Origin of the sequence: Anoxybacillus sp. CHMUD (assembly GCF_013096965.1) — a bacterium.
Taxonomy (GTDB): domain Bacteria; phylum Bacillota; class Bacilli; order Bacillales; family Anoxybacillaceae; genus Anoxybacillus; species Anoxybacillus kestanbolensis_A.
In genome coordinates, this window is record NZ_SDLG01000004.1 from 1 (window position 1) to 113194 (window position 113194).

The window sequence follows — 113194 nt, forward strand, 5'->3', positions numbered from 1 at the left end:
TCTTTGATCATAAAAAATTCCCCTCTCGTAATCATGAACCATAGCTCCTCTCGTTGACACTATGGTTCTATTGTAAGTGGGGAATTTTATTCCGGCTATATTGGGGATTTTATCATCGGCTTTAACATAAAGTATATTTCAAAATTGTAAATACGCTCGAAGGAGGAATGAGAACGATGATTTCGCAATTTATCGGCCAAACAGAGGCAGCAATCCTTCGCTTTTCTGTCTCCTTATTGACAGAAATTGAGTTGAAAATTATGAAAAAACAAATTATTTCACAACACCAGGCGATGAAATACGCTAAACATCAAATTGATTTATTCGTTAAACAAATGCATTTCCGTCAAGCACTAAGTGCAGTATATCGGTCAGAAATATACATTTATATTTCTACAAAACTTGCTCGTGTGTTTGAACAATATCGTGTATTCAAATGTGTATAACTTTACATTTTCTTTACAATTTGAAAATATTCCTCTAGCGTGATTTGTTTTTCATAAATAATTTTGGCTGCCTTCACGCCGACATAACGCAAATGCCAAGGCTCGTATTGATATTTTGTAATATGCTCTTTTCCTTTCGGATAGCGAATAATAAAACCAAATTCATGCGCATGCTCAGCTACCCACTTTCCTTCTCGCGTGTCACCAAAAGCAGGGGTAATGGCATATTGAACACTTGGACTTGTAATATCCATCGCTAATCCGGTTTGATGTTCACTTTTCCCAGGCATCGCAACGGCAACAACTGCTTTTTCTTCTCCTAATCGTTGAACTTCAAATGTAAACAACTGTTGTTGCCGTTCATACGAACGATAGCCAGATACAGCATATAACAAAACTTGTTGTTGTTTCGCTGCTGTAAACATTGCTTCTAACGCTTTTGCAGCTTCTGCACGCATGTGTCGTTTTTCAACATCCGTTTCTTTAAACGTAAACGGAACATTTGGAATAACTAAGTCAGCCGGCTTGTAGTCAGCAGGTAATTGCTGCTCCTTATTTACTAAAGCTAGTATATTATCTGGATTTATAATGACTTTTACCCCATTTTGCACTTCGATTTGATTCCAAAATCGTTCTTCAAGTACAAGCTCTTCTTGTTCTTGTTGTTCAGAAGGTAGTGTGGGTGTTTCAGAAGATGGCGTCGGCTGCTCAGCTTGGACAGGAGGCTTAGACGGTCTCGGTTCCTGCTCAAGTGATCCAAAGGATTGACAGCCACTAGTTATTATCAAAAAACAACATAACCATTTTTTCATCTTTTTCTCCCTCACGAATAGAAGAAAGCTCCGCGAGGAAAATGATTCGCAGGAGCTTTCTTTATTTTTTAGTTTATTGGCGAATCGCTGTTTCAAGAGCGACTTCGATCATTTCGTTAAATGTTGTTTGGCGCTCTTCAGCCGTTGTCTCTTCCCCTGTTAAAATGTGATCGCTTACTGTTAATACCGATAATGCTTTTCTGCCAAATTTAGCGGCTAATGTATAAAGCGCTGTTGTTTCCATCTCTACAGCCAGTACACCGTATCGTGCCAGTTTTTCAAATTGTGCATTTTCATTATAAAACATATCAGCTGTAAATACACTGCCAACTTTTAGTTGTAATCCTTTTTCTTTTCCAATTTCGTACGCTGTTTTTAACAAGTCAAAGTTAGCTGTCGGAGCGTAATCAATTCCTCCGAACGTCATGCGATTCATTTGGGAATCGGTTGACGATGTCATCGCTAAAATGACATCACGAACTTTTACATCTTTTTGAATAGCACCACATGTTCCGACGCGAATTAATGTTTGAACGTTGTAGCTTTGCATAAGTTCTGTAATATAAATAGAAATAGATGGTACACCCATACCTGTTCCTTGAACGGAAATACGATGGCCTTTATATGTACCTGTAAATCCTAACATACCGCGAACTTGATTATAGCAAGTAGCTCCCTCTAAAAACGTTTCAGCGATATATTTTGCGCGAAGTGGATCTCCTGGAAGTAAAATTTTATCTGCAATCTCGTGTTCTTTTGCTCCAATATGAACACTCATATGTATCCTCCTTTAATCTTTATCGTTGCATATATACTATACCACACTCCTATGTTTCACTAAAGCATTGTTTTTCATGTATAAAAAAAGAGGGGATTCCCCTCTTTACGATATTTTGCGAAAATACTTTGGTTTCACGTATAAAACCTTTTTATCTTCACTTACAACATATTTTTTCTTTGCTTGCTCATAATGTTCATATATTAAATAACAAACAACATAAATTGGTAACACCGCTTCTAAAGACGCTAAATAAATGAGGTAAAATGGGTGCTCGCTTGTTTCAAACATTCCACTAAACACATAGTAAGCGCTTGCAATCACCACGTTAGTGATGCTAATGTTTGCCAAATGAAGGAGGAAAATTTTCTTTCTCCGCCCAATGAGCCGCTCTAATTCGAATTTAATAAACAAGGAACAAAAAATCGCAACAATTCCGACGATGGAAGAAATCATAAATGCAAACATCGTTTTTCCCACCCTGTATGTATATTTTTTATGATGTTGTCGATGTTAATGGATGTAACTACACGTAAAGGAGGTTTCCAATTGGGAAAAAAACATCGTAACCGCATCAATAGCCCAAAGAAAAATAACCATGTTCCGAAAGAAACATTGATCGCTGAAGCTGAAGCACACGATAAAGAGTACAATGCTGATAAACGAAAAAAATAATCCCCTTGCACGCACAAGGGGAATTTTTTATCATACTCTAACCTTGTGCTCATTGTCTATATACAATATAGCACAATTTTGTGAACATTTAAAGACATTTTTTAACGCACATGCATACGGTGAATACGCTCCCATCCATCTGGGCTTAAGCGATAAAAAAATTGTCCATATCTTCCTTCGTCAATGAGCAAGATGTCGCCTGTCCCTACATAGCGTGCATCATAATCTTTCGGCACTAGATCAGGAACGTTAAATATTCGATAAACTTCTGCTAATACGTCATCGTGATCTTCTCCGTTTACTGTTAAGCGATATACTTGCCGATACCCTTTTATTTGACCAAATTGTGGGGTTTGAAAAAGCGTTACATCATAACATTGCGTTGATTTTAATATTTTCTCCATAAACATCCGAATCACCAATATCCACTCCCTTTTTTCTTTTTGTAACTATTAGCGATTCGTTTTGTCGATTCCTTTTTCATTTTTTTACTATTTTTGTCGAATACATATAAAATTCCGACATAATTATACATAAAAAAAGACCGGGGGCTCCCAGTCTTTTTAAGCGTATCGTCGAATAAGTGAAGCAAGATCTGTTTGTAATGTTTGGATGTGCTGTTCATTAATCGTCACGCGAATGAACGTCTCATCTAAATCGAGTGCTTCCGCAAACAATCCAGCCAGCCCTCGCGCACGTCGATCCACCTGAATAAGCAATTCAAACGCATTTGCCCCTTGGGCAAAAAAAATGATTTCCACTTCATCAAGCTTCCCATGAAATTCTCCTCGAACTGGTACAAACTCAAACTCTTGAACAAAAGGAAGTCGCTTACCAATACGATAAGGAGCTTCTTTACATTCGGCTTCTTTTAAGCGGAAGCCTAAGTTTTCCATCGCTCGAAATACTTCGTTCATCATCCGATTAGGTTGAACACGAATGTAATCTTCATCTGTCGGATCGACAGCATTTTTTATGTCAAGTCCTGTGTGTAACCACACTCTTGTTTTTCCAACTGTAATTGGTGTGTCAAGCGGAAGGGAAAAAGAAAATGGAAATTCTTTCTTTTCTCCAGCACGAATTTTGAATGATTGGGCAATTTTCCATTTTTCAACAATTGCTTGCTTCGTTACTTTGCGATCATCTACTTCTTTTGTATATGTAGCGCAGAGAGATAAATATATATCATCAATTTGTTGTTCTATATTTCCTCCCGTTACCTCTACAACCCCAGTCACACTTTCACCGAGCAATAAATGTGACTCATGCAACTTTGTATCTACTTTCGCCGCACCAATCCCAATACTCGCTAAAACTTTATTAAACAGACCCATAAAAACCCTCCTCTTATTTATCAGTACACTATGTTGTACGAATAAAAAAAGAAAATGTTTCAAATTTCAAGCAAAAAAACGACGGGACATCCGCCGTTTTATTCATCAATTACTTCCTCATCAATAATACTTTTTTCGATCAAATAATCAAACATAATATCTGCTATTTCTTCCATTTCACGCTCTGTTGGGACAAACCCTCGCCGAACAAGTTCATTGTAAAAGAACTCCGCAATTTCCTCCGTATCGATCACAACTTCAATTTCTTTCACAACATCGCCCCCTTTGTATTATGTTATGAAAAAATGATCCATTTATGTCAGCCGTTTTTATGTATATTTACCGCTATGTACACATACGTTGGAAGTAAAAAGGAACGGAGGGCAAGCTTATGAGCGAACGAATTGATCAATGGATGGAGACGATCACGAATGTATTATTCTATATCATACTCTTTTTCTGTATTCCTTATTTCATATACGTATTATCGCAATGCATATAATTTCATTCGCGTCGTCTCCGTCGGGTAAACTTTTTTAATTGCTCAATGATTTGTTCCATCATCTGTTCGTACTGTTCATCACCAAATCGTTCGTACAACCACTTGTAATCGTTATAAATATCTAGTAAACCGTCAATAATCTCTTTTTCTTCTTGTTTTCGACGCAATCGCTCGTTTTCAAATTTTCGAGATATCACATGAACTTCACTCCAATGTTGAGCATCGTAATTAGTAATAGTATATGTACAGATAAAAAAGCCGACACACAACGTCGGCTTTTTTATCTCGCATAAGATGCTGGGGCAAAATCAATATCAAATCCTAAATCTTCAAGCATTTGAAAATCAGCATGTTTTTCTTGTCCGGCAGTCGTTAAGTAATCGCCAACAAAAATGGAGTTCGCAGCATACAAGCCGAGTGGTTGCAAACTACGTAAGTTTACTTCTCTCCCTCCAGAAATACGAATTTCTTTCGTAGGGTTAATGTATCGAAATAATGCTAATACTTTTAAGCAGTAACGTGGATTTAGTTCTTTTGTCCCCTCTAACGGCGTTCCATCAATCGCATGAAGGAAATTTACAGGGATTGAATCCGCATCTAACGCTTTTAAACTTCTCGCCATTGCGATCACATCTTGTTTTGTTTCTTTCATACCGATAATCACACCTGAACATGGAGACATCCCTGCTTCCTTGACCGTTTCTACCGTACGTACCCGATCATCGTATGTATGGGAAGTCGTAATATGAGGATGATGTTCTTTTGACGTATTAATATTATGATTGTAGCGATCCACACCTGCTTCTTTTAAGCGCAACGCTTGTTCTGGCTTTAGTATTCCTAAACAGGCACATACTTTTAAGCCGTACGTTTCTTTAATTTCTTTAACCGCAGATACAACGATATCAATTTCTTTATCGCTCGGTCCTCTTCCGCTTGCAACGATGCAGTATGTTCCTATTTTGGCCTTATACGCTCGCTTGGCACCTTGCAAAATTGTCTCTTTGTTTACCATTTTATATGTCGGAATCGGGGCTGTTGATATAGAAGATTGGGAACAATATCCGCAATTTTCTGGACACAATCCCGACTTTGCATTCATAATCATATTTAATTTCACTTTATTTCCGTAGTACGTTTTACGGATGCGATAAGCACCTTGCAACAATAGCAATAGCTCATCATCGGGACAATTTAATATTGCAAGCGCCTCATCATCTGTAATGTCTTCCCCATCTAACACACGATTTGCCAATAGTAACCAATCCATTGTTCTCCCCCTTTTACTTCTAATTACCAATAATCGTATTCGATTAGAAGTTATATGTCAACATTATTTTTATTTTAGTTAACAAAAAAACTAGCGAACAACCTTCGCTAGTTAGACGTTTCGACAATATTTCGGGCAATCCATACCCCACATGCCCCCGCTTGCGCCAGACCGCGTGTAATTCCTGCGCCGTCTCCTCCAACATATAGCCCTGAGATTTCTGTTTCAAAACGTTCATTTAATTTTGGACGGGCAGAATAAAACTTTGCCTCTACTCCGTAAAAAAGTGTATGTTCTGAAGCAATGCCTGGGGTTACAGCGTTTAGTGCTTCTGTCATTTCAATTAAACTTTTCATTGTGTTATATGGAAGAACGAGCCCTAAATCTCCAGGAACAGCCTCCTTTAACGTTGGTTCGATGAATCCTTCTTTAATCCGTTTTTCTGTTGAGCGTCTCCCTTTTAAAATATCTCCGTATTTTTGTACAATAATGCCGCCGTTAGATAATGCATTCGCTAAACGAGAAATTTGCTGGGCGTATTCGTTCGGTTGATCGAACGGATCTGAAAATTTATGAGAAACAAGAAGAGCAAAGTTTGTATTGTTGCTTCCTAGTTTTGGGTCTTTATACGCATGACCATTTGCAAGCATAATCCCTGAATGATTTTCGACAACAACATGACCAGAAGGGTTACTACAAAATGTCCGAACTTGTGTTCCGACGGATGTGTTAAAAATAAACTTCCCCTCATACAAATGTGTATTAATTTCCTCCATAACGACGTTAGACGTTTCGACACGAACGCCAATATCGACTTGATTATTGATCATTTTCAACCCACGACGCTTCAATATGTTTGTTAACCAAGCAGAGCCATCACGTCCTGGAGCGATGACGACACGATCGGCATATAACATATGTCCATTTTTTAATTGAATTCCTTTTACATGATGCGTGCCATTTATTTTTTCCGTCAAAATATCGCTTACTTCCGTTTTGAACATCATATCAATATGGGTACGTAAATATTCATATATGCTCTTTAAAATTTCTAAATTTTGTTCTGTACCGAGATGACGAACTTGTGCGCGCAACAATTTCAATCCAGCAGCATAAGCACGCTTTTCAATTTTTCTCACTTCATCTGTCAATGGATCGGTCAACGTACGCGTTGCACCATGTTTCAAGTTAATTTCGTCCACATAACGAATGAGTTGTAACACCGTTGAATCAGGTAAATAGTCTGTCATCCATCCACCAAACTCGCTCGTAATGTTAAACTTACCATCGGAATAAGCTCCTGCCCCACCAAATCCATTTGTAATCGAACAAGCAGGTAAACAACCTGCGTAATCTTTTTTTCCAGCTGGTGGCGGACATTTTTCAATCTTCTTCTGCAAAATCGGACAATTTCGTTTATAAATATCGTGCCCTTTATCAATTAACAGCACACGTGCCCCTCGTAATTTTAATGTCAATTCATAACAAGTGAAAATCCCTGTCGGACCTGCCCCAACAACAATTACATCGTAACGATTGTTCATCATTCATCCCTCACCTTCCGTTTTCCGAATGTTAATATACTAAATAGCACATAATCAGTCAATAAAAAACGATCTTTTTTTTTTATTTTTTTATAGAATGTTCGTTTTTATTTAAAACAAAAAAAAGAACGGTACGTGCCGTTCTTTTAAAAATAACGCTTCTTCCAAAAAACAAACGCCGTAATACTTGAAAGCACGAAAGAAATGCCTAAAGCAACTAAATATGCATACGGTGTATCTTGATATGGGATCGGAACGTTCATCCCATAAAAACTTGTTACCATCGTTGGAAAGGAAATAACAATTGTAATCGCAGCTAAAAATTTCATGACGATGTTTAAGTTGTTTGAAATAACAGAAGCGAAGGCATCCATCATTCCACTTAAAATGCTGCTATATACTTCTGTCATTTCAATGGCTTGCTTGTTTTCAATAATGACATCTTCTAACAATTCTTGATCGTCTTCATACATCCGTAAATAATTTAAACGAAGCAATCGTTCCATCACAATATTGTTCGCTTTTAACGATGTCGTAAAATAAACAAGGCTTTTTTCTAAACTAAGCAAAGAAAACAACTCTTTATTTTGCATCGATTGATGTAGCTGTTTTTCAATTTCGCTCGTTTTTCGATTAATTTGCTTTAAATATCTTAAATAATACGTAGAAATCATATATAACATTTGTAACGCAAAACGCGTTTTCATATACGTATAAAAATTTTTCACCTTGTTCTTTGTAAACTCTTCAAAAATCGGGTTTTCTTGAAGGCAAACGGTGATAAAACATATATTTGTAATAATCATTCCAATTGGAATGGTTTCATATGTTGGAATATTTCCTTCATCGTACGTAATAATTGGGATGTCTACGATGATGAGTACATGGTTATCTTCTTTTTCGATGCGTGAACGCTCTTCATCATCGAGTGCATCTTTAATAGAATCGATGGGAATATTGAGATGTTCTGCAATGTAGCGAATTTCACTCTCCGTTGGAGAAATGAGGTTTACCCAACAACCATTTTTTAGTTCGTGAATTTCTTCTAATTTTCCTTGGTCATTCGATAAATAAATGTTCATCATGGCGTGATCCCCCTATCTTCTCTACTAGAGGTAAGCGCCACTTTTTTGCCGTTGGAGCGCCTGTTTCGTTTGTGAGCAGTACGTTCCAGCGCCAAAAAACGAAGCTACTTCCCCTATTATTGCTGGTTCTGGTTCATTTTTACTCGTCCTGCTCATAACGGAACTGTCACTCCTTTCGTTTTCACAATCATTACGGATTAATGATACATGTTTTGCCACCATTTGTATAGTTCATTTTTTATTTTTTCTCGAATGGCATGTACAAAATAGAAAAATATTTCTCGTTCTTTTATAATCATTTATGAAAGGTGGTGAATGTCATGAACATATCTATATGTGATCAAGCATTTCAGTGGTATAAAGAAGAACTTCAATTACAGCGCGGGGACTATGTTCGTTTTTTTGCTCGATATGGCGGATGTAGCAATGTACAAAAAGGTTTTTCTTTAGGAGTAAATAAGGAAGAGCCGATCGATGCTGCGGTTGCACTAGAAAAAAACGGCGTCATCTTTTTTATTGAACAAAACGATATGTGGTATTTTGACGGTCACGATTTACATATTGAATTTGATGAAAAGCAAAACGAGCCGGTATTCACATATAGATAAAAGCGGGGGATCCCGCCTTTATCTTTTTTTTGCCCGCTCGTATGCCTCGTGCCAATCTGGAAAATATTTTCTGATTAAAACTGGTTGAAACGTTTCTTTTGTCACACAAACATGTTTTGAAGTTGCTGTTGCTGCGATTTCATTTGTCGGGGTCAATACTTCGTATCCATAAACAACCCGAATACCATCATATGATTCCACCCACGTTTTAATCGTAGCTATTTCCCCGTATCGTAACGGCTTCTTATAAGAAATTTGTAAATCAATAACTGGGGACACAATCCCTCTTTTCTCCATATCAGCATATTGAAAACCAAGCTGTTGAATAAAATGAGCTCGTCCCATTTCTAACCAAATTAAGTAATTCGCATGATAAACAACCCCCATTTGATCCGTTTCTGCGTAACGCACTTCAATCTCTTTTTGTGAAATGACCATCATTTCTCACTCTCCAACATAACGATACTTTATCACTATTTTACCATAAACATAGGAAAAGCAGAAAAAAAGAGCCGCACATATGCGGCTTTTACAATTCGTATCCTTTTTCTCGTGCTCTTGCCTCGTCTTTAATCTCTGCTCGCATCGCCTCAATTGCTTCTTCACGGCGATGATTTTTTTCCCTAATTTTCTCACGCTCCTCTGGACTAGCAGACGCCATCGTTTCTTCCGCTCTTTCAATATTCTCAAGCGTATTTTGTACCATGTCCTGTAATTTTTCTACATTGTCGCGACGATCATCTTCATTCGGTCTCATGTTATCATCCTCCTTGTGAAAGTAAAATGTACATTTTTTATCGTGCACGTTTTTCTTCATGTTATACAAATTTTATTGTTTATCATAATTTAATTATGTAAACTATATAAGGGCGAATATTCGCCCTTACTCACCCTTCGTTTGAATGACTTGTGGATGTTGACCAGATTGATCTTGCATTTGCTTTCCTTTATTGCCACCTGCTGATCGCGGTTTCGTTCCGATATGTTGCGGCACAAATGGCTGTTGATTACTTTTTGGATTACCCATTTTTCATCCCCCTCTCCCTCATAGTATGGCTATATTACTCTGCTTTATGAAGCCAACGTGTTTCCATTTTTTCTTCCAGTTTTTCTAATGCGCTGACATCATTTAATAGTTGTCTTTTATTTTCCATGACGAGTTCTGCAAATGTCCGTTTTCTTATTTTTCGCATGATGTATTCACCTACTTTTTGTTTTTTTCTATCTTTTCCAAACATAATGAAAAATATACAAAAAATAGCCGACTCCTCGGCTATTTTCCCCATTTTTCTGCATACTGTACCATTTGCTCATATGACATAGGACCGATTTGTTTTTCGCGAATTATTCCTTGACGGTCGATAATAAACGATGTTGGAATCGGTTGAATGTCATATTGTTTCATCACATTGCCATCAACATCTAGCACAACTGGAAACGTTAAATGGTAATCCTTAATAAACTCACGTACTTTTTCTTGCGAATCTCGCACCATCACATTTACGGCTACAATTTCTACTTGTCTATAATACTGTTCATAAAATGTCTGCATATCTGGCATTTCTGCACGACAAGGCGGACACCATGTTGCCCAAAAATTCACAATAACTGCTTTTCCGCGTAATTGTGAAAGTTGTACGGTTTTCCCATCAATCGTTTTTAAAGAAAAGTTTGGGGCCTTCATGCCAATATGAATACCTGTTTTGATTGTTTGTCTCTCCGCCGTATGTTCCCAAAGCATATATGCAAAAAAACTAAATAAAACGATGATGGCCATCCACTTTTTCATCAACATACCTACCCTTCTATTTGTCATCTCATAAGAAAAGGCGCATGTGCGCCTCCTTATCGAATATTTTTATGCTCATTGCTCATTTTTTTTACTTCCACTTCAGCATATGAAGCAAATTCCGTTTTTAATTCGTTTTTATGCTTCGCATTATTATTTCGTTGAGCATTAGCATTTCCAAATTTTGTTCGTCCCATCGCTTTATCCTCCTTTTATACATGATGCACAGATAGTATGCGCGAACGGGACGTTTCACACTACGACGATTTGTTATTTAATTTTTGGACATACTCCTTTACCATGTCAACTGTTACATATTTTCGCTGTGGTACAATTCCATTTTTCGCTAGTTCATTTATTTGTTTTGTCACTTCATTAATTTTTTGTACAGAAAATGACTCTCCTCGTTGACATAAGGCAATGGCTTCTTCAATATATGTTTCCCGTTTCGTATTTAGCTCGACAAATGCCCGAACGAGTGCGTGTTGTTTTTGCGAATGCGCTGTAATCGCTTGGTGAACTTCAGTCATTATTCATTCCTCCAATCGTGTCATAAATATGTTGTAATTCATCTATTGACGCTTGGGCTGTTAAAGCAGCACTTAAACCGGTGAAATGTTCATTCAATTGCTCACGCATATGATGGTGAAGTTGCTCAATCATTATATTCCATTGCTCCTTATAGTGAACAAGCAAACGCTTTTTCTGCTCAGTTATATATGCTTTTACCGGTTCATGCAATTGCCGTTCCAATTCTTCTTTCATCAATCGTTTTTCATCTTTTTCAAAAAATGATTTTGCGTTTTTATACAACGCTAATGCCTTTTTAAATATGTTGCGATCTAGTTGTTCAAAAGCAAGTGGAAATTCCATTGTTGGAAAAACAGGAAGATCCGCTTTTGTTACAATGAGATCATGAACTTCCTTCCATTGTTTTTCTAACGCCATAAAATGAAGATCATAACGTTTGCTTATAAATGCTTCGATTCGCAAACTAGTTGCACGCATTTCTTGCGCCAAATCAAATCCAATGGAATATAAAAATTCATCCAAACATAATTGTAACGCTTTTTTTATGTTGCTCTGTCGATCATGAAGAACAGAAGGATTGAACGACTCTTTAAACCAATCCGGTAAACGAAAAAAGACGCGCTGTTGAATATAATAAACTAATTCATTTAATTCTTGCTCGATCGCATGAACGTCGTGATTTGCTTCGTATTGTTCGATAATCCGCTCAAGCTGTTGTTGCTCTTGGTGCAATATGTGCAACTTTTTACGTTTCGTTTCATCGCTTTGTTTTGCTTCTGCAATATATTCTGCTAGTCGCTTTTGCGCTTGTTTTATTTGCAAACGAGCGGAAGCAAGCGCTAGCGAGCTAAGCTCTTGATGAATAAACGGGTAAAACGCCTGCTCAAATGCGTCCATTCCCGAATTGGATAGCACATCATGTTTCCACAATTCTCCGTTCTTTTCTGCGAGCGCCCATTTACTTGATAGCGAAAAAAGACGAGGATGACGAATACCAAATTGTAAAAGCTGATCTTTCACATAGTGAACAACAGCTTGTAATTCCTCTGTTGTATGTGCTAAATCCGCTGCATTAATGATGAAAAACATCTTATCTAAACTAAACGTATCCTTTACTCGACCAAGCTGAATTAAAAATTCGCGATCCGCTTTTGAAAACGCATGGTTATAGTATGTGACAAAGAAAATCGCATCAGCATTTTTAATGTAGTTAAATGCAACTCCTGTATGACGAGCGTTAACAGAGTCCGCGCCTGGTGTATCGACAAGAATAATGTTTTCACGCGTTAATGGGCAATCATAATATAGCTCAATCCATTCAACAAAACACGATTTTGTTTCATTCGCTACATATTCATGAAATTGCTGAAGTGAAATCGTAAGCAATTGTCCAAGCTTTTCTTTCATTTGTTCATACCCGTGCACAACGGCTTGTAAAAACGCCCAATGCACTCGTTCCTTAGCATCAACAGCTTCATTACGAATAGCTTTTTTACTTTCTTCGATCGCCTCTTGTAATGAATGAACTTGCATACCGAAAAAGCGCAAAGAGTGTTGTAAATCGTTTAAAAGCTGCTGTTCCGTTTTTACTTGTACGACAACGGTTCCATGCGGACGATCACCTGTTGGTGGAACAATTTTGTTAATAGTTGCCGTCGTCGGATGTGGCGAAACAGGTAAGACATGTTCACCGATTAACGCGTTTGCAAATGAAGATTTTCCTGCGCTAAAGGCGCCAAACAAAGCAATCGTAAACGTCCGTCGTTGAAGCTGCTGAACTTTTACTTCCATTTCATTTGCTAGCTGTTTCATTCCTTTAATTGGGGCGATCATTTGACTAATCGTCCGCAATTTTTCGATCATTTGCTCGGTCGTCTCATTTTCTATTTGCACCGTTTGAATTGGATGTTGTTCTTGCGCTGATTCATTTCCATGTGGAACTTCTTCTTTGCTTTCACTGCTTGTTCTTATTGTAAACGTCTCATGAACAAACGGATAAACAGCATCATCGCTTAACGAATTGGCATTTTCGACGACTTTTTGCAATTGTTGACGCGTATGTTCACGCTCACGAGCAAGTTGCTTCAATTGCTCCCAGCATGCCCGTTCCCCCATCAACTTATTGAGTTGTTGTTGATACATACTCAATTTTTGTTGTACTTTTCCCTTCTCAATGATTTGTTCGACAAGTTGAATAGCTGCATCGCGATATAACCGTTTCATTTCGTTTGCTATGTCGTTCGTATATGTTAATACATAATCGCCTGTGACAACTGGTTGATTTTGTTTTCGTTCAACAATCCATTGTTCTGAAAACGGGACGGTTAATTGTTGAATACGATGCAATAATTCATGGTCGTGAACATCATATTGTTGATAAAACTGCTTCAATAAGTCACGGATGTGCCATTCAAGCTGACTTTCGATTTTTTGATGTAAATCTTCATAAAACGCATGCAACCGCTTTTTACGTTCTTCCTCTGTTTTTTGCTTTGTAAATAAAAAACCGACTTTAAAATCAGGTTGACACGCTTCTAAATAGGCACGCGCATACTCTCGTGTTTCATAAGGCATCACATATGCATTGTGTAACGTCGTTTCCAACTGTTGTTCAATATGTTGCCTAGCATTTGTCCACGTTGTATGAATATGATCAATCGCTCGCTCAATTTCTTCGAGTTTTGCAAGAAGCTCATGTTCATGATCAAACGAGAGCGACTGCCGTATATTTCGCTTTTCTTCTTCCTGTTGAGCGATGACGATCTGCATATGGTCGTCGATCATTTGCTCGACAGCGATACGTATGTTTTGATGAAGTCGTTCCTCTTTTTCATCAAAAAGTGACCGCAATAATTGTTTTAATGTCTCAAGTTCGTTGTATATATTATCTTTTTGTTTCAGCGACGTATAAAATATTCGTTCAAATGTGATGCCCCACTGCTGAAACGATTCCTCGACAGAACGAGTAAACTGTGAAAATAGAAGTTCTTCATCACGATGTTTATCAATTTGATTCACAACTAAGTATAGCGTTTTTCCATACTGTGACAAACGCTTCGTAAACTCGAAGTTCAATTCCGCTTGAACATGATTGTAATCCATCACATAAAATATGACGTCCGCTAAATGAAGTGCAGACTCCGTCGCCAAACGATGAGCATCATCGGTTGAATCAATACCTGGTGTATCCATAAGTACTATTCCGGGCGGGATCACCTCTGTTTCATCGCTAATCTCGATCATGTCAATGGCGTCGCCATCCCGACAAAACGTTTTCACTTCGTCGTAATCATAAGGAGCCGTATATTCAATCCGTTCGCCAGATTTATAATATACACGCGCATACGGTTTCCCTGTTTTTACTTTCACAAGATTTGCACTTGTCGGAATTGGACTAGACGGTAAAAGCTGAGCACCGATCAATTCATTAATTAAACTAGATTTTCCTGCAGAAAAGTGTCCACAAAAAGCAATCGTAAACTCTTTATGATACACTTTTTTAATTAATTGTTTCGTTTTATTTGCTTGAGTCATGTCACCTCTTTTAATAAATTCGTCATGAAGTGCGATGAGACGATATAACCATTGTTGCAATGATTGTGTTTTTGTCATATGCATTTTCCCCATACCCCTTTTAAAAAATCTACCTTCATTTTACTGTAGTTCACAGAAAAATAAAATCCCCCTACTTATGAGGAGATTTTAATAAACGTAGCGCCTGTTCCTCTACACGAATACGGATAGATAAGAGGTACACGTTCCATACTGTAAATATGACAGCTGTCCAATATGCTTGAAACATCAGGGGAATAACAAGGAGTTCTAGAACAACAACGAGGTAATTCGGATGACGAAACCATCGATACGGTCCTTTTTGTATTCGTTCTGCATTTGGCAATACAATAATTTTCGTATTCCAATACCGCCCAAGCGAAGCAATGGTCCAAAAACGAAATAGCTGTAGAATGATAAAGATATTAAACAAAAATGACCATAAAGCAGATGCATGTTTTTTCCTTCCCTCGAGCAAAAGCGAGACAAAAAATAAACTATGCATACAAACAATATGTTTATAGTGATTTTGCCCGAACTCTTTCGCCCCTCTCTCCTTCATCCATCGTTCATTTCTTTTTGCCCAGTACAACTCAACAAATCGTTGAGCAAGTAAAAAGAGAAATACTTTCCATTTCATAATTTCTCTCCCCATTTTAACAATAAAAGCTCACAGCTAAATCCCGGTCCCATCGCCATCATTAAACCGTGTTGTTGAGTGATAGGCTGTTGTAAAAAACGCTGTAAAACAGCAAGCACAGTTACAGACGACATATTTCCATGCTCTCGTAAAACATGAATCGCATGAGTTAACTTATTTTCATCTATATGTAACCCCTCTTGATAGGCATCGAGCACTTTTTTACCACCTGGATGTACGACAAAATGTTCAATTTGCGAAACACAAATCCCGTTTTTTCTTAAAAACAATTCCACGATTTCACCAATCGATTGACGAATAATAGTCGGAATATGCCTAGAGAACACCACATAAAATCCGTTATCTTTTATATCCCACCCCATAACATCCTCCATGTTACGCATAAATATCGATTGCATATCGATCACCTGTGGATCTATGCTTTGTAACTGTACATCATTCCCTACAACACACGCACAACCTACTCCATCCGCAAATAGTGATGTGCCAATAAGATTGCTTTTTGACACATCGTCAAGTTGAAAAGTGAGACTGCAAAACTCTACCGCGAGGACAAGCACTTTCGCTTTTGGATATGCTCGACAGTAATCTACCGCTCGAGCAATGCCAACTGCTCCCCCGGCACATCCGAGCCCCCATATAGGAATCCGTTTCGTATGTATCGAAAAAGGCAGCTCGTTCATTATTCTTGCCTCAATGCTCGGTGTAGCAATCCCCGTCGTTGAAATAAAAAAATAGCTTCAATATCTTCGAACGGAATGTTTCCGCGATGTAAACAACGTTCAATTGCTTCTTTTCCATATTGAACGGCATGTTCAATATACAGTTCATTTTTCTCAGCGAACGAATGAGCTGTCATATACCAATGTAACGGTTGTACAAATGACCTTGATTGAATATGGTCATGTTCAAAAATCGATAATAGACGATCGATATGCTCATAACGATGTTGAAACATACGTTTGATTGCAATCATCACCTCGTTTTGTGAAACACGGTAAGGAAGTTCAGCTAATTCCACTGCAACGATGCTCGGCATACATCTCTATCCTTTCATTTTCATTAATGATAATATTTTTCTGATAAAGGAATTTTATACATATTAAGTAAAAAAGCCTCCCTCACCACAATAGGAGGAAAGCTTTCGACGTTTTGAAAGGAGGTATGTTGTTGTGCACTTCCATTATAACGCAATTTATTGTTTCGTCACTATGTTTTTTTATGTTTTCTTTGTCTACATTTGTCGAAAAATGATGTAATCGAAACGAAAAATTTGTTATGATGAAGAAAAAAGGGGTCTTGTTATGGCTTTAGGTGAGAAAATTACAACGATTTTAAACGGAACGATCGAATCGATTCGCTCTGTCATCCCGCTAGCAATGACAATCGAAAAACCTTCATTGTTTACACAACCTTTCACTCAAACGTCCATTAGTGTATTAATTGGGATGACCGGAGACTTACGGGGACGCCTTATGATTGAAGGGCATGAAACGATATTTGGAAGTATCGGAGAAACGATGTTCGGCATGCCTTTAGAAGGTGAAATGCTCGAATCATTTACCGGTGAGCTCGGCAATATGATTGCAGGAAACTTGGCAACGATCGTATCTCAAAAGGGAATTACAATCGATATCACTCCTCCTACTGTTCTTGTTGGTCAAACAAAAATTTACGGTTTTGATAAAGCATTTCGCGTACCGATTCACTTTGAAAATAAAGGAGAATTGCAGCTTATTTTAACAATTGATAACGAATAAGTGCAAAGAGAAGCTTGCGTTTGTAAGCTTCTTTTTTTATTTTTTATCCATATTTTTCTAAATATTTCACACTTCTTTCACAACCTCACAAAATTCGTGTGACAAAAGTCACAGATACTCCTTATTTTTACGGTTATGATGATGGTAAAGTAACGAATGAACAATTTGTGAAATGTACGAAGAAAGCGTTTCATTTCGCAAATTGTTTTGTATGATGTAAGTGTATACATTTCTAATTAAGGTTTATTTAGGAAAGGAGGAATAAAAATGAAAACCCAATTAAACACAAACACCCCAAAAACAAAAGTGGAGAAAGAGCCTACATTGAAAGGAACGCTCGCTTCTGTTTTATTTTTAGGATTTTTCCTCATTTTCACGTGGGTAAGCGTATATTTCTTGTTTTTGAATCGTTTATAGAGAGAAAGGAGACGGGACGTTATGCACATGCATAAATATGAAAAAATTTGGCTGTTTTTCGGCATCGGTTCATTATTCGTATTTTTAGCTGTCTTAGGAGTTGGTGCATTCGCACAAGGAACACAGCCGCCAAGCTGTTTAACAACGATCGATCCGGAAAAAGTCGATCAAACACCACCATTTGATAAACCTGGTCTTGTTAAAACTGGAGACAATGAATATCAACTCAATATCGTTGCTTCTGCATTTGCGTACACGCCAAATCAAGTCGAAATTCCAAAAGGAGCAAAAGTAACGATCAACGTAGCAACGAAAGATGTCATTCACGGATTTGAAATGGCCGGAACAAACGTAAATATGATGGTTGAACCTGGTTATGTAAGCAGCTATACACAAACATTCGATAAAGTCGGTGAATATGTCATTTTATGTAACGAATATTGCGGTGCCGGTCACCACTTAATGACAGCGAAAGTGAAGGTGGTTGAACAATGATGAACGAAACTTGGAAAGTAGATGCACGTGATGGCAAATTAGCCATGGCTCATATTTATGTCGCCTTCGTTGCTCTGGCGTTAGGAGGACTCGCTGGTCTATTACAGGTGCTTGTACGCTCTGGAAAATTCGAATTGCCAGCAGGCATTAGCTATTATACAATTTTAACAACGCATGGCGTATTGCTTGGACTCGTTTTAACTACATTTTTCATTATCGGTTTTCAATTTGCAGCTGTAAGTCGGACGGCTGGAACGCTTTCTGATCGCGCACGCTTTTGGGGATGGGTCGGTTTTTGGCTCATGACAATTGGTACAGCCATTACTGCCTTTTACATTTTAATTGGCGAAGCTTCTGTTTTATATACATTCTATGCACCACTACAAGCACACGCAGGTTTTTATATTGGTTTAACACTTGTTGTTGTCGGGAGCTGGGTGAGTGGATTTGCGATGTTCGCTCATTATGCAAAATGGAAAAAAGCTCATCCTGGTCAAGTAAGTCCGTTACTTACGTTCATGTCTGTTGTTAACATGGTGTTATGGCTCGTTTGCTCGCTAGGTGTTGCAGCAACTGTATTATTCCAACTTATTCCTTGGTCATTAGGTTATGTCGATCGTATTAACGTACTTGTGAGTCGAACATTATTCTGGTATTTCGGTCACCCACTCGTATATTTCTGGTTATTGCCTGCATATATGATTTGGTATGCGATTATCCCAAAAATTATTGGCGGAAAAATGTTTTCTGACTCACTTGCTCGCATGTCGTTCATTTTATTCTTAATTTTCTCGATTCCTGTCGGTTTCCACCATCAACTCGTGGAACCTGGAATCGATCCAGCTTGGAAATACTTACAAGTTATCTTAACGTTTATGGTCGTTATTCCATCACTCATGACCGCGTTTTCGATGTTTGCAACATTTGAAATGTATGGGCGCTCAAAAGGAGCGACAGGATTATTCGGATGGTTACGAAAATTACCATGGGGTGATGCCCGCTTCTTTGCACCATTTATCGGTATGTTGTTCTTTATCCCTGCCGGTGCTGGTGGTCTTATAAACGCATCACACCAATTAAACCAAGTCGTTCATAACACAATTTGGGTAACTGGTCACTTCCATTTAACGTTAGCTACAACAGTTGTGTTGACATTTTTTGGCGCAGCATATTGGCTCATCCCGCACTTAACGGGACGTGTCATGACAAAAGCGATGAACCGTTTGGCGATCATTCAAACGATCGTTTGGTCGATTGGTATGATTTTCATGTCTAGTGCAATGCACTTTGCAGGGTTGCTTGGCGCTCCTCGCCGTTCAGCATTTTCAACATACGGAGATGCACCACAAGCGCTAGAGTGGATTCCTTACCAAATCGCTCAAGCAGTTGGAGGAACAATCTTATTCATCGGTATTATTCTTGTGCTCATTATCGTTACAAACTTAGCATTTTTCGCTCCAAAAGGCGAGACAGAGTTTCCAGTTGCTGAAGTTGCTGAACAGGCTGAGCGTACACCACTCGTATTTGAAAACTGGAAATTATGGATCGGCATTGCTGTTGTACTCATTTTAATTGCATATACTGTTCCATTTATCGATATGATCCAAAATGCACCTCCTGGCTCAAAAGGATTTAAACTTTGGTAAAAAAAACCGGGCGTTTGCCCGGTTTTTTATAATCGATAAATATGTTTATATTTGTCTTCCAAATAGCGAATCAAGTAAGTTGGATTTAACCCCTCTCCAGTTACTTCGTACAAAATCTCAAGCGGCTTTTTCGTCTTTCCATATTGGTGAATATGGTTTGTAAGCCACTCTCGAATACGCCCGAATTCCCCGTTTTCAATCAACTGATCAACATTTGTCAACTCTTTCTCCATTGCATATTTAAACTGGGCGGCATACATATATCCGAGGGCGTATGACGGAAAATAACCAAAACTTCCCCCAGCCCAATGAACATCTTGAAGAATCCCTTCTGCATCACGTTTTGGACGAACACCTAAATACGCCTCATATTTTTCATTCCAAATATGTGGTAAATCTCTTACTTCAATTGCGTCATCAAACAACGCTTTTTCCATTTCATATCGAATGATAATATGTAATGGATACGTCAACTCATCCGCTTCAATGCGAATAAGAGACGGTTTGGACTCATTAATTGCGCGATAAAAATCATCCAATGAAACGTCAACAAAATGCGGAGCATATTGTTGTAGCAAGCTATAATATCGCTTCCAAAACGAATAATGACGAGCAATAAAATTTTCATAAAACAGCGACTGCGACTCATGAATGCCCATCGACGTACCATCGTAAAGCGGTGTACCTGCCCATTCTTTAGAGATGTTCTGTTCATAAAGAGCGTGGCCGCATTCATGAATTGTACCAAATACTGCTGTTCGAAAATCGTTTTCGTCATATTTTGTTGTAATTCGGACATCCCCTTCATTTAACGTTATCGCAAAAGGATGTACAGTTTCATCAAGTCGTCCTGCATCAAAATCGTAGCCTAATTCTTTTAAGAGGACTAAACTAAACGCTCGTTGCTTTTCTTTCGGAAATGACTGAAATAAAAAATTCGTTTCCGGCTTGTGTCGCGACTCGTTAATTTGTTGAACGAGCGGAACAATATGATTGCGTAATTTTGAAAACACATCATCTAACAAGTCGACAGTCACACCAGGTTCGTATAAATCTAATAACGTATTATATGGGTGTCCATTTGTCCCCCAATATGTGACAAAGCGTTTCGTGAAATCAACAAGTTGCTTTAAGTATGGTTCAAAAAGCGAAAAGTCAGATTTCGCTTTCGCTTCTTCCCACACACTCTCTGCTTTCGATTGTAAAATGACATATTGTTTGTATTCATCAGCAGGAATTTTTTTGTTGCGTTCGTACTCTTTTTGGCATTCTGCTAACGTATAACGAGTGACCGACGATACTTGTTCTTGTACAGACTTCGCTGAAAGTTCCGCAATATATGCGGCCATTTGCTCGGACGTTGACATATGAAACACATCTTGTGATAACATCCCGATCACTTCCGAACGTTGGTCAATCCCTTTCTTCGGCGCCCCTGTACGTAAGTCCCAATACATAAGCGAAATCGCTTCTTTATATGCCATTATTTTTTTGACATATTGCAAAAACTGTTTTTCAATTTCTTGAATATTTTTTTTCATCTTCTCCCCTCCATTCCATTGTATTTGTTATTCTACAATACTTACAATTATTCCTTTATTTTTGATGTACGTCTGTCGGCAGTACACGCTTTATTGTTTCAATCACTTGCATAGGTTCATCGTCTGTCACAAAAATACATACAATTCCCCGATCATCTCGTTGGCGAATAAGTCGGCCTACCCCTTGTCGTAATCGTAAAATCATATACGGAACGTCCACTTCCCAAAATGGATTGTCTGTTTGTTTTCGTTTCGCTTGAAAAACAGGGTCATTTGGCGGATAAGGGAGCGCCCAAATGATGACGTTGCTTAGTGACGGACCAGGAATGTCTAATCCTTCCCATAAATGTTGGGCACATAAAATTGTTTCTTCTTCATTTTGAAAACGGGAAACAAGTTCGCTAATTTCTTGATCCCCTTCAAATAAAAAGGTGAATCCTTCTTCTTGCTGAGCACGAGCTTTAAATTCATTTAATTGTTCACGCGTTGGAAACAACACAAGTGCACGCCCGTTTGTTTCCCGAATTTTTTCGATAGCGTATGCGTATTTCTTTTCAAATATGCGTTCGTTATTTTCAAATATCGGCATGTAAATTGTCATTTGTTCCTCATAATCAAATGGAGAATCAACATGAAATGATAAATACTCATCAATACCTAGACTCTTTGCCATATAATCAAATGATTTTTCATTCGATAATGTAGCAGATGAAAAAATAAATGGAATATGTTTAGAAAAAACTTTTTCGCGCAACACTTCTTGTACTGTTCTCGGCATAATAACAAGCGTGTTGCCATCGAGCGACGATTCAAGCCATGTAATCGCATCTCGATTATGAATGAATAAATATAGTGAATGGTGAATTTGATCTAAGTATTCATCAACAACTTTCAATTGATAATGGTCGATCGTATACGTCTCACTCTCAAATACGAGCTCGTCTCCAATTTGTTCAACTTTTGTTCGTAACGTTTGTGCTAGTTGTAAAAGAGACGGAGTGAACGTTAATTCTTGACGATTGGATCCTGGTACCGCTTTAGCATGATTCATCAATTCATCAAAAAATCGTGTACTAAGTTCTAATGTATCTTCGATTAAATAAGCTAATTGTTCGCGAATATCATTTTCTAATAAACGAGAAAGCAACGTTTCTAACGTCGTCTCTTTCATACGGTATGTTAACGCTTTTTGAGCAGCAAATTCTAATAAATGTCCTTCATCAAAAATGACACAGCTCGCTTCAGGTAAAAGTGGTAACTGCCCTTCACGTTTCCGTGCTTCATACGTCCAAATATGTTCCATATAAAAATCGTGAGAACAAATAATTAAATCCGTCGCTTTGCGATAATAATCGCGCGATAACGTTTGCCCACAACGATGACGTTTTTCACACGCTAAACAGTCTTGAAACGGATCCCAAGCAATTTTTGACCATTGCTCATCGCTTAAGTGAGCGTAATCTTTTCGATCGCCATAATGGTAAAACGTTTGGAGCGGAGCATGGTCATGAACAAATGAAGGCAATTCGTCAAAAATTTGTTCATATAATTCCTCTTCTTCCGTCATCAATATATCGTCTAATTTGTTTAAACATAAATATTGATCGGGCGACTTCGCTAGGCGAACGTCGATGTTTATGTTTAAAACGCGTGAAATTTTAGCAATATCTCCTTCTTTTTTTACAAGCTGTTCAATTAATGTTTCATCTGCACATGCAATGATGGCAGGTTTTCCGATATATCGTGCATAGCAAATGGCGTAAAGTAAATATACAATCGTTTTTCCTGTTCCTACTCCGGCTTCAGCAAACATCACTTTTTTCTCTTTAAACGCTCGCTCAAGTTGAAATGCCATAAAAATTTGCTCATCACGTAATTCAAAACCTGCTTCTGGTAAAATATCGTAAAATACGTCCCCGATCCATTCATTTAATTTATCAAAAAAATTTTCATTTTTACTTAATGCAAACGGATATTTGCTCATACTTTTTTAGTCCCTCCATCAATTTAAACGAAGTACACAAACATTAATTATCGTTCAAAAAAGGAAAGAAGTCAATGAAGTTGAAAAGAAAAAGCTGCCAACAAGACAGCTTTTTCTAATAACGTGGTGGACGAGGTCCCCAAAATTGATAATATTGTGTTTCAATGAAACCGTTAAATAGTTTTCGACGTTTTGTCGCTTGCTTCCCGTACAATTGCTCAAAATGGCGGTGAGAGGTCAATATATAAATCGACCACGTATCGAGTGCAGCGAATGTTTTTCCCATTTCCCGATATAACTGTTCTACTTCTTCCTTTTCTCCTAATCGTTCACTATAAGGAGGATTGCCGACGATGACGCCATATTCCTCTTTCGTTCGAAAATCTTTCATTTGCATTTGTTTAAATGTAATTAAATCTGCTAATCCTGCTTCTTGTGCGTTTGTTTTCGCGATGTCGACCATGCGGTGATCAATATCAAATCCGACAATATGTAGCGGTTGATCATAGCGTGCTAAATCTTCCGCTTCTTCCCGCGCTTCATCCCATAAATGAGGCGGAATCCAACTCCATTGTTCAGATACAAAATCGCGGTTAAATCCTGGTGCGATATTTTGACCAATCAGTGCCGCTTCAATCGCAATCGTTCCCGACCCACAAAACGGATCAACGAATGGACGATCTGGTGTCCAATTCGTCAACCGAACAAGCGCTGCCGCTAATGTTTCTTTTAATGGTGCTTCTCCTTGTTTTACGCGATATCCTCTTTTATGCAACCCTGCCCCGCTCGTATCGATCGTTAATGTAGCAACATCTTTATGGAGAGCAACTTCAATACGAAACAACGCACCCGTTTCTTCAAACCAAGAAACACCGTAATGTTGCTTTAAATGTTCTACAATCGCCTTTTTTACAATCGCTTGGCAATCGGATACACTAAACAATGTTGATTTGACTGATTTTCCTACAACAGGGAATTGGGCATCAACCGGCAAAAACTGTGCCCATGGGAGCGCTTTTGTTTGTTCAAATAACTCATCGAACGTCGTTGCGCGAAATTCCCCTACTTTTACCTTTACACGGTCAGCTGTGCGAAGCCATAAATTTGTGCGACAAATCGCTCGCTCGTCCGCCACAAACATCACTTTTCCATTGTCCACTTGACAATCATACCCGAGCGCACGCACTTCATCTGCAACGATCGACTCAAGCCCCATTGCTGCAGTAGCAATTAATGTGATCTGTCCCATATTCATTCACCTTTCATTGATGTATTCGTCCCATTCTTGAACAAATTGTTGTACCTCGTCGATTGGCATCGGTTTAGCAATGTAATATCCTTGTGCCATATCACATTGTTGTTTATTTAAAAATTCATATTGTTGCTCTGTTTCGACCCCTTCGGCCACGACAGATAAATGCAAATGATGCGCCATCATAATAATTGTTGAGACGATCGTCGCATCATCGCTATATAAAGAGAGGCGACGAATGAACGATTGATCAATTTTTAAAATATCGATTGGGAAACGATGCAAATAACTTAATGAAGAAAAACCTGTCCCAAAGTCATCAATAGCTAGTTTAAAACCACACTGTTTTAACTGTACAAGTTTTTGAACAGATTCCTCTGCATTTGGCATAATCGTACTTTCCGTCAGTTCTAATTTAAAAAAGCGCGGATGTACATCATGTTTTTTGACGATCGTCGATAATTGCTGAACGAAATCATCTTGTTGAAAATGAACAGCAGAAATGTTTATTCCGATTTTTACGTGGGGAGCGAATTGATGAATCGCCTTCGTATGTACACATGCTTGTTCGAATAGCCACTTCGTCATCGGAACAATCAGTCCTGTTTCTTCTGCCAATGGAATAAATTGCGCAGGAGAAACGAACCCGATATTCGGTTGTTTCCAACGCATTAACGCCTCTAATGCTTCAATTTTTTTCGTTTTCATATTGACAATCGGTTGATAGCAAACAAATAATTCATTTCGTTCAATCGCTTTTCGCAAATAATTTTCTAACGTCACTACTTCGCTTTGATAGTCTAATTTAGCCGTATATAGTTCAAAACGATTTCTTCCGCTTTCTTTCGCTTTTTGCATAGCGCGATCGGCACGACGTAATAACGTTTCCCCATCATCTCCGTCGTTCGGATACATGCTTATCCCAATGCTTGCCGAGATGTATATATCTTTGTTATGTAATAGAAAAGGAGCTTGTAATGATTCAATCATTTGTTCTGCTATGCTAACAGCTTCTTGAACGTCTTTTAGTTTAGGTAAAATAACAACAAATTCATCTCCACCAATGCGAGCTAACGTATCTTTCGTGCGCAGTCGCTTTTTTAGACGATTGGCCACTTTTTTTAACAATATGTCTCCACTATAATGACCGAGTTCGTCATTAATATATTTAAATCGATCTAAGTCAAGAAATAAAATCGCTAGCTGTTGATTGTAATGGCGTGCCATATCAAGCAAATGTTGTAGACGTTTCGTAAATAATTGTCGATTTGGAACGTTGGTCAACAAATCGTAGTTCGATAATCGAGCAAGTTGCTCCATCGTTCGCTTATGTTGTGTGACATCTGAAAAAATGGCTACATAATGCGTTGGTCTTCCTGCGGCATCATAAATAGCTTTAATTGTTAGCCACTCGACGAACAACTCACCATTTTTTCGTTTATTCCAAATTTCCCCCTTCCAAACGCCATGATCACGTATCGTTTCCCACATGTTTTCATAAAATTTGCGATCGTGTAGTCCAGAACGAAGAATATTCGGTTTTTTACCGAGCACTTCTTCTTGCGTATAACCCGTCACCGTTTCAAAAGCTGGGTTAGCTAACAAAATATGCCCTTCACTATCCGTCACAATCATTCCTTCGTCCGCTTCTTGAATAATCGTATGGGCAATAGATAAAAATGTATGTGTTTCAAACAAAGATGACAATTTTTTGTTCACCACAAACTCTCCCCTCATATTCCCCCAAAAAACAAAAACTCTCCTGATGTTGTGCAGGAGAGTGGTGCCATGAACCATGTTCTGTAAGCCATGTTCTGTTCCGTCGTACTGCAAACGGCTTGCGCCTCGTACTTCGGTGGTAATCATCTATCTACAGGCTGTACGCCTGTCCTTCTCTCCGTTCATTTCCTTTGAGAAGGTGCCCCTACCATCATTTGGGTTTCTCGCTCGTGGGGTTTACCGCGTTCCACTCTTGCCGTTTCCAGCAAGACTACGTCACTGTGGCACTTTAAAGGTAGTCGAGCCATATCCGTTGAAGGACGTAGGCTCTTTCCCTGCCGTCAGCCCAGCGCATCGCCAGACTGCCCTAGCTTATGAATTCGCTAGGCACGAACACTACGGGCATCTCAGCACCGTGCGAGCATGGACTTTCCTCTACGATGCATACACATCGCAGCGATTACCCGAACATGATTCATGTAAGCATATGCTAGTATATCCGAAACGATAAGCCAAATCAATAGAAAAGGTTGGAATATTTATTCGTAAAGTTTGTTTCCGAAAACATGTTTTTCTAAATTGGAAAGACGTTGTAAAATATCGAAGTTCGTCGTTCCTGTTTGAGATGGCTGACGTTTTTGTGCCTCCTGCAATTGGCTTTTCAATTTTGCATTTTCTTGTTGCAATTGTTCAATCATTTGATGAAATGTTTCATAGTCTTTAATGACTAAATCAAGAAAGCGATCAACTTCATCTTGATTGTATCCGCGCATACTTATTTTAAACTCTTTTTCAAGAATGTCTTTTGCTGTTAAGTTGATGCGGTCCGACAGCACGTTTGCTCACCTCAATTATCCATGTCTACACCTATTCTTTCAAAAAAAGCAGTCGTTGTCAATTTTTCATTTTCACAAACTTCGTCTTTTTTTCGACAAAAAACCGAAGGCGAATTGCCTTCGGTTAAAATGGACGTGGAAACGGACCAGGTCCTGGACAAACAACATGTTGATGGGATACATCGTTTACAACAGATTGCGTATGCGGAAAATAATGTTGATGTTGAAATACATGATGGTTCACATACGTCGTATGTGACGGATGAATGTGCGGCACAATCGTTGTTTGCATTTGATGTTGTGTACAACATTTTGTTGGGTGAACGATTGGCGGCATCATATTTGGACGACAATGCATATTTCATACCCCTTTCGTATTAAAGTTTGTTACACTTCTAGCGTATGTGCAAAGGGGTATACATGTACTAATGGAAATACCTATTTTACATGAACGTATAAATGTTATGTTTCATATTCGCAAAAATGATAACTGTAGCTCCTACTAGCACAAAAAATAAATATAAAATTTTTTTACTCATCGCTTCTCTCTCCGCTATTCTTATTGTTCACAAATAAACATTTTACTTCGTTCTTCTTTGTTCGACAAGTAGGGAAAACTTTGTCATTTTTTGCGCTTCCCTCGGAAATAACATAAAAATTTTCCTTCTTCTTTTTGCCGTACATGATATAACATTTTAGGGGATTTTTATGAAAACTGGAGGGGAAACGATGTCAAAATGTCCATTTCACACTCTTTTTAATGAACGTGGAGCCATTCAGCTGTTCCGCAAAAAACATCAAAAAGAAAATGAAGATATGAATGTTCGTCCTTCTACATCTTCACACGTTGCAACGTATTATCGACAACTCCTTTCAAGCGATCGTAAACAGCAAGTTTCTTTCGTTGGATTAACAGAGGAAGATGTACAACGACTTGCTTCGATTCGCCCGCTTTTTACAAAACATGTCGAACGAATCGTCAATGCGTTTTACGATCAAGTTGGGCAAATGCCTCATTTAAGACGCATTATTGATAATCATTCAACGATTGATCGCTTAAAACAAACGTTGCGCGCGTATTTAATGGATATGGTATCGGGTGAAATTGGTGAGCAATATATTATTCGTCGCAAAGTGATCGGCAATGTTCATAACCGAATCGGTTTGTTTCCAGAATGGTACTTAGGTGCTTACACAATCATTCAAAACGAAGTGCTTCGTATATTGATGGAAGAATTACCTCCAATAGAAGCGACAAACATATATTGTTCGTTTGCTAAGCTTTGTTCTTTCGATATGCAAATCGCAATCGAAACGTATATTGAGTCGTATACATCGTCCATGATGAAGTTAAACGAAATTGCAGAGTTGCAGCATCGTTTAACAGAATCATCGACAACGCTTGCTTCAAGCGCAGAAGAAACGACTGCTTCTATTTTTGAAGTACAAAAAAATGTGCAAGGAATGTTGGACGAAGTAGCAAGCATTCAACGCCAATCCGTTCAAATGAGCGAACGCGTCGAAAAAGGAAAAGAAGATGTAAAACAAACGTTAACGAAATTAGATAGTGTCGCTACATTAATCGAAGGAACAAAGTCGCTTACAAACGAACTGACAGATAGCTCGCGAAAAATCGGAGAAATCGTCAATGCGATTCGCAGCATTTCCAATCAAACGAACATTTTATCGTTAAATGCCAACATTGAAGCGGCGCGTGCGGGTGAACACGGAAAAGGATTTGCGGTCGTTGCGAATGAGGTGCGAAAGCTTGCAACGCAGACGGAACAATCGCTTGACTACATTCAAAATCACATTGATATTGTGCAACAAACGATTCGTAAATTTGAGCAGGCGTTTCAACAAATTGTCGAGGAAACGCGAGCATTCCGACAAGCAAACGAAAGCATTATTCACATCTTTGACCAATCTGTTACTGATGTAAAGTCAACAAGTAAAAAAATTGACCAATTTACTTCAGTCATCGAACAGTTTCACCAAATGTTTGATGAAATTTCATCTGCTGCCTCACAAATTGCTGAAATGGCCGAACAGTTAAACGATTTAAATCAAGAGTTAACGGAAAAGTTTAATTCGTAAATGTTAAAATGAGTATAGAAATGACAGGTGTTTCTGCACCGATTAAACACATATTATCTATTTGTTAACTCGATCAAATTGTAAACATCAAATAAGCGATCTGTTAACAGATCGCTTATTTGATATGAATAGAGACGAACGTCATGTCGTCATCTCTTTTGCCATGTTGCGTTTGTTTTTCCATATTCTCTACCATATGTTCAAACGACTTCTCTACCATATGTTCAAACGATGGAGCGGTACGCATCGTATGCATAAGCTTATTGGAACAATCTTCGCCTAAAACTTCTATGAGTCCATCTGATAAATGCGGGCGAACTTGTTGCCAAAAATATAAGTCGCCAGATAGTTGCGTTGAAGGAATATACGTTCCAATCAAATGGATATGTTCATTATTCAGCGGTTCAGGAAGTAAACCTTCTTAAACGAGCCGAGCTAAGTGTAAGTCTTCGTTCATCTTTTTTTGCATCGTCCACATATGCCGATAACTTTCCATATATGCTTCATTTGTTCGTTTTAGTTGGTCCATCGTTTCTTTTTGGCGATACGCCAATTGAACACGTGCAACGAGTTCGACCATTGTAAACGGCTTGCGAATGTAATCAAACGCTCCCGCCGCAAACGCTTCCTCTAATTTCTGTTCATCATCGTAACCGGTGACCATTAATACGGGAATATGTTGTAATTGCTCGTGTTGCTTGAATCGTCGGCACCACTCAATCCCATCTGTTTCTGGCATACAAATGTCCATTAAAATGACATCGACTTGTTGAGATAAAATATAGGCATATGCCTTATCCGCATCTTCAAATAAATGAATAGAAATGCCTTCGATATGTTCAAGCATCGCTTCCATCATTTCTAATGTCGGCATATAGTCATCAATAATTACTACTTCCATCTTCAGCCGTCCTTTTCGTTATATTGTTGTATATTTCATTTATACACGTTGCAAACCCGAAAAAGATAGCTTAAAGATGAAAGTTTTGCAAATTTTTTATTTTCCGCTAAAATGCGGACGTCGCTTCTCTAAAAAGGCGCGAATCCCTTCTTCGTGGTCTTTTGTTTTGCGCATTTCCGCTTGATACGCTGTCTCCATTTGCAACGTGTTCAACAACTGTTGTTCGCTTAAACGAGCATATAACTGCTTCGTCGCAATCATCGCACGAATCGGTTTTGCTAGCCATTCATTCACTTTGTGCTGAATCGCTTGTTCATCACCGATTTCATCAACGAGTCCCACTTCATATGCCTCTTGTGCACTCATTATTTTTCCTTCCCATATGATTTGTTTTGATTTGACATCTCCAATTTTTCGATTTAAAAAGAAATGTCCCCCACCATCTGGAACTAAACCAATGCCAATGAAATTCATTGCAACGCGCGCTTGTTTATTTGCGATTACATGATCGCAAGCAAGGGCTAAACTAAATCCTAATCCTGCAGCAGCACCATGTATGTAGCTAATCGTTAGTTTCGGCAATTGATGCAATGTCATCGCTATTTGTTTAATCGTTTCCATCACTTCAATGAATGAATGTTCATTCGTTGATTGCAACATCGTCTTAATGTCGCCCCCTGCGCTAAATCCTTTGCCACGACCACGAATGATGACGATATCCGCTTCACTTGCTTCAACTTCTTTTAACGCTTGTAACAACTCTGTTAACATTTGTTCATGTAAAGCATTTAGCGCATTCGGACGATTCAATTCAATGGTTGCGACGCGATTTTCGTATGATAGTACGATATGTTCCATCTTCTCCATCCCCTCTTTCGTTTGTTCGCTATTTTCTTTCGACATATATGAATAAAATCCTGCACAGAACAAAACAAAAAGACGACATCATCTGTCGCCTTTTTGTTTTGCACGCATGACAATCTCATATAGTCGTTTTGTTTGTTCGTAAATATGTTCAGCACGGCAAATGGCCGAAATGACAGCAATTCCGTCTGCACCCGCTTCGATCACTTGTTTGGCTGTTTGTTCTGTAATTCCACCGATCGCAACGAGTGGAACACGTTTTTCATGGGCACGAATATGTTCAATCATCGTCAGTCCACATGCTTGCTTTGCATCTTCTTTTGAAACAGTTGGGAAAATCGGGCCTAATCCAACATAATCGGCGCAAGCAGCAAGCGCTTTTTTTACTTCATTTAAGTTGTGAACAGATACGCCTAAATATTTATCTCCTATGCGATCGCGAACGCGTTCAGCTACTTCGTCTTCTTGACCGACATGAACGCCATCTGCCTGTAAAGCGAGGGCCAAATCGACATCGTCATTCACGATAAAAGGAATATTATACATTCGGCATCGTTCAAGTAATTTCTCGGCTAAGCGGTATTTTTCAATCCCCGTAAGCGCCCCCTTTCCTTTTTCGCGAAACTGAAACATTGTAATACCGCCTTTAATTGCTTCATCAAGCACAGCGAGCGGATCTTTCGTACAATCGATACTCCCCATAACGAAATACAACGATAGCTTCTGCTTCATCATTTATTCCCCTTGAATACGCGCGTATTGATCAACTTCTTCTGCACTCGTTTCATGTAAAGCATTTAAAAAAGAAAGTTGAAAAGAACCAGGTGCTTTTGCTTGTTTGGCTGCTTTTTCAGCCGCCACACCGTAATAAGCGAGGGCAGCAACTGATGACATCATCATATCGTCTCCTATACCCGCAAATGCACCTAATACCGAACTTAACAAACAACCTGTCCCTGTTACTTTCGTTAACATCGCATCACCATTTGAGACGATTACAATACGTTCTCCATCGGTTACTACATCATCTTTCCCTGTGACAACAACTACAGAGCGAAACATGAGTGCTGCTTTTTTCGCTACATCCACGAGGTCACCTTGAACGTCTCCTGCATCGACTCCTTTTGTACGTACTTGTTCACCCGCAATGCTCGCAATTTCCGATGCGTTCCCACGTAAAATCGAAATGTTTACTTCACGTAATATACGTCTGGCTGTTTCGGTGCGGTACGCTGTCGCACCAGCTCCAACAGGATCGAAAATGACAGGAATGTTTGCCTCATTTGCTGCTTTTCCGGCAATTAACATCGCCTCTACGTCTGTTTCGTTTAGCGTGCCAATGTTTAACACTAAAGCACGAGCTAACCGAACCATATCCGCTACTTCTTCTTTTGCATACGCCATAACAGGAGATGCGCCTACAGCAAGCAAACCATTCGCAACAAAATTGGTCACCACAACATTTGTCATATTATGTACGAGTGGTGACTCCTTCCTAACACGCGTTAACCATTGTCCTACATTCATCATTCATTCCCCCTAAAAAAATAAAAACTAGTCGGACAGAGTCGACTAGTTTGCGTACTGAAAACATAGCCTACTTCCCTCCGCTGGTACAAACCAGATCAGGTTCAAAGGGTTGGAAAACTGATTGCGCGTTTTCCTCTCAGCCATCGCCATCCGGCACCCCTAGTAGTTTGATTGATTCAATTTTCTTTCATTTTAATACATTTTTTCTCTTGATTCAATATGGATTATTGTCAAATTTCGTTCACATTTTTGTATGAAAGTGTGATATGTATCACTTACGACGTACATATTTTCTCCTATTGTTAAAGTGTCAATAAGAAAAGGAGGGGTCATAATGTTTTGTCATCAATGTGAACAAACACCAACAGGGGGATGTACTGTTGTTGGAGTTTGCGGGAAAGATGAAACAATTGCAAGTTTGCAAGATACGATCGTATTTGCATTAAAAGGAATTGCAGCATATCGCACGCATGCCCATCAACTTGGGTATACCGATCCGTTCGTTGATACAACGACACATGAAGCGTTATATATGACGTTAACAAACTCTAACTTTAACGTACAAGAACATATAGACATGGCGATGAAAGTCGGAAGAGCAGCCATTCGCGTAATGGAACTACTCGATCGAGCACATACAGAACGACTTGGCATTCCTCAACCTGTTCGTGTAACGCAAAATAGAATTGAAGGAAAATGTATTCTCGTTACAGGACATAACTTATTTGCCCTTGAACAACTATTAAAACAAACAGAAGGAAAAGGAATTAACATTTACACACATTCCGAAATGCTTCCAGCACATGGTTACCCACAATTAAAAAAATATAAACATCTGAAAGGAAATGTCGGAAAAGCATGGTACGATCAACGTCGCCTATTTGAAAAATTCCCTGGTGCTATTTTAGCGACAACAAACTGTGTCATGCCGATAAAAGGTTCATATGCTGATCGCATGTTTTCATATGATGTAGCCGGATTAGAACATGTGCAAAAAATCGAAAACGATGATTTCACGCCGTTAATTGAGAAAGCGCTACAACTTCCAGAAGCAAACATTGAATCGGATGAAACGTTAGTGACTGGTTTCCATCACGAAACTGTAATTCAAATTGTACCAGAAATTATTCAAGCTGTAAAAGAAGGAAAAATTGAACGCTTTTTCGTTATCGCAGGTTGCGACGCTCCTGGAAAAGGCGGTGAATATTATCGCACGTTAGCTACATCGTTACCGAAAAACACTGTCATTTTAACGACATCCTGTGGGAAATTCCGCTTTAACGATGTCGACTACGGGGTTGTTCCTGGCACGAACATTCCACGATATATTGATTTAGGGCAATGCAACAACTCGATTTCGACTGTCAAAATTGCAATGGCGCTTGCGGAAGCATTCGGCTGTGAGGTCAATGAGTTACCGGTCAGCATCGTTCTTTCATGGTTTGAACAAAAAGCAGTTGCAATCTTACTCGGATTGTTTAGTTTAGGCATTCAAGACATTCGAATTGGACCAAAAGCACCGCACTTTATTTCTGAAGGTGTGCTACACGTATTGCAAGACATGTTCGGTCTCAAGCTCATCGGTAATGTAGAAGAAGATATGCAAGCGATGCTCGCACATTAAAAGGGCTGTTTCATCCAGCCCTTTTCACGTTTACGAAGCTTTATTTAACCATACACTCATATTAAATCCTTCTTCTGTCACGTATCCATCGACACTCCATATTCGTTTTTTTGCTTTTTTCGCTTTTTCTTGTACTTTATACAATTTTTTTGCATATTTTGTGTCCGGTTCAAATACGTAAGCAACACGCGCAAACCCTTCTTGTACAATTTTTTCTTGGTATAAAGTTCCATCCTCTAACCATATGTACGCAAGCAATCGACCATAACGATCGTACGGTTGTTCTTTTGCGCTTAGTTCAACTGTCACTTTTTTGTGAAGCAAAACGTCTTTAGCGAATTGTTTTGCCTCTTCGCCATACGCCTGTTTTTCGCGATACGTTTCGGGGGTATCGATATTTAGTAGACGAACCGTTACGATTTCGCCATCTTTTTTTATTTTTACTGTATCCCCATCAACAACATATTCTACTGTCGTAACAAATGTTTTCTCTTTATTTTGCGATGTACAACCGACAATAAAGACAATTGCCGTAAAAAACATAATCCATTTTCTCATAAATGTGTCAGCCCACTTTCAAGATGTGAAATGTCTGATTCACATTCCATATCCCACTTTTCCCCGTCAAACGATACGATCGTCACACTCGTACCGTATACACGGCTATTTTTCCACAACTCCGCAAGCGTTTGTTGTTTCCAATATACAAGAAGCGTGCGAATCACCATGCCATGTGTAACGATAAGAATATGACCTTCTGAATGATTTTCAGCTATATGTTGGATCGTGGCAACAGCTCGACGTTGAACATCAAAAAACGTCTCGCCAATAATCGGCTTGTATGCATCTGGGTTATGATAAAAATGATAATGATTTTGCTCGTCGGATTGCGCAATTTCTGCAATCGTTTTCCCTTCCCAATCACCTAAGTAAATCTCACGTAGCCGTTCATCAAAATATATTGGCACATGACGTTGCCCTAAAACAATTTGTGCTGTTTCTTTCGTACGATCACTTGGACTACAATACGCAGCAGTAAACGGGACTGTACGAAACCGATCGTGTAAAAGTGCTGCCTGTTTTTTTCCCTTTTCAGTTAAAGGCGAGTCTTTCCATCCTTGCATGCGCTGTTGTGCATTCCACTCTGTTTCAGCATGACGAATGACGTATAATTTTAACACTTTACCTCCCCCTTCGAATGAAAAAAGCAAGCAATATTTGCTTACTTTTTCAGTATGACATATGTTGTGAAATTTGTGCAAAAAATATAGACTCTAACGATTTTCCATCTTGACAAAGCGCGGAAACCGAATCGTATATAAGCATTTGTCCTTGATGAATAAATACGACAGTATCTGCAATTTCCTCAACTATTGACAGCATATGTGTCGAAAAAATAATAGCTTTTCCCTTTTCCTTTTCCAAACGAATAAGTCGTTTAAATTCCCATACCCAATACGGATCTAAACCGTTTGTTGGTTCATCTAAAATAAGCAATGCGGCATCCGCTAAGAGCGCTTGCGCAAAAGCGAGCCGCTGTTGCATGCCTTTTGAATACATCCTTACTTGCTTATGTTGATCATTCGTCAGTCCGACAACATCTAAACATTGTTTCACCCGCTCGTCTGTTGCTCCTTGCCATTGTCCGAATAAAGATAACACTTCATAACCTGTTAAAAGCGGGGGAAATTGAAGATGATCCGGCATAAACGAAAACCATTGCTTGTCGTTGTTTTGAATTGGTTGTTCGTTTACATATATGTCTCCTTTCGTCGGTGGGAGCTGTCCGATTAGCATTTTAATAATCGTGCTTTTTCCTGCACCGTTACCGCCGCATAACGCTAAACATTGTCCTTCTTGAACAGAAAAAGAAATGTTTTCTACTTTATTTTGTTCGTTATATATTTTCGTCAATTGTCTCACTTCAAGCATAACGTTTCCCTCGTTTCATCCATACGTTTACTAAAAACAACGGCACAATGATCCATATGCATGCGATTGCAATAAAGGTAAGCTGGCCACTTGCACTCTCTGCCCATTTTGACCATTCATATAATTGCGGACCAAATAGTGCGCTACTTTTCAGAGCAGCCACGGTCCAAACACGCACGAGTTCAACCGGATTCAATATGATAGATAAAGCAAATAAAAAAATGGTCCATTGCTTTGGAACAACTGATAATAAAAATAATACGATAAATTCATAAAATAAAACGGAAAACGCCCAAATAAATAAACTAATGCCGAGGGCTTGTAAACGATTAGAGGCAACAAGTCCAACGAATAAAGCAATCGCTAAAAAAATACTTGTTAATACAATGGTGAATACAAATGAAAGGAAAACAAACGTCGACCACGTCCCTCCTGTTGCAAAAAGAGCGATACTTGCACTTCCATACCCGAGCGCAACAACTGTCCATAATGATATGCAGCTCCCCACATATAAACCAAGCGTTAAAGAGTGAGTGGAAACCGGATATGTTAATATAAGCGATAATCGGCCGTCTTCCTTTTCCCCCGCAATAAACAAACTACCTGCTAATAAAGCAACGAGTGGGACAAGCAAAAGGAGTTGATGATAAAACGGCAAACAAAACGGCAAAAGTGATAAGCCATTTGCTACGAATCATCATCATCCATTGGTACTTTATCGCTGTATTCATTGTTCAAATCCCCACCGATGTTTTTTTAATTGCTCATACGTCCATAACTCTCCATTTCCTTCTTGTTCCATGTATACTTTGGCATGTTTTTCGTTTGCAAATGAAACGACTCCATAATTCATCGGCGTCCAATAATTTGGATTGTATACAAAAACAGCGTGCTCAAGCTCAATCCACTCCCCGTTTGTTACATCGCGAACGTATTTCTTTGCAATGTCCTCTTTGCTTTTATTCATCCACTCGATCATGCACCCAATATCATCAAACTTATGCACCGTTCCATCTTTTAAAATTATTTCTGTAGCATATGGTTCTGCTGTTATACTCATATTACAAACTACACATACATCAATATCTGGATTAATTTCTTCAGGCTCGTACGTTTTCGCTCCACTACATGCGACGAGAAAACATACAAAGAAAAGGCTAGCAATTTTTTTCATATGTCATTCTCCTTCCATATCCAATCATAAGCAAGCTGCTTACAAATAAAATGCTTCCAAACAGCAACAGTTTCCACGATCTTTCGATTGTTTCGTTTTTATTGCGATCGACTTCTATAAGTGGAAAGCGGTCTTCCCCTTGCGCCTGTGCTTGCGTAAAAAATGACTCCGTTGTATCAAGAAGTGATAACGCCGGACTTTGAAAATAAAATTGCACACTTGGCCATTTCCGCAGCAGTCGACTATACATAGAACGAATGCGATGTGGGGTATCACCGACTCCATCATCATTGAAATCATAAAACTGATAAGCATCCCAATAATTCCCTTTTATTCCGTCATCAAATGTAATGGGCGCTCCTTGGATAAGTGCATCTTCCATATTTCCTAAAAATTTATTTTTCACAACAATGATGTTGGGATTTTCATATAAGCTGTGCAATGCACGATAGTTACCGATAAATTCATTATCTTTTACATGACAATGACGTGCGTTTTGTAACGATAAAGCTGTGCTATTATAACGGAAGGTGTTGTTGTGCATCACTACATGTTCACTATCGTAAATGAGCGCTCCGTATCCACGATAATCTAATTGTTTAGCAATCGTATTATATCCAATCGTAAACTGCTTGGACATCATCATCATCATTCCATTAATATTTTCTGCGAGCACATTTTCTTTTGCCATCCCGTCTTCAGCATACATGAAATGAATGGCATAGCGTGCATTCGTTACTTCGTTTTTTTTCGATCATTGTATGTTTAGCCCAATCTAAATAAATGCCATCTTGCACACGTGAAATATGATTTTCTCGCACAACAACCCCGCTTGTCTTCAATAGGTGAATACCGTTTCCTCGTTGAGCGAAATGAATATCTCGTCCACGAATGACATTGTTTAAAAGGTTGATATTTGTTCCTTTTTCTACATAAACACCGTAATGTACATGTTCTATACGTACGTGTTTTAACGTAACATGTGAACTTTTTTGAATGAGCACACCAGCTCCTTTTCCATATGCGCTGTTGCGAATCGTTAATCCTTCGACATGAACGCGAGGAGCACGAATTGTCACAACATATTCGCTTCCTTCCCCATCAACTACCGCTCCGGGTTCAGCAATGAGATGAATCGGCTTATGAATGATGATCGGACCTTTGTATATCCCTTTTTTCACGATTAACACGTCGCCAGCATGTGCTTCATCAATAGCTTGTTGCAGTTGTTTATGTGCTTCAATCTTTTCTCCATATACCGTTTTTGTAAACAAAAGTGTAACGATCGGTATGAGCAAAAAAAATAAGCTACGCATGTCCACTCCGTCCTCATGTTTGTCATTTATATATCCACATTAATGTAAATTTGTGAAGAAAAAAGAAAATATATGTGAACAAAACGTGAAAAGAGACGCTAATGTAGCGCCTCTTTCGATTGATTATGTTGTTCAAGCCATTGAAGTAACTTTTCTGCTTCTAACGATTGACTAAAGTAAAACCCTTGGGCAAAATCACAATCCATCTTCTGTAATAAAGAGACTTGATCGTCGCGTTCTACCCCTTCAGCGAGCACTTGTAAATCTAAACTTTTAGCGAGATGAATAATTGTATCGACGATCGTTGCATCTTTCGAATTGTCGGTAATATCGCGAATAAATGAACGATCGATTTTTAATAACGAAACAGGCAAATTGCGAATATAAGCAAGCGATGAAAAGCCGGTACCAAAATCGTCAATCGCAACTTGAATGCCGATCTGTTTTAACTCTGTTAAAATATGTTTTCCTGTTTCGATGTTTTCCATTAATCCGCTTTCCGTTATTTCTAAAATTAAATAGTTAGGTGGAAACTGTGTTTCTTGCAAAATATTTTTCACATGCATCACAAATTCTTTTCGATTGAGTAAAAATGGTGATAAGTTTACTGCGAGCTTTAATGTCGGAAAATGAGTTTTCCATTGTTTTACCTGTTGGCACGCTTCTTTTAACACCCATGTTGTAATTTCAAAAATGAAGCCGTTTTTCTCAGCAATTGGGATAAACTCTAATGGCGAGATCACTCCGAGCGTCGGGTGTGTCCAACGCATGAGCGCCTCGACCCCCATAATTGATTTATTATCTAACGACACTTTCGGTTGATAACATAAATAAAACTGATTGTTCAATAACGCAAGCGGTAACTCTTGTTCAATCATCGTTTTTCGATTTTGTTGAGGGTGATAAAAGTGATACCCTTTCCCACGTTCCTTCGCATAGCAAAGCGCTTGGTCGGCTTGTTTCAGCAACGTGTCTAAATCCGTACCATCTTGCGGAGAGAACGTCACCCCAATAGAAAGACCTGATTGGATGACATGCTCTTTATATCGAAATGGCTCTACAAACGATTGAAGCAAATGGTCCATGCGCGCAACCATCGTCTCTTTGTTGACATCATGTAACACAATGACAAACTCATCGCCACCGATACGAGCAAAAAAGTCTTCTTGTTGCAAATGTTGCTGAATGCGACGAACCGCCTCTTGTAAAAAAAAGTCCCCTGCTTGATATGAAAAATGATCGTTAATCCACTTAATTTTGTCAAAATCAATGTAGCATAATGCAAATGGACGCATTTTTTGAATCATGTGTTGCACATACGTTTCAAAATAAAAGCGGTTTGGAATATTAGTTAGCGAATCGAAATGTTTTAATTTGATCAGTTCTTCCTCACAACATTTCCATTTTGTAATATCTTTTGCCACAACAATCACGTGTTCTATCTCATTTTTTTCATTTAGTAACGGCTGAGCATGCATATCAATCCATATGAAATGCCCTTTGTGTGTTCGCCAACGACATTCAACAGTTGTTTCTTTCTCTTTTGTCGCGTAAATCGTATGTAATTTTTCCATCAAAAGCGGGATGTCATCATGATGAACGAAAGAAAACAACTCATGGTTACACACTTCTTCTGCGCATTTTAGCACGTGTTGAGCGCTTGGTGAAACGTATGTAATTTCACCTTCTGATGATAAAATAAATGTAAATTCAGACGCCATTGAAGCCATAGAAGAAGTGAGACGCATATCAATAAACGGTGCGTCACGATACGTCACAACGATGGCTTGTAGCATACCTGTTTTGTTACATAGAGCGGTGGCTTGAACATATATATTTTTACGCTCATCTTCCTTCAAAATATCATACGAAACGATGCGACCATGTTGTGCATCATGAATCAACTTTTTTAACAGCTCTCGATTCACACGAAGATGATAAAAATGGCGAAAAAAATGTTCATCCGCTCCTAAAATTTTTCCGTTCGGGTCCATAACAGCGATTGCTTGCATCATTTTATTCAACCTCTTTGTTGTTAAAGTTCTATCTTCATTTTCACTAAAAACGGTGAAAAAATCAACAACGTTTCTAATATTTCTGAATAATATACTTTTTTTAGAAAAGCGCACAACTTTAAATCGTGCGCTTTTCCCATAAAATGAATAAGCTCAGTATGCTAACAAAAATCGTTGCCCCCATATCCGATAAAATGGCGATCCATAATGTTAACCAACCTGGAATGGTTAATAGTAGCGCCGTTGCCTTTAACGAAAGGGCGATTGCGATATTTAAACGAATGGTGCGATTTACACGCCGGGCAATAACAATCGCCTCTGGCAATTTCTCGAGATGATCTTGCATAAGCACGACATCAGCAGTTTCAATGGCGCTATCTGTTCCTTTCCCCATCGCGATCCCAACGTGAGCATGAGCAAGGGCAGGGGCGTCATTCATTCCATCTCCTACCATTGCCACTATATCTGTTTTCATTAACTCCTTTATTTTTTCTACTTTTTGTTCCGGAAGAAGTTTTGCGAATGTATGTGTCACTCCAACTTGTTTAGCAACTTGTTTAGCTGTTTTTTCGTGATCTCCTGTTAACATGACCGTGCGCCGAATACCAATACGGTGTAGTTGCTGAATGATCTTTTTACTCTCTTCACGTATTTCATCAGCGATACCAAATAAACCAAGTATACGTTGTTCATCTGCGACAAAAACAATCGTACGCCCTTCACATTTTAACTTTTCTGCATCTTGTTGAATTTGTTCGGTAAACAATTGGTGATCAAACATTCTTTCGTTTCCGATACGATACCATATCCCATCGACTTTTCCCTCCATACCGCTTCCTGTTCGTGTTTCGACTTGTTCTGGTTGTTTGTATGCAATATGATGTTGCTTTGCTTTTTGGACAATGGCCTGTGCAAGCGGATGGGAAGATACACTTTCTAAAGACGCAGCAATATAAAGCAGTTCATTTTCATCGCTATATGCAATCACATTTGTTACGTGTGGCTTTCCTTTTGTTATCGTTCCTGTTTTATCAAAAGCAATCGTACGTACGCGTCCAAGTGTTTCTAAATGAACGCCACCTTTCACTAACACGCCGTTCTTCGCGTTCCGCGTCATACCCGCTAGCAAAGCAATCGGGGAAGATAAAATAAGGGCGCAAGGACATCCGACAATTAATACAGCTAACCCTTGATATAACGAATCATGCCAAGACGCTTCAAACCATAACGGTGGAACGAGTATGACGAATAACGAAACAATCATAATAAAGGGAGTATAATATTTTGCAAAACGATGAATAAACAATTCAAGTGGTGTTTTTGTTTCTTGCGCTTCTTGTACAAGATGTAAAATTTTCGCCAAAGAGCTGTCTTTATATTGTTTTGTAATTTGAACGTGTAACACCCCTTCATTATTTACACTTCCGCCGTACACGTTCATTCCTAATTCTTTTTCGATCGGCATGGCTTCGCCTGTAATCGCTGCTTCATTCACAGAGCTTTTCCCCTCAATAACGACACCGTCTGAGGGAATTTTTTCACCAGGGCGAACAACCACCACATCGCCAACTTGTAGCGAATCAATGGAAACGACACGCATGTTTCCGTTCGATATAAGAAGTGCTTCTTTTGGCGCTTGTTTCAGCAGCATATCAAGCGAGCGACGCGCTCGTTCCATCCCTAGTCCTTCTAAATATTCGTTAATACCAAATAAAATAGCAACGACAGCCGCTTCCTTCCACTCACCGATTCCAAATGCGCCGATTAAAGCAATCGTCATTAACGTATCCATATTAAAACGAAAACGAATGATATTTTTTAATCCTTTAACGAATGTTTTATATCCGCTCAGTGCTATCGCAGTCATATAAATAACAATGCTCGCACCATCTATGTCCAAATGCTCAAGCACAAGCGCCATCAAAAAAAGAACAAGAGAGGCACCTACGAGATAGAGGAGCGGATTTCGTTTTTTTTGCGTCTGTTCATCGTCTGCTATATATGCCCCATCTGTCGCTAAAATCGTCCGTACTTTTTCTAAATCGATGCGTTCATGTACGCGTAATTTTCCGCTATTATAGTTCAACGTTGCCCCGTCGCCATATGGAAGTGACTGAATTTGTTCTTCTAATGCCCGCGCACAATTAGCGCATGTTAATCCTTTGATTTCATACTCTTTCATTTGATTCCCCCCTAATGATCGCGCGCATGGCGAATCGTTTGTTCAAGAATGTGCAAAACATGTTCATCATCATGCGAATAATATAGTGTCGTTCCTTCCCTCCGATATTTAACGAGACGTAAGTTTTTCAAAAATCGAAGTTGGTGGGATACAGTCGATTGTAAAAGTGACAACCGATTCGCAATTTCAGTTACTGAAAACTCGCCAGATGAAAGCAAATGTAAAATACGAATACGCGTCGGGTCACTTAACGCTTTAAATGTTTGTGATACGATGAAAAGCGTTTCTTCATCTAACTGCTCATATTGATGTTCCATACGATCCCCTCTCTTTCAATATATGAATATATGTTCATATAAGTTAATCAAATTGTATAATTTTTCGCAAAAAAAGTCAACGCTCGTTTACGAACATTGACTAAGTAACGTATATAAGTCGTGCAACGTATCAATTTGTAACTGTTGCAACTCTATAAACACTCGCTTCCACATTTCAAATAAACTCATGACATCTCCTTTTGCTGTATGACGATCAATCGGAGTTAGATGATAAAATGAAAGAGCATCATCAAGCGTCGGAAATGAGTCGTGATATATACATTCCATAATTTTTCTCATTTCTATTGTTGTTTGTTGTAAAACTGTACGATAATTTCGTGATAAAAATTCATTTAAAAACGCCACATCATGCTGAATATGATAACCGAGTAAAATGCCATGGTTCAAAAAAGAAAGAATATGATGAATTTCCTCCTCTAATAACGGGGCGCATGCAACATCGTCGTTTGTTATCCCTGTAAGCACCTCAACATGTTCGGGAATGCGGCGTTTTGGTCGGAAGTTGGAACAATATAAATCAAGCGGTTCACCGTTTTTTGTTTTTAAGGCTGCAAGTGAAAAAATTTCATCTCCCCTTTGTGGAGAAAAACCTGTTGTCTCTGTATCTAATAAAATAAACGTCACGTCAGAAAGCGGCGTTTCGAGCGAATACGTATGCTTCTTTGCTTCTTTCATTATTTTTCGAATCCACGCCTCTTGTTGAAAAGCTGGACCGACCGCTGTTGCTTGATCGTATCGAAGACCAAGCGATAGTATGCGACTGATCCATTGAAACGGTCGTTCCATCAATCACACCCACTTCCTTGCATCACGTTGTACTCGTTTGGCTACTGCAAGCGCTCTTTTTAGCCGCTTTTTTTCTTCTTTCGATAAATGATGGATGACTAAATTAGTCCCTTCTAACGAACAACGTAAACGGAAATATAAAAACGTCTCAAGTGCCTCTTTTATGCGTTCAAATTGCTGTTGTGAACAACCATTTTCATCATACCAACACGTTAATCGCTCAAATGTTGAATGCGCATCAATAAATTGTTTTTGAACGGCAACCCATTTTAACATATGATTGAGCTGAACATATCCCCCTTGCTTTATATCAACCATGCCGCTTTTCTCCCCCCAACGTTCGACGTACACCCGTCCAAAAGGTCCAATCGGCACAAAGGGAATACGGACGCTATCAATCATTCGACTACGTAAAGAAAAAGTCGCCGCAATCTTTTTATACAATGTCGTTTTCAGCTGATTAGCAAGTGCATACTCACCGTAAATTGGCCGCATATCAGCTAACATAGATAAATAACGAATATCATCTATATGTTCGTTTGCTACATATTTATCAATTTGTTCATTCCAATCATCTGCTTCTTTTAGCCATCTTCTATTTGTTGCCATCACATACCCACTACAATATGGATACCCTATTTCATTCAAAAAAAGAACACCAATGCGCGCATACTCACGCATATATACGTAGCATTCTTCTTTTTCATTGCAAAAGCATGAAAAAATTACTCCGTTATCTTGATCTGTCCAAATGGTCGGCTCCTTCCGTCCGCTGCTCCCCATCACAAACCAACAAAAAGACGAGGGCTTTTTGCCAATTCCTTTTCGATCAACCTCCCGTTCAGCTAACGACAGCGCCTGTTTCATAAATGCATCGTGGCACATACAAAGCATATCGTATACTTCAAATATACAGGAAAAAGAAATTGAAAAAGAGGAGAGGAGAAAAGCAACTTCATCGTGAAGTTGCTTCAATTCTGACATATTGTTGCATTGTTCCGCTCGAACGATGATTGCTTCAAAATTATTCATGACATCACCATCTTCATGACGAACGAGATGAAACGACTGTTGTCGTTTGTTTATAAGCTGGATCTAATTGTTCTGGATACCCATATGAACCATGCTCACTAATATCAAGTCCAGAAATTTCTTGTTCAGGTGTCACTCGTAAGCCGATCGTCTTTTTTAAAGTATATAAAACAATAAATGAGACAATCGCCACGTACAACGCTGCACCTAAAACGCCGACTGTTTGAACGATAAGTTGATCAGTTCCTCCACCATAAAACAATCCCGGTTTTCCAATTCCTGTGATCTCTACTAAACGTGGTGAAGCAAAAAAGCCCGTTGAAATCGTACCAATAATACCAGCGATACCATGAACTGAAAACGCGTAAATCGGATCGTCAATGCCTTTTCGCTCAAAATATACAGACGTCCAAAATGTAAACGAGCCCGCAACGGCACCAATGACTGCAGCTGCCCATGGCTCAACAAATGCACATGCTGCTGTAATCGCAACGAGAGCTGCTAATACACCGTTGACCATGGCTGGAATATCCGCTTTTCCAACGAGCCATTTTGCCGTCAAAATGGAAGCGATCGCGCCAGCTGCTGCCGCAATATTTGTCGTTAACGCTACATAACCGAAAAATCCATCTGCAGTTCCCATTGTGCTTCCCGCATTAAACCCAAACCAACCGATCCATAATACGAAGCCACCAATGACTGTGTATACTTGATTGTGTCCCGGGATGTAATTCGGTGTCCCATCTTTATTAAACTTGCCAATGCGCGGCCCTAACAACATTGTCGCAATGAGTGCTGCAATCGCTCCTTGTAAATGGACAACCGTCGAGCCCGCGAAATCTTGCATTCCCATTTCTCCGAGCCAACCGCCTCCCCATACCCAATGACCGATGACTGGATAAATGGCGATCGTGAAAATCGTTCCAAAAATGAAGTAAACAGATAGTTTTGCTCGCTCAGCAAATCCTCCCCACGCGATCGCTAAAGATACACCAACAAAGGCAAGTTGAAATAGAAATTTCAACTCAAGTGGAACATTTGCCCACGAAAGTGAAGAAAACGTCTCTGTTCCTTCTTTTAAAAACCATCCTTCTGTGCCAATGAATCCATTCCCTTTTCCGAATGTAATTGCGAAACCTGCTGCCCAAAACGCAAGTGATGCAATCGCAAAACTTAATATTTGTTTTCCAGCGACATGACCTGCGTTTTTCATTCGTGTTGACCCAGCTTCTAACAAAGCAAATCCGACTTGCATTCCAATGACTAAAATGGCACCTAACATGACCCAAAGTGAATCAAGAGCTAAACTCAACTGTACTTCGTTCATACTCATCTCTCCTTCGTGTTATTTTTTATAACATTTATGGTTATAATATATTACACAAAGAAGCAGAAATGCAACATTTTTTTTGAAAATTTTTATTTACATGTTATTTTTCATAACACAAAAAAAGAGTGTCCCAAGAAATGGTGGGACACCCTACCCTATGCCTATCAATAACTTCATGTATCTCCCCGGAGTCAGTTCCTTACAATTACAATTTAAATTAGAAACATAGCAACAATTGTCGTGACAATCAATCCCGTAACCACCGGCACGACATTTCGTCTTGCTAATTCAAATGGACTCACACCACAAATGGCTGCCGCCGGAATAAGCGCCCAAGGCACTAATGTTCCTCCACCAACCCAAATGGCTGCAATTTGACCAAGTGCTGTTAATGTAGCAATTCCTGTTCCGATTGCCGTTGCAAACAATTTGGCAATAGAACCAACAAGAGAAATGCCTGAAAAACCTGATCCATCCAATCCGGTAATCGCTCCTACTCCTATTAACGTAATCGCTCCTACCTCTTTGCTTAATGGAACGACACTAGATAAAGCAACACCTAAGTCATTCACAATACCATGCGACTGTTTTGGTAAAAACTCTCCTATAATTGTTTGAAATCCTGAATCTCCTAAGTAGAAGAAAGCGGCAATCGGAATGACCGGACCGAACACTTTAAACCCAAATTGAAATCCTTGAATGAACAAATCTGTAATTTGTTCTAAACTTTTCTTTTTATATGCAACGACTGATAAAAGAGATAAAATGAAAATCGCTGTTCCACCAATTAATGCCGTTGCATCTCCACCTTGCAATTGAAAATAGTACATCGCTACAACATCTAATCCAAATAAAATGGGGATGAGAAACGCAAATGTTGTTTTCATCCTTCTCGTTAATAAGTGAGACTGCACTTCGTTTTCTTCGATCGAAACGGCTTCGCTTTGTGGAATGTTACCTTTTTTTACATCTCGACGCAATAAGAAAAATGCGGTTGTCACGGTGACGATCCCCATGATAAAAACGAGAGGAATGCTTGCTGAAATGACGTCGGAAACAGGAATCCCCGCTGCGTCTGCTGTTAATTTCGGTGCTCCTTGAATAATAAAATCACCTGATAGTGCAATGCCGTGCCCGAATAAATTCATCGCCATCGCTACACCGATAGACAACAAAAGAAACAATAAAAACAAGGCGGATCACTCCGCCTTCTTTAACCAAAATAAGCAATAACAAAAATGATAACAAAACACACCAGCGCCACCACATCACTTGGCTTCATCTTTTCTTCAATTCGATACGTTCCATACGTACCATCCACCTTCATCAGCTTTATTTCGCGTGGCGGTTCATCTTCATATGTGACGTCATCCAAGTCTAATAACAATTCCCCCTGTTTCTCGAAACTGTATAGGTCGCTGTCGTTCGGAAGAAATCTCCCCCTCTCGTCGCGCAGGCGGTTCGACACGTCGATTTTCGGCCGACTGTAATAATCGCGTTCCTGCAACATGCTCAGAAGCAACCGAAGTTTCTCCTCTTCGTGTGGTGTTAGCATTGACGTCCTCACCTCCTCTTCTATTTTCTGGACATTGCTCCAGCCATAATTCATGATCCGTCATCTTCCAACTAGGGCAGGGGAGAGGGACGTCTTTTTTCTGATATTGCTTTAACAGCATTTGAAATTCTTTTGTGTGCGCTGCGGTGAAAAGAGCTGCTCGAATAATTTGATTGCGGTCTAAAGTTGTTGCTCGAAACACAGCATCGACATAATCGCGAAAAACAGGCGCGTATCTGACCGTCGGACGATACACACTCATTTGGCTGACGTCACCGGAGCCGTTCCATTTACAATAGCTTCAAGCATCTTTCTCCCCTCTGACGTCAAATAGACGTCTTTCATTTGTAATAGTTGCTGAGCTAATTCTTTTGTCATTTTCCATTTCCCCTTTCAGTGTTTTGACGTCTGAGCGACGTCTTTGGTATATGATATGGACTAACAACTAAGTTTATGTCATTAAAATTCTTGTTTAAAGAAAATAAAATTCTAAAAGGAGTATCTAAATTATTTATCGAAATGAATAACAGAGGTGATCAATAGATGTTTCAATTGGAGAGTCGCATTGGAGAATGGCTTGAGAAGAGCGGATATCGAAAAGACTTTGTTGCTAAGAAGTTAAATATAGGTGTACGTCAACTTGATAAGTACATAAAAGGAGACAGTTTCCCTTCTGTACCGCGTTTGTTTATGCTGGCGGAGTTGCTTAACTGCAAAGCAGATGATTTATATAGAAAAAAAGAGCCTACTCAAAGCGAGTAGGCTTCGTCTTATTTTATTTCTGCTTGTAACCCCGCCGTGTGGCGGGGATCAATCTGCAATGAAAACCGGATATCCTTTCTTTTTCAACTCCGCCGCAAGGCGTTCCGCGTTTTTTCTGTCACTGAATGCCCCGACTTGCACGCGGTAGAGTTTTCCGTCAGACACTTTTTGTTGTGGTTTTGCTTTTTGCGGCAATCCTAAAAATTTAGCGACACCTCGTGCGTGCGCTTCTCCTGCGGCTTTGAGAAACGCTTCATTTTTCAATAGCTTGGCATCGTTGCTGTCGATGAACAAGTTTTCGGTCAACACGGCAGGCATTTTTGTTTCTCGAAGTACTGCATAGTTCGCTCGCTTTTTTCCACGGTCTGTGATGTTTTCAAATTGTCGTATCGCTGATAGAATCTCGCCGTGCAACACATTTTGCAAAGCAACCGTTTTGGACGATACACCGCCATTGTAGACATATGTTTCAAACCCTGTACCCTTGCCAGCATTGATATGCACGCTGACAAATACGTCTGCACCCCATGCGTTTGCCATATCGGCGCGTTGGGACAACGTCAATGTTTGGTCTCCTGTACGAGTGACACGTTGTTCAAAGCCTGTGTAGTTAGCTTCGAGGTAGTCCATTGCGTACTCAACAATTAAGTGTGTCAAATCTTTCTCTTTCAGCCCATTCGCGACTGCCCCTGGGTCACTTCCGCCGTGTCCTTTGTCCAAAAAGATTTTTTTCATTTACGTTCCCCTCCTTTTTCAAGTGCATATTTGATGGCTGCTACAGAACCGATTCCGTAAAGTGCATATTTGAGTCCTGCAATTAAAACCTCAAAAGAAAAAGCGTTGTTCTCGAAAACAGAGAAAACAACGCCGAGTACAACTGCAACAATCGGGATATAGCGATTAGGAATGTTTGTTGCCTCGCGGATTGCGTAAAGTAAAACAGCTAGCGCCACATAAGCTGTAAATTCAATAGATAAGATTGCTTCCATTATTGCATTCCTCCTCGAAACATGAAAGTTAATAAAGCTCCTACAATACCACCAACAATTAAACGTAGAATCCAAGTTGTATTGTTTTTGATGGCCGAAATATCTTCACGCATATCTTTGATGTTTGACTCTGCGACTGCTAAGCGTGTTTTTACATCCACCATGTCTGCCTCCAATTTTTGAATGCGTTGTTCCATCCACTCACAACCTTTCCGGAAAGAATACAAAAAGACAGTGAACTACCTCACTGTCTGCATTTTGACAAAAAAATAAAAACCCTTTTAAAGGATTTTACTTATAACCATCTTCTACCCAAATGGATAAACCACAATTTGAACAACGTAATCTTAAACCATTAGATAAGTCATCTAATGTTGCCTCTGTAACTTTTTCCCTACATAGAGGACAATAAATGTTTTGATAATCTTTTTCGTTATCTTCCATTTGGGCTTCACCTCTTTAAAAATTTCTTCTCAACCACTCTTTTGACTTATCATAAATATCCTCTATTTCCTTTACAGCTTGAACTAAATGGTATTCATCATGGTTAAAATAAAATATCATCTCTTCAGGGTTAAAAGTTCTAAAAAAATCCTTAGGGTCAATGCCTGGTATCACGTTTAATGAAGACATAATATTCATATCTGCGAAATTTCTTCTTTCAGAACTTTCAGCCCATCGATCAATTCGTTCATCGTAATGTTCAATATGATTTCTAAATTTTCTATTCTTAATGTAAAGGTCTTCTATAATATTAAGTTCTTGTCTAAGCACCTCACCCCGTGATTGCAATTTTTCATCATTAGGATTAGGCCATAGGATTTTTGATAAATTTCCCGTATGCGTCAAAAAGCTATGAATGTAATAAAACGGGATATAATTATTGATTAGCTCTAATTTTAAATTTGTCGATGATATTCGAATGTTGTTAAAAGCAAAAATAGCAAAGCGACACTGATTGTTCACTTCGTTTATAAAAACTCTTTTTAAATAATTGTCCATTATTTATCCCCCCCTGACTTTTATTTTCGTCAAAAGGGATAAATATCCTGCCATTTATTTTCGAACAAAACAAAAAGCGCTCTATTCGCGCCTTTTGTTTTAGTTCCGTTATTTTAACTATGAAAGCGTCATTTTATTACAAAGCTGTAAATGTTAATCCTTGATAATTTACGTTTGCACCACTAACAGTGGTTCCAATGGTTGTATCCAATGTAAGATTTGTTCCATCATTTTCAAGGATTCTTGCATTTAAGTCTGCTCCACTCGCTCCTGCACCTGCAATGGTAATGTTCATACCAACAGGCAGCCATCTATAATCCCCTGTAACGTTAGATGCGATAGTAGCTATATTTGATCCTGCGGTCGCATTTACGGTGACAGGAACAACCGTTGTATCTACACAACCGTAGCCGATTTTAGGAGAAGAAACAACAAATGTATTTTTACCTGTCGTTCCTATAATCACATCGCCGAATTTTTGGACTAGCCTATTTCCGGACGGTTGCGTGTCTTTATCGAATGGTAAATTACCTATATTCCCATATAAAGAAGTGCTAACATTTTTCACTGTGTTATTTCTCGCCTGAATATTTACTGGAAAACTAGAAGAAAGAATGTATAAAAAATATTTAGGGGTTTTAGTCATATCCGCACTTTCACAATAATTATTTTCAACCGTTACCCCGTAAATGACCCCTGAGCGAATACCTATAAATGCATTACCCGCATCGTAAGATGTACGCATATTCAAAATTTTATTGTTTCTAATAGTGACATCTTCAAGAGTATGGTAAAGGAGTACGCCGGATTGTGCAAAGTTTTCTATGTGATTATCTTCTATAGTAACTTTTCTAGCCCTGTATAAGATAATTGATCCGACAGTACTTGATGACGTTCCTCCAAATCCATCTATTTTGTTGCTACGTATTATGATGTTTTCAGCATAATATATGTTTGTAGGAGAAGTTGACGATCCTCCTGTTACAACAATTCCACCGTTTCCATCTCGTCCTGTTGATTGTTTAATAATATTATCTTCTATAAATACATTTTTTAGCACTGGATTCGACACATAACCTACTGCACTTTGACAATTTATACCTACACTTGTATTTTCAATATAATTTTTCCTGAAAAAAATATTCTCTCCTCCATGAGTGTCAATTCCTTCCCATAGTGGGTTATTTAAAAATTTATTTCTTTCAACCCAAAGATTTTTAAGGAAAAACTGTCCTTCATTTAATTTTTCTCCTCCCGTTGCAAAGGTATAAACATTTGCATAGTTCGTCGACGTAACCGTATCAAAAATGTTATCCAACACTTTAATATTTTCACACTCTACCAATACGGTCATCCCGCTATAAGTGACTCGATAAAATATATTTCTTAAAACATGAATATTTTTACTGAATTTCGTCACAAGACCATATGCACCTTGAATTTCTGTGATTTTACAATCACACATTCTAAAACCGTCCACATATTCAATTCTAATTCCATCTTTACCTGATGTGTACGCTCCTGTTTGCGCTGTTCCATTTTGAATTGTCAAACACTCAATACAAATATTTTTGATATATGAATCAGAAGTGCCTTGAATGTAAAAAATCCGATTCGCCCCTAAAGAGGAGTGGTCTTTCAGAATTGTTACATCCATTCCGGCTCCTCGAATTGTTATGTTAGACGGAACGGTTAATGATGTTCCGATTAAATATGTTCCCGGGGGAATATATACAATACCGCCGTTTGTTAAACTGTTAATGGCGTTTTGTATAGCAGGAGCATCGTTTGTTACTCCATCACCTTTCGCTCCAAAAGATTTTACGTTTACAACAAAAGTGGATAAAATTCCAATTTCATTATCAATCTTATCGAAGTTCTCGTTAATCTCCACGCGTTTAAAATAATCCGTCTCAGCCCACTTATTAAGACCGATATTCGGTGTTTGATAAGTCGCCATAATTTTGATCTCCTTTCCCAAAATTAAAAAGCGTCAAGCCCAAATTGCCAGACGCCGTGTTAGTTTTGCTCGATTGCTGGTTTATTACGATTTATATCGGAATCGATTGAAATGAATTGATATGATTCGATTTGTGAAAACATCATTGTATCAATGTCACTCCACATATAAACTGGCGGAGCCGGCCACGCCTCTTCCATTTCACCCCAAGTGTATTTTGTATCGAGCTCCCCCCAATAGAAGTATGCATCCTCATATTCCCTCCATGGTGTATAACTGAACTTCAACTGAAAATCCGAATGTGACGGAAAATACTTGTCCAACTTTTCGGCAATCTCTTCTATATTTCTCGGTTTCCCTCGAACTTCAGTAATCAAAATATCCACTAGGAAATCATTGAATTGCTCAGTAATTTCACACCCATACCCGACTAACTCCTTAATCCGCTCATTGCGAAACGTCTGGACCGCGAGTATATCCATGATCCGCTTCCGGCGTTTTTCAATCGGATCGCCGCTTGAGCTTGGATCCCAATAATCGAGCCCCCATGTTGCTTCGTGGACAATAAATTGACGAAAAATATCCTGAATAATAGCTTGAAGTCTAGTAAACTCAGGAGCCAAAGCCTGGCGAAGGGCTTTCATTTGTTTTATTCCTTCATAGTATGTTGGTACGTATGACGCCATATCCTTATATATATCCCGATCATAGCTATAAAACTCTAACGTTGAACCAACTTGAAGCTGCGCTTTAACCCCTTTAAATTTCCATGTTTCCGCATTAATAATAACTTGTCCGATTCCCTGTGCCGAGAGACGGACAAGCGAGCGCTTGATAAATTCTCGTGTTGTGACAGTTCCCATCGAACTAAGCGATGCCTTTGAACGAAAAATCATCGCGAATGTTCTCGTGGTTAAAGCGCCGCTTGCCGCTATGCTTCCTCCTGTTCGTTTTACGTCTATAACTTTAGCTTGGATCGTCCCTCTTCCCGTTACGTTCGACTGAATGTTGTATAGAGCCATGTCTCACACTCCTACTAGGCGAGTGTGATCGAGATGTCGCCGACATTAATTTTAAGCTGGTCGTTCGTGCTGATCGTTTTTGGCGTTGTGACGGCTCCATAAAAAAGCAAATTGCCTCCCGTTGCGGCATCTAAAATGCCGATATGCGTCACTGTTCCCCAGTTGTCCGTCGCGACCGGGAACAGGATTTCATTGCTGTTCGATACCATTCCATCGCTTGGAGCGCTGAATGTGATTTGCTGACGTTGATATGATCCGCCAGTGACCTCTGTGCCTGTGTTGGCGTCTGTCGGATCGCTAGTATATAACGCCAAATACACGGCCGACGGCGATGTGTATGGCGTGTTTCGCAAAACCGCATTGATTAACGCGTTTTCTAAATAATTTGAAATAGCACTCATAAAAAATCCCTCCTACAATAATGTTACTCGGCCAAGAACAGCAATCTCGTCGCCATTAATCTGAATGTTTCCAGTACCACCGTTGATTCTTAGATTTTCGTAGTCTAAAACATACCCTGCATTTAAAATAGCCTCTCCGATCTTCGCGTAGCGAATAGTCTGTTCAAAAAATGCCACATTCAGTAAATAATCGTTAATCGAATTTTTAATTTGTTGTAAAGCTGTTTCTACATCGCTTTGCCCATTCAACGTGACCTTTACATCGATATCGATGCTTATTTCTTTTGCTCCGTCCACAGTCACATCGGCTAACAGAGGGCGTTTAGACTCAATGTTTTCTTTCACTTTTGTGATTGTCTGCGGACTCGGGGACTTCTTTTTATCGGTAATAACAACTATCCGAACCGTTCCCGGGCCATTCCATCGTCGAAATACACGAACATACCCAATTCCAGGCACTTCTTTTGCCCAACGGATATAATCAGCGTCATTGCCGCTTGATGATGGCATGGAGATTCGTTCGAAATAACGTTGTCTCAATGCATCATCATCTTCTTCATCTTCGCCTGGAATAAGAATATCTGATAACACTGCTGTTCCTAGTTCTTCAATTGGTTCGATCGGAAGGAGCTTTCCAAACCCTTGATTTCCTAGACTTCCCGCTGTCTCTGCTTGCATACGGTACTGACCTTCTCTAATTTTTTCAATAGCCACATACACCATATCATTATCATTAAGTCTAAATCGACTTCCGATAGGTACATCAAATGGCACCCCGTTTAAATCTGTAAATATACCTTTTCTAACAGCCGATGTTGCCTTTTTTCTGTATACACCAAAATTAGTTGCTATTCGATCTAAATACTCTCCACTTGACGTTTTGCTAAAAGTTAGCCGTAAAATTGTATTTAACTCCATATATACTTGCGCCAATTCTATCGCGGCTGGAGCTAAAGCGTCATAAATAATTGAACCTTCACGTTTGTCTATATCATTTGGTACACGATTAAGCATACGTCCTAAAATTGTTTCAAACGTCTGATTTTCAAACAACACCGTTCACCTCTTTCGACAGTTCGATTTTTCCATAAACGGTGTAACACACGATTTTCGCAACGGCTGAATCACCAGAAAATTGAACCGTCACATCTACATCTGTTACTCGCTCATCCTGCAATACAGCTTCCTTAATTCGTCTTGGCAATTCTGCTTGAACGAATAATCTTTCTTTTCCGATCAAGTTTTCAAAGCCATAGTTATCGCTATAAATCAAATATTTAAAGCGATCGGTACTCAGCATTTTAAAGATAGATTGTTTAATCGCTTCTACTCCATCAATCATTCCACCACATTGTCCGTTCTCTAAATCAAGTCTGTATGTCTTTGATGGGATAGATGACGGCTCAATCACTTCCGCTTCTTCGATTGTGATGTTTTCAGATGGAAGTACCATCATTTCACCACCTTATCTAAAACAACAAATTGTTGACCGCCTTGGACGCGGAGTAGCACTACTTTATCCCCTTTTTTCAACCCAGTCCGAATCGGTGTGTCCGTCAATAGTCCAGTTAACGCGTTTATTCCTCCGCCATGATTATGCTCTAAATTTACTTCATATCGCGTGACACGTTCTGTAACGACCAAAAACTCCTCCGTCAACTTCAACTTCTGATGGATTTGAACCTCAAGGGGACTTTCCGATACAACTGTGCCAAATAACACATGAACGGGATTTGTTGCTTCTACAGCCTTTACAGCAACACTCTTAATCAAATCTATTAAACTCATATCAAATCACCTTCAAATCCAACGTCATCGTATGCACGCCACTTTCCCAATTGTGCGTGCATTCATCGACGAGGAAATATTGTTTAATGCCGATTTTTTCAATGTACACAAACACAAAACAACCAGCGCGCACTTTCCAATGACCGATGCAATTGAGTTTCAACGATTTCGTTTCCCGATTACGCAATTGAATGAGTTTATTAAGCAAATCTTTGATTTGTGCCGCACTCATCTTTTCATCGACTTTACGAAACTCTTGAAGTCGCCCCCACTTCGCGATGTTCTTGCTGTCTTGAGCAATGTACACCTCACGTTTGCCTGTTTTCTTATTATCTTGTACCAATTTGATGCGATTGTATGTTTCATCGTCAATCGATTTCTTATAGTCAAAATCAAAAAGCAGACTCTCTTCTCCAATGTAGAAGTCGTCTGCTGAAATGGCCATGTTATTGATATTGCGCAGCTCCAATTTTCCAAAATTATCGAACAGCACATAGTTTCTGTTCGTTGCAATCAATGTCGAATCTAAAAACTTTGCTACCACATCGAGCGCTTTTTTGTTGTCTTCCACCATCGCCGGTACTTTGTATCCCGTTTCTTCCAATGCTCCGATTTTCAAACCTGCATCGGTTGCGATTTTTTTGATGCCAGCCGTCGCTGTTGTCGCAGAAAACACGAATGTGTCATTGTACATGAGATATCGCAATTGGTCATATGCCTTTATGTGAAATTCACTACTCGTGTTGAAGCCTGTTTCAAACACATATCCGTAAAAAATTTTATGTTCCCCATCAGTTACACGGATAATAGCACCACTATTGACCGGGAATTTTGTTGGTTGTTCAAGTATTAATTTGGCGTCCAACGTCCCAGCCTTTCCGATCCTACTTGTTTTCCATTGGACATTCGAAACAGGCATCTCCCATATTGTACCGTCTCGATTATCAATCAACACTTCCATCATTTCACCCAATCTGTAGGAATTCTTAATACCAAACCGATTGGTAACTTCCGCAACTGACTATCCTTAATTCCGTTTAGTTTTTGCAGCTCTGGATATCGGTTTCCGTTTCCTGTATAAAGTTTGGCTACTTTCCAAAGATTATCGCCTGCTTTTAGCGTGTATGTCGTCGGTTTCGGCTTCGTATTTGGTCGACTAGGTGCATTTTTCTTTACGACTTGAACAGCCGATGACGTCTGTTTTTTGACCACTTGCATTTTTTTAGGAGCGAATGGCACATATGTTTTCAATTCAAGTGAAAAGTTGACGTCTTCGCTACCGAACGATTCATCATATTCGAAGCGCTCAATCGTCACAAGTTCATTGATTGTAAAAGAACCGTTGACATAGATATAACGAACTGGTTGTTTGTTCGTCATCCATTTTTCTAATAAAGCAATGTAATATTGAGGCTCTTTAAAAATTGCTCCTGAATAATGAGTAGGTTGTGCAGGAAAAAAGGATTCGAGAGAGAAGCCCGATAACTTTTTGTCTTTTGGTACGTTTACACGCCCAAGCTTTGCAATCGTAAACTCCTCTCCGTCCCCTTCTGTTTTTACGTTCACTTTTTCAGGATTCACCGGCAGACGAAACATTTCTTGGTCGTTTACATGAAAATAAATGGCTCGTTCCATCACGCATACACCCCTTCTGCCGAACGGGCGATTTCGTTGACCATACTTTCTTCAAAACGACGAACAAGTTGGTCTATATCGACGTTATTTCGAATGTCACCTGTTTTCACTTGAACCGTTGGCGTTAATGTGACGAAGTTCTGAATAGACTTAATCGTTGCTAGTTCTTTAAATACTTGCAAATCTTCCTCCGCAATGTTAATTTCGTCGTCAATTTTCCCAATTTTATCGAGCTTACCACCTGTCGGATTTTTGTCGTCTTTCCCACTCGCTAGAGGATTTTTCATTCCTGGGCTATTTGCGATTTGGTTGCCTAAGGATTGCTTAAACGGGTTTTCGGTTTTCATATTGGGCGCTAGACTTTTTGCTTTTTCCAATATCCCAGAAAGCTTTTCAGACATGTTTTTGGTAAATTTCATTCCTGCAGCATTTCCTGCCGCGAATGCTTGTGGGACATTCATCATTTTCATTCTCGGAATATTAACCATAAATTCGCTACTTGTTGGTGGTTTAATGTTTGCCGCAAAGTTTTTAAGCCCATTGGATATACTGCCTACCGAACCAGCGCTTAACTTGCCAATCGTGCTAATGTTTACGCCCGGTATCATGTTCAGTGCTTTGATTAAACCGTTGACCGCGCCAATGGCGATATTTGCTCCTTTAACAAATACTTTTGCTAAAAAGTTTGCAGCCGTTTCAAATGAACCAGCAAGCGCAGCCATATTGTCTACGACCATTTTTGTCATGTCGTAAAATAGCTTTTTCACCGCATATACAGGGTCAAAAAAGACGTTCATAATAAATTCAGCAACCATCGCAAACGCATTCCAAATATTCGCGACGATATTCCAAATGAACGCTCCTAAACTTGCGAATAAACCTGTAATGAATCCGACTACTGTAGCAGTTTGGTCTGCCCAAGTTACCGTTGCATAAATGACCAATGCAAGCAGCGCAATAATACCCAACAACACCCATGTAGCTGGCGAACTAAGCATGGCTGTGTTATAAACCCATTGAGCCGCTGCAGCAATCATTGTAGCTGTTTTCACTACTAACCATTTTGCCGCAAGACCGAGCAAAATCACGCCAATCCCTGCTAAAACAGAACCAATTACAGTTAAAATTGGCGCAATCCATGACCAATTTTCCTCAAAGAAACGTCCCACAGCCCCAACCATTCGATAAAAAAACTCCAACGCGTCAAATGTGAGATCCATTCCTGCAATAAAAACTTTGACAAAAAACATCGCATGTTCCGCCATTTTGGCGAACGCATCGGAGTTGACAAACTGGTTAAATCGAATCAACAACGGTTCAAACGCGCGAAGCGACCAGTTTTTAAACATCGTCATCGCGTCACTGAATGTTAACGGCATGTTTTTGAATTTCTTTTCGATGTCGTCTGCCGCCTTAAAAAGAGCCGCTTTAATAATGTCAGCTGTAATCGTTCCTTCTGCCGACATTTCTTTAAGTTGCCCTTTTGTTTTCCCAGTAAAATCAGCAATCGCTTGAGCAAGCATCGGAGCGTTTTCCATGATGGAACGGAACTCGTCGCCTTGTAGTTTGCCTGCCGCCATCGCTTGGGTGAGCTGATACATACCAGCTTGGCGTTCAAAAGTGGACGCGCCCGACACCGTAAACGCTTTGCCCATCAATTCAGAGAATCGGATGATTTCATCATTGTTTTTGAACGCATCCTCTGCCAGTAGCCCAAGTTTCGAAACGGAGTTGGCTACATCGATATAGCCACTTCGGCTACGTTGCGCGGCTTGATATACTTTCTCTTGTAGTTGTGCTTGTGTTTGTAAGCCGTCATTGATATTCGCTAGACGCGCCGATGTAGAAACATAAGCGTCTGAGGCTTGAACGAACGACCGGATTCCATTTTGAATTCCTTGTAGTGCAGCAAAAGCTGCTGTCGACAATAAAAATGCTCCAAAAAACTCTTTCACAGCACTTGTCGCCCGATTGACTGGCGGAGGTAAGTTGGCAAATTTAGAGCCGAGTGGCGTTAAAGAGCTGTCCGCCTGTTTAGAAGCTACCATTAAGCGTTCTAAATCAGCTGATGCGTTTGTAATCGCCTTACGCGCTTTCGCTAGTCCCTTTGTATCTAATTGAGTCGCGCTCGCATCCATCTTTTCCATGACGCGAATGGTTGCATCCATCGCACGAATCATTTTCATAAGTGGTCCCGTCAATTTGTCATTTAACGCCAACGTTGTTTGAACCCCAGCCATTCGCTCACCCCCTCATCTTACTTTTTATACGGTCATGCTCTTCCTTTTCTTTTTTCAATTCGATCTGAATGCTCGCCATGACAAAAGCTTTTTCTTTTCGATCCATCTCCAAAAATTCACGAGGACGCCAATGAAAACGGTGGAGAGCGACATGCGCATAGAACGCCTCTCCACCTTCCTCAATTAGTTTTTTGCTTCTTCGACCTCTTCGTCCATCGTTTTATCTAATCCTGAAATTTCCGTTACCTTCTCAAGAATTTGGTTTGCTTCTCCTAAAAGAAACATTTCAGCAAATAGCTTGTCCGCACCTAGCACACCATAGGATTCTTGTAGCTCACGGTCATTTAAATCTGGGTACACAATCGACGCCACGCAAATTTCACGATTGTATCTCACCACATCAAAAACGCGCTCCATTTTGCCGCCTTTACCTGGGCGAAATTTGAAACAACGCTCGTTGATGGCATCAGCTTCACCCGCGGTCAACGGACGTAAAACGAGTGGTTCGTCAAAACGCTCCAGCTTCAACTCCACATTTTCGTATTGTTTAACATTTCCCTTTAAGAATGCCTTAAACTTGCTCATATGGCTCCCCCTTAGTTAATCGTTTTGAATTGGTCTAGCAAGTCGAAATCATCGAACGTAAACGACACTTCATCTTTTAGGACATCGTCGGAATCGCCATCTAGTTTAGCGACAAGTGTGCTGTCTGGTACGATGTTTTTAATGATTGCTGTTTGCTTGCCAGCTGCGCTTGTAATATCTGCATTCACCAACATTGCATCGAAAATCGGCGCTTTCCCTGTCCGCAAGTATTCCAATGCCATGGCACGAATTTCTGGGCGGTGGTAGTAATACGTCATGTTCCCTTTTCCGTTTGCCCCGACGATTTTACTTCCGTTCATACGTGCGCCTACACGTTTGACGTCAGCTTTGATATATTCAATCGTGGCGTCAAATTTCACAATTTCCGCGAACTCATATGACTTTCCGTCAATCGTAATATATAACGTCCCTTCTTTCGAAGAAATCGCGTCTTTCGATTCCATTACACGTGACATATTTATCACCTCCGTTTATTACTTGCATGCCACTGTCATGTATAGTTTTTCCATGGCGTCAACGAATTTAAGTCCTACATTGACCAACACAGCGTCTTTTTCATCACCTTGCTCAATAACAACTTCATCTGGATTATATGGCTCCAAAGCGCCTGCCCGCACAAGAGGATCTAACACGGTTTTCATCACTTCTTTTTTGAACAAATTCCGTCCATCTTCGTTGTTGTTCACTTTTCCGATAAAATACTTGGAGTAGATATATTGTGTGTTGTCCGATACAATATCCATTTCACGAATGATTTTGTTTTTGCGGAAGTCTTGATTTTTCGTCGGTGTGAAAGAACGGAACGTATTAATGTCTTGCTCTACGACCACCGCATCACGATTGAACGTATAGACAATGTGTCCATCTTTCAATGCTTGTTCAATTTCTTCATGCGTTTTACGCTCGCAATCAATTGCGCCCGGATACTCGGCATAGGTTAATGAATTGGTGCCAGCGCTCGCATATGCCGCCGCATACCAATACAGCGCTTCTTTAGCGCTCAATTGTTCATCACCTTCAAGCGTAACGCCATTCAATACAGAAACCACGCCCTCATGGTCAGCAACGTTGTAATTGTTCGTCACCAACGTTACATTTTTCCCGTAATTCGCACGCCATTCTTTCACTTTCAATGTCAGCAATGCTTTTACTGTCGAATCGTCCGTACCAACAGCCACCACCTTAAAATCTTGCGTATCCAATCCTGCCGCAAAGTCTGCGTACGCATCGTTTGTTGCCGTCCCTGTTGTTCCTCCAGCAAGCGTCAATGTCACATCTGATGTCGGCAATTGACCACTGAACGTCACAAAAGCGTTAGGCTGTAAATTAGCGATGGCAGCTACCGTCTGTGTATCGACAACCGCCCCGTCAAAGTATGTCTTCACTGTCGCGGTTCCGTCTAAATTCGCCGTCACAACAACAGAAATTTTATTTCCGTCCGCACCCGCATATTTCGCTGTTGCTGTTAATCCTCCACCCGTCGCTGTTGCTTTTGTTCCTTCGCTGTTCAAGTTATAGACAACGACTTGATTTGTCGCCTTAAACGCTTCACGGATCGGAACGATTGCACTTAAATCCTTGCCGAATACTTCTTTAAACTTCGTGTTCGGCGAAACTTTCACAAATTTTCTTGTTTCTCCCCAGTCCAACTTGACCGGAATCACCACAATTGCGTTGGAATCAGGCGCCATCGTGTTTAAACTGTTCGTTTCAAAATTGATATACGCACCAGGACGAACCTTGTTTTGCGTCTTCCATGTTCCACCTGCCATTATTGAACCTCCTTCGCTTTCCACTCACTCAACAGCGAGTCCACTTCTTCTTTCGTGTACGTTCTCGATTCATCGAGTAACACTTCAAGCAACAATCGATCTTTTGCGTATTCTGGCGCACGAATGAAAGCCGATTTTCCATACCGCATTTGTTTTTCAGTTTGTTTGGCCAATCCAAACACCTCCTAACATCTGCATCTTCGTTTCGGTCGTCACTTCTTGTAGTCGTGCCGACACATCGAATGTAATGACAAGCACATCATCTTGCTTTACTCCTTCTAATCGATACACATGATATTTGTTGGCGATATACTGAAATTCTGTTTGAAACGTTTCAAACACGTTGTCGCATTCATCGTTCACTTCTGTTGATTGTGGAAAATACACAACATTCCACGAGTGCGTCCGCCACACTTGTCCTTTGATTTTTCGTTCTTGTTCAGACTGAATCATACGAACGAGAAAAGCAGGGGTTTGAAGTCCCTGCTTGACTTTTTCGTCGTATACTTTGACATTTCCGAACACTTGTTTAATTTGTTGAATGATGAGCGTTTTAATCTCCAAGGATTCGCCTCATCTCCTTTTCCATCTCCCGTTGCCACATGTTTGGGGCGATTTTTTGCATATCGTTCATCGTGAGTTTCAACATAAACCGCCCTTCTACCCATCCGACGGTCTGTCCAGCCACCACAATACGATGTCCATTTTCCACAAACGACGCATACTCAGCTTGATTGTAAATGTGAATATATATCGTATCGCCCTTGCTCATCACATAATACTTCCAGTTGTTTCGCAAGTTCCCTGTATCGACAGGCGTTAACTTCTTCACTTTCCGAATGGCCAACTGTGCAATACGCTGCGCGACTTTCATTTGCACTTGGTGAGCGATTTTATTGAGCTCCACTAAATGCTGCTTCAATAGCCGCACTTCGCTAAATTCATAACCCATTATGCGTAATCCTTTCGAGTTAATAGCACTTCTTGATGGGTGACATACACAAACGGTTCTTTTGCTGACTCGTAGCGCACTCCATCGATTACAAAAACATCTCCTGCTTGCACGTTGATGTCGCTAGACAAAAAAACTTTCACATCGTACTGAATAGCATTGACATCGTCTTGTGATGCGTTATTGAGCGTTTGCATGCCGACAGTAGAAAGGCGACAAGGCACATTTTCATGCTTTGTCACCCATTGCATTCCATCGGCGCCATTCGGCTTCTGATACGCCTCATATCGCTGGATAGTAGCTGTTCGGTCATACAGTCGTTCGACTGCGGATTTAGCTTTGAGAAAGATGTCACGAACCGACATGCTACCACCTCATTTTACGAAACTTATACAACGCGCTCTTATAGGAATGAACGATGCTTTCCACTTCTGTTTCTCCTTGGCTCTTTTCATGAGCCGCAAACGTGACTTGCACGTCCCCTTCTTTGATGGATTGAACAGCCGGTTCGGCATCGGGAGCATTTTTTTGCTTCAGACCAATGAAATCGACCACCATGTTCGCATGGACATACCGAAGCTCGTCCGGTATGTCATCACGATTACAAAACGTTTTGATCGCTTCTCCTACTTCTTCAATATACATGACCAGGCGATCATCCGGCAGTGGATTGTCCAGCTTGGCTTTGACAATATCAAGCACCGTCATTGTCATTCAGCTGCCTTTTCTGTTGCTTTCTTCGTTCCCTTTTTCTCTTCTTCACTCACTTCATATCCTTGCTCTTTAAACCATTGAATCAGCCATTTATTGTCAGTTTTCGCTTGACCATTCACAAACGTAAGCGAAGCGCTCACGCCGTTGTATTTCGGGTTAGGAGCTTTGATAATCGCCATATTGTTACCCCCCTTACGCTACCTTAATGTTGCGCAATACGCCCGCTTTCCGCGTCGCTTTCAATGCGATGGCCGCCACCATTTCAACCTCACCTTTTTTGACCGCTCCCGGTAAATTGAAATCAGGCAAGTATGTGCGGATCACAGAATTTCCTTTTACCGTTACACCGTGGAAACCATCCATACCGATGCTGATGGCATAAAGATCCGTTAAACCCGCTACATTTTGCGTATTAATAGTACGATTCACAATCGGTACGACCGGAACAGTAGTTGGAACACCTCCAGAAATTTGTACAAAATAACCCAAGTCTAAAAGTGGAATATTGTCATATCGATCGACCGTACGGCCGAACGCATCCTCCGATTGCGTCAAGTATCCGGCACGGCGAGCAACCGATTTAATTTTGGTGATTAGCTTGTTATTGCCCATGAGCATGGTTGGACGACCATCTAGTTCTGAAAGAAAGCTATCAATCGCATCAAGCAATGCAAATTTATCCGCTTCAATAGCAGCGGCAGTCGATACGTCAATGACACCATCCGTGTTCAATTCCGTAGACGAACCGGCTAACGCCTTGTTCAATCCGTCGAACGCTTTAGAGTCGACGGCAGAATCACCGTTGATAACGGTGTAATGGAACAAATTGCGCGCTCCAATGATTTTTTGTTGTAGCTGGAACTGTATTTCATCGATTTGGCCGCTTGTGTCTTGGATGACACGGTCAATTTCAAACGCACCACCGAAGATTTTGAGTTTTACATAGATGTCTTCGCGGTCTGCTTCGTTTGCTGCGTATTCTTCGTTGATGTTACGGAATTGAGCGGTAGACGGTGTTTTCAAGCGTTGGTATCCGTATGTTAATGTAGAGCCGCCTGTACCCGGCGAAACAGCATCATCGAATACTAAACGGTCAAGTAAAAGAGAAGAACGACGAAATTCATCGACTACTTGTTGGTCTACTTTGTCAGCCATACCGACTTTTGCTTGTTCTAATGTGATAGGCATTTAACAACACTCCTTTTCAAATTTTTATCGTTGTGCTAGTCGCTGAGCTAATGCGTCGCGTAAACTAAACGGCTCACCGCCAGTCGGACTACCCTCTGCTGGTTTAATACCTGTAATTTTTGGTTGATTGCTGTTTTCAGGTACAAATAAAAAGGACTTGGTTTCCTGCAGCGTCTTTAACTGCTCCTCCAGTCCTTTTGTGATGTTGCCGTTTTCATCGAGTTCGATTGTATTTTTGTCAAGAAGCGATGCAACTAGGTCGGCATCATGTACTTTCCCGTTAATCGCAAGTTTAATCGCGCTGTTCAATTGCGTTTCTTTGATTTTTGCCTCATATGCCGCCTTCTCGTCCTTATATTGCTTCTCTAAGTCAGCAAGCTTCGTTTGAAGTTCTTCATTTCCTACTGCTTGCTTCTTGAGTTGTTTTAAGTCATTGTCACGTTGTTCTAACTGTTTTTTCATGTCGTCTAAGCTTGTTTTTAAATCGTCTACTTTCGCTTTTTGCGCCTCTACCGACTTCCCATGCTCAGCCATAATTTTGTCAATGACGTCTTTTTCAAGACCTAAACTTTCAAGAAATTCGCGTTTCATTCTTACTCCCTCCTGGTTACGTTTTTTTACGTGGTTACGGCCACGAACCGCTTTGTTCTTTAACGTCTGCAAATGCTAAAAAGACGAGAATAAAAAAAGCACGTAACCGTTTTGATTGGTTAGGTGCTTTTATCTAGCAAATTCTTAATCACTTGATATTTTTTTTGCACAACTTGTTTCAACTCTTCTTCTCCAATGTAGTCACTATAGTCTTGCCTATGAATCGGATCCGGTTCGTACCAACCGCACGCTTCCGAAATATCATCAAACGCATCGATATATTTTTCATCTAAATCTGCATTATCGAAATATGAAGCATACATAGCAGGAAAATCATAAGAAAATTGCTCTGGAGACAAATTTCCTTCAAGATAACCTTCGATGCACCACAACAAATCATCCATCGATTTCCCTCCAATCTTTTTTTGGTTTCTTTCTAGTAACAATACTAACAATCTCGCCAGTATCATTAGCTTGTATGACAGCAATACCGTCTTTAAAATACACTGTTTTGTTCCCTTCTGCCTGATGATATTTTTTACCTGTCTTGAGTACATCTAAAACATCTTCTTTTGTAAATTTTCTTTTTCCTTTGCTTTGTTTTTGACCCAGCACACGATTCACAGCATGTTCTTTAAAGGAAAATCCTTCATTTTTAAAATATTTAAAGGTATCATTCATTTTTTGAAGATATTGCTTGGAGTACTGTCCAGGATTCCTTATCTCCAGTGTATTCCCTTTGATGTGTCTATTATACCACTCTTCATACGAAACGGAATCCACCAAACCATTCATCGACTGACGTTTTTCACCGTGTGTGTACTCCGATTCATCGAAATACGGAATCGTTGTCGTTCGGCAACGCACATGAAACGGCGGTGCGTTCGTACCAGGCTTATAATCTTTCACGTTATAAACCTTGCCGTCTTGGTATCTACAAATATCCGATGTTCGCATATCGAGCGTGGCTAAAATCTCGTATTTCTCCATCCCCGCATCGCGATAGCTGTTTTGCGCCGCCAAGTTATGAAAGAAGCTTGCTTCTGTTCGCACTAGCGCTTCAGCACGCGAGTATGCCACATCCGTCACTTTCACAATTTCTTTCGCTGTTCGATCAATGGAACGGCCGATGATGAAGCTTTGTTCCAACGACTTTCGGATTTGTTGCATTATTTCTTGCTCATGCCCCCAAATCCGTTTGGAAAACTCTTTGCCACTCCAGTTGTACGACATCACTTCACGCATCGTGCTGTCGTCGAGTATTTGAACGTTTGCCGGGATTCCAGCCATCGCAAAGTCGTACATAAAGTGATAGTACGAGTTTTGGTACACATCGACTAGCCCTGTGTAAACGTAATCTTGTAAGCCATTTTTACCACCGTATAAACGCAGCATCGTCATTTCAATTTGAGCAAGAAGCATTTCCAAACGAGAGATCCGAACGCGATAGCTAATCGCATTCAATAAATTTTCATACTGCGGATTGCCCTCAAGGGACATGGCGCGAAAACGAGCGAGGTCAACTTCCTTGAATGCTTCTATTTCTTGCGATGTTAATAGCTTCCTTGCTTCATACAGCGAAATTTGATTGTCTTTCGCATATCGGGCATAAAAAGCTTCAATTTGCCTTAAAATGTCTTGCTGCGCTTCTTTCAGTCGCTGTTGCATCTGCGCCAAATACTTCTCAACGATCAGCTGTGCTTCCTGTTCTCTTTGCGTCGCGCGTTGTTCCCAATACTGCCGACTATTCATTCACGTTCCCATCTTTCCTTTGCTTCTGAAACGCTCCTTGATAACTGTTGGGTATTTGTTCTTGTTCTTGTTGCTTTTTCAATCGTTCTTCCACTTGTCCCGTATACCACGGATGGTTTTCACGAATCGTTTGGTCATCGAGAATACCGACGGAAGCTTGGCAGTTGGCGATGACCTCTGACTCGTTGATGATGATGTCACGGTTGAAGATGATTGAAATCGGCTCATTCGTGAAATCCTCCTTCCCCGTCATCAACAAGTATTGATCAATGAACCAAATCAATTGCTCAAGACTTGACTGGAACTCGGTTTCAAGGATGTTGCAATCCATATCCAAATCCGAGTATCGGTATCGTAGCGCCACGCCACTCGCATTACCTAAGTTTTCGTCTTGTGTGTCGACACCGCGCCCAAATTCATAGATGGCTTTGCGGATGCGCAATAACTCTTTTTCGACCGAGTCTGTCTGTAAATCAGCTTGGAGCTTATCCACATTGCCGTTTTCATCTAGCTTCACTGCACGGTATCGGTTTAAATCGTTTAAAAATTCCTGTAAGTCAACGCCGCCATAATTCACAAGCTTGTAAATGAAATTCGGGATGTCTGCAAGTAAATCTGCATTTACGGAAGCTTGCAAGTTGTAATCGTCAATCAATGACTTGATGCAGTCGATAAGTGGCTGCTCTTCTTCATTGTACTTGAACGCAATTAACGGCATGCGCTCCCACAGATATGGCTTCTCGTTGATCGTGAAATGATAGTTCGTTTCCACTCCAGCGAGTACGTCTGGAACGAGTGAATCAGCCTGCCAAATGTAATATTTAATTCCTTTCGGATGATGATACTCAACTTTCTTTTGTTTTTGCTTTTGTGTGTTCGTGTACACCACTTCTTCATACACGCGAATAAACGACACAATTTCTTCATGGTCGTTATCTTTCCAAAACGGAATAATTTGTTCGCTCGGAATCTTTTTAAACGACAGCTCGCCTTTTTCATCAATGTACACATACAAAAAAGCGATCCCTTTATTGATCGCTTCTTTGCCAAGGTTTTTAATTGTTTTCAGTAACCGTTTATCGAACATGTCTTGCATGATTTTGCGATAGTCTTCGTTTTCTGTCGCAATCGTCGGCTCCTTTGAAAGTAAATAGCCAACCTTTTGATTGACAAGCTTCTTCACAAAATCATGAGCCAGCTTTTGATTCGAGCGCCAAGTAATGTCTTGTTGCTTTTTCTCGATGTCCATTTTTGTACGATAATATCGCTCGCCAATCACCATCCATTTACGCTTTTCACTCGTTTCCCAGTCTTTGATAACAGCCATCAAAAGTTGTTCGTCTGTCATCATTCCTTTGGCCAGCTCTGCCAATGCTCGTTCATGCCATGGCGCGCGAAATAAATCTTCAATTAGCATGCGATCACCTCCTCTATTTCAAGATTGATACGGATGGTCGTTTCATATCATCTTCAAACGCATACCGTGTAGCATCGATCGTATGGTTGTTTTTATCCTCCAGCTTTGGTTTTGGATTGCCGTCTGCGTCCACCTGATAGTCAATCGACTCAAATTCCCGCGCAATGTTCGGCGTTCGCTTCGGATCAATCACAATTGCCTCTAAATCATCCAACCATTTCTCCCCATACTCCACGCTTCCCGGACCTTTTTTTGCACCTTTAATTCTCGGAATCCCGTGTTCTTTTTTCATTTCATCCACTGATTTTGGTTCGGCGCTGTCGGCGATAATCGGTTCCAGATGGTAGTTTTTTTGTTTAATCTTTTCCGCGACTTCGCGATTGGATAGCTTCACACCGTATATTTCATCGATGGCATAAATGATCCGTCTGGTTTTATCATAGTGCCAACGCACAAACGCAAACGGATCCACACCGTATCCCCAGTCGATACCTTGTCGGATGTTATCAAAACTCTTCATCTCGTCATCTGTAATCGTTCGAAACACCAAGTTGTCGAATGGAACAACGCCACTTCCAATCGGTTCTCCAAGATATTCATGTCTATATTTCATTTCATTCGTTTGTTTTGTGTGCTCCGCCTCTTCGATGAAGTCTTTTGACAAAAACGGATTGTCCAAATACGTCGAGTGATGCACAAACGTGTTTTCAGGAAGAAACTGCGTTTCGTATTTTTGGTTGACCCACGACTGTTTCCGTTTCGGTGGGTTATAGCTGTAAAAAAACGTGTATCGCAATCCGTCTGGGAGCTCGCCACGCAACACCGACTTTTCGATGACAGATACTTCTTCTTCCGTCTTGAACTCAGCGAGCTCCTCAATCCACATCACGGCCAACGGAAAGCGTGACGCTTTAATCGATTTGATTTTTTGCGGGTCGTCAGCACCGCGGAACAAAATGCGGTTTCCTCTCGGTAAATACGTAATCCGCATTGGGTTCACGGTGATTTGAAAATACTCGGTGACACCTAGTATTTCCATCGCTTCTTTCAGCTGTTCCAACACCGAATCAGCGAGCGTGTTTCCGACTCTCCGAACGACCAAAGCCGTCACTGGGAAGCGCATCACTAGCAATAACACCATCATTGCGATGTGCGTCGATTTCGCACTAGCGCGGCCGCCTTTCAACACGTATCGCAAATAACGCTGTTCTTTTACCAGCGCCCATACTTTTTGAAACGTTGGCGTAAACACTTCAGACAATCTAATCTTCTTCATCAGTTCCACCAACATCGTCGATAATTTGAACACCGAAATTCGCGTCGATCTTGTGTTCTTGTCTATCACGCCATTGTTCCGGCTTGCGGTTTTTTAGCCAAAAGATAAGCGCTGTGGTGTTTGGTTTTTCATACTTCCGCACCGTATGTTTACGCCCTTTGTTATCGACGACTTCTTCCTCATACTCATATCCAAGTGCCGCTTTCAATAAGGCGTTTTCCACCATGCGATCAACGACTTCTTTTCCTCTTTTTAAGGCCTCTCTAAATTCGCTTTTTTTCTTCTTCCATCTGTAAAATGTATCTTTACTCACGCCTAAATTGGAATAAATTTGCTCATCCGTTAAACCATCTCTAGCCCAACCTTCAACAAGAATTAATTTTTCATCCATCTCCAACTCTTCCCACAAAGATTTTCTTCCGCTCATCCTATCCCACCGCCTTCCTAGCTGAGTATCAGATGAGCAATATCTTCGTGTTCTTTGGCGTGACACTCGCTACACAAAGTGACTCCATTATCAATATTGATTCTGTTTACTGGATCATCCGACCACTGACTAATATGATGGGCGTGTAATTTCTTTGTTGAACCGCATTTAACACATTTATAACCATCTCTCTTTTTAACTTCTTTTGCCCATTTAATGACCAACGGGTCGTTTCTATTTACAACAACCGCACAATCTTCAATAATCTCTGTGTAGCCTGGTAAAAGAGCTTTTAATAATAAGTTAGCCGCTCTCTTTCTTAATGGGCACAATATATCTTTGCTGATTATCACTGCAATAGCATCTATAATCATTTCCGTTTGCTTTTCTTTAGGTATATCAAATTTCTTGTTCCATATCAGAAACTTCGGCTTCTTATAAATCATATTGCACACTCACCTACCTCCTCACTTCCTTCGAATCGCCCCACGCACCCGCTTGTACGTGTCTCGGCGAACGCCCATTAACTCCATCACATCACGCATGGACAATTTATCTTTTTTCTTCTTCGCCTTTAATTTTTTTATTTCATCATCCGATAAATGATCGCGTAATTTATACATCCTCATCACCCCATACATAAAATAAGTGCCTAGCGTTTGACTAGGCACTCATGAAAGGAGGAAAACGTCGTTCTACTTATTAGTGGCATTTACACGACAAAAAAAGCCTCATCCGCACATACAGAAGAGGCTTTCGTTTATGCGTTTTTTTATTTTTCTTTCAGCGCGTTCAATCATCGTTTGGACACTACTTGAAGAGATACAAAGATAATTCGCAATTTCGCTATATGTTAAGCAATATCCTCGCGACATGAGATACACTTCTCGTTCTCGTTCGGTGAGCACCGACAAAGCGTCCTCAATGCGTTCCTGATCCCAGCTCGTAATGACACTTTCCCTTTCGTGATCGTCCCACTCATAAACTGGCTCACTCGAACGGAAAAATTTTTGCATGAGTAATGGGTCAAATAATTTTTCACGTTGATAAGCCGCGCGTCGCTCGATGCCTCGTTTATGACCAGGTCGTCGTCCGGTTGTGAGCCATTCAATCGTGAATTCAAGGTTCGAAATTATTCCTCTAATTATCTTTTTATCTTGTTCTGGTGCGTGTTCGAGTAATTTTTTTGTTTGCTTCAACGTTTGTTTATATTCACGTAAGAGCTCATCCATCAATGCCTCCTGTGTTATGTGTGAGTGGTTACAGATGTTTTAAAAATCATCTGTAACCCTCAAAAACGTTGATATATCAATAGTTTGAGATGTTTATTTCATAGGTTACAGATTATCCTCAGAAAAACTTTTTATTTTTTTATCTTCTATTTTTGAAGTTATATTTTTTTAAAAGTTTATTTGACTATTTATCTGTAACCTTAATAAAAAAATAAGAAAAAATATTGATATATCAATAATTATAAAGGTTACAGATAAATTTTGGAAGTGTAACCCCATTTTATGTAAAAGCGTTCAGAAATGTTGAAATATCAATGTTTTTAAAAGGAATGAAAGGTTACAGATGTTTCATTGATCTGTAACCATATCTGTAACCTTTTGATAGTATCGAATCGGTTTGCCATTGATTTTTCTAACTTTAGTTTCATACCCAACATTCGCCAATCTCCGTCCAAATTCAACCTTCCCCACTTCACGTAAACCATTTTCGAAACAAAAGGCAACATAAGCGTGATATACATCTTTTGCTGGACGATTCAAAATCAAGTGCTGATTTTCGCTCTCGAACGCTAGTACACTATCACTTGCAATAAAGTATTCTTTCGTTTTTGCTTGAATCGTTAAGCTATCGGTTAATTTGCCGCCATTCGCTTTGATTCGCTGAATACCTTCAAGTGCAAGGCGCAAAATATAACTTTTTGCATTCGGCGTTGATAACTTTTGATCTAAATCAAGGTCGCGACGTTTTACATGATTGTCACAAGGGATGACAACGACGCGTCTGGCAATCCCACCTGATTTATCTTTGAATGTCGGCATGTCATTACATGTAAAAATAAGCGTCGCTCGGTTTTTCAACTTGAACGGCTGTTGGTAAATAGGGCGAACCATAATGGGGTCGCCGGAAGCGAGTGTTTTAAAGTTTTTGGACTGTTCCATATAACTTGCGTCGATATCATCACCGATATTCACGAGCTTCCCTTCTAAAAATGCCACGCTGGTTGCATCGTTAAAGTCATTTAACGTGAGTTGTGACGCTAAATCGCCAGCAAATGCATTAATCATTTTCAAAAATGTACTTTTTCCGTTATTTCCTTTATGTCCTTGAAAGAAAAAGACGACGTGCGGAAAGGAATGAGTCATCAAAATATGGCCAAACATTTCTTCAATGACCATACGCAAGTCTTTTCGGTTCATTGTGAAAAAGTCTAAAAATTGATCCACATGCTCGTCATATGCATCTTCTTGGTATTGCACATTTAAGTAATAGGGAGTAAACCCATAATCTGCTTCAATAACTTCTCCGTCGTCAATAATATAGCCTCCTGGAAGCTTAATCGGAAAGTCTTGTTCTTCAATGTATTCGGATTTGATTTTAAATAGTTCAATCAGTTGTTTATGCTGGTTTGGTTTTAGTTTAATCAGCTTATCAATTTCGCGTAGCAGTTTATTGTCATTGTGTACATAATGATCGTCTTGTTTAAAATACAGCTTTTGCTGGTAGTATTTAATATCCAGGCGTTGAACAAGTACTTCACTTGTCATGACAATATCTTTTTCGTTCAAAAATTGAACAGCTTGTCCTTTTTTCTTTTTGTCGTATGTTTGGTTAACGGACTCAATGACATGGATAAGTTCTTTTCCCAAAGGTTCGCCAAATACAAGTTCATCAATAAAATGAGCCAATTCCTCGATAAACGTATCGTCTAATTCATACATTTCTTTCGCGGTGAGTAAGTGTGTAAATAACGCAGAGTTGCGTCCTTGGTGCTCTACAAGCCCCATTAATACGTGTTTTAAGTGCATCGGGTATAAATAGACTGGAAGCATTGGAAGCGCGCTCAAATCGTTTAAAAAATGCTCATTTTGCATCCGTCGCAATTTACCATTTTGTTTAATGACAGCCATAGACTTTTTCCCTGTCTTGTAGTCTATTGTCATGCCAGCGACCGTCAATTTTCCTGTCCAGTTTTTAATTAAGACACCTTTCGGCTTTTGGTAATACAAATGGCAACCGCGGCTGGTTTCCACTCGTAAAGTAGGGAAGAGGCGAAAGAGTTTCTCAATCGCCTCGTTTCGTTCATCAAAATCAACAACCACGATCGAATTGTTGAGCAAGACGGCGGCATCGTGATAATGTTCGTGTGTCGTGCTAAAAATATCGAGCGAATGTTTCGGTACTTTCCCATCTAACTCGATGTATTTAATCATCTTGTCACCTGCCTTGGTGCTTTGATTGAATAAACGCGAGACAATGCTCTCGAATCTTTTGTGCGGTTTTCGGACCGATTCCTGCAATTTCTTCTAATGATTCCAGCCACTCGAGCATGATTTTTGTGTCTAACTCGTTTTGCCGTTTTGCTCCTGCTTCAAATCCTTTATTCCACGCTGCCATGATGTCTGGGTGAAAGGGAGAAGTAATTTTCTCCCTTTCTTGTTTGCGCTTCATTAATAACCACCATCTTGACGCTTATGATTGATTGCGTTTTTCTGCATATATCTCTCAAAAATCGTTTCTGGTGTTAACCCGACCATGCGTGACAAGGATAATAGAAAATGCCACAGGTCGATGACTTCTTCTTGCAATCGTTCTAAATCAATTTCCTTTTCTTGTTTCCACCATTTCCAGTTCACTTCGCGACGAATTTCATCGATTTCGCTTTCCATCGCAATTGTAATAGCAACTACCCATTCATCGAGTGTTTTATCAATATTTCGTTCTTCAATGATGCGTTCATCTAACGCTTGTTGCATTTGGAACATCTTTTCGAGTTTCTCAACCTCTTCCTCTTCAAGTATTTCAACCGCAGTTGCTAAACCTGCCATGAAATTATCAAGCCCATATCTCTTTGCACTCTCGATTAGATTTTCAAGACGTTCCTTTGCGTTTGAAACTGTTTCTTCAAAATGCTCCAAGAAGTTTGGTTTCGTCATTTCTTACTCCTCCCTTGCACTCGTAAAATAGTTATTAAACTTATCCCGTTTCGGAAATTCGCCTTTCGTCGGGAACACATCGACAGGCGCTGCGCATTGATAACACTCTACTTCTTTTACGCCTTCTTTTTCGTATCGTATCCCTTTAAAACCGCAATTCGGGCATTCATAAAATACTTTATAGTGAGGAATGCCGTCTTTTACTTTAATGCCTGTAAGATGAAATGTAGGCTTTCCTTCTTGCGCTGCTTTTTGTTCTTGCTCTCGATACCAGTCGCGCAATTGCTCTGGAAGTAACGAAAGCACGTCTTCCATTGGTTCCATCTTGATTTCGGCTGTTTGGAAATTTTTAATCTCGATTTTTGGTTTAGTGGATACTTCTTTCTTTTTGCTTCCATGATCGAGAAGTTCTAAAAAACCGAGCGTTTTGTTCAATAAGCGTTCAAATGATTCAACTGGAAAATTTTCGATCTTTAAACGCGCACTTTTTTCACCGTTTGACAACGTAATTTGAACGTTCATATGACAACCTCCCTAAAATACATTGCTTTGCACAAGCTTAATGTAGTAGTTGATATCAATGAGCTTTTTGTTCATTTTGCTTAACTCATCATTCCAAACGAAGCTGTGCTCGCTTGTGTTAGGTACTTTGTAGTATTTATGGTCACGGACTTTATACACACCGCCGTAATGAAATTGGTTGGTCGCAAAAATACGACTGACTTTCTGAAGCTTGATCATTTTCCCATCCACTTCATGAGCCATTCCGTCAAACTTGCCTGCTTTCGCCACCACTTGAAATAAATCAAGCTGATTGTTTTTCCACGCCTCGATGACTGTTTTTTGAATGGGGATGCCGTGTATATAAAAATCCACTAGCGCTTTGTCGATGATATGAAGGCTGTTTCGTTCCCAATCTCCGCCCTGGAATTTGGCCATTCGTCCTTTCGCTTTGATGGCTCCATCAGCATATTGCACGACGTAATTATTCACATCCCGTTGTGCAATTTTGTATATATCGTCAACATTTAGTGCTAATTGATAATGTTCACTAAAGCGTCGAATAACTTCTAAAATCATATCTTTCATGCCGTCTTCGTAAGCGATAATGATTCCATCTGTATTCGACTGGATCAATTGTGCAAACGGCTCAAGAAGTAAAATAAGATGTGTTAAAATCAGCTGCCCATTCATTGTCACATTGTTAAATTGCTTCGGGTCAAACAATGGATTGTACTCCGATTTCATTGCGCCAAAGGCACTGTTCAGCACAATCTTATAGATTTCGTGTTTTCGGTCGTTCTGTTTCTTCAGTTTTAACCGTTGTTCATAAATGCGTGTGAAAAGTTCTGGGCTTTCAGCTTGTCGACTAATAAATTGATTATTGATCATCAGCGATGGAAAGTAAGACGAAACGTCAATTTGCATCATCCGACCTGTGTGCCGATAATTTTCAATCGCCCCATGTACACCCCCAAAGCCAAACGTATGCTTCATACCAGCAATCTTGATTTCTAGCTTTTCTTTTTCCAGCGCGTCGTGCTCTTCTCCTTGTATGTATCGTTTCTTGATGTTTTCATAAAAAGCGACCACTTCGCGCGGCAATTCATTTAAGTTAAGACGGCGATCAAATTCTAGGTGCAAACGATCTCGAGGCAATTTCCTTGGTTTCACTTTTAAAACAGCAGCAGACAAATTGGCTCTCGTTTTTTTTACTGCTGTTACCGGCAATTTAAAGGAATCAACGATTTCAAACTTGCTGGTAAAGTAATCTTCACGTAATTCGAACACCTTTTTAGTTGTTTTTACGTCGTTTTCACAATATCGAAAAACTTGTTCCACTTCTTCTTTTGTTAGTGGCCGATCGATATCAAAATCAATTGGCGTTTCTTGAATATCAAGTCCCATGTTTGCTTGGACTTCTTTTAATGACAACCCGTTAATTTCTTGCATGGCATCTAATGTGAGATAGCCGAGTGTGGCGTTTACTTTTTCGCCACGAATTAACTTTTGTGATAATTCATATGGATCTTTCCCAGTAAGCAACCCAGATAAGATAATGTCATCATAGGCATAATTGTTATACCCGACTAATATGCTAGATGTAGATAAGCTGTTGCGAAGCTTATTGGTATCGTTATGAATGCGGATGATGCGGTCCTCGGTTAGGAGGACCACCATCCAATCGTGTCGAAACACTTCGATATCGTAAAATGTGAACATTTACATCACCATTAAAATGGTACGCCTGATGATAGTTTGAAGTTTTGAAACTCTTTCATCTCCCCTGTACGCTTATCTTTATAGCGACTTGTTTTAAGCTCTAACTCCACTTGCGTACCTAGCGCTTCTTGAAGTTTTTCAACAACGGCTGTTTCAATATTGGCGATGTCATCGACCGTTAATTCCACGTTAAACACTTGCGCTGCATGTCCCCAAAGCTTTTTGATGTTTTGCTCCAATTGTTTTTCAGTCAGCCAATAGTTTGCGAAATACTTGCGGTTTTCGTACCCTTCGTTGATGATCGTAAACGTAAGCGATAGCCATTCCGTTCCCTTTTCATTCACGCGGAATTGCACATCTTCCAAGATGGCATCGTAAATGCCATCTGGAAGGTTATCGTAACCATTGTCGTCCACGTTCGTTTGGTGCGGGTTGAATCCCTCTTCTAACATTTTTTGAGCTAATTCTTTTAAGTTCATTACTCATTACCTCCTGTTTATCTTGTTAATTAGTTAAAGTAGTTATTTTACTCTCGGCGGACGCGGTGCAGCTGTACGCGGTTTAGGCGCTTGTTTCGTTTCTTCTGCTTTCGCCTCGGTTTGCGTGTCTGGTTCTGCTTCACTTGCTGCTTGCATTGCTTGTTCCTCTGCTTTTTCTAACTGTTCCACAATCTTCTTTGCTTCTTCTTTGCTTGTTTGTGTTGGTTTATCAAAAGCGCCGATCACTGTGTCAAGGATGGCTAAAATTCGTTCGTCTTGAATCCATTCGCGCTGATATGCTTTTCGACGATCGACAGCACGACGAATGTAGTTTTTTCCGATTTTTTGACACAAGATATTCATATCGCAGTTACCATTGACCGTGTTCAAGTGTTTGACGCTTAGTGACGGTATTGGCTTTTCAATATTGTTTTCAGTAACTGTTGCGTAACGTGAGATATAAATGACGTTCATCGGCAATGCTTTTAGTTTGACAACCAGCGCAGTAAAAATCGATTTAAAAATTCCAAACCCTTTTCCGTATGGAATGTCACCGATGTATTGCACGCCGTGTTCTTCACAAATCGCTTGTTCAATCAAAGTAACTACATCGTCAATCACGTCAATGACAACTGTTTCGAAACCGTGGTCTGTTGTTTCTAGTTCTTTAATCAGTTCGTTCAACTGATCGATGACGCTAAAGCTGATTTGTCCTGTTTTTGGATCGCGCTCGTTTTTTAGATTGACGCTTGGCGTCTCAATTTGATCCGCGTTCCCATCTGTGTTGAAAATGACCGGGTTTGGGAACTGGGAAGCCAAATATGACTTCCCGTGCATCGTTTGCCCCCAGATAAAGAAGTTGCGCGGTGTATCAACCGTTTTCTTTGGTTGGTTTTTTGGTAGTAAGCCCATCTTAATTTGCCTCCTTCAGTTTGATTCGAACACTGCCAGCCGTTGGGCTGATTTTGATATATTGCTGCGCGAGCTCCGGATACTCTTTTTTAAAGCGTGTGCTGTCAAACGACTCGCGTTTACCAGGGAGCACGCGTGTAATCACAATGCGGTCGGTTTCCCATTTTTTTACGTCGTATTCTTCCATGAGTTGATACAGCTTGTCTTTCATCGCTTTATATTGCTCCTCTAGCTTTTTGAAGCTAGCAAGCTGCAATTCTAGTTTTTCAACTTGTTGCGCGACGATAGTCAATTCATTTTGACCGACGGACATAAACTCTTGTTCGGTCATATCCGGCTTTTCTTTGAGATATTCGCAACGAATCCAGAACGTTTCAATCGCATCTAAAATATGTTGTACATATTGATTGTCACGATGAACGACTTTGATTTGTAATCGATCCGCATCGAATTCTGCATCAAAATTGTCTGGACGTTCATAAAGAGCTAACCAGCCATATTGAACATCAAACTGATACATATACAGTTGCATTTGCGCTTCATATGAACGAATGTCTGGCGTTTTACCATGTGTTTTGATCTCTAAGATTAGTTGATTTTCTGGGTCATATCCGTCTGTATTCGAACGAATGCCGCGCTCTACATCTGTTTTTGTTGCCGGTTGAAAATTTGTTTCGTTAATCGCATTAATATACTCGCGAATTTGCGGTTCCAATGCGTTCCCATATGCTGTATACTCATTTCCTTTGAAGTCCGACGGCTCAATGCCTGTTTTTTCTTTTGCTAACTGAAATTGCGTCTTGTATTTGCTAATCCCCAGGATGGCTGGAACGTCGGATCCACCGACCCATTTATCGCGATGTTGAACGACATTCATATCTTTTTGACCAAACATTCTCTCACGCTCCTATAAAGTTTTTAAATAGTTCTTCCGTAAAGTCTTTCTTTTCAGCAAGCGCCTCATATACAGCTTCTTCAATGCTGTTCTTGGTGATATATCGATAGACCGTTACCTTTTTGGTTTGGCCATTCCGATAGCACCGTCCTAACGCTTGGTCATAGTCTTGATAGCTGTATGTTGGCGTATAGAAAATTACAATGTTGGCATATTGCAGTTCAATTCCAGCTGCGCCCGCTTGGTATTGAACAAAAGTAACGGTATTTTTTAGACTTGACCACTCTCCTTGATCGGGAAGTTTGTTCACTTTACCACTTACTTCATAGATGGTTTTTGTTTTTTGCAACAATTGGGCAAGTTGGTCTTTTTCGTGCTGGTAGTAGTAGAAAATGACGATGTTCTCCTCAGTGCTTTCAGCTAACATCTCGGTGTAGGCTAGCTTGTCCTTTTGGTTAGCATAAAGCCTAAGCCCATGCTGCAGCTTCATGATGGTATCGAAAGCAATTTTCCCTTCATTTGTTTCTAATACCCGGTCTTTTTGAATGACTCTATACTCTTTCGATGGTTGGAAATGCACATCTTCAAATACCAATGGCGGTAAGTCAAGGCATTGTTCTTTTGATAGTTTCGTTGAAATACTTTGATACAACCGTTTTAAATGTTGTTGCTCTTTCCAGCCACTAATGACTTTGACAGACCGATCACCGAAATGCTTTGTTTCATAAATCGCATGGCGCTTTAAAAACTCGGTTTTGTTTTTGTAAAAGTGAAACATCAAAAAGTAATTGATTGTATCTATCCAGCCATTGCTAGATGGAGTGGCCGATAACAACACGAAGTGGGTTGATAACTTCGTTAGGGACAACGCAGCTTTTCCTCGTTGGCTTGATACATTCTTGATATAGTGGCACTCATCAAAAATGACGAAGTACCCTTTGTATAAATGCCAATCTTTTGCGATTTTTCCGTATGACAGTTCGTTATATGTGATCGCAATGTTGTAGTAATCTGCCACACGTTGAATTTCTCTACTCCATCCACCTTCACGCAATTTCGCAGGCGGTTGAACAATCAGTAACGGTTCGCCTTGATAATGCTTTAAATAATGATGAATCGAGAGAATGGTCTTTCCCGTTCCTGTATCTAATGCATATAACCAGTCAGGTTTACTCTTGTTTAAGACGTCTTTTTGATAGTTGTAAAGCATGTCGTAATTCTGCAATCTTTCTTTGTACATCTTCGACGCTGTAAGCGACAAACGCATAACCTCCACTTCTGTTAATGTCATCGATATTGAGTTGTTGTAACGGCGAAACAATTCCACCTGGCCGTTTTACTTCGATCCCTACAAAAACGCCATTTACACACGCTATGATGTCTGGAACTCCAGCCTTTTGGTACATTGATCCATGAACTTTCATGTACCAAACGCCCAGTCGATCTAAGTACCGTTTGATTTGGTTTTCGATTGTCTTTTCTGTCATATCGCACTCCCGTGTGATAAAATAAGATTGTGTGTGATGTGGAGTGCTTTGCCGATCGTCCGGCGAAGCTTTTTTTATTTCGCCACTAGTTCTTTTGCATCAAATACACGCATGATGTATTCATGAACATTTTCGGCTAACACGATATCTCCGTTGGTAAATTCAAAAACGGTATCTCCTTCAAAAATTTCATCCCCTAGCGCGTCGATACCCCAGTGTTTTGTATGTGACATTATGATCGCACCTCCTTTTATACTTTTGTCGTCACTCGAGGAACGAGGCCTGCACGCCTCATTTTTTTAATTTTCGATTGTACTGAAGTTGGTGCTCTGCCCAATTCAGCAGCTATTTCCTTGTACGACATTTTGTCGTGATTTTCGATAATAAATTGTTCTTCTGTCTCTTCCCAAGGCGTTCGGAGTGGTTTCCCGTCTAAATACTCAAGTTGTTTTGGTATGTTTTCGAATTTTGAAGAAATCTCAACCATCTTTTTTCCGATTGGACACACCTTGCACACCGTTATTGATGCGCCCAATTCCGTTCTATGCTTGCATTCATCACAACGATCAAGAAGTCTAATGATTTGTAATCTGATTTTTCTTTTCTCCTCTCGCGTCATGCCCTCACCTCCTTTCGCATAGTATGTAGTAGATGTGCTAGTGCACATCGTCATGACCAGGAACAAACTTAATGGGTGGGGGAGAACCCTGTTTGCTCCCAGCCATGACGACAGGCACTAGACCTGCCGTATGGGTGTGTTGTACAATAGATGTGCGTATGATTTTCAGGCTAGCGTTGTCGCGCTGGCCGTTTTTTCTTTTTGTCGCAATGCTGCTTTCATACACTTGCGACGAATAGAAACGAATTTTTTCATCTGACGAACACCACGTGCATCTTCATGTAATCCTTGCACTTCGCAAAACTCTGCAACTTGAAGCAACCAAGCCTCTTCATCTAGCAATCTTTGATACTCGTAAATGGATGGATTAGCATAGTTTGGTCGGAACATCACTCATTCCCCTTTCTCGCGACAACCGCAATATCAATTCCTTTTTCACGCAGTGTTTCAACGATCCGCACCAGTTCGTCATGCCGTTCTTTCCGTTTGACCAGCTCGTCCAAGTCACGTTTGCAACGGAGGAATTCCTCCGCCCATTTCTCTGCTTCGTCAAAGCAAGCGTGTATTAATTCCAAACGCGCTTGGAGTAAACATAATGCACCGAAGTTGACCAGCTTTTCCGCCAACTGGCGGTCTTTTTCTAATACGTTCATTGTTCCGTCCCCTTCCCGAACCCGAATGCCTCTGGATACAGTTTCATCGCTTTCTCAATAGATTCAAGTGAAATCGAGTCTTTGTGTGTCACTTTCCCGTTCTCAAAAACCAGTTCGACCATCTCTTCTTCCTTCAGATCTACAAAGCTAACAACATATACATTGGAATCGATTGTTTCATATTCGATAAATTGCGCCCATATGAAGAGTGTTTCAGACAACATTTCCTTCAATTCACTAGGCAACACGTCCACGGTTACGTTAGATATTTTCATCGCTATCACTCCTTAAACTCTTGATTATTTTTATGTTCTGTCACCTCCTTCTTTTGTTCTGAAAGATGACGAATTAGACCAGGAAGCAAATGTTTAATGACTGCATTTGCCAATTTTTCAGCAGGAATTTTTATCACCTGATCACCTCCCCTGCTACTATGTGTATGTGTTACCGATTGTCCGTTATTTCATTGAAGGTTTTTCCTCCTCCCTGTCGAATTGACTCGATGAAAGGAGGTGAAACCGTGTTAAAAAACATAGACCCTGAAAAATTTGCTTTAGCTGTTATTAGCTCAGTCGCAACAAATGGCGACTCTCCAGAAGCTATTGCGAAAGAAAAACTAAAACTATACGTCGCTGCATTTGAAGAAGCAGTAAATTACAACAAAACGGTTATTGCAGAAAACAAAGGACAAGCCTTAAAGGAGTTTTATGGTAGTAAATAGAACTTTTACTCTTCATAATGGGCGATGATGATTTTTGCGATAACGTAAAGGTCTTCTTCGTCCCATCCTTTTTCATAGACAAATTGCAAAAGTTCTTTTGCTTTTGTGAGCGTTTCATTCGGAAGTTTAATCATGTCTTTCATCCCCCTCACCCCCTTTCACGCTGTTTGCTCGTCCCTCTCGATAAGAGGAAGAATGCCAAGTTTGTTTTTCAGCATTTCGTAGATGAACAATCGTCCTTTTTGTGTCCAATACGTGTGCATTTTGCTTGTTTCTGAATCAATCGTGTGCGTCTTGCTTTGCGTGTATCCTTTGTCTTGGTACTTGGAGTAAAGTAACCAGCAGTCGCCTTGCTTGTACTGGATACCGAGTTCATGCAACAGTTGGTTCATTTTCATCGCGCTCATTCCGTAGTCCTTTGCGATTTTGCTAATAGAAATGAGCGATTTGTTTTGTAGGATTAAATCGTAATAAGTTGCTTTCGGCTGCAATTCTTTGATGATTTGGTCTTTTTGTGCGTTTTGCAGTTGCAGCTGTTCGTTTCGCTCCACTTGCTCAACCAACTGCAATAGCGCTTCTTTGTACGTCGTTGGTAGCTTGAACGGCTGTTTCTGCTTCTCCAGCTCTGCTCGCATACGCTTAAACTCCTCAATGAACCGCACCTTCATTTTCATTGCCTCTGGTGTTGTGTACGACATCGCTACCAACGTGAACGCCTCTTCGGTGAGAAGGTATTTTTTAGCCTCCTTGTTGTTTTTAGCTTTAAAAATCTCAAGTCCAAAGTTGGACTTCACGAATTCATGTTCCTTAGCTTCATGCAACTTGCTGATTTGCACTTCAATGTCACGAACTACATGTTTATGTTCTTTCCCAAACACTTCCGCAACCGTTAAGCTGTCAGTTACCACTCGATTGTTTTCAATAAAGACTAGTTGGTTCATTTTGTTCCTCCTTTATTTAATTGAAGGTTTTTCTCCCTTTTTTAGCGAAACGATAATACAGAAAGGAGGGAGAAGAATTGGATTTTGATAGCATTTCACAACTTGCATTAAGAACGACCATTTCTAAAATGGCTGACATCATTGCTAACAAAGAACATGTAGACAAAAAGCTCGAACACGACGATTTTGAACTTGCACAAGAAGTAAAAGCAGCAAAGTTAATGCAAGAATTTAGTTTGTACATTACAATTGAAGCCTTGAAAATTTATCACCAAGAACTTGTAAAAAAGCTCAAAGAACACGGCATTGATATTTGATTTGAATTTGTATCATTGCAATCACAAAAGCCAATTCCCTTCGATCAGACCGTTCGATGAAGTTTTCTGCCTCATCGACGGTCCAGCCTAAATGTTCAACAAACTGATCGACAAGCTTCTTTCGCAATGGAGCGCTAACAGTTCGATTCATTCGCATCCTCCTTTATGCGGTTTTGTCACCATTTTGGTTACTACGGGGTAAAAAAATATCTTCTATTCTTTTACCAAAGAAGTCTCGTAGTTTGAACATTTCTTCTAAAGTAAACTGAAACTCGCCACGTTCTTTTAATCCATATGTTTTTTCGGTGATTCCTAGATATTCAGCAAGTTGTTTTTGTGTTACTCCTCGCTTCTTACGAAGGATAATTAGTTTTTCTTGCATCTTATCACCTCCTTCTGATTGTTATATTATCACCGTTTCGGTTACTTGTAAAGAATTTTTTGTTGTTTTTTTTATATTTTTGTTCCGAAACGGTTACTTTTGTGCTAATATTCTATTAGATTATTAGAAAGGAGGTGGGATTTTAATGAGTCTACAAAGATATGTAGGAGAGAAAATAAAAGAATTTCGTTTAAAACGTGGTATGAGTCAAGAAGAATTAGCGGACTTATTGGGTACAACCAAGCAAACTGTAAGTAGATATGAAACCGGAGAAAGGAAAGCTAATCAAGATATACTTTTTAAGTTGTCAGAGATTTTTAACGTAAGTATTGATGATTTCTTTCCTTCTAAGAAAGAAACTGTTTTAAAAACAGTAAATTTAGCCTTCACCAAACTCCCGATTGTCGGGGCGGTGAGCTGTGGAAATGGCGTGCTGGCATACCAAGAGATTGAGGGGTATGAAGAAGTGCCAACGAGCTGGCTGAATGGTGGGGAATATTTCTTTCTTCGGGCGAAAGGCGACAGTATGATAAACGCTCGAATCATGGACGGCGACCTGTTGCTCATCCGAAGGCAAGATGATGTGGAAAATGGGGAGATTGCTGCCGTCCTCATTGACGACGAAATTGTTTTGAAACGCGTGTATAAAACAAACGGCACGATTATTCTACAAAGCGAGAATCCAATGTACAAGCCTATTATTCTCAATAGAAATGATATGAAAGATGTAAGGATTATAGGCAAGTTAAAGAAAGTTGTATTAAATTTCTAGCGCTAGAGATTTAACACGAGGCGGGCATTCCCGCCTGTTTGTGTAATAGGAGGGTAATAACATTGAAAGTCGCCATTTATGTTCGAGTGAGTACAGACGAACAAGCAAGAGAAGGATACAGTATCGAATCTCAAAAAGACTCCGTCATTAATTTTGTTAAGTCGCAAAGATGGGAAGTTTGCGATTTTTATATAGATGACGGATACAGCGCAAAAGATTTAAAACGTCCGGCTATGCAACGACTTATTGAAGACACGAAAGAAAGAAAATTCGATGTCGTTGTATTTTATAAACTGGATCGACTTGTGCGGTCTGTCGGTGACTTAGATAAGCTTCTCAAACTTTTTGATAAATATAGTATCGGTATTCGCTCAGTAACAGAGCCTTTTGATACAACAACAGCGATGGGTCGCTTCTTGATTACGCTCGTTGCTGCAATTGCTCAATGGGAACGAGAAACGATTTCTGAACGCGTAATCATCAACATGACAAAAAAGGCAACATTAGGAGAACGTAATGGTGGAAAGGCTCCTTTTGGATACAACATTGAGGATGGGAAGTTGGTTATAAACGAAGAAGAAGCACGTTTAGTACGTGAAATGTTTCGTATGTACATTTCAGGAAAAGGTATTCGTCAGATTGTTCTATACTTGCAGCAATTTGGTGTAGACAAGGACATTCGCACAGTATCACGAATGCTCGAAAATCCTGTCTATTGCGGAAAACTTCGCTGGGGGAAAAACTCAAAAATGAGTGAAATCATTTCAGAGGACATTACTCACCCACCAATTGTTGATATTGAGACTTTTGATAAGGCCCAAAAACTCCGTAAACAACGAAGCCAGGAAGGAAAAAAAGCAACGTCACCTTATCCTTTCAGTGGGGTATTGAGATGTGCTCGTTGCGGTTCAGCACTGTCTGGCTATTATAAGAAAGAGAGAGGGTCGAAACATTATATCTGTATCGCTAAAAAAAATAAAGGAACATGTGACCTTCCGATATTTACAGAACGCGCATTAACACAAGTGTTTCTAGAAAATCTATCCCCAAACGATCCAAACAAGTTTTTGAATCTAATACGAAACGTTGAAATCAAAACCGAAAACGAGGATCATACAGTGTTAATTGCCGAACTTGAAAAGGAATTAGCAGCAATCAAAACGAGAAAAAGAAACTGGTTATTAGCGCTGGGAAACGGCACGATTACACAAGAAGAGTATAAAGAAATGACGGTTGAGGACTCAAAAAAGGAAGCGCTAATAAAAGAGCAACTTGAACAACTAAGCAAAAAAGCAGTTACGTTAGATTTAAAATCCGTTCTTAGCATAGTGAAAAATATCTCAACGTTATGGGAAACTGCTAATGACTATGAAAAGAAAAGTTTTATCAATGAGTTATTCGAAACCATCGTGGTCGATGTTCCGAGTGATTATTATCGGGGACGCGGCAAAACTCCATCTGTTATAATCAAGGAGGTGCATTTACGTTAAGAAAAAGTTTCTTTTGGTGGCTTTCGCTACACCTAATGCCGGTAAGCCGACGCGAACAGCAACGGGCAACAACACCGCTCCAAGTAACGCCACCGCAGGAGATGGCCAGAAAAACCATGAGATCACCATCATTAATATCCCGATCGTCCAATAAGCTAGCGTTGGTGTCCGAATGAATTTCGCAAACGGCGCAATCATCACTTCATTCATTCCGGTAATCGTCAGTAACTTACTCATGGATACAATAATCGATATGACAAGAATAGTCGGAAGAAGTTCTGTGATCGCGTAAACAAAACTTTTAAAAATGGTGCTAATAGAGAGCGGTAAAGATCCTGTCGCTGTAATCGCTAACAAAAAAATGCCTACCATACAAGCTAAAGATGTATCTTTACGCCAAATCATTAATGCGATAATGATACAAATAAACGAGACGTAAATCCAATGTAACGCTGTTAACTCCACACCCATCGTCCTCTTCCCCTTTTCATAAACTGTAATACAGCATATGAAAAAGGGAACGATGTGTGCGAACGCCTAACCACTTTTACGTCCAATTGAAAAATAGAGCTCTTCAACAAGATGTGGTTTATCGATGAACGGATTACGATTGCCTTGAATGCGGAAAATGGCTGCGTTACGATGTTTTTCATACATTGTAACTGGAAACTGTTTATGCCATTGAATGAGTAGCGAAATATTAATTTGGTCAATAAACGACTGTTTGATTGCTCGCGGATAACGAACAAGAAAATACAACATCGCTCGCGCTACTGCTCCTTTTCCGTGTTCAGGTTCGAAATGTTCCCCGTATGCCACGCCACAATCGTTTTGAATGATTTCATTCGGCGACTCAGGTTCATAAAACGGAAAATCGGCATAAGGAAAATTGGAACGAATCGAATTGCAGCGTGGTTCGCAAACGAATAAATGATGCAAATCCCCTTTCATCGGTTCCTTCGCTCCAAACCATGATTGCGGCACGACATGTTCGGCATTAAATTTCAATTGTTGATCAACCAATTTTATTTTTTGATTAAAATCGAGTTCGCCTTTTTTTGCCTTTTTTACAAGCTGAACAAATTGTTCATATCGCTTTTGAATGATCTCGTAATCTTGTAAAATAATTGTACGTGGATCTTTCTTTTTTCCTGAATAAATGCTTTTTACTGTTCCGTCTGGTTGCAAATCGACCCATGTGTACAAATAGTAATCTTTGCTTAAAAAATATGGAATGCGTCGAATGTGCGTCCGTTTTATTAAATCGTGATACGCTTGAAATAACAACTTTCCATCCGTTTGATGATCGATGTGTTCGTAATATCGGTCAATGATGCGCTCTTCTTCCTTTTCGTTATAATATAAAGCGTTTTGTTGCTGAATTTTTTGTTGATTTTCAATAAGTTCTTGCAAAATTTCTTTCTGTTTTTCTTCCCAACGCTTCAGCTGCTCTGCATGTTGATGGATAACATCTTCCACCATTCTTCTCTCCACTCATTTTTACTATAATGTATTCGTATATTGTCCATTACGTCTCCGCTCTTTTGTTTCATACACCTATTATAATCAATATGTACACAATAAAAAATAGAACGGAGCATAGTCATGCCCAGTTCTATTTTCATGACACTTTTATAAATCCGGATGTTCGTGCATTGCTTTTAAACGTCTCCATCTTCGTTCTACTTCTTGTTCGAAAGCAATGAGCAATTCCCGATTTTCTTCTTTTAACAGATGTTTCGCCTTGCCCATATATTTTAACCATTCTTGCAACGGAATACGCTTATTTTTTTCTTCTGGATCGTACGTAATCGTTGTTTTTCCACGTTCTACTTCGTATAGCGGGAAAAAGCATGAATCTACCGCTACTTTCATGATTTTTTCCCCGTATCGCTCTTCTGATTTCCAGTTTAACGGACATGTAATAAGTAGTTTACCGTACGCTGTTCCTTCATGTTGAGCATACCACTGGGCTTTTGCCGCTTTTTTAATTAAATCTTGCGGAAACGCTTCTGTTGCCGTAAACACGTATGGAATATTTGTAGCCGCCATAATTTGCGGCGTATCTTTATGATGAAACGCTTTTCCTTTCTGTACTTTCCCAATGCCTGTTGTACTTGTCATATGTCCAATCGGCGTCGAATACGACATTTGCGAACCTGTATTCATATATCCTTCATTATCGTACTCTAGCATAATCAGTTTATGGTTACGAAGTGCTGTGCCAATTGCTGATCCCATGCCAATATCCATGCCACCGTCGCCTGTCACCATAACAAACGTGATATCATCAGAAATTTGAATATCTCCACGGCGTTTCATCTCAAAAAACGCTTCTACCGCCCCAGATAATGTGGCTGGACCATTTTGGAATAAATTATGAATCATCGTTTGCTTATGCGAACTGTACGGATAAGCCGTTGTGACCACGTAAGCACAACCGGTTTGAAATAAAACGACAACATCCCCTTCAATTCCTTTAAAAAACAACTCGAGACCTGGAAAAATCCCACATCCTGGACATGCACCGTGACCTGGAGCTAACCGTTTTGGTTTTGACGTTAACGCTCGAAGCGGAGGAACTTTTACTTTTAATCTTTTCGTCTCTTCATCTTCAATCACTTGAATAAGTCCGCTTTTAAATGCATCACCATACATTGGCTCGATGGCTTGTTCCCATTTCTGTTTTGGATCCCCTGGTACATGTCCAAAATAGTCAAATGGCTTTTCAGCGAAACCTTTTTCTAAAGTTTGTAAAGCAATATCAAAAAATGATTTCGCGTCATCAGGGTAAAAATCTTTTCCACCAAGCCCAAAAATGCGCGTTAAAACAATCGTTTGATTGTGTGGATCTTCCTTTAATGCGGATTTAATTTCATGTGTCATATTTCCTCCGTGCGCCCCGTATGAGTCGGCACGTTCACCGACAAGAAGCACTTTTACATGTTTACATGCTTGTCGGATGGCTTCACTCGGAAACGGACGAATCATATTCGGGCTCATGACACCTGCCTTTATCCCTTTTGCTCGCAATTGATCGACAACATCTTTTGCTGTTTCTGCTGCTGAATTAATTAAAAATAACGCCACTTCTGCATCTTCCATTTTATACAAATCAACAAAAGGATATTCTCGTCCTGACAATTGCGCATATTCTTTCGCCACTTGTTGAAACACATGAGCTGCCCGATATAACGCTTCTGATTGTTGATAATGATTATTAATTAAATCATCTCCATTCATATGTGCACCAATTGTCACTGGTTTTGTTGGATCGGATGCGTTCGGAAAATGAGTTGGTCGCTCCCCGATAAACGTTTGAACAACTTGACGATCTTTAAAATATTGAACTTTTCGTTTTTGGTGCGATGTGAAAAATCCGTCGTATGCCACAATAACTGGCAAACGTACATCCTCATGCTCGGCAATTTTTAAAGCCATAATATTCATATCATATACTGCTTGCGGAGTGCGTGCTGTTAAAATAACCCAACCTGTATTTAAAGCAAAATATAAGTCCGAATGGTCCCCGCGAATATCTAATGGCCCACTAATCGAACGAGTCACTAAATTCATGACCATCGGAAAACGTGTCCCCGATTGAACAGGCAACTGTTCTAACATATACATGAGGCCATTTGCACTTGTTGCATTAAATACGCGAGCGCCCATGACTGTCGCACCATAACAAATCCCTGCGGATCCATGTTCTCCATCGGCAGGAATAAGTATAATATCATGTTCCCCGCGCGCTTTCATTTGATCTAATAGTTGAGCAATTTCTGTTGAAGGTGTAATTGGAAAATATCCCATGAGATGATAATTGATTTGTGCAGCAGCAAGGGTCGCCATCTCATTCCCAGACTCAAATGCAACTACTTGTTCCATATGTGTTTTCCTCCTTTCACACTCTCATTCGCTTTACCGTATGAGTCTCGGCAAAGCCAATTTGTTCACGATATGGCGTTAACGCACTCGTTGGACATGCTTCTACACATTTTAAACAGCCTTTACAATATTGATAGTCAATTCCTTTTAAAAACATTTGTTTTCTCCCTTTACGATCTTCTCCTTCTTCCCACACGAAACAAAAATCTGGACAAACGGTGTCGCAGGCGGCACAATGAATGCAATCTTTTTCCTCCCATTTCGGCAAAAACCCTTGTCGAGAGCCGCTTAAGTCTTTCCATACGCTATTGCCGTTTGTTATAATGACTCCACCGATCGTTTGTGTCTCATAACCAAACAAAGGATACGGACGAGAGAACGGCTTTCCTGTTTCTGATAAAGCGTCTTCACTCTTATAAAAATGAACTTCTTCATATCCACGTTCAAATGTACGAATATTTGCCTCAACGAGGTGTGGATATTTTTTTTCAAACGTTTTACGAATCACTTGCTTCATTTTCTCGGGATCAAGAAAGTGACAAATGCGAAATAATGCCCCGAGCATAGCTGTATTCACTTTTGTTTTTTCCTCTACCGCAATTCCAAGCGCATCGACAATCGCGAGTGTTCCGTATGACAAGCGTAGATCGCAACGAATATGCTCAGCACTTCTCACGGAATTAACGAGCACAATGCCATCTCGTCGCAATCCACTAATGACATCAACCATTTTATAAAGAGATTCATGGAAAACCCCGATGACATGCGGTTGTTCAATTGGACTATGATCGCGAATGTGTACATGCTCATCACAAAAGCGAATATAACTTTTCACAGGCGATCCTTTCTTCTCAGAACCGTATGTTGAAAAGTTTGCAGCATTTAATCCATGCCCGAGCGCCCCTACTTCTGCAAGCATTTTCCCCGCTAAATTCGCACCTAATCCCCCGATAGACTCTAGACGTATTTCAAAAAACCCTAATTCATTTGTTTTTGGTAAAATAGACATCGAATCCCCCTCATTCGTCAATCGTTCTTTATTTTATAAAAAAATTCAAAAAAGGGATGTGACAAAAATCAAACATAAACACATTTTTGATTTATACAAGCAAAAAAAGGAGTGAAATTATGTTGTATAACAAGGGGATTTTGTATATAACAGAGTCGCATATTTGAATGAAACACCCATATTGGAGGAGAAAAAATGAGAAAGCGATATGAAAATTTAGGTGGCGTCCCAACAACGAAATCGTTTGCTGACTTGCGGAAATGGTATGCGGAAAGAAGACAAAAAAAGAAAGACTGGTCATATATTTTGCCTCGCGAACATATTCAACCTTCGTTGCTACATACAAATACGGAGCAAACGCTACTCACATGGATAGGGCATGCGACATTCATTATTCAAATAAACGGATTGACGATTGTTACAGATCCAGTTTGGGCAAAACGATTAGGAACGATCCGCAGACTAACGGAGCCCGCTCTGTCGATTGACGATGTACCTCCCGTTGACGTCATATTAATTTCTCATAGTCACTACGATCACCTACATTTTGCGAGCATTAAAAAACTGAAAGGAAACCCACTCATTCTTGTACCGAGCGGGTTACGTTCATCCTTTCTGAAAAGAGGGTTCGAGCATATTGTGGAATGTAATTGGTGGGACACCGTTGTCGAACGAGATGTTTCATTCACATTCGTTCCTGCACAACATTGGTCGAAGCGAACGTTATTTGATACAAATACGTCCCATTGGGGTGGATGGGTGATTGAAGCAAAAGATAAACCGACGTTTTATTTTGCAGGGGATAGCGGATATTTTCATGGATTTCGCGATATTGGGGAACGTTTTCATATCGATTACGCTTTATTGCCGATTGGTGCATATGAACCCGAGTGGTTTATGGGGCCTCAACACGTTACCCCTGAAGAAGCCGTTCAAGCATTTGTCGATTGCCGAGCGAAAACATTTATTCCGATGCATTATGGCACATTTCCGCTAGCTGACGATACACCAAAAGAAGCGTTAGATCGCCTTTATGCTGAATGGAAACGCCGCAACTTTCCGAACAAACAACTACGTGTGCTGAAATTAGGCGAAATCGTACATTGTGAAACCGCCACATAAAGCGTGGCGGTTCAGACTTATTCTCTTATATACATATATCTTCCGTTACCCCATTTTGCAATACGTACATGCGATAATACAATCCTCGTTTTGCAAGCAATTGCTGATGAGTGCCGCGCTCGACGATTTCCCCTTGATGCAAGACAAGAATTTGATCTGCATCCTGAATTGTTGATAAGCGATGGGCGATGGCAATCGTTGTTCGCCCTTTTCTCATCTTTTCAAGCGCTTGTTGAATCGCTTCTTCTGTTTCTGTATCAATGTTTGCAGTCGCTTCATCAAGCACTAATATTTTTGGGTTCATCGCAATTGTACGAGCAAACGCAATGAGCTGACGCTGGCCGCTTGAGAACGTCGTCCCTCTCTCTGTTACGGGATGATCATACCCTTTTGGCAACTTTTCAATAAACGCATGAGCTTGAACGAATTTGGCAGCTTGCTCAATATGTTCATCCGTCAAATGTTGATGATGGAGCCGAATGTTATCTCGTACCGTCCCATAAAACAAAAACGGGTCTTGAAGCACAAGGCCGATATGTTTCCGCAACTCTCTCTTTGGATACTCTTTAATCGAATGACCATCAATCAAAATATCACCACGTTCAAACTCATAAAAACGCATGAGCAGTTGAATAATTGAGCTTTTTCCGCTTCCGGTATGACCGACAAGCGCGACGGTCTCCCCAGGCCGAGCAATAAACGAAATGTTTTTTAGCACATCCCGTTTTCCATCATAACTAAACGATACGTTACGAAATTCAACCGTCCCTTTTTCAATCACGAGCGGTTTTTCAGCTTGTTTCGGTTCTTCTTCTTGTTCATCTAACAATTGAAATACACGTGAGGAAGCAACGAGCGCTTGTTGAAACATCGATAGCCGCATCATCATTTGGTTAATCGGTTCAAAAAAACGCTCTAAATAATTGACAAAAGCATATAACACTCCAATTTCAACTGGACTTTGAAAGGAAGAAATACCGAAGTAACTTAACACAACAATGAGCGAAAACACATAAACTAAGTCTGTTGCTGGACGAAGCAATAAACTATCTAGTTTAATATTTTTCATCGCTGCCGTATAATGTTTTTCATTAATGACTCCGAATTGCTCTTTCATCCGCTTTTGTTGACGGAACGCTTGAATGATCGCCATTCCTTGAAGTGACTCATTTAATTTCGCATTGAGTTGACTTAAACGTTCGCGTAAATCGCTATAAAACACCGAACTGTACTTCCGATACGTACGGATAATAAAATAAATGGTCGGTAAAATGACTAAACAAAAAGCAGCTAATCGGACATCAAGCAAAAACATTGCGACAAACACGCCGACTAAGAAAAAAGCACTTTGAATAAACGTGACAAGCACTTCAACAAACATTTCTTTAATGGCTTCTGTATCATTTGTCACTCGTGAAACGATGCTTCCAGCTGGCGTGCGATCAAAGTAACGCATTCCTAATGATTGCACTTTCGCAAACACGTCTATGCGCAATTGTTGAATGATTTTTAATGCAATCTCTTGGAACTTTAATAATTGAAAATAAGAAAGAAACACTTTTCCGATATGAATCATGATATACGCTGTCGCTAGTCCGATCATTGCTTGAAGCGGAAATGTCATCTGCGCTAAATAATCGTCAATAAAAATTTTTACAATGATCGGACCAAGTACGTCTCCAGCAGTCGTTAACGCTAAAAGAAAAAAAGCGAACAACAACGACTTTCGATGTGGTGCAGTATAGCCCATCAGTCGCATAAACACTTGTCGTTGATTCATATTTGATTTCATTGCGCACCCCCACGTTCCACAAATTGTTCGAGCTGTTGACGAACGTACATATCCCGATACCATCCGTCTTGTGCAACGAGCTCGTCATGCGTGCCACGTTGAACAATTTTTCCATCTTCAAGCACTAAAATGAGATGTGCATGTTGAATGGCACTTAACCGATGTGTCGCAATCATTGTCGTCTTTCCCGCACGATTTTCTTTCAATGACTGCAAAATACGCTCCTCTGTTTGTGCATCTACAGCCGATAGCGAATCATCTAAAATGAGCACTTCTGGATTAAGCAACAGCGCACGAGCAATCGACAACCGTTGTTTTTGTCCTCCAGATAAAGAAACGCCTCTTTCGCCAACGACCGTTTCATATCCTTCTGGAAACTGCATAATATCATCATGCACTTGAGCGAGTTTAGCGACCCGTTCCACTTCTTCTTGACTTGCATCAGGGCGAGCGAACGCAATATTATCTCGGATGGAAGCAGAAAAAAGAAAATGATCTTGCGGGACATAGCCAATCGCTTCACGCAATCGTTCTAACCGATATTGCGTGATCGAATGTCCACCAAAATACACGTCTCCATCTATTCCAACAAACTCCCGCAGCAACACTTTTAAAAGCGTTGTCTTTCCGGCTCCTGTTTTCCCGACAATTCCTAACGTTTCCCCTTTCTTTAACGTAAACTGAATGTGTTGCAATATCGGTTCCGTTTCATTCGGATACGTAAAGGAACGAATGTCATATGTGATGTCACCTGTCGGCACTTCATCAAGCAACCCATCGTCTTCTTGTATATCCGGTTTTTCTCGCAACAATGATGACACCCGATCATACGAAGCCCGACCGCGTTCGACAATATTAAACAACCATCCAAATGCTAACATCGGCCAAATGAGCAGTCCTAAATACATCGTAAAAGAAACGAGCTGTCCAATCGTTAGCTCTCCTTGAACGACAAAACGCGCCCCAAAAACAATCGATAAAAAAAACGACACGCCGACAATAAGCGAAATCGTTGGATCAAACAACGAATCAATGCGAGCAACTGCCATATTTTTTCGAACGACGTCATCAACTTGCGCTCGAAACGATTCAATTTCTTCTTTTTCTTGTCCAAACGTTTTTATTACTTTGATTCCAGCGATACTCTCTTGTACTTTATCGTTTAAAGCAGAAAACGCCTCTTGCGCATAATGGAACCGTTGATGAAGCAAAGAACCGTAATAGCTTGTTAAATACGCCATAAGCGGCATCGGCAATAAACAAATAAGCGTCAGTTTCCAGCTAATTGTTAACGCCATTGTCGCGATGACAAAGCCCCCAATGCATAATGAGTCAACAAGCGTCAAGACGCCAACACCTGCTGTTTGTTGAATCGCTTGTAAATCGTTTGTCGCATGCGCCATTAAATCACCGATGCGGCGATTTTGGTAAAATGACGGCGACATCATCGTAAAGTGCTCATATAGCCGATCGCGCAACAACCGGGCGAGCTTTGCTGCTGAGCCAAAAATCATCGTCCGCCAAACGTAACGACAACCGTACATACAAAGCGCAACACCTGCAAGCAAGCTTAACCACATAATCAGCTTTTCTTTCGTCAGTTCTCCTGCTTTTACAGCATCCACAACATGCCCAATTACTTTTGGGGGAACGAGCTCAAGCAATGAAACGATCGCAAGTAATATAATGCCGATTATGTATGCTTTTTTTTCTTGTTTAAAAAACCACATTAAATCGAGAAATACTCTCATACACCATCCCTACCTTTTCGTGCTTCGATTGTCGTTTCGTTCTATTTTATCAAATATTCCAAAAATAAGAAAGTTTTTTGCTATGTTAGTATATAAATAGTGTTATTCTTATCGCATACTTTTACATATGCAGGCCAATCTAAAAAAGACTAAAACGAATAAAAAAGGTGGTTGTTGCGATGGATTTACAAACAGGAAAATTATACTGGCCAACGACATTTCCCGATGCTCCTTCGTATCCACCGCTAGACAACGACATGCAATGCGACGTATTAATTGTCGGAGCGGGCGGATTAGGAGCGTTATGTGCTTATTATTTGAGTGAAACGGATTTAGACGTTGTTGTCATTGACAAACGAAAAGCAGGGTACGGAAGCACGATGACAAATACGGCACTTATTCAATGTCTTGGAGATAAAATGTTTTTTGAGCTTGTGAACAGTTTTGGCGAAACGTATGCCGCTCGTCATTTGACACTTTGTCAACAGGCAGTCGATGAGCTAGAGCAAATCGCAAATAAATTACATATCGATGTAGAATTTCAAAGAAGAGATAGTTTGTATTACGCAAGCGTGGCCGAAGATGTAACAAAACTAGAAAAAGAATATGAAGCATTAAAAAAACAAGGTTATCCAGTCGTCTGGTTAGACAAGCAACAAATTCGTCGCCATTACCCGTTTGAAAAGCATGCTGCTTTATATACGATGGGAGATGGCGAATTAAACCCTTATAAATTGACAATCGGTTTATTGGAATATGCGAAAACACGTGGCGTGCGCGTGTTTGAAGAAACAGAAATGAACGGAAAAAAACTTGAACAACATATGGCAACATGTTATACGAAAAACGGATATACCATTCGAGCACGAAAAGTCATTTTCGCCGCTGGTTACGAAACGTTAGAAGTAAAACAAGAAAAGAAAGCGCAACTCGTTAGTTCATATGCCGTCGTTACCAATCGTGTTGAAGATTTTTCGAGTTGGTATAAACGAACGCTTATTTGGGAGACAGCTCGTCCGTATGTATATATGCGCACAACAGCGGATGATCGCATTATTATCGGCGGACTAGATGAAAATACAGCTTATGCGGATGACCGTGATGCCAAACTGATGCATAAAAAAGAACGACTGATTGAAGAATTTCACCGGCTGTTCCCCGATATTCACGTCGTTCCTGAATTTTATTTAGCTGCCTTTTACGGTGGGACACACGATGGCCTTCCGATGATTGGGGTATATGATTCCTTTCCGAATTGTTATTTCGTTTACGCTTATGGAGATAACGGTACGGTATATAGTACTGTACTCGCTCAAATTTTACGCGATGCCATTACAGAAAAACAAAATGACGACTTTTATTTATATATGCAAACAAGGCCAAAACTCCCACAAACGTAAGTGGGAGTTTTATGTCGTAATCGCCCATATAAATGATTTTTTCCTCTTCTTATTCGTTATCGCTTTTTCTGGAATAGATGACTCAACGTGTGAAATCGATTCAACAGATGGTTCTATAACAACTTCGTCGATCGTTGCTTCAGTAGAAACAGTTACCAGTGCTACCGAGAGATCCGTTTGTTCAACATGTTTCCATACATCAAGCAAATCTGATGCTACACGTTCCCAGCGATAAAGCGATGTCGCTAATTTTCGTCCGTTTTCCCCCATTTTTTTCATCAATGTACGATTGGATAAGATGTGTGTCATTTTTTCCACAAAATCTTGCGGATCTTCTGGTCTTTCAACAACGACACCATTTTCATTTGGAACAACGACTTCTGCATTGCCACCGCGAGCAGTTGTCACAATCGGAAGCCCTGCTGCCATCGCTTCATAATGGACACGAGCAAGCGGCTCTTGCCATTGTGATGTACAAACGAACAAATCAGCAGCGGCAAACCAGTTTTGAATTTCGTTTGGTGGCACGAATCCGGTCGCCACAACGGGGATTGGCAATCTTTTAGCCAATGAGCGAACGTAGGCAATATAGTCTGTTGTTCCTTCTTCGCTAAACCATTTGCTTCCGACAATGACGAGCGCTAAATCATTAAACCGTTTCGCCAGTTCTGGCAACGCTTGAATGAGTTTATCCACTCCTTTATTTGGCGACAACCGACCAGCAAATAAAATGACGGTTTTGTGATCGATTCCGTGCGCTTGGCGCAGTTGCTTACGAATTGACGTCATATTCGGATGATTCCCTGGTAAAAATCGTCCGGAATCAACACCCGAATAAATCGTTCGTAATTTCCCCTCTGCTTCCGGGTATAAGTTGCGAATGACTTGACCGATGTAGTTGCTAATGGTGACAATGGCGGATACTTGTCGCACCACTTCTTCTGCTTCTTCACGGTTAATTTTCGTAATTTGAAACATATCGTTATGCATGCTGAGCGTAATTTTGGCATGAGGAGCGACTTGACGAATAGGTAAAACAAGACGTGGCCTATTGAAAATGTGGATCAAATCAAACGTATGCGCTTGCACGTACTGAACGACATGATCGCAATACGTATCAAATATGCCTCCTGGGATGCGCACGTAGTGAATGCCATCGATCGTTTCTTCGTTTGGTAATGTTTCGTGTTGTACCCCTAGTACAGTAATGCGATGAGCGGTGCGAAGATGAGGAAGAATCCCAGCAATATACGTTTGAATCGCACCCCCAAGCACGGGAGGAACAGGTAACTTTTCTGTACAAATCATTAAAATGTTCATCGATTTCCGTTCTCCTTCCAATCGTTTTCAATTTCAGCGAGTACTGGCCATTTTGTTGCATCTGTCGCAACAATCGTCTCAATGAGTTGCATCGTTTGTTCGTTTAAAAACAGCTCTGGATCATATACTACTTCTTTTAAATTTTTGTAAAATTCATTCGGAAGTGACAAATCGATCATCAACACGTCATATAATGAAGCGTCGATCGGATTTGCCTCATGATACGCTCGAATCATTTCACGCACCCAATGAACGTCCCAACGGTATAAATCAGCCATCGTACCGGAAATCAGTTTTCGCAAATCGCGAATCGGCAAATCGTATGCGACACCATCTAAATCGATAATCCACATACCATTTGCGCCCATTTGTCCGTTCGACCAGCCGTAATCTTGATGCACAAGTCCCCATTCGCTATTTCCTCGTTCGACTAATTGATGATACGAAGATTGTTGAAGTCGCGCAAAACTTTCACGAGCCTGTGCTTGAAAATGATCGACAACTTCCAATAACATCGCACTTGCAGGCATCTCTTTATACGCCTTCGCTAATTGGCGAAACCAATCCATTTTGTTTATCGTTTTTTCGTACGTTTTCGGCCATTTGTATAACCGTGAAGCGATTTCTGCTCCTTTTGGAGGAACGTATCCTTTACTTAAACGATGAAATTCACCAAGCGCATAGCACAGTTGTTTCGCTCCTTCTAAATCTTTTGTTACCGGAAATAATGGCTCAATCCACTCCGCAACAAACCATAACTTTCCTCCCGCTTCTACATAATCCATTCCGTCCGTCGTTTGTACAATTGGCGGAACGTTCGCTTTTTGCACATCGACTAAATATCGTTGCGCCCCGAGGCTAAATAAACTGCGCGTTGGACGGCGATGAAGCAATTTTAAACTTTTCGGACCTTTATTCGTTTCTAACTTCCAAATGGCTCCCCCTTTATCCGGCTTCGTCGTCACGACTTGCCTACTTTGAACAGATAAATCGTAATGGCGCAAAACGTCTTCTGCCATTTGTTCAATATAATCTGGTACAAAAAACTCGTGCATCGTTTCATCCACGATCCAAGGTTCAATAAGCATATAACCCCTCCTATTTGACATAAATCCCTACTATCTCAACATATGCACTAAAAAAAATTTCGTATAGACATATCCATTACGCCCAACAAAAAACCGCCTCTTTTCATTCAGAGACGGTTTCGCGAAGCAAAGCTTCAATATGTTGTTCTAGCTCAAACGGCTTTGTTGTTGGTGCAAAACGTGCAACGACTTGCCCGTTTCGGTCGACTAAAAACTTTGTAAAATTCCACTTCACCGCTTTCGTTCCTAACATGCCTGGCGCTTGTTCCGTTAAGTAAACGAACAGCGGATGGGCGTTTGGACCGTTTACATCGACTTTCGCAAACATCGGAAACGTCACACCATAATTGAGTTGACAAAATTGCGAGATGTCTGCTTCTGATCCCGGCTCTTGATTTCCAAATTGATTGCATGGAAAGCCGAGCACAACAAATCCCTGTTCTTTATATTTGTCATATAGTTGTTGCAATTGTTCATATTGTGGCGTCAAGCCACATTTGCTTGCTGTATTGACGATGAGTAATACGTTTCCTTTGTACTGCGCTAACGATTGCTCTTCCCCATGAATCGTACGTACGTGAAAATCGTAAATGTTCATTTCACATTCCTCCTTTAGCGCTATTGTAACATACGAATCGTTTTTTCTACATAAACAATGCTTCCATTCTGACAAATGAAAAAATGTTCGTTATAATGGTGAAAAAAGACAAAAAAGAAGGTGTTTTCATTGAAAATGCGTGTTAGTGCGGTTCAATATCATTTACATACGATTCAATCGTTTGAACAGTTTGCGAAACAAGTGGAACATTATGTAAAAACAGCGCAAGAATTTGGGGCTGAATTTGTCCTATTTCCCGAGTTTATGACGACACAGCTTATGTCTATCGGCGATGACAAGAAAGAAGCGTTAACGATTGACGAGCTTCCAACGTTTACAGAAGCATATCGCTCATTATTTTCAACACTTGCGAAACAAACGAATATGCATATTATTGGCGGGACACATGTCATAAAAAGAGAAGATCGACTATATAATGTGGCACATTTATTTTATCCCGATGGAACGATTGCCGAACAGGCAAAGCTACATATTACCCCGACAGAAGTGAACGAATGGAATATGCATGGCGGCGACACATTACATGTCTTTGACACAATAAAAGGAACGATTGCGATTTTAACATGTTATGACATTGAATTTCCTGAAATTGTGCGCATGGCGCGTGCAAAAGGAGCGGACGTCATTTTTTGTCCGTCGTGTACCGATGATCGTCACGGATTTTATCGCGTACGCTATACGTGTCACGCCCGCGCGATTGAAAATCAAGTATACGTCGTCACGACAGGAACGGTCGGATCGTTGCCAACCGTCGACTTTATGCGGGCAAACTTCGGGCAAGCAGCGATTATTACACCGAACGATATTCCCTTTCCACCGCGCGGCATTTTAGCGGAGGGAGAAATCAATGACGATATGATTATTACGGCCGATCTTGATTTACAGCTTCTTTACGACGTTCGCAAGCGCGGATCCGTCACTACATGGCGCGACCGCCGCACAGATTTATATACCGATTGGACATAAGGGGGAGAACGATGTATAAGCAACTTTACGTCTTTCATGACGACCGTCCGATTCCTGCCACCATTCGCAACTATGAAGAAAAAGATATCGATGCGTTAATTCGCATCCAGCAAGAAAGCTTTCCACCTCCATTTCCATCTGAACTATGGTGGAATAAAGAACAGCTTATGAACCATATCACCCTTTTTCCAGAAGGGGCGTTATGTGTCGAAGTGGACGGAGAAGTCGTCGGATCGATGACTGGTTTGATCGTGAACTTCCACCCGAGCGATGCTGATCATACGTGGGAAGAAATAACGGACAACGGATATATTCGCAACCATAACCGAAACGGCAATACGTTATACGTCGTCGACATTGGCGTACGTCCAGCATATCGCAAACTCGGGTTAGGAAAATGGCTAATGCAGTCGATGTACGAAGTTGTCGTTCACCAAAAACTTGAACGACTATTAGGTGGCAGTCGCATGCCAGGATATCATCGATATGCGAATGAAATGACGGCCGAACAGTATGTAGACGCCGTCATGACAGGAAAAATAAAAGACCCTGTCATTACGTTTTTGCTTCGCTGCGGGCGTACGCCGGTGAAAGTCGTCGCTAATTATTTAGAAGATGCTCAATCGTGCAACTACGCCTTGCTTATGGAATGGCGCAATCCGTTTTTATAAAAAATTATCAGGGTGCCTCCAAATAAAGCAACAGGCGCCCTGTTCGAGAGAAAATAAAAACAACACCTTTTTAGTGAATATACGTTTTCGGTACTGGTTGTTCCTCAGCAGATAGTAACCGTTCAAGAAAATCGGTGCGCTCTTGTAGTTGAGCGACTTCTTTTTTTATTTCTTCCATTTGTCGTTCGACTTTCGTTACACGCGCTTCGAGGTTCCACGTTTGTTTTTCGAGGGCGATCATGTAGTTCCACATGCGCATAAATTGTTCGTCAGACAGCTCATGAGGCGCCTCTAACTGAATAATCATTCGCTTCCTGTAAACTTTTTCAATCGCTTGTTCAATGTGAGGCATATACAACGCTTGTATCCAATTTTTTTGCAGTGGGTTTGTACAATGAATGATGACTTTATCGTCTTCCATCGTCGCTGTCGTTCCTTCAATCCATGTTTCAAAAGCAAGTGAGGACATCATGCGAGATAAAACGTTTTTCACTTCTGACCACATTGTTTTCCCCCCTTTCACACATGACATTAAACAAAAATAAAAAAATTCCTGCTTATTTTTTTCGAAACGCCCACCATTGTTTTGTCACTTCATGAGAAATGCGATCATACAATTCATCCGTTGTTGTCGCTTTAACGACTTCGCCATCGATTAGGACAAACGGGCAATGTTTGCATGTTTTACATTTACCAACGCAATCTTTTCGTTTTATTTTGACATGTTTGAATGTTTGTTTTAAAAACATATATAACGTTTTTGTTGCAAACTTATTTTTCTTGCAAAAGTGCACTTTTTTCATTTCGTCACACTCCAAGTATGATAACTATAATCATTTTCATTCCTATCATACTTTGAATGTTTGCTTCCTTCAATGATTTTTACTTGGCATATTGTTGTAATTGCTTAAGCGAACGAATGATGTACGGAATCATCTGCAATAAATCGTCGACATGACTTTCGTTAATCATGCGTTCGAAATCAATCGTCACTTGATGAGTATATCGCTCATGTTTTGGGTATGTATACGTTAACGTTTGGATAACTGTGCGCTGTTCCCCCCAAATATGCTTTAGCGTCTGTTCTACAGCTTGGCAATCGACATGTGTAGCCGAAAAAGAAAACGAAACGGTCATCGTGCATCCGGCCTGCGAGATTTCTTCATATAACAACTCGTTTGCAATATGTTGAAGCGTCATCGCGAGAGAAATAGTGCACGTCACTTTATGCGCATGCCGCAATTGAAAAGAAAGCGCATATGCGCGCGTAAATTTCGCTAAATCAATGATGTCTGAGCGATCAACAACTGTTACGAGTTCATCTGTTACATCTAAATCATAAACGGCTCCTTCTACGACCGTTTTTAAATTGTCGAAAATCGTTGGGTCAAACATATGCTCATCCTCTCGATTTTTTATATATTTTTGAGCGAACGGTACGCCGCTCGACTTCTGTCAGATTAACGGTGTAACCGATTCCAATCTGTTGCCGAACGAAAATTCGTCCATTGTCAACGGTTACTTCCGGATCAATGAAATCCCGTTCCCAATAATTTGCTGATGCCGCTGTATCCCCTGGGAGAGAAAAATGAGGGAGAGTTGCTAAAGCAATGCTATGTGCTCGTCCAACTCCACCTTCTAACATACCGCCACACCATACAGGAATATGATGTTGTTGACATAAATCATGAATGCGTTTCGCTTCTGTCAGTCCACCGACCCGACCAATTTTTATATTGATCACGCGGCAACTTTTTAACTCAATCGCCCTTTTTGCATCTTCATACGAACAAATGCTTTCATCTAAACAAATCGGCGTTTTTAATTTCGCTTGTAGTTTTGCATGATCGACAATATCATCGACAGCAAGAGGTTGTTCAATCATCAGTAACTCATAGTCATCAAGCGCTTGGAGACGATCGATATCCCGTAGCGAGTAGGCAGAGTTTGCATCCACCATCAACGGAACGTCTGGAAAATGATGACGAATCTCTCGAACAACATTTACATCCCATTCGGGCTTAATTTTTATTTTTATACGTTGGTATCCTTCCGCAAGCGCCTGTTCGATCCGTTTTAATAAATCCGTTATCGGTTGAATACCGATGCTTACGCCAACTTCTACTTCTTTCTTTTCGCCGCCGAGCGCAGAGCTTAACGACACCCCATGTCGTTTCGCAAACGCATCCCAAACGGCTCCTTCAAGCGCCGCTTTTGCCATATAATTGCGACGAACGATCGAAAAACGTTCAAGCAATTCATCCGGATGATGAACGGGAGCTTGGAAAAGAAGGGGGATTAAAAAAGCTTCAAGCATATGCCACATCGTTTCGATCGTTTCTTCCGTATACCAAGGTGCAGCAAACGCAACACCTTCTCCCCATCCACGCACACCATGTTCATCAATTACTTCAACTAACAGAACCGGTCTTCTTTTCATCGTTCCGAAGCTTGTCGTAAACGGTGATTTCAATTCCATTTCTAAGTATCGTAAAATGACTGTATTTATTTGCACATATATCCCTCCAAACATCATTATACAACAAATAAAAAAGCCGACCGCATAACGATCAGCTTTTTTACTTTTAATTTGTTTTTCGTTTTCGACTTGCAATATCAATCCAGACAGCTAAAATTAAAATGCTTCCTTTTACAATATATTGCCAAAATGTTTCCATACCTAATAGCGACATCCCGTTATCAAGCGACGTCATCACCATCGCACCGATAATCGCGCCAATAATTGTACCGGATCCTCCCATCAATGATGTTCCCCCGATGACGCAAGCAGCGATCGCATCAAGTTCGTACATTTGACCGGCTGAAATCGTTGCTGAAGATAAACGAGCTGTTAAAACGAGCGCAGCAATTGCTGAAAGTAATCCAGTAAAGACAAATAGCATCATCGTATGACGTTGAATGTTAATTCCAGATAAACGAGCTGCTTCCGCATTGCCACCGATTGCATATACATGTCGACCAAATGTCGTTTTCGTCGCAATAAATGAGAAAATAAGCGCTAGTGCAATGACAAAAATAATAGGGAACGGAATTCCTTTATAACTATTCATCGTAAGAACAAAAGCTAAAATCAGTATACTAATAACAAGCAGTTTGGCCATCTCAAGCGGCAATGGCGAAACAGTAAAACCGTATTGTTGCCGTGATTTACGCTTACGAAACGTAGAAACAAATAGAGAAACAATAGCGATTACCGCAAGTACAATATTATCAAATGAAAGAAAAATAAACATCTATTTTCATGATTTTTTACGATGGAGGGACGATTTTTCGTTTCCCTAAAACGAGGACAGTCACAATAATCAATATGCTCCCTATCGTTTGATAAAAACCAAACGATACTTGTAAAAATAACATGGAGGCAACAATAGCTGACAAAGGCTCTACACTAGATAAAATGCTCGATTCTGTCGGAGATAAATGCCGAACGCTCTCAACAAACAGTAAAAAAGCCAACAATGTGCCACATATGACAATAAAAGAAATAACAATCATTGTTTGAAAATCAAGTGTTACAAACGGAGCAAAGAGCGAATCGACAGCTGGGATGATAGTCACTCCTCCGATCACCATTGCCCAGCCAACAATGATAAGAGAATTCCACTTTTTTAATAATTTAGCTGAACAAATTGTATAAAATGCAAGAAGCAATCCGGATACCATTCCCCAAAAAAACGAAAGAAAAGATATATTTAACTCTCTTAATTTTCCATTTGTCAATAATAGAAACGTACCGCAAATAGCTAAAATAAGCGCACTCCAAACGGGGACGGACGGCCGTTTTCGGTCACGCATAAAAAAATATAAGACAATATAAATAGGCGCTAAATATTGCAGTAACGTTGCGGCAGCCGCATTACCATATGCGATGGAAAGAAAGTATGTATATTGTACACCGAGCATTCCTACTAGACTAAATAAAATAAGCAACATCCAACTACTCCGATCACGCCAAATGTGGAACAGAGGAACACCTCGAAACGATGCAAAAGCTAATAGACAAATCCCTGAGATCATCATCCTCACACAAACAAGCCATTCTGTCCCTACATGTTTTTGTTGGAACACCCATTGTGCCGCTGTTCCTGAGAGTCCCCACATCGTTGCCGCGACAATGACCATCCATAAACCTTTTCCGCGCTTTGACATTATCCTCAACCTCTCATTCGTATATATCCCCATTATAAAAAAACGAAAAATTTTGTAAATACAAATGTTTCTTGATTGAAAAAACAGACTTGCATTCTTTTTCACCATTTGCCAAAATCAAAATATGTTTAAATGAAAACGTGTGAGGGAGTAAGGCTGTGAAAGTTCGAAAATTGTCTCGCCTATCTACCGTTCAGCTTATTGTCCTGTTTTACTTTTTAGCTGTTTGCATATCGACATTTTTACTATGGCTTCCTTTTTTTCACCAACCTGGCGTCAAATTAAGCTTTGTTGACGCATTATTTACCGCTGTAAGCGCCATTAGTGTCACAGGACTTACCGTCGTGTCAACAGCAGATACGTTTAATGTACCTGGTATATTTGTGCTTGCTTTTATTCTCCAATTCGGCGGCATCGGCATTATGGCGCTAGGAACGTTTATTTGGCTCATGTTTGGCAAAAAAATTGGCTTTCGTGAACGCCAACTCATTATGACCGATCAAAATCGTTCGACGTTTGCTGGATTAGTGAAGTTAATGAAGGAAATTTTAACACTCATTATTACGATTGAAATAATTGGGGCAATCGTTTTAGGTATATATTTTCTTCGTTATTTTCCATCATGGGAGGAAGCGTTTTTTCAAGGCTTCTTTGCGTCTGTGAGTGCAACGACAAACGCTGGATTTGACATTACAGGACAATCGCTTATCCCATTCGCTAATGATTATTTTGTTCAAACGATACATATGGTTTTGCTCATTCTAGGGGCGATTGGCTTTCCTGTGCTCATTGAAGTAAAAGAATTTTTATTTCATCGTCAAAAACAGCAATATCGTTTTTCACTTTTCACAAAATTGACGACCGTCACATTTTTTCTGCTTGTTTTATTTGGAACATGGGCAATTTTACTAATCGAGTGGAATCGTTTTTTTGTTAATAAAACATGGCATGAGGCGCTTTTTTATGCGTTATTTCAATCGATTTCCTCCCGTAATGGCGGATTGGCAACAATGAATGTCGCCGAATTTTCTGAACCGACCTTACTTGTTTTAAGCGCATTGATGTTTATTGGAGCGTCTCCAAGTAGCGTGGGAGGGGGAATTCGAACGACAACGTTTGCGATTATGGTGTTAACTATATTCTTTTATGCAAAAGGGAAAAACTCGATTAAAGTGTTTCAACGTGAAATTCATCATGAAGATATATTAAAATCATTTATCGTGTTCGGAACAGCTTTCATTCTTTGTTTTTTAGCGATTGTGCTTCTTTCTTTTTCAGAGTCTTTTACAATGATCGAAATCGTCTTTGAAGTATGCTCCGCCTTTGGAACAACAGGCTTATCGATGGGCATTACATCCGAACTGAGCACATTTGGAAAACTAGTGATTACTGCATTAATGTTTATCGGACGGATTGGTATTTTATCGTTTTTATTTCTTATTCGTGGCAACAATCAAAAAGAAACGTACCATTACCCAAAAGAACGCATTATTATTGGTTAAGGCGAAGGAATTTTATACCCCTTCGCCTTTTAACATGCTCTCTTTTTTGCGAAACATTGTGTACATAATGAGTAGAAACGATAATAGTCCAAACAAAACAACCATATGTTCCAGTCCGATCGTATCTAACAAAAATCCAGAAGCTAACAAGACCACTTGAAATGTCACGCGATCAAACATATTTTTAAATGAAAAAAAGCGACCGTGATACAATTTCGGAACGCTCGTTTGAAAAATCGTCGCGATCATCGGAAAAAAACAACCGACGCATATGCCAAACAATCCAAATGAAACGAGCGAAACCCATTTGACATGAGCGAAATATAAAGATAATTGTGTAAAAGCAATAAAACATGTTAATCCATACATCCATTTTACGTATGTTTGTTCACGAGCGATATATTTAATGAGGAAGGCCCCAAATAAAAAACCAACGCCTTCAATCGTATATAACCACCCTTTAATCGAAGGGTCATTTTGTAATTCACTAATATTGATGACCATTAAATTGAATCCCCCAATAAATAACTGCGGTACAATCGTTAAAACGACAGCCGTATAAACAACAGGCAATACGCGAATGATCGGGAATATGTCTGTAAATCGTTGTTTTTCTTTTGTATAACTGCTTATGTCTCTCTTTTCTTCTTTTATATCAATAAAAAAAGTAAGTAAAAATAATAAACTGTATGCGACTATTGCGCCAATATATAACGTTTGCAAACTTGTAATCATAAGGAGAGCACCACCAAAGGCGGTACCAGAAATTCGTGATAACGCTGAAATATTCATATGCATCCCATTGATCGTCATGAGTTGTTTCTCATCCCGCACAACAAGTGGGATGATTGCTTGCAACGTCGGGAAATAGAAAGCAGCTGCGACTTGAATGGAGATCATAAAACATATCATGAGAAAAATAGATTCATATTTTAATGCAAACAGCATAAAAATAACGCTACATACACGACCGATTCCGGCGTATAAAAGAATACGTTTTTTTGCATATGTATCAATCCACTTCCCCGCGATTGGACTAACAATCACACTAGCAAGCAATCCCGAAAATAAAATAAGCGACTTTACAAAGTCAGATGGGACATGCTTTTGCATGAATTCTAAGTTTCCGATAATCCCAAGCCATAAACCAATCCCAGCAATAAACTCACCAATAAAAATAAGAATGACATTTTTATCTTTCCACATATGTATTCCCCTTCATTCCTTTCTATCTTCCAATACATGTATTTTATTGTACAATAAAACGATGCCAAATGCATAAAAAATAAGACTGGCATACCACCAGTCTTATTCCACGTCTCCTTCCCAATTCATCATGCCGCCTACCATGTTTTTTACATGGAAGCCGCGTTCAGATAGCCATTCGCACGCTAATGCACTTCGACCGCCAGAATGACAAACGACGATATACGTTTTGTTTAGATTTAGTTCGTTTAAACGAGCAAATAGTTGCCCGAGCGGAATATGACGTGCGTCCGGAATTTTTCCTGCCGCTACTTCGTGTGCTTCCCGAACGTCTAGCACTTCGACATTTGCTTCATGACGTAGCGTATCTGCCTGTGTCGGTAAAATGTTTTCAAACATACCTACTCCTCCTACTTCACACTCGAGTACAATTTATAACCACCGTCTAAATTTTTGGCTTCAAAGCCATGTTCTTTTAAAATACGAGTAGCTAAATATCCGCGCAAGCCGACTTGACATGTCACATAAATCGTTTGATCTTTCGGTAATTCATGGAGGCGGTCGCGCAAATCATCAAGTGGAATGTTGATGCTTCCTGGAATTGCTCCTCTTGTTTCTAATTCTTTCGGTGTGCGAACGTCAATGAGCAATCCACCGTTCGCCACAATATTATCAATTTCATGCCATTGCACCGTTTCTACCATACCATCTAACACGTTTGACGCTACATATCCAGCCATATTGACTGGATCTTTTGCTGATGAAAACGGTGGAGCATAGGCCAATTCTAAATCTGGTAAATCATATACTGTCAATCCACCTTTTATCGCTGTGGCAATAACGTCAATACGTTTGTCCACGCCATCTTGTCCGACTGCTTGCGCTCCATAAATGCGACCTTGACGATCAAAAATTAATTTTAACGTCATTTGTGTTGCGCCTGGATAATAACTTGCATGGCTCATTGGATGAACATGAACGACTTCATAGTCGATGCCATGGTGTTTTAATATTTTTTCGTTCAACCCTGTCGCTGCTACGGTCATATGAAAAATTTTAGCGATTGACGTGCCGAGTGTTCCGTTGTACTTCACATCGTGGCCATTAATGTAATCAGCAACAAGCCGCCCTTGTCGATTCGCTGGCCATGCGAGCGGAATGAATGTTTCAAATCCTTGAATGAAGCTTTTCACTTCAATGGCATCACCGATCGCAAAAATGTTCGGATCAGACGTTTGTAAATGTTCATTCACTTTAATGGCACCACGAAAACCAAGTTCTAATCCTGCCTCTTTCGCCAATTGGTTTTCTGGCTGGACACCAATGGCTAAAATAATCATATCTGTTTCAATCGTGCGCCCACTTTTCAACACAACGCGCCGTCCTTCGTTTTCAAACGCTTGTACGCCATCTTCTAAAACTAAGTCAACGCCGTGTTCCTTCATATGTGTGTGCACAATCGCTGCCATCTCGTAATCGATCGGCGCCATCACTTGATTTGCCATTTCTACGAGCGTCACATGCACACCGCGTTCTGTTAAGTTCTCGGCCATTTCTACCCCGATAAAGCCTCCACCGATAACGACAGCTCGTTTCGGCTTTTCGTTATCCACGAATGAACGAATACGATCCGTATCTGGCACATTGCGCAACGTGAAAAGCGCTTTTGCCTCATCTATGCCTGGAATTGGTGGGACGATTGGTTTTGCCCCTGGCGACAAAATAAGAACATCATACGGTTGTTCATATTGTTCATTTGTTCGTAAATGTTTTACCGTTACCGTTTTTCGCTCACGATTAATACTCGTCACTTCACTTAAGTTACGCACATCAATACGAAACCGTTTTGACATGCCATCAACCGTTTGAACAAGCAACTTGCTTCGTTCTTGAATGATATCCCCAATGTAATAAGGGAGCCCGCAGTTTGCGAATGAAATATATTCACCGCGTTCAAACATAATGATTTCATCTTTTTCGCTTAACCGACGCAAACGTGCCGCAGCGGAAGCACCTCCAGCCACACCACCAACAATGACGATTTTTCTCATTGTATATCCCCTCCATATACAAGTACGTGTAACCGTATTATAACAAACAACTGCTTCATAAAGTTTGAACAGTTAGTGACATTTTACCATATTTAACTCATTTACATGCTCTTGCTCTTTTATATAATATCCTTCTACTGAGAAATGATAACGTCTAAGTAAACGGATCGCGACATTTTTCTCTAGATTGCTTTTTGCAATGACAATCACTTGACGATTCGGAATGGTTTGATAATAACGTTTTAAGTACGCAACCGGAATGCGGAGGGCCCCATTCATTTCGTCTGCCTCATTGTAGTCACGTACATCAAGCAACGTCACATGTTCATATGATGATAAAGACGTCAACTCTTTGACACCACGAACAGGTACATAGCGATAATATAAAGCATATAGCACGAGCACACCGATTACTATATAAGTCATGTTGTCTTACCTCCCTTTCACATCATACCCTAACAGGTATATAAAATCAATAAAAAAAGAGCTGATTTTATTCAGCCCTTTTTAGTGTAAGCAACCTCTGTTTTAATTGTTCTTCCATTTCAACAAGCTCTCGTTCCACTTGCTGACGCTTCATGCGCCCTTCTTGTTGAATTTTCAATGTTTCTTCAAGTGTTTCTAATAAATTTTCTTGCGTCTTTTTTAACGTATCGATGCTAACAAGCCCTTCTTCATTTTCTTTTGCTGCTTCAATCGTATTAATTTTTAACATTTCTGAGTTGCGTAACAACAATTCGTTCGTCGTTTTTGTTACCGCTTTTTGTGCTTCTACTGCTTTCTTTTGGTGGAGGAGCGTTAGTGCGATAACAAGTTGATTTTTCCAGAGTGGAATGGCTGTTAAAATGGACGATTGAATACGTTCAACTAACGTTTGATTGACATGTTGAATGAGCCGAATTTGCGGTGCCGTTTGAATTGTAATTTGTCGACTTAATTTTAAATCATGAATCCGTTTTTCAAGCCGGTCAGCAAATTGAATCATATCATTGACTTCTTGCACATCCATTTGATTTTGTGACTGTAATGCCTTTTTCTCTAGCTCTGGAATCGTTTTTGTTCGCAGTTGCTCTAATTTCAACTCCGCTGCAGCGATGTAAATGTTTAAGGCATCAAAGTATTCTTTATTTTTTTCATATAATGTTTCTAACATCATAATGTCACGAAATAACATTTGACGATGTTTCTCAAGTTGATCCGCGATGCGATCAATTTCCACACCAAGTTTTTGATATTTAGATAAAATATGTTGAACGGACTGTGTAACAGATTGAAGCATGCGAGCTAAGAAGTTTTTTTTAGTCATTGTCAATTCTTCTACATTAACTTCTCTCATTTTAATCATAAGCTCATGAATGACTTCCCCAACAGGTCCAACATCTTTCTTTTGCACATGATTTAAAATCGAATGGGAAAAGCGTGACAACTCCGCTTGCGCTGCTACTCCATATTGTAAAATAGCTTGATGATTGCGCGGATCAATTTGCTCAGCAAGTGCTAACGCTTTCTGTCGATGCTCTTCTTTTAATTGATCAATGAGACGCGGAGATGATGGATTGACGCTTGCTTCTGTCACTTCGCCAAATGGATTGGCAAGCAACGAATCGATCGAACTTGTCCAAAGCATTTCATCGTTTTTGCTCATGCTTTTTCTCCTCCGTCACTGTTATTGTATGTTTTGTTGGTAAAGAAAAGGGATCGTCTGATGCAATCGTATGTTTCACAAGCTTTACTTCCGTCTTTAAATCAAACAAATCTTCTTCAAGCATGTCCAACAGTTCATTTTCCGCTTTCATTAGCGCCAGATCAAGTGCTTCCTCTGCTTCCCTCATCGCCTGTCGAATCTCCTCACTTTTTACGGGTTGTTTTGTTAAATAAATATATTTATCAATAATGGTAACAATGGAGTCCAATGTTGTGTTAAAAAACGGTTGCGCGACAGCGAGACGATCTGGTTGCTTTTCGACAATTTCAATTATTTTTTGACAAATGGAGTACAAACGGGAAAGTTTAGAAAACATCGGAACCGAACGAATTCTCCACAAACTTTGTCCGATTCTCCGAACCTTTTTTTTCGCATCTTTCAATCGCTCGTCTTTAAAATCATGCAATCGATCCTTCTTTTCTTTTTTCTTCATGTAAACGGAATACATCACTCCTACACTTACACCAATC

Annotated in this window: 136 protein-coding genes, 1 other RNA gene, 4 pseudogenes and 1 riboswitch (1 of these 142 cut by a window edge); of the genes and pseudogenes, 19 read left to right on the forward strand and 122 right to left on the reverse strand. The window is 40.0% G+C overall.

The genetic code is table 11. The features are described 5' to 3' along the window. The first annotated feature begins 176 nt into the window (after nt 1-176). Nucleotides 177-446: a hypothetical protein gene (locus ETB99_RS03620; protein WP_226373752.1), complete on the forward strand. Its 270-nt coding sequence runs from the start codon at nt 177-179 to the stop codon at nt 444-446. Nucleotides 447-448: 2 nt separating this feature from the next. Here ETB99_RS03620 and ETB99_RS03625 read toward each other — a convergent pair whose 3' ends face one another. The 3 genes from ETB99_RS03625 to ETB99_RS03635 form a co-directional block, all read right to left on the reverse strand. After that, nucleotides 449-1258, reverse strand: a complete 810-nt coding sequence (locus ETB99_RS03625; RefSeq protein ID WP_129000291.1) for a M15 family metallopeptidase — start codon at nt 1256-1258, stop codon at nt 449-451. Nucleotides 1259-1331: 73 nt separating this feature from the next. Beyond that, the gene (gene deoD, locus ETB99_RS03630) at nt 1332-2036 is read right to left on the reverse strand and encodes a purine-nucleoside phosphorylase (protein WP_077428415.1); all 705 of its coding nucleotides are present in this window, start codon (nt 2034-2036) and stop codon (nt 1332-1334) included. Between the two features lie 105 nt (nt 2037-2141). Continuing rightward, nucleotides 2142-2504: a hypothetical protein gene (locus ETB99_RS03635; protein ID WP_171699920.1), complete on the reverse strand. Its 363-nt coding sequence runs from the start codon at nt 2502-2504 to the stop codon at nt 2142-2144. Nucleotides 2505-2585: 81 nt separating this feature from the next. Here ETB99_RS03635 and ETB99_RS15155 point away from each other — a divergent pair, with 81 nt between their 5' ends. Next, nucleotides 2586-2711 carry a hypothetical protein gene (locus ETB99_RS15155; RefSeq protein WP_255707113.1) on the forward strand — a complete coding sequence of 42 codons (126 nt, stop codon included), beginning with the start codon at nt 2586-2588 and terminating at the stop codon, nt 2709-2711. 101 nt (nt 2712-2812) lie between these two features. On the opposite strand, the gene ETB99_RS03640 is transcribed toward ETB99_RS15155, so the two are convergent. The 8 genes from ETB99_RS03640 to ETB99_RS15160 all read right to left on the reverse strand — a co-directional run bounded on the left by ETB99_RS03640 (nt 2813) and on the right by ETB99_RS15160 (nt 8602). Continuing rightward, nucleotides 2813-3121 (reverse strand): hypothetical protein, encoded by a 309-nt coding sequence (locus ETB99_RS03640; protein WP_077428926.1) that lies wholly within the window; start codon nt 3119-3121, stop codon nt 2813-2815. A 153-nt stretch (nt 3122-3274) separates the two neighbouring features. Beyond that, nucleotides 3275-4045 (reverse strand): sporulation protein, encoded by a 771-nt coding sequence (locus tag ETB99_RS03645; protein WP_171699921.1) that lies wholly within the window; start codon nt 4043-4045, stop codon nt 3275-3277. Between the two features lie 98 nt (nt 4046-4143). Then, entirely contained in the window at nt 4144-4317 is a 174-nt protein-coding gene (locus ETB99_RS03650; RefSeq protein ID WP_004890329.1) for a YozD family protein, read from the reverse strand. A 232-nt stretch (nt 4318-4549) separates the two neighbouring features. Beyond that, complete coding sequence (locus ETB99_RS03655; RefSeq protein ID WP_004890325.1) at nt 4550-4744, reverse strand: hypothetical protein; 195 nt, start codon at nt 4742-4744, stop codon at nt 4550-4552. 83 nt (nt 4745-4827) lie between these two features. Next, nucleotides 4828-5817, reverse strand: coding sequence for a biotin synthase BioB (gene bioB, locus ETB99_RS03660; RefSeq protein ID WP_171699922.1), 990 nt, complete (start codon nt 5815-5817; stop codon nt 4828-4830). A gap of 107 nt (nt 5818-5924) precedes the next feature. Further along, on the reverse strand, nt 5925-7361 hold the full coding sequence (locus tag ETB99_RS03665) for an NAD(P)/FAD-dependent oxidoreductase (protein ID WP_171700026.1): 1437 nt from the start codon (nt 7359-7361) through the stop codon (nt 5925-5927). Nucleotides 7362-7507: 146 nt separating this feature from the next. Continuing rightward, complete coding sequence (locus ETB99_RS03670; RefSeq protein ID WP_171699923.1) at nt 7508-8446, reverse strand: magnesium transporter CorA family protein; 939 nt, start codon at nt 8444-8446, stop codon at nt 7508-7510. A gap of 24 nt (nt 8447-8470) precedes the next feature. Further along, a complete protein-coding gene (locus ETB99_RS15160) occupies nt 8471-8602 on the reverse strand; it encodes a hypothetical protein (RefSeq protein WP_255707176.1) in 132 nt (43 codons plus the stop codon). A gap of 164 nt (nt 8603-8766) precedes the next feature. Between ETB99_RS15160 and ETB99_RS03680 the strand changes: the two genes are divergently transcribed. Further along, on the forward strand, nt 8767-9054 hold the full coding sequence (locus ETB99_RS03680; protein ID WP_171699925.1) for a HesB/YadR/YfhF family protein: 288 nt from the start codon (nt 8767-8769) through the stop codon (nt 9052-9054). Between the two features lie 18 nt (nt 9055-9072). Here the strand turns inward: ETB99_RS03680 and ETB99_RS03685 are convergent, their stop codons facing one another. From ETB99_RS03685 to ETB99_RS03730, 10 genes and pseudogenes are all read right to left on the reverse strand, one after another. Continuing rightward, entirely contained in the window at nt 9073-9492 is a 420-nt protein-coding gene (locus ETB99_RS03685) for an acyl-CoA thioesterase (protein WP_077428928.1), read from the reverse strand. 91 nt (nt 9493-9583) lie between these two features. Then, on the reverse strand, nt 9584-9811 hold the full coding sequence (gene tlp, locus ETB99_RS03690; protein WP_171699926.1) for a small acid-soluble spore protein Tlp: 228 nt from the start codon (nt 9809-9811) through the stop codon (nt 9584-9586). Between the two features lie 126 nt (nt 9812-9937). Continuing rightward, entirely contained in the window at nt 9938-10081 is a 144-nt protein-coding gene (locus ETB99_RS03695; RefSeq protein WP_004890310.1) for an acid-soluble spore protein N, read from the reverse strand. Between the two features lie 34 nt (nt 10082-10115). Beyond that, entirely contained in the window at nt 10116-10247 is a 132-nt protein-coding gene (locus ETB99_RS03700; RefSeq protein WP_077428929.1) for an FbpB family small basic protein, read from the reverse strand. Nucleotides 10248-10327: 80 nt separating this feature from the next. After that, nucleotides 10328-10849 carry a peroxiredoxin family protein gene (locus ETB99_RS03705; protein WP_077428422.1) on the reverse strand — a complete coding sequence of 174 codons (522 nt, stop codon included), beginning with the start codon at nt 10847-10849 and terminating at the stop codon, nt 10328-10330. 50 nt (nt 10850-10899) lie between these two features. Continuing rightward, nucleotides 10900-11040, reverse strand: a complete 141-nt coding sequence (locus ETB99_RS03710; RefSeq protein WP_088223298.1) for a hypothetical protein — start codon at nt 11038-11040, stop codon at nt 10900-10902. Between the two features lie 60 nt (nt 11041-11100). Continuing rightward, entirely contained in the window at nt 11101-11373 is a 273-nt protein-coding gene (locus ETB99_RS03715; RefSeq protein WP_077428423.1) for a YpbS family protein, read from the reverse strand. Beyond that, entirely contained in the window at nt 11366-15001 is a 3636-nt protein-coding gene (locus tag ETB99_RS03720; protein ID WP_171699927.1) for a dynamin family protein, read from the reverse strand. Before ETB99_RS03720 ends, ETB99_RS03715 begins: the two co-directional genes overlap by 8 nt. A 58-nt stretch (nt 15002-15059) precedes the next feature. Beyond that, nucleotides 15060-15566 (reverse strand): isoprenylcysteine carboxyl methyltransferase family protein, encoded by a 507-nt coding sequence (locus ETB99_RS03725; protein ID WP_253263533.1) that lies wholly within the window; start codon nt 15564-15566, stop codon nt 15060-15062. Continuing rightward, nucleotides 15563-16626: pseudogene (locus tag ETB99_RS03730) on the reverse strand (type III polyketide synthase). The gene ETB99_RS03725 and the pseudogene ETB99_RS03730 overlap by 4 nt, the downstream one beginning before the upstream one ends. Before the next feature lie 265 nt (nt 16627-16891). On the opposite strand from ETB99_RS03730, the gene ETB99_RS03735 reads away from it, so the two are divergent. The 4 genes from ETB99_RS03735 (at nt 16892) to ETB99_RS03750 (ending at nt 19905) form a co-directional block, all read left to right on the forward strand. Next, complete coding sequence (locus ETB99_RS03735; RefSeq protein ID WP_035019637.1) at nt 16892-17347, forward strand: chemotaxis protein CheX; 456 nt, start codon at nt 16892-16894, stop codon at nt 17345-17347. A gap of 267 nt (nt 17348-17614) precedes the next feature. Continuing rightward, the gene (locus ETB99_RS03740) at nt 17615-17764 is read left to right on the forward strand and encodes a cytochrome c oxidase subunit 2A (protein WP_003396066.1); all 150 of its coding nucleotides are present in this window, start codon (nt 17615-17617) and stop codon (nt 17762-17764) included. 21 nt (nt 17765-17785) lie between these two features. Beyond that, nucleotides 17786-18259, forward strand: coding sequence for a cytochrome c oxidase subunit II (locus ETB99_RS03745; protein ID WP_006318623.1), 474 nt, complete (start codon nt 17786-17788; stop codon nt 18257-18259). Further along, nucleotides 18256-19905, forward strand: a complete 1650-nt coding sequence (locus ETB99_RS03750; protein WP_171699929.1) for a b(o/a)3-type cytochrome-c oxidase subunit 1 — start codon at nt 18256-18258, stop codon at nt 19903-19905. The genes ETB99_RS03745 and ETB99_RS03750 overlap by 4 nt, the downstream gene beginning before the upstream one ends. A gap of 26 nt (nt 19906-19931) precedes the next feature. Here the strand turns inward: ETB99_RS03750 and ETB99_RS03755 are convergent, their stop codons facing one another. From ETB99_RS03755 to ETB99_RS03785, 7 genes are all read right to left on the reverse strand, one after another. After that, nucleotides 19932-21446: a carboxypeptidase M32 gene (locus ETB99_RS03755; RefSeq protein ID WP_171699930.1), complete on the reverse strand. Its 1515-nt coding sequence runs from the start codon at nt 21444-21446 to the stop codon at nt 19932-19934. Nucleotides 21447-21501: 55 nt separating this feature from the next. Then, nucleotides 21502-23430, reverse strand: a complete 1929-nt coding sequence (locus ETB99_RS03760) for an ATP-dependent DNA helicase (RefSeq protein WP_077428430.1) — start codon at nt 23428-23430, stop codon at nt 21502-21504. Nucleotides 23431-23545: 115 nt separating this feature from the next. Beyond that, nucleotides 23546-24679 carry a THUMP domain-containing class I SAM-dependent RNA methyltransferase gene (locus ETB99_RS03765; RefSeq protein ID WP_077428431.1) on the reverse strand — a complete coding sequence of 378 codons (1134 nt, stop codon included), beginning with the start codon at nt 24677-24679 and terminating at the stop codon, nt 23546-23548. A gap of 6 nt (nt 24680-24685) precedes the next feature. Then, entirely contained in the window at nt 24686-26419 is a 1734-nt protein-coding gene (locus tag ETB99_RS03770) for a putative bifunctional diguanylate cyclase/phosphodiesterase (RefSeq protein ID WP_171699931.1), read from the reverse strand. Between the two features lie 61 nt (nt 26420-26480). Beyond that, nucleotides 26481-26873, reverse strand: an RNA gene (rnpB, locus tag ETB99_RS03775) — RNase P RNA component class B. Between the two features lie 67 nt (nt 26874-26940). Further along, on the reverse strand, nt 26941-27237 hold the full coding sequence (gpsB, locus tag ETB99_RS03780; protein ID WP_004890279.1) for a cell division regulator GpsB: 297 nt from the start codon (nt 27235-27237) through the stop codon (nt 26941-26943). A 124-nt stretch (nt 27238-27361) separates the two neighbouring features. Further along, nucleotides 27362-27595 carry a CotD family spore coat protein gene (locus tag ETB99_RS03785; protein ID WP_009361305.1) on the reverse strand — a complete coding sequence of 78 codons (234 nt, stop codon included), beginning with the start codon at nt 27593-27595 and terminating at the stop codon, nt 27362-27364. A 371-nt stretch (nt 27596-27966) separates the two neighbouring features. On the opposite strand from ETB99_RS03785, the gene ETB99_RS03790 reads away from it, so the two are divergent. Further along, the gene (locus ETB99_RS03790; protein ID WP_077428930.1) at nt 27967-29334 is read left to right on the forward strand and encodes a globin-coupled sensor protein; all 1368 of its coding nucleotides are present in this window, start codon (nt 27967-27969) and stop codon (nt 29332-29334) included. Nucleotides 29335-29449: 115 nt separating this feature from the next. On the opposite strand, the gene ETB99_RS14925 is transcribed toward ETB99_RS03790, so the two are convergent. The 5 genes from ETB99_RS14925 to thiM all read right to left on the reverse strand — a co-directional run bounded on the left by ETB99_RS14925 (nt 29450) and on the right by thiM (nt 32629). Continuing rightward, nucleotides 29450-29713: a SpoIIE family protein phosphatase gene (locus ETB99_RS14925; protein WP_253263534.1), complete on the reverse strand. Its 264-nt coding sequence runs from the start codon at nt 29711-29713 to the stop codon at nt 29450-29452. Nucleotides 29714-29755: 42 nt separating this feature from the next. Beyond that, a complete protein-coding gene (locus tag ETB99_RS14930; RefSeq protein ID WP_253263535.1) occupies nt 29756-30235 on the reverse strand; it encodes a response regulator in 480 nt (159 codons plus the stop codon). Nucleotides 30236-30331: 96 nt separating this feature from the next. Continuing rightward, nucleotides 30332-31138 carry an enoyl-CoA hydratase gene (locus ETB99_RS03800; protein WP_077428437.1) on the reverse strand — a complete coding sequence of 269 codons (807 nt, stop codon included), beginning with the start codon at nt 31136-31138 and terminating at the stop codon, nt 30332-30334. Nucleotides 31139-31180: 42 nt separating this feature from the next. Then, complete coding sequence (gene thiE / locus ETB99_RS03805; protein ID WP_129000308.1) at nt 31181-31834, reverse strand: thiamine phosphate synthase; 654 nt, start codon at nt 31832-31834, stop codon at nt 31181-31183. After that, the gene (gene thiM, locus ETB99_RS03810; protein WP_129000309.1) at nt 31835-32629 is read right to left on the reverse strand and encodes a hydroxyethylthiazole kinase; all 795 of its coding nucleotides are present in this window, start codon (nt 32627-32629) and stop codon (nt 31835-31837) included. A 55-nt stretch (nt 32630-32684) separates the two neighbouring features. Then, nucleotides 32685-32800, reverse strand: a riboswitch (TPP riboswitch). A 163-nt stretch (nt 32801-32963) separates the two neighbouring features. Here thiM and hcp point away from each other — a divergent pair. Continuing rightward, a complete protein-coding gene (gene hcp / locus ETB99_RS03815; RefSeq protein WP_171699932.1) occupies nt 32964-34253 on the forward strand; it encodes a hydroxylamine reductase in 1290 nt (429 codons plus the stop codon). A 30-nt stretch (nt 34254-34283) separates the two neighbouring features. On the opposite strand, the gene ETB99_RS03820 is transcribed toward hcp, so the two are convergent. The 15 genes and pseudogenes from ETB99_RS03820 to ETB99_RS14945 all read right to left on the reverse strand — a co-directional run bounded on the left by ETB99_RS03820 (nt 34284) and on the right by ETB99_RS14945 (nt 47967). Beyond that, complete coding sequence (locus ETB99_RS03820) at nt 34284-34811, reverse strand: thermonuclease family protein (RefSeq protein ID WP_171699933.1); 528 nt, start codon at nt 34809-34811, stop codon at nt 34284-34286. Next, nucleotides 34808-35434 carry a histidine phosphatase family protein gene (locus ETB99_RS03825; protein ID WP_129000311.1) on the reverse strand — a complete coding sequence of 209 codons (627 nt, stop codon included), beginning with the start codon at nt 35432-35434 and terminating at the stop codon, nt 34808-34810. The genes ETB99_RS03820 and ETB99_RS03825 overlap by 4 nt, the downstream gene beginning before the upstream one ends. Before the next feature lie 49 nt (nt 35435-35483). After that, nucleotides 35484-36185 carry an ABC transporter ATP-binding protein gene (locus ETB99_RS03830; RefSeq protein WP_064220765.1) on the reverse strand — a complete coding sequence of 234 codons (702 nt, stop codon included), beginning with the start codon at nt 36183-36185 and terminating at the stop codon, nt 35484-35486. Then, nucleotides 36178-36855 (reverse strand): ABC transporter permease, encoded by a 678-nt coding sequence (locus tag ETB99_RS03835; protein WP_253263536.1) that lies wholly within the window; start codon nt 36853-36855, stop codon nt 36178-36180. The genes ETB99_RS03830 and ETB99_RS03835 overlap by 8 nt, the downstream gene beginning before the upstream one ends. A 57-nt stretch (nt 36856-36912) precedes the next feature. Beyond that, nucleotides 36913-37359, reverse strand: a complete 447-nt coding sequence (locus ETB99_RS03840) for a nitrous oxide reductase accessory protein NosL (RefSeq protein WP_004890257.1) — start codon at nt 37357-37359, stop codon at nt 36913-36915. Continuing rightward, a complete protein-coding gene (locus ETB99_RS14935) occupies nt 37343-38050 on the reverse strand; it encodes a right-handed parallel beta-helix repeat-containing protein (RefSeq protein ID WP_253263537.1) in 708 nt (235 codons plus the stop codon). Before ETB99_RS14935 ends, ETB99_RS03840 begins: the two co-directional genes overlap by 17 nt. Nucleotides 38051-38057: 7 nt before the next feature. After that, the gene (locus ETB99_RS14940; protein ID WP_253263538.1) at nt 38058-38675 is read right to left on the reverse strand and encodes a right-handed parallel beta-helix repeat-containing protein; all 618 of its coding nucleotides are present in this window, start codon (nt 38673-38675) and stop codon (nt 38058-38060) included. 98 nt (nt 38676-38773) lie between these two features. Further along, the gene (locus ETB99_RS03850) at nt 38774-40690 is read right to left on the reverse strand and encodes a sensor domain-containing protein (protein WP_253263539.1); all 1917 of its coding nucleotides are present in this window, start codon (nt 40688-40690) and stop codon (nt 38774-38776) included. A gap of 118 nt (nt 40691-40808) precedes the next feature. Beyond that, on the reverse strand, nt 40809-42872 hold the full coding sequence (locus tag ETB99_RS03855; protein ID WP_171699934.1) for a heavy metal translocating P-type ATPase: 2064 nt from the start codon (nt 42870-42872) through the stop codon (nt 40809-40811). 11 nt (nt 42873-42883) lie between these two features. Next, on the reverse strand, nt 42884-43189 hold the full coding sequence (locus ETB99_RS03860; protein WP_004890247.1) for an ArsR/SmtB family transcription factor: 306 nt from the start codon (nt 43187-43189) through the stop codon (nt 42884-42886). A gap of 87 nt (nt 43190-43276) precedes the next feature. Next, entirely contained in the window at nt 43277-43996 is a 720-nt protein-coding gene (locus ETB99_RS03865) for an exonuclease domain-containing protein (RefSeq protein WP_129000313.1), read from the reverse strand. Nucleotides 43997-43999: 3 nt separating this feature from the next. Beyond that, nucleotides 44000-45028: a DUF294 nucleotidyltransferase-like domain-containing protein gene (locus ETB99_RS03870; protein ID WP_171699935.1), complete on the reverse strand. Its 1029-nt coding sequence runs from the start codon at nt 45026-45028 to the stop codon at nt 44000-44002. Between the two features lie 13 nt (nt 45029-45041). Continuing rightward, nucleotides 45042-46355: an ammonium transporter gene (locus tag ETB99_RS03875; protein WP_171699936.1), complete on the reverse strand. Its 1314-nt coding sequence runs from the start codon at nt 46353-46355 to the stop codon at nt 45042-45044. Between the two features lie 215 nt (nt 46356-46570). Further along, nucleotides 46571-47533 (reverse strand): annotated as a pseudogene (locus ETB99_RS03880) (hypothetical protein); the annotation flags it as partial. 38 nt (nt 47534-47571) lie between these two features. After that, the gene (locus ETB99_RS14945; RefSeq protein WP_253263540.1) at nt 47572-47967 is read right to left on the reverse strand and encodes a hypothetical protein; all 396 of its coding nucleotides are present in this window, start codon (nt 47965-47967) and stop codon (nt 47572-47574) included. Nucleotides 47968-48456: 489 nt separating this feature from the next. Between ETB99_RS14945 and ETB99_RS03890 the strand changes: the two genes are divergently transcribed. Further along, the gene (locus ETB99_RS03890) at nt 48457-48675 is read left to right on the forward strand and encodes a helix-turn-helix domain-containing protein (protein WP_171699937.1); all 219 of its coding nucleotides are present in this window, start codon (nt 48457-48459) and stop codon (nt 48673-48675) included. Between the two features lie 48 nt (nt 48676-48723). Here the strand turns inward: ETB99_RS03890 and ETB99_RS03895 are convergent, their stop codons facing one another. The 49 genes from ETB99_RS03895 to ETB99_RS15165 form a co-directional block, all read right to left on the reverse strand. Next, nucleotides 48724-49410, reverse strand: coding sequence for an N-acetylmuramoyl-L-alanine amidase (locus ETB99_RS03895; RefSeq protein WP_171699938.1), 687 nt, complete (start codon nt 49408-49410; stop codon nt 48724-48726). After that, nucleotides 49407-49664 (reverse strand): phage holin family protein, encoded by a 258-nt coding sequence (locus tag ETB99_RS03900; RefSeq protein ID WP_171699939.1) that lies wholly within the window; start codon nt 49662-49664, stop codon nt 49407-49409. Before ETB99_RS03900 ends, ETB99_RS03895 begins: the two co-directional genes overlap by 4 nt. Then, nucleotides 49664-49861 carry a hemolysin XhlA family protein gene (locus tag ETB99_RS03905; RefSeq protein WP_004890228.1) on the reverse strand — a complete coding sequence of 66 codons (198 nt, stop codon included), beginning with the start codon at nt 49859-49861 and terminating at the stop codon, nt 49664-49666. Before ETB99_RS03905 ends, ETB99_RS03900 begins: the two co-directional genes overlap by 1 nt. Nucleotides 49862-49955: 94 nt before the next feature. Beyond that, complete coding sequence (locus ETB99_RS03910) at nt 49956-50108, reverse strand: hypothetical protein (RefSeq protein WP_171699940.1); 153 nt, start codon at nt 50106-50108, stop codon at nt 49956-49958. 15 nt (nt 50109-50123) lie between these two features. Then, nucleotides 50124-50666 carry a hypothetical protein gene (locus ETB99_RS03915; RefSeq protein ID WP_171699941.1) on the reverse strand — a complete coding sequence of 181 codons (543 nt, stop codon included), beginning with the start codon at nt 50664-50666 and terminating at the stop codon, nt 50124-50126. Between the two features lie 136 nt (nt 50667-50802). Further along, complete coding sequence (locus ETB99_RS03920) at nt 50803-52626, reverse strand: glycosyl hydrolase family 28-related protein (protein WP_171699942.1); 1824 nt, start codon at nt 52624-52626, stop codon at nt 50803-50805. Between the two features lie 59 nt (nt 52627-52685). Continuing rightward, nucleotides 52686-53648 carry a putative phage tail protein gene (locus tag ETB99_RS03925; RefSeq protein ID WP_171699943.1) on the reverse strand — a complete coding sequence of 321 codons (963 nt, stop codon included), beginning with the start codon at nt 53646-53648 and terminating at the stop codon, nt 52686-52688. Between the two features lie 14 nt (nt 53649-53662). Then, a complete protein-coding gene (locus ETB99_RS03930; RefSeq protein ID WP_171699944.1) occupies nt 53663-54049 on the reverse strand; it encodes a phage tail fiber protein in 387 nt (128 codons plus the stop codon). A gap of 12 nt (nt 54050-54061) precedes the next feature. Next, nucleotides 54062-55105, reverse strand: a complete 1044-nt coding sequence (locus tag ETB99_RS03935) for a baseplate J/gp47 family protein (protein WP_309138132.1) — start codon at nt 55103-55105, stop codon at nt 54062-54064. Further along, entirely contained in the window at nt 55095-55502 is a 408-nt protein-coding gene (locus ETB99_RS03940) for a DUF2634 domain-containing protein (protein WP_171699945.1), read from the reverse strand. Before ETB99_RS03940 ends, ETB99_RS03935 begins: the two co-directional genes overlap by 11 nt. Continuing rightward, a complete protein-coding gene (locus ETB99_RS03945) occupies nt 55502-55837 on the reverse strand; it encodes a DUF2577 domain-containing protein (RefSeq protein WP_171699946.1) in 336 nt (111 codons plus the stop codon). The genes ETB99_RS03940 and ETB99_RS03945 overlap by 1 nt, the downstream gene beginning before the upstream one ends. Before the next feature lies 1 nt (nt 55838). After that, complete coding sequence (locus ETB99_RS03950; protein WP_171699947.1) at nt 55839-56798, reverse strand: XkdQ/YqbQ family protein; 960 nt, start codon at nt 56796-56798, stop codon at nt 55839-55841. Further along, nucleotides 56798-57472 carry a LysM peptidoglycan-binding domain-containing protein gene (locus ETB99_RS03955; RefSeq protein WP_171699948.1) on the reverse strand — a complete coding sequence of 225 codons (675 nt, stop codon included), beginning with the start codon at nt 57470-57472 and terminating at the stop codon, nt 56798-56800. The genes ETB99_RS03950 and ETB99_RS03955 overlap by 1 nt, the downstream gene beginning before the upstream one ends. Then, complete coding sequence (locus tag ETB99_RS03960) at nt 57472-59712, reverse strand: tape measure protein (protein WP_171699949.1); 2241 nt, start codon at nt 59710-59712, stop codon at nt 57472-57474. The genes ETB99_RS03955 and ETB99_RS03960 overlap by 1 nt, the downstream gene beginning before the upstream one ends. A gap of 183 nt (nt 59713-59895) precedes the next feature. Next, nucleotides 59896-60297, reverse strand: coding sequence for a phage tail assembly chaperone (locus ETB99_RS03965; protein WP_171699950.1), 402 nt, complete (start codon nt 60295-60297; stop codon nt 59896-59898). Between the two features lie 11 nt (nt 60298-60308). Continuing rightward, nucleotides 60309-60773: a phage tail tube protein gene (locus ETB99_RS03970; protein ID WP_171699951.1), complete on the reverse strand. Its 465-nt coding sequence runs from the start codon at nt 60771-60773 to the stop codon at nt 60309-60311. An 18-nt stretch (nt 60774-60791) separates the two neighbouring features. Then, nucleotides 60792-62090, reverse strand: a complete 1299-nt coding sequence (locus ETB99_RS03975; protein ID WP_171699952.1) for a phage tail sheath C-terminal domain-containing protein — start codon at nt 62088-62090, stop codon at nt 60792-60794. Beyond that, nucleotides 62090-62263 (reverse strand): hypothetical protein, encoded by a 174-nt coding sequence (locus tag ETB99_RS03980; protein WP_171334862.1) that lies wholly within the window; start codon nt 62261-62263, stop codon nt 62090-62092. The genes ETB99_RS03975 and ETB99_RS03980 overlap by 1 nt, the downstream gene beginning before the upstream one ends. Then, nucleotides 62247-62654 (reverse strand): phage tail terminator family protein, encoded by a 408-nt coding sequence (locus tag ETB99_RS03985; RefSeq protein WP_171699953.1) that lies wholly within the window; start codon nt 62652-62654, stop codon nt 62247-62249. Before ETB99_RS03985 ends, ETB99_RS03980 begins: the two co-directional genes overlap by 17 nt. Further along, nucleotides 62644-63042: an HK97 gp10 family phage protein gene (locus tag ETB99_RS03990; RefSeq protein ID WP_171334864.1), complete on the reverse strand. Its 399-nt coding sequence runs from the start codon at nt 63040-63042 to the stop codon at nt 62644-62646. The genes ETB99_RS03985 and ETB99_RS03990 overlap by 11 nt, the downstream gene beginning before the upstream one ends. Beyond that, entirely contained in the window at nt 63042-63407 is a 366-nt protein-coding gene (locus tag ETB99_RS03995; protein WP_171699954.1) for a hypothetical protein, read from the reverse strand. The genes ETB99_RS03990 and ETB99_RS03995 overlap by 1 nt, the downstream gene beginning before the upstream one ends. A gap of 1 nt (nt 63408) precedes the next feature. Next, on the reverse strand, nt 63409-63756 hold the full coding sequence (locus tag ETB99_RS04000; RefSeq protein ID WP_253263541.1) for a head-tail connector protein: 348 nt from the start codon (nt 63754-63756) through the stop codon (nt 63409-63411). Next, entirely contained in the window at nt 63753-63935 is a 183-nt protein-coding gene (locus tag ETB99_RS04005) for a hypothetical protein (RefSeq protein WP_171699955.1), read from the reverse strand. The genes ETB99_RS04000 and ETB99_RS04005 overlap by 4 nt, the downstream gene beginning before the upstream one ends. Before the next feature lie 13 nt (nt 63936-63948). Further along, complete coding sequence (locus tag ETB99_RS04010) at nt 63949-64944, reverse strand: major capsid protein (RefSeq protein WP_171699956.1); 996 nt, start codon at nt 64942-64944, stop codon at nt 63949-63951. A 24-nt stretch (nt 64945-64968) separates the two neighbouring features. Then, a complete protein-coding gene (locus ETB99_RS04015) occupies nt 64969-65535 on the reverse strand; it encodes a phage scaffolding protein (RefSeq protein WP_171699957.1) in 567 nt (188 codons plus the stop codon). 119 nt (nt 65536-65654) lie between these two features. After that, complete coding sequence (locus ETB99_RS04020) at nt 65655-65939, reverse strand: hypothetical protein (RefSeq protein ID WP_171699958.1); 285 nt, start codon at nt 65937-65939, stop codon at nt 65655-65657. Further along, nucleotides 65932-67287 carry a minor capsid protein gene (locus ETB99_RS04025; protein WP_253263542.1) on the reverse strand — a complete coding sequence of 452 codons (1356 nt, stop codon included), beginning with the start codon at nt 67285-67287 and terminating at the stop codon, nt 65932-65934. Before ETB99_RS04025 ends, ETB99_RS04020 begins: the two co-directional genes overlap by 8 nt. Continuing rightward, nucleotides 67280-68704: a phage portal protein gene (locus ETB99_RS04030; RefSeq protein WP_171699959.1), complete on the reverse strand. Its 1425-nt coding sequence runs from the start codon at nt 68702-68704 to the stop codon at nt 67280-67282. Before ETB99_RS04030 ends, ETB99_RS04025 begins: the two co-directional genes overlap by 8 nt. A gap of 13 nt (nt 68705-68717) precedes the next feature. Then, complete coding sequence (locus ETB99_RS04035; RefSeq protein ID WP_171699960.1) at nt 68718-69980, reverse strand: PBSX family phage terminase large subunit; 1263 nt, start codon at nt 69978-69980, stop codon at nt 68718-68720. Next, nucleotides 69967-70407 carry a helix-turn-helix domain-containing protein gene (locus ETB99_RS04040; RefSeq protein ID WP_171699961.1) on the reverse strand — a complete coding sequence of 147 codons (441 nt, stop codon included), beginning with the start codon at nt 70405-70407 and terminating at the stop codon, nt 69967-69969. Before ETB99_RS04040 ends, ETB99_RS04035 begins: the two co-directional genes overlap by 14 nt. Nucleotides 70408-70424: 17 nt before the next feature. After that, complete coding sequence (locus ETB99_RS04045; protein WP_253263546.1) at nt 70425-70853, reverse strand: HNH endonuclease; 429 nt, start codon at nt 70851-70853, stop codon at nt 70425-70427. A 21-nt stretch (nt 70854-70874) separates the two neighbouring features. Continuing rightward, nucleotides 70875-71030: a hypothetical protein gene (locus ETB99_RS04050; RefSeq protein ID WP_171699963.1), complete on the reverse strand. Its 156-nt coding sequence runs from the start codon at nt 71028-71030 to the stop codon at nt 70875-70877. 108 nt (nt 71031-71138) lie between these two features. Then, nucleotides 71139-71639 carry a sigma-70 family RNA polymerase sigma factor gene (locus tag ETB99_RS04055; RefSeq protein ID WP_171699964.1) on the reverse strand — a complete coding sequence of 167 codons (501 nt, stop codon included), beginning with the start codon at nt 71637-71639 and terminating at the stop codon, nt 71139-71141. Nucleotides 71640-71987: 348 nt separating this feature from the next. Then, a complete protein-coding gene (locus ETB99_RS04060) occupies nt 71988-73850 on the reverse strand; it encodes a phage/plasmid primase, P4 family (RefSeq protein ID WP_171699965.1) in 1863 nt (620 codons plus the stop codon). Between the two features lie 4 nt (nt 73851-73854). Then, nucleotides 73855-74088, reverse strand: coding sequence for a hypothetical protein (locus ETB99_RS04065; RefSeq protein WP_171699966.1), 234 nt, complete (start codon nt 74086-74088; stop codon nt 73855-73857). Then, nucleotides 74088-74573, reverse strand: a complete 486-nt coding sequence (locus tag ETB99_RS04070) for a dUTPase (RefSeq protein ID WP_171699967.1) — start codon at nt 74571-74573, stop codon at nt 74088-74090. Before ETB99_RS04070 ends, ETB99_RS04065 begins: the two co-directional genes overlap by 1 nt. A 3-nt stretch (nt 74574-74576) precedes the next feature. After that, the gene (locus ETB99_RS04075) at nt 74577-75095 is read right to left on the reverse strand and encodes a hypothetical protein (protein WP_171699968.1); all 519 of its coding nucleotides are present in this window, start codon (nt 75093-75095) and stop codon (nt 74577-74579) included. Nucleotides 75096-75107: 12 nt separating this feature from the next. Next, the gene (locus tag ETB99_RS04080; RefSeq protein WP_171699969.1) at nt 75108-76796 is read right to left on the reverse strand and encodes a DNA polymerase B; all 1689 of its coding nucleotides are present in this window, start codon (nt 76794-76796) and stop codon (nt 75108-75110) included. Nucleotides 76797-76807: 11 nt separating this feature from the next. After that, the gene (locus tag ETB99_RS04085; RefSeq protein ID WP_171699970.1) at nt 76808-77275 is read right to left on the reverse strand and encodes a DUF669 domain-containing protein; all 468 of its coding nucleotides are present in this window, start codon (nt 77273-77275) and stop codon (nt 76808-76810) included. A 42-nt stretch (nt 77276-77317) separates the two neighbouring features. Continuing rightward, complete coding sequence (locus tag ETB99_RS04090) at nt 77318-78187, reverse strand: AAA family ATPase (protein WP_171699971.1); 870 nt, start codon at nt 78185-78187, stop codon at nt 77318-77320. Between the two features lies 1 nt (nt 78188). Further along, entirely contained in the window at nt 78189-79082 is an 894-nt protein-coding gene (locus tag ETB99_RS04095; RefSeq protein ID WP_171699972.1) for a YqaJ viral recombinase family protein, read from the reverse strand. Nucleotides 79083-79086: 4 nt separating this feature from the next. Beyond that, entirely contained in the window at nt 79087-80292 is a 1206-nt protein-coding gene (locus ETB99_RS04100) for a helicase-related protein (protein ID WP_171699973.1), read from the reverse strand. Then, nucleotides 80252-80569, reverse strand: coding sequence for a VRR-NUC domain-containing protein (locus ETB99_RS04105; protein ID WP_171699974.1), 318 nt, complete (start codon nt 80567-80569; stop codon nt 80252-80254). Before ETB99_RS04105 ends, ETB99_RS04100 begins: the two co-directional genes overlap by 41 nt. Before the next feature lie 74 nt (nt 80570-80643). After that, nucleotides 80644-80802 carry a YqaI family protein gene (locus ETB99_RS04110; protein ID WP_171699975.1) on the reverse strand — a complete coding sequence of 53 codons (159 nt, stop codon included), beginning with the start codon at nt 80800-80802 and terminating at the stop codon, nt 80644-80646. A gap of 17 nt (nt 80803-80819) precedes the next feature. Then, nucleotides 80820-81188 carry a winged helix-turn-helix transcriptional regulator gene (locus tag ETB99_RS04115; RefSeq protein WP_171699976.1) on the reverse strand — a complete coding sequence of 123 codons (369 nt, stop codon included), beginning with the start codon at nt 81186-81188 and terminating at the stop codon, nt 80820-80822. 165 nt (nt 81189-81353) lie between these two features. Then, on the reverse strand, nt 81354-81578 hold the full coding sequence (locus tag ETB99_RS04120) for a hypothetical protein (protein WP_171699977.1): 225 nt from the start codon (nt 81576-81578) through the stop codon (nt 81354-81356). Further along, the gene (locus ETB99_RS04125) at nt 81578-81841 is read right to left on the reverse strand and encodes a hypothetical protein (RefSeq protein ID WP_171699978.1); all 264 of its coding nucleotides are present in this window, start codon (nt 81839-81841) and stop codon (nt 81578-81580) included. Before ETB99_RS04125 ends, ETB99_RS04120 begins: the two co-directional genes overlap by 1 nt. Then, nucleotides 81838-82116 carry a hypothetical protein gene (locus ETB99_RS04130; protein WP_171699979.1) on the reverse strand — a complete coding sequence of 93 codons (279 nt, stop codon included), beginning with the start codon at nt 82114-82116 and terminating at the stop codon, nt 81838-81840. Before ETB99_RS04130 ends, ETB99_RS04125 begins: the two co-directional genes overlap by 4 nt. A gap of 5 nt (nt 82117-82121) precedes the next feature. Continuing rightward, entirely contained in the window at nt 82122-82253 is a 132-nt protein-coding gene (locus ETB99_RS15165; RefSeq protein WP_256368120.1) for a hypothetical protein, read from the reverse strand. 108 nt (nt 82254-82361) lie between these two features. Here ETB99_RS15165 and ETB99_RS04135 point away from each other — a divergent pair, with 108 nt between their 5' ends. After that, a complete protein-coding gene (locus ETB99_RS04135; RefSeq protein WP_171699980.1) occupies nt 82362-82562 on the forward strand; it encodes a hypothetical protein in 201 nt (66 codons plus the stop codon). Nucleotides 82563-82567: 5 nt separating this feature from the next. On the opposite strand, the gene ETB99_RS04140 is transcribed toward ETB99_RS04135, so the two are convergent. Together ETB99_RS04140 and ETB99_RS04145 are read right to left on the reverse strand one after the other, a co-directional pair. Further along, complete coding sequence (locus ETB99_RS04140; protein ID WP_171699981.1) at nt 82568-82705, reverse strand: hypothetical protein; 138 nt, start codon at nt 82703-82705, stop codon at nt 82568-82570. Nucleotides 82706-82720: 15 nt separating this feature from the next. Next, nucleotides 82721-83503, reverse strand: coding sequence for a phage antirepressor KilAC domain-containing protein (locus ETB99_RS04145; protein WP_171699982.1), 783 nt, complete (start codon nt 83501-83503; stop codon nt 82721-82723). Nucleotides 83504-83580: 77 nt separating this feature from the next. Here ETB99_RS04145 and ETB99_RS04150 point away from each other — a divergent pair, with 77 nt between their 5' ends. Beyond that, nucleotides 83581-83820, forward strand: a complete 240-nt coding sequence (locus ETB99_RS04150) for a hypothetical protein (RefSeq protein WP_171699983.1) — start codon at nt 83581-83583, stop codon at nt 83818-83820. Here ETB99_RS04150 and ETB99_RS04155 read toward each other — a convergent pair. Beyond that, a complete protein-coding gene (locus ETB99_RS04155; protein ID WP_171699984.1) occupies nt 83795-83971 on the reverse strand; it encodes a hypothetical protein in 177 nt (58 codons plus the stop codon). The genes ETB99_RS04150 and ETB99_RS04155 overlap by 26 nt on opposite strands. Before the next feature lie 12 nt (nt 83972-83983). Then, entirely contained in the window at nt 83984-84202 is a 219-nt protein-coding gene (locus tag ETB99_RS04160) for a helix-turn-helix transcriptional regulator (protein ID WP_171699985.1), read from the reverse strand. 145 nt (nt 84203-84347) lie between these two features. Between ETB99_RS04160 and lexA the strand changes: the two genes are divergently transcribed. After that, nucleotides 84348-84974 carry a transcriptional repressor LexA gene (lexA, locus tag ETB99_RS04165; protein ID WP_171699986.1) on the forward strand — a complete coding sequence of 209 codons (627 nt, stop codon included), beginning with the start codon at nt 84348-84350 and terminating at the stop codon, nt 84972-84974. Nucleotides 84975-85036: 62 nt separating this feature from the next. Beyond that, nucleotides 85037-86464 carry a recombinase family protein gene (locus ETB99_RS04170; RefSeq protein ID WP_171699987.1) on the forward strand — a complete coding sequence of 476 codons (1428 nt, stop codon included), beginning with the start codon at nt 85037-85039 and terminating at the stop codon, nt 86462-86464. An 18-nt stretch (nt 86465-86482) separates the two neighbouring features. Here the strand turns inward: ETB99_RS04170 and ETB99_RS04175 are convergent. The 4 genes and pseudogenes from ETB99_RS04175 to ETB99_RS04190 form a co-directional block, all read right to left on the reverse strand. Then, nucleotides 86483-86935, reverse strand: a pseudogene (locus tag ETB99_RS04175) (hypothetical protein); the annotation flags it as partial. Between the two features lie 66 nt (nt 86936-87001). After that, nucleotides 87002-87946, reverse strand: coding sequence for an endonuclease I family protein (locus tag ETB99_RS04180; RefSeq protein WP_171699988.1), 945 nt, complete (start codon nt 87944-87946; stop codon nt 87002-87004). A 150-nt stretch (nt 87947-88096) separates the two neighbouring features. Continuing rightward, nucleotides 88097-90352, reverse strand: a complete 2256-nt coding sequence (locus ETB99_RS04185; RefSeq protein WP_171699989.1) for a thiamine pyrophosphate-dependent enzyme — start codon at nt 90350-90352, stop codon at nt 88097-88099. 16 nt (nt 90353-90368) lie between these two features. Further along, complete coding sequence (locus ETB99_RS04190) at nt 90369-91361, reverse strand: 2-oxoacid:acceptor oxidoreductase family protein (RefSeq protein WP_171699990.1); 993 nt, start codon at nt 91359-91361, stop codon at nt 90369-90371. A gap of 195 nt (nt 91362-91556) precedes the next feature. Here ETB99_RS04190 and ETB99_RS04195 point away from each other — a divergent pair, with 195 nt between their 5' ends. Further along, nucleotides 91557-92483, forward strand: a complete 927-nt coding sequence (locus tag ETB99_RS04195) for an MBL fold metallo-hydrolase (RefSeq protein ID WP_171699991.1) — start codon at nt 91557-91559, stop codon at nt 92481-92483. 25 nt (nt 92484-92508) lie between these two features. Here the strand turns inward: ETB99_RS04195 and ETB99_RS04200 are convergent, their stop codons facing one another. Beyond that, nucleotides 92509-94275, reverse strand: coding sequence for an ABC transporter ATP-binding protein (locus ETB99_RS04200; RefSeq protein WP_077428451.1), 1767 nt, complete (start codon nt 94273-94275; stop codon nt 92509-92511). Then, a complete protein-coding gene (locus ETB99_RS04205) occupies nt 94272-96026 on the reverse strand; it encodes an ABC transporter transmembrane domain-containing protein (protein ID WP_035019650.1) in 1755 nt (584 codons plus the stop codon). Before ETB99_RS04205 ends, ETB99_RS04200 begins: the two co-directional genes overlap by 4 nt. A gap of 179 nt (nt 96027-96205) precedes the next feature. On the opposite strand from ETB99_RS04205, the gene ETB99_RS04210 reads away from it, so the two are divergent. Continuing rightward, nucleotides 96206-97426, forward strand: a complete 1221-nt coding sequence (locus tag ETB99_RS04210) for an NAD(P)/FAD-dependent oxidoreductase (RefSeq protein ID WP_171699992.1) — start codon at nt 96206-96208, stop codon at nt 97424-97426. Between the two features lie 9 nt (nt 97427-97435). Here ETB99_RS04210 and ETB99_RS04215 read toward each other — a convergent pair whose 3' ends face one another. The 3 genes from ETB99_RS04215 to ETB99_RS04225 form a co-directional block, all read right to left on the reverse strand. Beyond that, nucleotides 97436-98746 (reverse strand): glycosyltransferase family 4 protein, encoded by a 1311-nt coding sequence (locus tag ETB99_RS04215; protein ID WP_164970114.1) that lies wholly within the window; start codon nt 98744-98746, stop codon nt 97436-97438. Then, the gene (locus ETB99_RS04220; RefSeq protein ID WP_171699993.1) at nt 98743-99834 is read right to left on the reverse strand and encodes a CotS family spore coat protein; all 1092 of its coding nucleotides are present in this window, start codon (nt 99832-99834) and stop codon (nt 98743-98745) included. The genes ETB99_RS04215 and ETB99_RS04220 overlap by 4 nt, the downstream gene beginning before the upstream one ends. 103 nt (nt 99835-99937) lie before the next feature. Then, on the reverse strand, nt 99938-100432 hold the full coding sequence (locus ETB99_RS04225) for a glutathione peroxidase (RefSeq protein WP_129000321.1): 495 nt from the start codon (nt 100430-100432) through the stop codon (nt 99938-99940). A gap of 129 nt (nt 100433-100561) precedes the next feature. On the opposite strand from ETB99_RS04225, the gene ETB99_RS04230 reads away from it, so the two are divergent. Beyond that, nucleotides 100562-101419, forward strand: a complete 858-nt coding sequence (locus ETB99_RS04230) for a carbon-nitrogen hydrolase family protein (RefSeq protein WP_077428457.1) — start codon at nt 100562-100564, stop codon at nt 101417-101419. Between the two features lie 11 nt (nt 101420-101430). Further along, nucleotides 101431-102090 (forward strand): GNAT family N-acetyltransferase, encoded by a 660-nt coding sequence (locus tag ETB99_RS04235; RefSeq protein WP_077428458.1) that lies wholly within the window; start codon nt 101431-101433, stop codon nt 102088-102090. A gap of 70 nt (nt 102091-102160) precedes the next feature. Here the strand turns inward: ETB99_RS04235 and ETB99_RS04240 are convergent, their stop codons facing one another. The 6 genes and pseudogenes from ETB99_RS04240 to ETB99_RS04265 all read right to left on the reverse strand — a co-directional run bounded on the left by ETB99_RS04240 (nt 102161) and on the right by ETB99_RS04265 (nt 106260). Next, on the reverse strand, nt 102161-102595 hold the full coding sequence (locus ETB99_RS04240; RefSeq protein ID WP_171699994.1) for a DnaA N-terminal domain-containing protein: 435 nt from the start codon (nt 102593-102595) through the stop codon (nt 102161-102163). Between the two features lie 52 nt (nt 102596-102647). After that, nucleotides 102648-102893 (reverse strand): YuzB family protein, encoded by a 246-nt coding sequence (locus ETB99_RS04245; protein WP_077428459.1) that lies wholly within the window; start codon nt 102891-102893, stop codon nt 102648-102650. Nucleotides 102894-102972: 79 nt separating this feature from the next. After that, nucleotides 102973-103485 (reverse strand): hypothetical protein, encoded by a 513-nt coding sequence (locus tag ETB99_RS04250; protein WP_129000323.1) that lies wholly within the window; start codon nt 103483-103485, stop codon nt 102973-102975. A gap of 4 nt (nt 103486-103489) precedes the next feature. After that, entirely contained in the window at nt 103490-104611 is a 1122-nt protein-coding gene (gene menC / locus ETB99_RS04255; RefSeq protein ID WP_171700029.1) for an o-succinylbenzoate synthase, read from the reverse strand. A gap of 64 nt (nt 104612-104675) precedes the next feature. Then, nucleotides 104676-105320: pseudogene (locus ETB99_RS04260) on the reverse strand (sugar ABC transporter permease); the annotation flags it as partial. Nucleotides 105321-105360: 40 nt separating this feature from the next. Further along, on the reverse strand, nt 105361-106260 hold the full coding sequence (locus ETB99_RS04265; RefSeq protein ID WP_171699995.1) for a DMT family transporter: 900 nt from the start codon (nt 106258-106260) through the stop codon (nt 105361-105363). A 158-nt stretch (nt 106261-106418) separates the two neighbouring features. On the opposite strand from ETB99_RS04265, the gene ETB99_RS04270 reads away from it, so the two are divergent. Further along, on the forward strand, nt 106419-107762 hold the full coding sequence (locus ETB99_RS04270; RefSeq protein WP_171699996.1) for a TrkH family potassium uptake protein: 1344 nt from the start codon (nt 106419-106421) through the stop codon (nt 107760-107762). A gap of 12 nt (nt 107763-107774) precedes the next feature. Here ETB99_RS04270 and ETB99_RS04275 read toward each other — a convergent pair whose 3' ends face one another. The 6 genes from ETB99_RS04275 to ETB99_RS04300 form a co-directional block, all read right to left on the reverse strand. Continuing rightward, nucleotides 107775-108968 (reverse strand): MFS transporter, encoded by a 1194-nt coding sequence (locus ETB99_RS04275; RefSeq protein WP_171699997.1) that lies wholly within the window; start codon nt 108966-108968, stop codon nt 107775-107777. Between the two features lie 102 nt (nt 108969-109070). Further along, nucleotides 109071-109367: a rhodanese-like domain-containing protein gene (locus tag ETB99_RS04280; RefSeq protein ID WP_129000328.1), complete on the reverse strand. Its 297-nt coding sequence runs from the start codon at nt 109365-109367 to the stop codon at nt 109071-109073. A gap of 11 nt (nt 109368-109378) precedes the next feature. Then, on the reverse strand, nt 109379-111019 hold the full coding sequence (gene cdr, locus ETB99_RS04285) for a CoA-disulfide reductase (RefSeq protein ID WP_171699998.1): 1641 nt from the start codon (nt 111017-111019) through the stop codon (nt 109379-109381). A gap of 72 nt (nt 111020-111091) precedes the next feature. Further along, nucleotides 111092-111445, reverse strand: coding sequence for a rhodanese-like domain-containing protein (locus tag ETB99_RS04290; RefSeq protein WP_171699999.1), 354 nt, complete (start codon nt 111443-111445; stop codon nt 111092-111094). A 67-nt stretch (nt 111446-111512) separates the two neighbouring features. Further along, entirely contained in the window at nt 111513-112664 is a 1152-nt protein-coding gene (locus ETB99_RS04295; protein WP_171700000.1) for a toxic anion resistance protein, read from the reverse strand. Then, nucleotides 112648-113194, reverse strand: the 3' portion of a protein-coding gene (locus tag ETB99_RS04300) for a 5-bromo-4-chloroindolyl phosphate hydrolysis family protein (protein WP_171700001.1). Its footprint extends 113 nt past the window's final position; 547 of the gene's 660 nt are visible here — the last part of the coding sequence; its start codon lies off the right edge, out of view; the stop codon is at nt 112648-112650. Before ETB99_RS04300 ends, ETB99_RS04295 begins: the two co-directional genes overlap by 17 nt.

Excerpts from the sequence above, each read along its gene's own strand:
- ETB99_RS04240 (WP_171699994.1), bottom strand. The coding sequence starts at position 102,595 with ATGTGGTCAGAAGTGAAAAACGTTTTATCTCGCATGATGTCCTCACTT.
- ETB99_RS04045 (WP_253263546.1), bottom strand. The coding sequence starts at position 70,853 with ATGATTTATAAGAAGCCGAAGTTTCTGATATGGAACAAGAAATTTGAT.
- ETB99_RS03925 (WP_171699943.1), bottom strand. The coding sequence starts at position 53,648 with ATGGCTCTATACAACATTCAGTCGAACGTAACGGGAAGAGGGACGATC.
- ETB99_RS03955 (WP_171699948.1), bottom strand. The coding sequence starts at position 57,472 with ATGGAACGAGCCATTTATTTTCATGTAAACGACCAAGAAATGTTTCGT.
- ETB99_RS03945 (WP_171699946.1), bottom strand. The coding sequence starts at position 55,837 with ATGAGTTTAATAGATTTGATTAAGAGTGTTGCTGTAAAGGCTGTAGAA.
- ETB99_RS04065 (WP_171699966.1), bottom strand. The coding sequence starts at position 74,088 with ATGAAGCGCAAACAAGAAAGGGAGAAAATTACTTCTCCCTTTCACCCA.
- ETB99_RS03995 (WP_171699954.1), bottom strand. The coding sequence starts at position 63,407 with ATGTCGGTTCGTGACATCTTTCTCAAAGCTAAATCCGCAGTCGAACGA.
- ETB99_RS04145 (WP_171699982.1), bottom strand. The coding sequence starts at position 83,503 with ATGAACCAACTAGTCTTTATTGAAAACAATCGAGTGGTAACTGACAGC.
- ETB99_RS04070 (WP_171699967.1), bottom strand. The coding sequence starts at position 74,573 with ATGACGAAACCAAACTTCTTGGAGCATTTTGAAGAAACAGTTTCAAAC.
- ETB99_RS03915 (WP_171699941.1), bottom strand. The coding sequence starts at position 50,666 with ATGGACAATTATTTAAAAAGAGTTTTTATAAACGAAGTGAACAATCAG.
- ETB99_RS04120 (WP_171699977.1), bottom strand. The coding sequence starts at position 81,578 with ATGTTCCGACCAAACTATGCTAATCCATCCATTTACGAGTATCAAAGA.
- ETB99_RS03975 (WP_171699952.1), bottom strand. The coding sequence starts at position 62,090 with ATGGCAGGTGGAACATGGAAGACGCAAAACAAGGTTCGTCCTGGTGCG.
- ETB99_RS04160 (WP_171699985.1), bottom strand. The coding sequence starts at position 84,202 with ATGCAAGAAAAACTAATTATCCTTCGTAAGAAGCGAGGAGTAACACAA.
- ETB99_RS03910 (WP_171699940.1), bottom strand. The coding sequence starts at position 50,108 with ATGGAAGATAACGAAAAAGATTATCAAAACATTTATTGTCCTCTATGT.
- ETB99_RS04155 (WP_171699984.1), bottom strand. The coding sequence starts at position 83,971 with ATGAATCGAACTGTTAGCGCTCCATTGCGAAAGAAGCTTGTCGATCAG.
- ETB99_RS03640 (WP_077428926.1), bottom strand. The coding sequence starts at position 3,121 with ATGTTTATGGAGAAAATATTAAAATCAACGCAATGTTATGATGTAACG.
- ETB99_RS03785 (WP_009361305.1), bottom strand. The coding sequence starts at position 27,595 with ATGCATTGTCGTCCAAATATGATGCCGCCAATCGTTCACCCAACAAAA.
- thiM (WP_129000309.1), bottom strand. The coding sequence starts at position 32,629 with ATGATGAATGTAGGACAATGGTTAACGCGTGTTAGGAAGGAGTCACCA.
- ETB99_RS03620 (WP_226373752.1), top strand. The coding sequence starts at position 177 with ATGATTTCGCAATTTATCGGCCAAACAGAGGCAGCAATCCTTCGCTTT.
- ETB99_RS04190 (WP_171699990.1), bottom strand. The coding sequence starts at position 91,361 with ATGTCTATTTTACCAAAAACAAATGAATTAGGGTTTTTTGAAATACGT.
- ETB99_RS03695 (WP_004890310.1), bottom strand. The coding sequence starts at position 10,081 with ATGGGTAATCCAAAAAGTAATCAACAGCCATTTGTGCCGCAACATATC.
- ETB99_RS04245 (WP_077428459.1), bottom strand. The coding sequence starts at position 102,893 with ATGAAAAAAGTGCACTTTTGCAAGAAAAATAAGTTTGCAACAAAAACG.
- ETB99_RS03830 (WP_064220765.1), bottom strand. The coding sequence starts at position 36,185 with ATGCTTGAAGTGAGACAATTGACGAAAATATATAACGAACAAAATAAA.
- ETB99_RS04185 (WP_171699989.1), bottom strand. The coding sequence starts at position 90,352 with ATGGAACAAGTAGTTGCATTTGAGTCTGGGAATGAGATGGCGACCCTT.
- ETB99_RS04050 (WP_171699963.1), bottom strand. The coding sequence starts at position 71,030 with ATGTATAAATTACGCGATCATTTATCGGATGATGAAATAAAAAAATTA.
- ETB99_RS03895 (WP_171699938.1), bottom strand. The coding sequence starts at position 49,410 with ATGAAAAAAATCTTTTTGGACAAAGGACACGGCGGAAGTGACCCAGGG.
- ETB99_RS03715 (WP_077428423.1), bottom strand. The coding sequence starts at position 11,373 with ATGACTGAAGTTCACCAAGCGATTACAGCGCATTCGCAAAAACAACAC.
- ETB99_RS03860 (WP_004890247.1), bottom strand. The coding sequence starts at position 43,189 with ATGGAACATCAATATGAGCAGTTAGATGAAGAAACGCTTTTCATCGTA.
- ETB99_RS15160 (WP_255707176.1), bottom strand. The coding sequence starts at position 8,602 with ATGAGCAGGACGAGTAAAAATGAACCAGAACCAGCAATAATAGGGGAA.
- ETB99_RS03745 (WP_006318623.1), top strand. The coding sequence starts at position 17,786 with ATGCACATGCATAAATATGAAAAAATTTGGCTGTTTTTCGGCATCGGT.
- ETB99_RS04010 (WP_171699956.1), bottom strand. The coding sequence starts at position 64,944 with ATGCCTATCACATTAGAACAAGCAAAAGTCGGTATGGCTGACAAAGTA.
- ETB99_RS03765 (WP_077428431.1), bottom strand. The coding sequence starts at position 24,679 with ATGGGACAGATCACATTAATTGCTACTGCAGCAATGGGGCTTGAGTCG.
- ETB99_RS03645 (WP_171699921.1), bottom strand. The coding sequence starts at position 4,045 with ATGGGTCTGTTTAATAAAGTTTTAGCGAGTATTGGGATTGGTGCGGCG.
- thiE (WP_129000308.1), bottom strand. The coding sequence starts at position 31,834 with ATGATGAAGCAGAAGCTATCGTTGTATTTCGTTATGGGGAGTATCGAT.
- ETB99_RS14945 (WP_253263540.1), bottom strand. The coding sequence starts at position 47,967 with ATGAATTATGGCTGGAGCAATGTCCAGAAAATAGAAGAGGAGGTGAGG.
- ETB99_RS03960 (WP_171699949.1), bottom strand. The coding sequence starts at position 59,712 with ATGGCTGGGGTTCAAACAACGTTGGCGTTAAATGACAAATTGACGGGA.
- ETB99_RS03760 (WP_077428430.1), bottom strand. The coding sequence starts at position 23,430 with ATGAGCAAATATCCGTTTGCATTAAGTAAAAATGAAAATTTTTTTGAT.
- ETB99_RS04215 (WP_164970114.1), bottom strand. The coding sequence starts at position 98,746 with ATGAACATTTTAATGATTTGTACAGAAAAGTTACCTGTTCCTCCCGTG.
- ETB99_RS14930 (WP_253263535.1), bottom strand. The coding sequence starts at position 30,235 with ATGGAAGTAGTAATTATTGATGACTATATGCCGACATTAGAAATGATG.
- ETB99_RS04205 (WP_035019650.1), bottom strand. The coding sequence starts at position 96,026 with ATGAGAGTATTTCTCGATTTAATGTGGTTTTTTAAACAAGAAAAAAAA.
- ETB99_RS03635 (WP_171699920.1), bottom strand. The coding sequence starts at position 2,504 with ATGTTTGCATTTATGATTTCTTCCATCGTCGGAATTGTTGCGATTTTT.
- ETB99_RS03705 (WP_077428422.1), bottom strand. The coding sequence starts at position 10,849 with ATGTTGATGAAAAAGTGGATGGCCATCATCGTTTTATTTAGTTTTTTT.
- ETB99_RS03665 (WP_171700026.1), bottom strand. The coding sequence starts at position 7,361 with ATGAACAATCGTTACGATGTAATTGTTGTTGGGGCAGGTCCGACAGGG.
- ETB99_RS03685 (WP_077428928.1), bottom strand. The coding sequence starts at position 9,492 with ATGGTCATTTCACAAAAAGAGATTGAAGTGCGTTACGCAGAAACGGAT.
- ETB99_RS03950 (WP_171699947.1), bottom strand. The coding sequence starts at position 56,798 with ATGGAAGTGTTGATTGATAATCGAGACGGTACAATATGGGAGATGCCT.
- ETB99_RS14940 (WP_253263538.1), bottom strand. The coding sequence starts at position 38,675 with ATGCGTAGCTTATTTTTTTTGCTCATACCGATCGTTACACTTTTGTTT.
- ETB99_RS04055 (WP_171699964.1), bottom strand. The coding sequence starts at position 71,639 with ATGGATGAGCTCTTACGTGAATATAAACAAACGTTGAAGCAAACAAAA.
- ETB99_RS03920 (WP_171699942.1), bottom strand. The coding sequence starts at position 52,626 with ATGGCGACTTATCAAACACCGAATATCGGTCTTAATAAGTGGGCTGAG.
- ETB99_RS04025 (WP_253263542.1), bottom strand. The coding sequence starts at position 67,287 with ATGAATAGTCGGCAGTATTGGGAACAACGCGCGACGCAAAGAGAACAG.
- ETB99_RS04235 (WP_077428458.1), top strand. The coding sequence starts at position 101,431 with ATGTATAAGCAACTTTACGTCTTTCATGACGACCGTCCGATTCCTGCC.
- ETB99_RS04030 (WP_171699959.1), bottom strand. The coding sequence starts at position 68,704 with ATGCTAATTGAAGATTTATTTCGCGCGCCATGGCATGAACGAGCATTG.
- ETB99_RS04020 (WP_171699958.1), bottom strand. The coding sequence starts at position 65,939 with ATGGATGATTTGTTGTGGTGCATCGAAGGTTATCTTGAAGGAAATTTG.
- ETB99_RS04220 (WP_171699993.1), bottom strand. The coding sequence starts at position 99,834 with ATGCTTATTGAACCTTGGATCGTGGATGAAACGATGCACGAGTTTTTT.
- ETB99_RS04195 (WP_171699991.1), top strand. The coding sequence starts at position 91,557 with ATGAGAAAGCGATATGAAAATTTAGGTGGCGTCCCAACAACGAAATCG.
- ETB99_RS04180 (WP_171699988.1), bottom strand. The coding sequence starts at position 87,946 with ATGGTGGAAGATGTTATCCATCAACATGCAGAGCAGCTGAAGCGTTGG.
- lexA (WP_171699986.1), top strand. The coding sequence starts at position 84,348 with ATGAGTCTACAAAGATATGTAGGAGAGAAAATAAAAGAATTTCGTTTA.
- ETB99_RS04140 (WP_171699981.1), bottom strand. The coding sequence starts at position 82,705 with ATGAAAGACATGATTAAACTTCCGAATGAAACGCTCACAAAAGCAAAA.
- ETB99_RS04210 (WP_171699992.1), top strand. The coding sequence starts at position 96,206 with ATGGATTTACAAACAGGAAAATTATACTGGCCAACGACATTTCCCGAT.
- ETB99_RS03940 (WP_171699945.1), bottom strand. The coding sequence starts at position 55,502 with ATGGTACTTCCATCTGAAAACATCACAATCGAAGAAGCGGAAGTGATT.
- ETB99_RS04080 (WP_171699969.1), bottom strand. The coding sequence starts at position 76,796 with ATGTTCACATTTTACGATATCGAAGTGTTTCGACACGATTGGATGGTG.
- ETB99_RS03770 (WP_171699931.1), bottom strand. The coding sequence starts at position 26,419 with ATGAGGGGAGAGTTTGTGGTGAACAAAAAATTGTCATCTTTGTTTGAA.
- ETB99_RS03900 (WP_171699939.1), bottom strand. The coding sequence starts at position 49,664 with ATGGAAGCAATCTTATCTATTGAATTTACAGCTTATGTGGCGCTAGCT.
- ETB99_RS03750 (WP_171699929.1), top strand. The coding sequence starts at position 18,256 with ATGATGAACGAAACTTGGAAAGTAGATGCACGTGATGGCAAATTAGCC.
- ETB99_RS04075 (WP_171699968.1), bottom strand. The coding sequence starts at position 75,095 with ATGAACGTTCAAATTACGTTGTCAAACGGTGAAAAAAGTGCGCGTTTA.
- ETB99_RS04125 (WP_171699978.1), bottom strand. The coding sequence starts at position 81,841 with ATGAACGTATTAGAAAAAGACCGCCAGTTGGCGGAAAAGCTGGTCAAC.
- ETB99_RS03965 (WP_171699950.1), bottom strand. The coding sequence starts at position 60,297 with ATGAGCAAGTTTAAGGCATTCTTAAAGGGAAATGTTAAACAATACGAA.
- ETB99_RS03700 (WP_077428929.1), bottom strand. The coding sequence starts at position 10,247 with ATGCGAAAAATAAGAAAACGGACATTTGCAGAACTCGTCATGGAAAAT.
- ETB99_RS03820 (WP_171699933.1), bottom strand. The coding sequence starts at position 34,811 with ATGAGAAAATGGATTATGTTTTTTACGGCAATTGTCTTTATTGTCGGT.
- ETB99_RS04200 (WP_077428451.1), bottom strand. The coding sequence starts at position 94,275 with ATGAAATCAAATATGAATCAACGACAAGTGTTTATGCGACTGATGGGC.
- ETB99_RS04265 (WP_171699995.1), bottom strand. The coding sequence starts at position 106,260 with ATGTCAAAGCGCGGAAAAGGTTTATGGATGGTCATTGTCGCGGCAACG.
- ETB99_RS03870 (WP_171699935.1), bottom strand. The coding sequence starts at position 45,028 with ATGAATAATTTTGAAGCAATCATCGTTCGAGCGGAACAATGCAACAAT.
- ETB99_RS04060 (WP_171699965.1), bottom strand. The coding sequence starts at position 73,850 with ATGATTAAATACATCGAGTTAGATGGGAAAGTACCGAAACATTCGCTC.
- ETB99_RS03840 (WP_004890257.1), bottom strand. The coding sequence starts at position 37,359 with ATGAAAAAAATTGCTAGCCTTTTCTTTGTATGTTTTCTCGTCGCATGT.
- ETB99_RS04280 (WP_129000328.1), bottom strand. The coding sequence starts at position 109,367 with ATGTTTGAAAACATTTTACCGACACAGGCAGATACGCTACGTCATGAA.
- ETB99_RS04130 (WP_171699979.1), bottom strand. The coding sequence starts at position 82,116 with ATGAAAATATCTAACGTAACCGTGGACGTGTTGCCTAGTGAATTGAAG.
- ETB99_RS04110 (WP_171699975.1), bottom strand. The coding sequence starts at position 80,802 with ATGTCACATACAAAACACTGGGGTATCGACGCGCTAGGGGATGAAATT.
- ETB99_RS03740 (WP_003396066.1), top strand. The coding sequence starts at position 17,615 with ATGAAAACCCAATTAAACACAAACACCCCAAAAACAAAAGTGGAGAAA.
- ETB99_RS04000 (WP_253263541.1), bottom strand. The coding sequence starts at position 63,756 with ATGACAATGACGGTGCTTGATATTGTCAAAGCCAAGCTGGACAATCCA.
- ETB99_RS04040 (WP_171699961.1), bottom strand. The coding sequence starts at position 70,407 with ATGAGCGGAAGAAAATCTTTGTGGGAAGAGTTGGAGATGGATGAAAAA.
- ETB99_RS03875 (WP_171699936.1), bottom strand. The coding sequence starts at position 46,355 with ATGAACGAAGTACAGTTGAGTTTAGCTCTTGATTCACTTTGGGTCATG.
- ETB99_RS04035 (WP_171699960.1), bottom strand. The coding sequence starts at position 69,980 with ATGAAGAAGATTAGATTGTCTGAAGTGTTTACGCCAACGTTTCAAAAA.
- ETB99_RS04105 (WP_171699974.1), bottom strand. The coding sequence starts at position 80,569 with ATGACAGAAAAGACAATCGAAAACCAAATCAAACGGTACTTAGATCGA.
- ETB99_RS04250 (WP_129000323.1), bottom strand. The coding sequence starts at position 103,485 with ATGTTTGACCCAACGATTTTCGACAATTTAAAAACGGTCGTAGAAGGA.
- ETB99_RS03790 (WP_077428930.1), top strand. The coding sequence starts at position 27,967 with ATGTCAAAATGTCCATTTCACACTCTTTTTAATGAACGTGGAGCCATT.
- ETB99_RS03755 (WP_171699930.1), bottom strand. The coding sequence starts at position 21,446 with ATGAAAAAAAATATTCAAGAAATTGAAAAACAGTTTTTGCAATATGTC.
- ETB99_RS04290 (WP_171699999.1), bottom strand. The coding sequence starts at position 111,445 with ATGACTTATATAGTAATCGGTGTGCTCGTGCTATATGCTTTATATTAT.
- ETB99_RS03930 (WP_171699944.1), bottom strand. The coding sequence starts at position 54,049 with ATGAGTGCTATTTCAAATTATTTAGAAAACGCGTTAATCAATGCGGTT.
- ETB99_RS04090 (WP_171699971.1), bottom strand. The coding sequence starts at position 78,187 with ATGGGCTTACTACCAAAAAACCAACCAAAGAAAACGGTTGATACACCG.
- bioB (WP_171699922.1), bottom strand. The coding sequence starts at position 5,817 with ATGGATTGGTTACTATTGGCAAATCGTGTGTTAGATGGGGAAGACATT.
- ETB99_RS04095 (WP_171699972.1), bottom strand. The coding sequence starts at position 79,082 with ATGTTTGGTCAAAAAGATATGAATGTCGTTCAACATCGCGATAAATGG.
- ETB99_RS04225 (WP_129000321.1), bottom strand. The coding sequence starts at position 100,432 with ATGAACATTTACGATTTTCACGTACGTACGATTCATGGGGAAGAGCAA.
- ETB99_RS03990 (WP_171334864.1), bottom strand. The coding sequence starts at position 63,042 with ATGGGTTATGAATTTAGCGAAGTGCGGCTATTGAAGCAGCATTTAGTG.
- ETB99_RS04085 (WP_171699970.1), bottom strand. The coding sequence starts at position 77,275 with ATGAACTTAAAAGAATTAGCTCAAAAAATGTTAGAAGAGGGATTCAAC.
- ETB99_RS03855 (WP_171699934.1), bottom strand. The coding sequence starts at position 42,872 with ATGAAAGAGTATGAAATCAAAGGATTAACATGCGCTAATTGTGCGCGG.
- ETB99_RS03735 (WP_035019637.1), top strand. The coding sequence starts at position 16,892 with ATGGCTTTAGGTGAGAAAATTACAACGATTTTAAACGGAACGATCGAA.
- cdr (WP_171699998.1), bottom strand. The coding sequence starts at position 111,019 with ATGAGAAAAATCGTCATTGTTGGTGGTGTGGCTGGAGGTGCTTCCGCT.
- ETB99_RS03710 (WP_088223298.1), bottom strand. The coding sequence starts at position 11,040 with ATGGGACGAACAAAATTTGGAAATGCTAATGCTCAACGAAATAATAAT.
- ETB99_RS04295 (WP_171700000.1), bottom strand. The coding sequence starts at position 112,664 with ATGAGCAAAAACGATGAAATGCTTTGGACAAGTTCGATCGATTCGTTG.
- ETB99_RS03670 (WP_171699923.1), bottom strand. The coding sequence starts at position 8,446 with ATGATGAACATTTATTTATCGAATGACCAAGGAAAATTAGAAGAAATT.
- ETB99_RS04100 (WP_171699973.1), bottom strand. The coding sequence starts at position 80,292 with ATGCTTTACAACTATCAAAAAGACGTCTTAAACAAGAGTAAACCTGAC.
- deoD (WP_077428415.1), bottom strand. The coding sequence starts at position 2,036 with ATGAGTGTTCATATTGGAGCAAAAGAACACGAGATTGCAGATAAAATT.
- ETB99_RS03725 (WP_253263533.1), bottom strand. The coding sequence starts at position 15,566 with ATGAAATGGAAAGTATTTCTCTTTTTACTTGCTCAACGATTTGTTGAG.
- ETB99_RS04005 (WP_171699955.1), bottom strand. The coding sequence starts at position 63,935 with ATGGCGATTATCAAAGCTCCTAACCCGAAATACAACGGCGTGAGCGCT.
- ETB99_RS03800 (WP_077428437.1), bottom strand. The coding sequence starts at position 31,138 with ATGTCGAAAGAAAATAGCGAACAAACGAAAGAGGGGATGGAGAAGATG.
- ETB99_RS03720 (WP_171699927.1), bottom strand. The coding sequence starts at position 15,001 with ATGGGGAAAATGCATATGACAAAAACACAATCATTGCAACAATGGTTA.
- ETB99_RS04115 (WP_171699976.1), bottom strand. The coding sequence starts at position 81,188 with ATGACGCGAGAGGAGAAAAGAAAAATCAGATTACAAATCATTAGACTT.
- hcp (WP_171699932.1), top strand. The coding sequence starts at position 32,964 with ATGTTTTGTCATCAATGTGAACAAACACCAACAGGGGGATGTACTGTT.
- ETB99_RS03970 (WP_171699951.1), bottom strand. The coding sequence starts at position 60,773 with ATGTCACGTGTAATGGAATCGAAAGACGCGATTTCTTCGAAAGAAGGG.
- ETB99_RS03850 (WP_253263539.1), bottom strand. The coding sequence starts at position 40,690 with ATGATGCAAGCAATCGCTGTTATGGACCCGAACGGAAAAATTTTAGGA.
- ETB99_RS04015 (WP_171699957.1), bottom strand. The coding sequence starts at position 65,535 with ATGAAACGCGAATTTCTTGAAAGTTTAGGTCTTGAAAAAGACGTCATT.
- ETB99_RS04275 (WP_171699997.1), bottom strand. The coding sequence starts at position 108,968 with ATGTGGAAAGATAAAAATGTCATTCTTATTTTTATTGGTGAGTTTATT.
- ETB99_RS14935 (WP_253263537.1), bottom strand. The coding sequence starts at position 38,050 with ATGGCAAAAGAAAATGTGCTCGCAGAAAATATTAATGGAATGATGATG.
- ETB99_RS03890 (WP_171699937.1), top strand. The coding sequence starts at position 48,457 with ATGTTTCAATTGGAGAGTCGCATTGGAGAATGGCTTGAGAAGAGCGGA.
- ETB99_RS03865 (WP_129000313.1), bottom strand. The coding sequence starts at position 43,996 with ATGGAACGACCGTTTCAATGGATCAGTCGCATACTATCGCTTGGTCTT.
- tlp (WP_171699926.1), bottom strand. The coding sequence starts at position 9,811 with ATGAGACCGAATGAAGATGATCGTCGCGACAATGTAGAAAAATTACAG.
- ETB99_RS03625 (WP_129000291.1), bottom strand. The coding sequence starts at position 1,258 with ATGAAAAAATGGTTATGTTGTTTTTTGATAATAACTAGTGGCTGTCAA.
- ETB99_RS03680 (WP_171699925.1), top strand. The coding sequence starts at position 8,767 with ATGAACATATCTATATGTGATCAAGCATTTCAGTGGTATAAAGAAGAA.
- ETB99_RS03905 (WP_004890228.1), bottom strand. The coding sequence starts at position 49,861 with ATGGAACAACGCATTCAAAAATTGGAGGCAGACATGGTGGATGTAAAA.